The sequence below is a fragment of the Flavobacterium eburneipallidum genome, from assembly GCF_027111355.2.
In the GTDB taxonomy this organism is placed as follows: domain Bacteria; phylum Bacteroidota; class Bacteroidia; order Flavobacteriales; family Flavobacteriaceae; genus Flavobacterium; species Flavobacterium eburneipallidum.
In genome coordinates, this window is sequence record NZ_CP114291.2 from 288,358 (window position 1) to 403,700 (window position 115,343).

Sequence of the window (115,343 nt, forward strand, 5' to 3'; positions counted from 1 at the left end):
ATTATTTATGAAATACAAAAAACGGTTGTCGTGGTTTATGCTGTTTTTAATACCTATTTAGACCCAAAGAAAAAACCAATTAAATAAAAACAGAAGTAAAAAGGCAAGACCAACTACTGCTACCTTTCAACAAAAAACGCCATCCGAATCACACAGCATCTCCCAGATTTTCAGGAACTTTTTTTATGGAAGACTTCAGATAGCTGGTGTAATTGACTATATAATGTATAAATAATGTTAAGAGAGAAATTGTTAATCCTTGAAAAAGTATTAGTTGAAAAAGGAAATCCTATTGTTAATTCGATGGAAGAACCAAAAGATTATGATGAGTTATTTGAATTAATAACCAATTATAAGTTTTCATTTTCAAAAGATTTTATAGATTTTTATTTATGGAAAGGAGGTCTTAAATCGACTTTGTTATTTACAGAAGAAGCATTTGACTGCGAATTAACAGCTTTTGGGAATTTTTTTGAAATTGACGGTTTGTTAAGTTTTTTTACAATGGAAAGAATTTCAAAAACTTTGCCGTACGAAAATAAATTTTTGGCATTTTTTTTAAATTCAAGTGGTGACCGAGTAATTATTGATTTAAAAGAAAAAAGTAAAACATTTGGTAAGATTTTTATCTTTTCTCCTTCAATTACTTTGAGTTCAAAACCGATGCAAATTTTTGATTCTGTTGAAAGTATGGTTGATACAATAATTGAATGTTATCAGAAAGAAGCCTATAAAATTTCTAATGGCAAATTAGAAATTGATTACGATTTAGAATCTGAAATTGCACAAGCGATTAATCCTCATTCTGAATTTTGGGATTAAATATGATTGAATAGATATGTCAACATAATGATAATTTTAGCCATAGAACTAGTTTATCCTATTGATTACTGGTGCAGTGCTACCCAGATTACTATGTCTTTAGCAAATAATAATTCATAAAACTCGATAATTAAGTTGTAAGTATCTCAGACCTCGAAAACACAAACAGGGGAAAAAACACAAAACAAGCCAACAAAAAACCCCGCAATCAGCGAGGTTTCGTTTGTAATTATTTTTGATTTCTTACATTAATTAGACAACCAACTAGCTGGGTTTTGATAGATTGTATTTTGCTGAACAATAAACTTAAGAACTGTTTTTCCATCTCCAGTAGTTCTTACCCTACCTATAGTCTGTTTTCTACTTACTTTGTCGCCTTTGCTTACGCTTACAGAGCTTAAATTGTGATATACCGTAATGTAATCCCCATGCTGAATAAACACTCCTTTACTTCCTGATGGCGAAATCATTACTGCTGTAACTTCTCCGTCAAAAACAGCTCGTGCGCTAGCGCCTTGTTCGGTAGTAATATCTACTCCACTGTTGTGAACCGTCAATGTAGAAAAAACAGGATGCGGCTGATTACCATAACCCAACGAAATAAATCCTTTTTCGACAGGAAAAGGCAATCTTCCTCTATTGGCTTTAAAATTATCTGAAACAATTTTCAGTTCTGGTGTTAATACTATTTTTGAAGAAGACACTGCTGGCGCGGCAGCAACAATCTCTTTGGCACGGGTTTTTATTTCTTCTTTGGTGGCTACTTTAGTATTATTGGCTTTGGCTTTGGCCTCGGCTTCGGCTTCTGCTTTTTTCAAGGCAGCTTCTAAAGCTGCTTTCCTATTGGCTTCGGCAATGGCTGCTCTAATCAAACGATCGATTTGCCTGTCAATATTTTTGGCTTCTTGTTGTTTTTTCTTAACGTCAGCCGTTATTTTTCTCTTGTCTTTTTTGATGGAATTCAACAATTTTAATTGCTCATTTTTCTCTTTTAATAAAGACAAACGCTCTTTTTCATTCTCGGCAATTAGTTTTTTCTTTTCGTTTTTTTGAACATCTAATTTTCCATTAAACTCTACAAGCTCCTTCGATTTAGAACTAATTTCCTGACCTTGAGCTTTTCTATAACCGGTATATTGTTTCATATACTGGGCTCTTTTATAAGCCTGTAAGAAATTTTCGGATGATAATAAAAACATGGCTCTGCTTTGTTCCGAACGACTTTTATAGGATTTCAAAATCATTTTGGCATAATCCTCCTTGAGAACTTCTAATTCTCTTTTGAGCTTATTGATTTTCAACTGATTGATATACATGTCATTGCTCAACAATTTAGCTTGTTTTTCAGTTGTATTAATCAGTTTTTCTTTGAGTTTTATTTTGTTCCCTTGAATAACAACAACGTTTACGGCTGTTTTTTCTTTCTTCTTGACCGTTTTCAACATCTCTTCATTATCCCTAATTTCTCTTTGAATTTGGGCTTTTCTGGCTTCCAGTTTTTCTTGTTGGGAATCTTGGCTCCATGATAACGAAGTCAAGCAAATACATAATAGGCTTAGGAGAAATTTTGACATATTTGAAATAAGTTTGTGCAAATTTACTTAATTATAATTCTTTTGTAACCATTTGGAACACTATATGGGAAAGAAAGTTCCTCGTTGAAGGTTATTGTATTGTATTCAAAATTGATTTTTGACTTTCCTTTGGGTTGAATGGCGTTGATTATTACTCTCGAAGGCAAAGTACCTTCTTTGTAAACCGTATTGTTATAATACCCCACATCAATCATTCTATCTTTAGCAGTTTGAGCGATTTCTTGTTTGTTTAGCATAAAAGTATTGGCATCAAAATAAAAAGATTTTTTGAAATCCCCTGCTGATTCGTCTTCCAATTTATAGCCTTGATCCGCAATAGATTCCGTATATTTTCCTTTTTCTAAATCGTCAATAGCACGACCCAAAAGCATATTTTGAATTTTGGTATAATCCAAATCGGTGCCCAACCATTGGCTCAAAGTACTGAAATCACCTTCGAAATAATTACTTCCCATTTTCTCGTAATAGCTTACAGATGTTGGCGTAATAGATGCTTTTGCCATAGTAATTCCAAGAAAACGAACACTTACCAAAATTTGTTCGTCTTTCTTGATTTTGATTTCGGCGGTAACATTTTGGCTTTGTTTGTCGTCTGCATATTGCACATTCGATTTGATGTATAATGTTTTAAAATCGATTGTGTTGTTGTTGTAGCTGGCTATAATTTTCTTGGCACTCATGCCTGAATCAGTAGGCTTTGTAGCACTAACAACAACCGATTTGGATTTACATCCCACCAATAAAACAAGTACTACTATTGCTAAAAATCTTTTCATTCGAATTGTTATTTTATTTTTTTAATAATTGATTGGCTTTTGAAAAATACTGTTCTTTTTTCTTGAAATCGCCCAATCCATTGTAGGCTTCCGCCAATTGTAAATTGAAATTCACTTCTAATTTAACGTCATCCACTAAATAATCCAAACCTATTTCTAGCATTTCCTTGGCCTTCTTGAACTGCTGTAACTGATTATTTGCCATTCCGGAATAATAATAAAATTGCGGTTGAGACGGAAATAATTCTACCATTGCAGAAGCTTTTTTGGCAACCAAATCAAATTGTTTGGTTTCGACATAGCCTTGTAATAAAAGTAAATTAGCCTCTGCATCATCGACTTTATTTTTTAAACTTAATTCATAATAATGAATGGCTTTGTCCCATTGTTTTTTATTATGAAAATACTTTCCAATCTCTTTGGCTACATTTACATTAGGGTCATTTTCTAAATAAGCAATTGCCTTTTCCAAATCAGCTCCATATTGTGGATTTTTATTCACAAAATTTAAAAACTCATTTAGTGTTCGATGCTTTACAGCAGCATCAATATTCGGACTTGATAAAACCACATTCATCGATTGTATGGCTTTTTGGTTTTCACCATTATCCAAATAATACTTGAACATTCCCACTTTTGCCCATGCTGAATTTGGAATGGCTATATCCATTTTTTTAGTGATTTCGAAAGCTTTTTTTGCTTCGCCGTTCTCCAAATACAATCGAATTAGATTAATATAATTAGACTCTTCTTTAGGATTTTTATCAATTTGACTGATTAAATTGTCTATTTCAGTATTCTTGAATTGACCTTGAGCCAAAATCTGCTGTTTGTAATTGTCTCTTTTAGTGGTTTTTCCAATTGTTTCGTTCAACTCATTGATAAGAACGAGTGCTTTGTCAAATTGTTGCGTGTTCATATACAAAGAGGTCAAATCCTCTTTGTATATCGGGTCAAACTCAATTAATTTATTTACCGAAATCTGCGCTTGAGTATAATTTTTGGCTTCGTAACTGGCTTCATACATTCCTACCCAAAACCATTTGTTTTTAGGATCAATTTGTGTTGCCTTTTCGAACGAAGTATAACTTTGATCGTATTTCTTTGAGGCTAAATAATTCTTTCCTAGTTCGAAATAAACTGTCGCATCATTGGGTTTTAATTTCAAACAATATTCCAATTCTGTGATGGCTTTATCGTAATTCTCGATTCCTTTTTGTTTTAAAGATTCGTAGAAATGTTCCTCGAATTTATCAGGTTCTGAATTGATTTCCTCTGGTTCTGTTTGCGCCAATAGCAAAGCTGAATTGCAAAGCAAAACCAAGAATAAAAAGAAGGAAACCGTTTTTTTCATTTAAAAAAATTAAACACAAAGTTCACAAAGAAGGCACGAAGAACACCAATTGATTCTTAATTTAACCTTGTAGGCATGAATTTTATACCTATAAGGTCAAAAAAAAGACCTTGCAGGAAATTAAAAAATTATTCTAATACCGAATAATCGCCAATGCTAATGCTAGTAAAATTACCATCAAAACTAGCATGACTTCCTATCATGGCGTTGTCTAAATTGGCATTTTTTATAGTTGAATTCGTTTGAACCAAACTGTTTTTGATAGTAGCATCCAATACTTTACAACCATTTCCTAAAGACACATTTGGACCCACAGTAGCGTTAATTAAAACCACATCTTCACCAATATAACAAGGAGGAATAATCGTTGCATTTTCTAATTTTACAGTTGCAGCCACTAATTCTTCTCCGTCTTGATGTAAAAATCCTAACATTCTAGAATTGGTTTCAACCGTAACATCTTTGTTTCCGCAATCCATCCACTCGGCCACTTCTCCAGGAACAAAAACCATTCCTTTTGCCATCATTTGCTTGATTCCGTCGTTAATTTGATATTCACCTCCGTGAATAATATTGTTATCTAAAACCAATTGCAATTCATTTTTAAGAACCGCAACGTCTTTGAAATAATAAATTCCGATAACAGCAAGGTCCGAAACAAATTCTTTTGGTTTTTCGACCAATTCAATAATGTGATTTTCTTCGTTCAAATTGACTACACCAAAAGCTTCTGGCTGATCTACTTTCTTTACCCAAATCACGCTGTCGGCATTTTGATCTAAATCAAAATCGGCACGAATTAAAGTATCAGCATAAGCAATTACGGCCGGTCCGCTCAAGGAATCTTTGGCACACATAATAGCGTGACCTGTTCCCAATGCTTCATTTTGATAATAAATAGTTCCTTTTGAACCTAATTTTTCAGCAATGGCAATTAAATCCTCTTCTACATTTTTTCCAAAACTTTCGTGAATGATGAAGGCAATTTCTTCAATATCCTGATTTAAAACGCCTGCAATATCCTCAACTAATCGATGTACGATTGGTTTTCCTGCAATTGGAATTAAGGGTTTTGGAATGGTTAATGTGTGAGGTCTTAATCTGGAACCACGTCCAGCCATTGGTACTATTATTTTCATTTTATAATATTATTATTTTAATTTATTATGTTTTTAAAGTATTTATTCAGAAAGTATGGCTATCAAAGCCTTATTAATATAGTAAATCTCATTACCAATTTTTACAGATCCAAGTATTCCTTTCGATTCCAATTTTTTTAAATAATCACTCGCTGTCTGTCTTTTTGCTATATTATAATCTTCCAAAACTTTGATTTTAATGTAAGGATGGCTAAAAATTAAGTCTATTAATTCTTTCGTATAAGACGATTTCAAAACTTCCTTTGCATTGATTATTGTATCTTCTTTTAATTGAAGAATACTATGTATCTTACTTAATGTCATCGCACTAGTTTCGGAAATACCATTTACCACAAACAAAACCCACTCTTCCCAATTGCCTTCTTCGGTTATTTCTCGGAGTAATCTATAATAGTCGGACTTATTTTGAATAATATAATTACTTAAATACAAAACAGGTAATCCTAATAATTCTTGCTGAATTAGATACAATATATTCAAAATTCTTCCAGTACGACCATTGCCGTCGCTAAAAGGATGAATAGCCTCAAATTGATAATGAACTAAAGCCATTTTTATCAATGGATCTAAATCTGAAAATTCATTATTGTTGATAAAAATTTCTAATTGACTTAACTTTTCTCTGATAACATTCTCTCCTTCTGGTGGAGTATAGACCACTTGATTATTAGTAGGATTGGCTAATTTTGTTCCTGTATTTTTCCTTATATTCTCGGTCGAACCACGTAAACGTTGCATTAATCCTACCAATAAATTAGTTGTAATTAAATTGTTTTTCTGTAATTCTTCGATTCCCCAATAAATAGCTTCTCGATATTGTAATACTTCTTTAGCAGCTTGATTTTTTACCGTATCTCCCATCAAGGTAGCTTTATAAAGCTCATCTTGTGTGGTAACAATATTTTCTATAGCATTGGATTCTTTACTCTCTTGAAGTACAATCGTATTCAATAGCATTTGAGGATTAGGCAAAGTTTGGCAATATCCTTTTAATTCCGCCAATAATTTATTTGCTTTTATAATTGCTTTAAAAATTGGCGTTGTTTCCAAATCTTTATTTGGAGGCAAATTAGGCAAATCATTATAAGCAATATCTTTATTAAACGTTGTTTTCATTTTTATATTTTTTTTAATTAATATGTCGATTGAATCGACATTAAAAAAACCTATGTCGAAAATAATGTAAAAAATCGACATAGATGACAGCTGTGTCGATTCAATCGACATTCAATAAAAGTATGTCGAAAATAACAATAAAAATCGACACGTTATTATCTATGATATTTATGCTAAAAGATTTTTGAGTGATTATGATCTGCTAACTGCCACTGAACACTGCCTACTTACTTCACTCCCGTACTTCCAAAACCGCCTTCGCCTCTTGATGTTTCCGATAATTCTCGAACTTCAATCCATTCGGCTCTTTCGTGTTTGGCGATAATCAATTGGGCAATGCGTTCGCCGTTTTCGATAACGAAAACTTCATTGGATAAATTGACTAAAATCACACCAATTTCTCCACGATAATCAGCATCAACCGTTCCTGGTGAATTCAAAACTGTGATTCCTTTTTTGGCAGCCAATCCACTTCTTGGTCGAACTTGTGCTTCATAACCTATTGGTAATTCAATGAAAAGACCCGTTTTGACGATGGTTCTTTCCAATGGATTTAAGGTTACAGATTCGGTTAGATTTGCTCTTAAATCCATTCCTGCCGAAGCTATGGTTTCGTAGTTGGGTAAATCGTGTTGCGATTTGTTGATGATGTTTATTTTCATTTTTTTTAATTTGTTTAGACAGATTACAATCTGTCCGTCTTATAATATGTACTCGATTAATATTGAAAATTTAAACCACATAGAAATAAAGAAAATAGTAAAACGCTTTGCTCATCATAGATTTCATAGCTATGTGTAAATAAAATACCTATGGAAATCTTTGTAAATTATTTTTTTAAAACTCTATGTGGTTAAAAATTATTTAATCGAACTCATATTGATTATGATTTATTTTTTTCGTTTAATGATGCCTAATATCGTTTCTTTTTCGTTGTGATACACAAAATACATAAACCCTAATAACAACGGAATTCCAACGAAATAATTTTCACGGAAAACATAAAAAGAAATGATAGAAAACAAAATAGATAATCCTAAATAACCTCCAATTTTATTCAAATCATAAGGAATAGGATAGTATTTATTTCCTAGAAAATAAGATATCGACATCATGCTTCCGTAAGCTACAATCGTGGCAATTGCAGAACCATAATAACTGTATTTTGGAATCAATAAATAGTTTAAAACCAAAGTCAAAATAGCTCCAACGATAGAAATATAAGCCCCAATTTGAGTTTTATCCGTCAGTTTGTACCAAACTGAAAGGTTGTTGTAAATTCCCAAAAAGAAATTGGCCAAAATGATTAACGGTACCACTTTCATCGCTTCCCAATAGGATTTATTGTCGAGTAATAACATCTTTAAAACATCGGCAAAAACGATAACTCCCAATAAAATCAATGAACCCAAGATCACGAAATATTTAGTAATCACGGCATAGGTTTGTGGCGCATTTTCGTTATTAGAATGACTAAAGAAGAAAGGCTCAATACCCAAACGGAAAGCCGTTGCAAACAAAACCATAAACAAACCTAATTTGTAACAGGCTGAATAAGCTCCTACTTCAGATTTGGCAATATTTTCTGGAAGCAAATAACCCAGTAAAATTTTGTCGAAATGTTCATTAACAGCAAAGGCAATTCCAGCCACCAAAATTGGTAAACCGTATCGCATCATTTTTCTCCAAAGCACTTTATCGAATCTTCGATTCAGAGAAAGATAATTGGGCGAAAGCACAAGCAAAGTCAATAAACTTGCTAATAAATTGGCCACGAAAATATAACCAATTTCGAAATTTTCAATGTATAAGTTTTCTATAAAAGTACCTGGGTTTTCTTGTGCAAATGTTGGCAAATACAGTAAAAAGAAAATATTCAGAGACAAATTGACCACTACATTTCCAATCTTAATCGCAGCATAAACCATGGGACGCTGATTGGCTCGCAATTTCGAAAATGGAACAATAACCAAGGCATCCAACACTAAAATCCAAATGGAATAGGTAACATATTGCACATCGACATTGGCATAAGCCGCCAAAGAATTTCTAAAAATTAAAGCCCCAAAAAGAAAGAAAATCGATGACCAAAATATGGAAATGGTAGAAGTAGCAATCACATTTTGCTTGTCGGTTTCAGAATTATAAAAACGAAAAAAAGCAGTTTCCATTCCGTAAGACAAAATCACATTGAAGAAAACCATCCACGAAAGTACGATGGTCACTTCGCCATATTCGGCAGTTGGCAATATTCCGGTGTATAATCGAACCAAAAGGAAGCTTAACATTCGAGGTAAAACCGTTGCTAGTCCGTATATTGCCGTTTGTTTGAAAAGATTTTTATATAATCCCAAGGGTGTATCTGTTAGTTTTTATAACGCAAAAATAACCATTTCTTTGGTTTAATTCTGATTTTTTATTGGTTCAAATAAACGGGTTTCAAGAACATTCCATAAGATAGAAACCAAAACTGAATAGCATAGATTTTACACGACAAAAATTAAAAACTGGTATGTTTTGATTCGTATCCATTCTAAAATCTTTTATTTTTACTTTCCTTTGCTTGAATTAAAACATTCTATCACCCTTTTTACTTTTAAATTATAAATCAAATAATGAAGGCTAACTATATCTATAAAATTTTACTTTTTGGCTTTTGTCTGCTGAATTTATGGGCTTGTGCTACAAAGTCAAATGTAACAATTCCGGTGGGCAATGGTTGGAGCAACAACTCTATTAATACCGTTAAATTTAGAAAAAATGCGTTAACTACTTTCAAAAATTTTCAATTCATTGCTTATTATGATGGCGATGGCGCAGTGGTTTTAGGGAAAAGAAAATTAAACACAACGAATTGGGAAATCGTAAAAACACCTTATTCAGGAAATGTAAAAGATGCACACAACAGCATTAGCATTGCCGTAGATGGCGACGGTTTTTTGCACATTAGCTGGGATCATCACGACACCAAACTGCGTTATGCCAAAAGTAAATTGCCTTTGGGATTGGATTTAGGCAACGAAGAATCGATGACAGGAAGCGCCGAACAAAAAGTGACTTATCCAGAATTTCACCATTTGCCCAACGGAAATTTATTGTTTTTTTACCGTTCCGGTTCTTCCGGAAGAGGGAATATGGTTATCAATTCGTATGATGTAAAACAGAAAAAGTGGTCGCAATTGCAAACCAATTTAATCGATGGCGAAAATAAAAGAAGTGCCTATTGGCAAGCCAAAGTCGATCAACAAGGCGTAATTCATCTTTCATGGGTTTGGCGAGAAAGTTGGGATGTTTTTACCAATCATGATTTGTGTTATGCACGTTCGAAAGACGGTGGAGTGAGTTGGGAAAAATCGAATGGCGAAAAATACAGTTTGCCTATTACAATAAATTCCGCAGAAATGGCTTGGAAGATTCCGCAAAAAAGTAGTTTAATCAATCAAACTGCCATGACGACTGATGCAAAAGGAAATCCGTTTATTGCCAGTTATTGGAGCGAAAATTCGATTCCACAATTTCAGATTGTCTATTTGGAAAAGGGTGTTTGGAAAAAAACAAATACCGCTTTCAGACAAACTCCTTTTTATTTGGGAGGTGGAGGCACCAAAAAAATTCCGATTTCCAGACCTGATTTATTAGTTAAAGAAGATGCGGGAAATCGGTATTTGTACCTGTTGTTTCGAGACCAAGAAAGAGACAATAAAATAGCCGTGGCATACACCAATTTAGAAAAAGACAGTGTTTGGAAAGTGAAAGATTTGACCACAACATCCGTAGGCGAATGGGAACCCAATTATGATATTTCGCTTTGGGAGAAGGAAAAAAAACTTCATATTTTTGTTCAAAACGTCAATCAAATTGATGGCGAAGGACTAGCCAAAACACCGCCAACAATAGTTCAAGTATTAGAAGTAAATCAATTACCAAAATAATGAAAGTAAACAAAATAGTATCCGTTTCAGGACTTTTTCTAGTCTTGTTTTTAGTTTCTTCTTGTAGTTCGAATAAAACAATTGCGAAAGAAAATATTTTAGACAGCAAGCAAAATGTTTTAGAAATCGTAAATAGAGTCAATCACTATTGGCAAGAAAAAAATCCAGTTCCTGCTAATGCTTTTTGGCACCCTGCGGCTTATCATACTGGAAATATTGAAGCTTATAAACTCACCAAGAAACAAGAATATTTGGATTATTCGAAAGCTTGGGCGGAAAAAAACCAATACAAAGGCGCTCAATCCGACAATAAATCGGAATGGAAATACAATTATGGCGAAACGAACAAACACGTTTTGTTTGGTGATTGGCAAATTGCTTTTCAAACCTATATCGATATCTACACTTTAGAAGGTAAAAAAGATGTTGAAAAAATAAAGCGAGCCCGAGAAGTTATGGAATACCAAATGAGTACGCCGGCCAACGATTATTGGTGGTGGGCTGACGGACTTTATATGGTTATGCCTGTCATGACCAAATTGTATAAGGTTACTGGAAATGAACTTTACTTGAAAAAGCTAGAAGAATATTTCGCTTACGCCAACAGCATTATGTATGACGAGGAAACGCATTTGTATTTTAGAGATGCTAAATATGTGTATCCCAAACACAAGAGTTTGAATGGCAAAAAAGACTTTTGGGCCAGAGGTGACGGATGGGTTTTTGCTGGTTTGGCAAAAGTGATTCAAGATTTGCCTAAAAATTCAAGTATTCGAAAAGATTTTATTGCTCGTTATAAACTGATGGCAGCCTCTATCAAAGAAGCACAACAACCCGAAGGCTATTGGACTAGAAGTATGCTCGATCCGCAACATGCTCCAGGACCAGAAACCAGTGGAACAGCATTTTTTACCTATGGGTATTTGTGGGGAATAAATAATGGCGTTTTAGACCAAAAAACCTATTTGCCAGTAGCAATCAAAGCTTGGGATTATTTATCGAAAACAGCGCTCCAAAAAGACGGAAAAGTAGGCTATGTTCAACCCATTGGCGAAAGAGCCATTCCAGGACAAGTGGTGGATGTAAATTCTACTGCCGATTTTGGTGTGGGTGCTTTTTTATTAGCTAGCTGTGAGATGTATCGGTTTTTGGATAAATAAATAAGTCATACTGTTTTAAACAAAAAAAGTCCCGCAAATTGCGGGACTCTATTTATACTTGGAAAAAAAGTATTAGTTTTTGATCACTTTGATTGCTTTAGTAACATTAGCTTGTTTCACTACAAGGATGTAAACTCCAGCGTTAAAATCGTTACCAACTACTTGGTTGTTGATGTCTTCGAATTTCACATTACGAGATTCAACTAATTTACCAGTTAAGTCATAAGCAGCTACATTTACATCATCATTGCTAGAAGAAATATAGTTGATTTTGAAACTTTCAGCAGATGGGTTTGGATAAACTGTCAAAGAGAATTCAGCGTCAGAAACAAATGACTCATTTGAAAGTGTAGAGAAATCAGCACCAGTTAAAGCTGCAGACCCAGTTGCTGGTCTGTAATCCAATCCTGTGTAAACACTTCCGTCTGCATTGTAAGGCATAGTCAATAATCCTGCGCTTGCCGTTTGGCTAGTATTATTACCATTAGCAAACCAAGTAGCTACATCATAAGTAGTTGGAGAAGCAGCTACAACCACTTTAGCTGCTGCTGTACCAGCAATAATATTACTTCTAAATTTCAAAGTATTATTTGTTGCATTAGTTTGAGTTGTTGCTCCATCTAAAACTACACCATCTAAAAAATCCATGAAAATAGAATTCCAAATTTGAATTTGAGTGTTTCTTCTTATGTGAGCTCCTCTTCTGTGTCTATCTGCTAAAGTTCCTCCGTTTGGTAAAGTAGCTCTATATGTTGGCCCCACTAATGTAAAGTTAGAAAAAATTGCAGATGTAAATTTAGTACCAGCTGTACTTGTTGAATTGTTGTCTGATTCAAAACAGTTTGAATCTGAAATATCTGCAATCGCTGGTTCTTTAACAGCTAAACCAAATTGAACTTTTCCGCTAAATCCATTATCTGCATCAAAATCATCATCAAGACCTCTGTAGGCTACTAGGTGAGAACAATTTACTGCACCACCAAACCATTCGAAAGAGTCATCATTAGCATAAGAAACCTGAACAAAATCTATCGTTGTTCCACTACCTACTGCACCCATTGTTAAACCATTAATCTCTTGGTTTGTTCCGTAGTTGTAACCAGCAAATTCTATTCTTACATATTTTAAAGTACCTGAGCTATCCGTATCATCTGGTGCTGAACCTCCACCAAATTCTGTATCAGCAGTTGGTGTAATCCCTTCAATGTTATTAACTCCACTATTAATATTGTAAGCTCCTTTACCCATTAAAATAACACCACCCCAGTCTCCTCTACTTCTAGATCCTGCAGCAAAACCTGATGTAAACACAATTGGACTAGCAGCAGTTCCTTCGGCAATTACTTTTGCTCCTTTTGTAACAAACAATCCTGAACCTGGAGCCGTACTACGAATAATTACCCCTGGCTGAATGGTAAGTGTAGCATTATTTTTTACATAAATTTGCCCTCCTAAAGCATATACATTTCCTGTTGTCCATGTTGTATTAGTAGTAATATTAGCAGATACTGTTTGTGTTACAGCAGGATAAACTTTATTTTGAGGATCAAACTCTGTCCATGAATCAGTCCACATTGCAGCTGGAGCTGGAGCAAAAGCACCTCTGTAAGATGTGGTTGTGATTTGAGAAAACCCAGTAAATGTTGCTAATAGTAGCATCGAGAATAAGTAAATTTTTTTCATAGTTGTTGTTTTTAAATCTACAGCAATATTAGAGCCTGAGTGTAAATTGAGTGTAACCAAACCGTTATTTAAACACTAGCTTTATGTTAGCTAAATATTAAGAGCCTGTTTGTTTTCAAACAGGCTCTTAAGAATAATTAAAGTTATTTATTAAAAATTGTAAGTCGCAGTAAAAGAAAATGTAGGTCCAAATTTAGTGATCCAAGTCTGATCATCTATCTCTTTATCATATCCATTTATATTTTGAGAATCACCTGTAAATATTGAATTGGTCAAAGCTCTAAATCCTTTAACTTCTTTACCCGTTAACTCAAAATTGTTTTGGTAAAAAATCAAGTCTTGCGCTAAAACATTTTGGATATTCAATTTCAATTCAATTTTGCTTTTGAATAAGTTTTTAGCTATTTGAAAATCCAAAATTGTTCGTGCTTTTTCCCAATAAGCTGGTGTAGCATTACTAGCGGTTTGATTTCCGTGAATAGTGATTCTATCCCCAATCCTATTCATATTGGCAGATAATGACCATCCTGCATCAATGTTAGAATATTGCAATCCTGCATTAAAAACATAAGGCGATTGTCCCTGCATTGGCGAATCAACTGTTACACCTGAATTTATTAAGTTAGAAATATCTACTTTAGAACGGATTACAGCCAAATTAGAGAAAAGGGTTAAATCATCTAAAATTTTAGTTTCTTTAGTTCCAAGAACTGAACTTAACATTGTTCTAAATTCAAGTTCTACACCATAATTCTTTCCTGATTTGGCATTTTCATATCTATTTGAATTATTTGCCCTTGCTTGTAATTCGATTGGATTTTTAAAATCTTTATAAAAGGCTGATAACGAGAAAATTTGTGATTTTCCAGGAAAAAATTCATATCGTAAATCGAAATTAATAATTTCTGTGATTTTAAGATCTGGATTTCCCGAGGTATTGAATCTAGTCTCATTATCAAAGAATAAAAAAGGCGCTAGTTCTCTAAACTCTGGTCGGTTCAAAGTTTTAGAACCACTCAATCTAATATTTTGAGTTTTATTAAGCTTGTATATAAAATTGACAGATGGCAAAATGTCTAATTGTGAATCATCCACAAGAATTGGATCACCAATATCTGATTTTGAAGTCAAATGTTGTGAATAATTTTCTAAACGCGCTCCCCATACCACTCTTAATTTGTGGAAAACATTATCAATCATCAAATAACCAGCATTTAGATTGGCTTCTGCATCATAATAATCACTCCCTTTTGTGCCTTCATAAAGCGTTAAACCACTAGATCTAGGTGAAGTTGACGATAAAATACCCATATTAGCAGTATTGAATATCGTAGCGTTTGGTAATGCTGCAATAGTTGGTAAAAAAGTGTTTGTTCCGTATCTAAATCCGTCCACAGTACCACTAAAAATAACGTAACCCAATTGTCGAGCCTGAAATTCTCTCTTACGGCTTTGTGTAATTCCACCCACTTTTATATCAGCAGAAAATTCATCAGAAAAATTTACTTTTTTACTCACATCAAACTTTGCACTATAAATAGATTCATTGTTTGTAGATGTAAAAATAGAACCCGGATAATCTGTCCCTACATTATTACCAACAAACGGTGCTCTCGGTTCGGTTTGAGATCCATCTAAAAATTGTCTATACTCATAGGTATTTCTTCTTTCGCTTGGAATCTCTCTATTAACATTACTGTAAGATCCAACCCAATTGATTTTGATTTTACTTTCAGGCAAGAAATGTTCGCCTATGAATTGCCCAGTATAAATATTATTTTTAGAAAAAAATCGATTTGTAGAAGTGGTAATGGTTGGTTCAGGTTCTACTACTTTAGTTCCGCTTCTGTCGGTAAATCTAGTTTCAGTAGTGCGGCTGTATAAATTTTTAAAACTCAACTTATTGTTTGAATTGATTTTAAACGAAAAATTAAGAATCGCACCTGTCAATCGTTGTGTACTGTAACTCTCATCCGAAAAATCTTCTTGAAGCACACCAGGTACTTCATAAAATTTTCTATTGCTTTCAGCATACACATTAGATACATTATTGGTTAACGATGCTAATAAACTTAAACTTTGTTCTCCTTTGAATTTGAAATAACGCCCAAGTGAAAGCTGAAAACTAGTGTTTGGACTAAATTTATCTTCACTTACACCCCAATCGGTCTGGTAATTTTTGGCTAATTCAGCTACTTGCTGAATATTACCTGTCATTGGATTTTGCAAAGCAATCAATTCTGCCGAACTAGGAAAAGAAGAAGGTAATCCTACTTTAGCATCATTAGCAACTAGTTTAGATTTACCTGTTGTAATCGCATTATATCCTGCTCCTATCGATACGGATTGAAAATTTTTATCCGGTGCCATTTTAGTATTGATATCAATAACTCCACCTGCAAATTCTCCCGGTAAATCTGGCGAAGCGGTTTTGTATATCACTAAATTATCTAACATATTCGAAGGAAAAATATCAAACGAAAATGCTTTTCTATCTGGCTCTGTACTTGGTAACGGTGAGCCATTCAAATAAGTAGTGTTATAACGGTCATTCAAACCACGAATAATAACGAATTTATTGTTTTGAATACTCGCGCCACTAATACGTTTCAAAACGTCTGATGCAGTTCTATCTGGTGTCTTTTTGATGCTTTCGGCAGAAATACCATCTGATACCCTAACACTATTTTTTTGAACCGTTAAAAGTGATTGAACCGATTCCACTTTAGCTTTTACCGTTCTAATAACAACCTCGTTTAAAACATTGTTTTTTTCGGATAAGGAAACCGTTAAAGTAGTAGCCTCTCCTTTTACGACTTCTACTTCAGAAATAATTTTGGTTTCAAAAGAAAACATAGAAAATTCCAAGTTGTATTTTCCTGGCTCCATTTTTCTGAAGCTAAAACGCCCTTCGGCATCAGAAGTAGTTCCTAAAGGTGTTCCGACTACCATAATATTAACTCCTGGCAAAGGTTTTCCAGTAGCTTCTTCTATCACGGTTCCTTTAATAATTGATGATTCGTCGGCAACTACTGTCCCAGTAGCTGTTCCCGAGGACTTCGTAACAGTATTAGAATAAACCATTCCGTCTGCCAATTCTAACCCTGTAGTATTTTGAGCAATTGCAGCAGAAACAAAAAATAATGAGCTAATAAAGTAAGTTAATTTCATTGAAATAGTGTTGATTAAAAATCGCTTTAATATTTCGACAAAAGTACTTGGAACAGGAATTCTGAATGTTAAATAGAGATTAACAAATTTTTTTAAAAAGTAGAGTACGTTAATTTATTGTTAGGTAAACGATAATTATTATGAACTTTATACTCAACTTAAATTTTGTGTAAAATTTACAAACAAAAAAAAGTCCCGCAAATTGCGGGACTCTTAAATATATTTAAATAAAAATTATTATCCTTTCAAAGCTTCTGCTCCACCAACGATCTCCAGGATTTCGTTAGTAATGGCAAGTTGACAGACTTTGTTGTAGAAGAATTATAATTTTTAAAAGGATTGCAATTTAAATTTACTTAAACTTAACTGCAACCCCACTAATTCCTGTTGCTTGACTTACACTAGAAATTTTATCAAGATTGATTTCAATTATAGCATCTGCACCTAATTCAGCTGCTTTCTTTTTTAATGCTTTTAGTGATTGTTTTTCACTTGCGGCAAAAACCGCTACACTACCAATTACCTCATACTGCTTTTCGGGTGTTCTTGAATAAATTAATATACTATTCTCCTCTGTTTTTGGATATGTTTTACCTCCAGTTTGAACATAATGAGTTTTTATACTACAACTTGCAAAAGCAAATAAAATTGATAAATAAAGAATATTTTTCATTTTGATTTTTTAATAAAATTAGAATTAGTTGTATTTTACTGCTGTACCTGTAGCCTTTATACCATTAGACCAATACCCCATAGCAATGGAAAGTCGCATGTCAATTATTGCATCTGCACCCAAAAGCGAAGCTTGTTGTTTTAATAACTTTACTGCTACTTCTGCATTTTGACCAGCATCAGCACAAGAAACAACTTGACCAATAACTTTATAGGTCTTTACAGTTGTTTTTGTTGAATAAACTTCAACATTATCTGCGTTTGTAGGAACTAAATCAGAACCTTTATAATCATCTGTTTTAATTTTTGATACAGTCGAACAACTCGATACAATTGTAACTAGACTTATTAAAATTATTAATTTTTTCATTATTGTTTAAGAAATTAAATGTTGCTAAAAATAGATTTATATACTATCGCTATAATGCTAAAAAAGCCAACAAATCTGCTGGCTTTTTTTAATTTCCCTAATTGGGATTGTTATATTATTATCCTTTCAAAGCTTCTGCTCCACCAACAATCTCAAGAATTTCGTTAGTAATGGCGGCCTGACGGGCTTTGTTATAAGTTAATTTCAATTGATCTCTCAATTCTTTGGCGTTGTCTGTTGCTTTGTGCATAGCAGTCATACGTGCCCCGTGTTCAGAAGCATAAGAATCTCTGATTCCTTTGTATAATTGTGTTTTCAATGATTTAGGAATCAAAGTCAAGACAATTTCTTCTTTAGATGGTTCAAAAATATAATCACCACCAGAAGCTGGTGCATCTGATTGTATTGGTGCTAAAGGCAAAAATTGTTCTACTTGAACGATTTGTGTAGCAGCATTTTTAAACTGATTGTAAATCAATTCAATTCTATCATACTCTCCAGTCAAGAATTTTTCAGTTAAACTTTCAGCTATTCCAGCAACATTATCAAAAGTCAAATTGTCAAAAATTGTATTGTGATGACCGTGAACTTTGTGCGTTTTGGCTAAAACATCATGACCTTTTTTACCAATAGCAAAAATATCAACTTGTTTTCCAGCATAAAATTCTGAACGGTTTTTAGCTTCCTTGATTATATTAGAATTGAATGCACCACACAAACCTCTATTAGAAGTAATCGCTACAATCAAAACTTTCTTAACCTCACGTTGTGTTGTGAATTCTCCTCCAACATCTCCATCAAGAGTTGCGGAAAGGTTTTGCAATAATTCCGTCAATTTTTCGGCATAAGGTCGCATCGCTGTTATGGCATCTTGAGCCTTTTTTAGCTTTGCTGCAGAAACCATTTTCATCGCAGAAGTAATCTGCATCGTTGATGAAACGGAAGTAATTCTATTACGGATTTCCTTTAAATTTGCCATTGTAAATAGTTGTAAGTTTTATGTTGTAAGTTATAAGTTTTGAAACCTACAACTTACAACCTAGAACAAATATTAGTTATATTTCGCTGAAACTTCTTTAGCTGCTGCTTCCAAAACGTCTGTGATTTCGTCAGTCAGTTTACCTGCTTTCAAAGCATCAAGAGTTGGTCTGTTTTTGTTGTTCAAGTATTCCAAGAAATCTTTTTCGAATTCTTTTACTTTAGCAACTGGTACTTTTCTCAACAAGTTTTTAGAACCTGCATAGATGATAGCGGTTTGGTTTTCAACTGTATAAGGGTCATTTAAACCTTGTTTCAAGATTTCAACGTTTCTTTTTCCTTTTTCAATTACGTTCAAAGTAACTGCATCCAAATCAGAACCAAATTTAGCAAACGCTTCTAATTCACGGTATTGCGCTTGGTCTAATTTTAAAGTACCTGATACTTTTTTCATTGATTTAATTTGAGCATTACCTCCAACACGAGATACAGAAATACCTACGTTAATTGCTGGACGAACCCCTGAATTAAACAAATCTCCATCCAAGAAAATCTGACCATCAGTGATCGAAATTACGTTAGTTGGGATATAAGCAGAAACGTCACCAGCTTGAGTTTCGATAATTGGCAGCGCCGTCAAAGAACCACCACCTTTTACGATACCTTTTAATGAATCTGGCAAATCGTTCATATCTTTAGCAATACTGTCATCAGCAATTACTTTACAAGCTCTTTCTAATAAACGAGAGTGTAAGTAGAAAACGTCTCCAGGATATGCCTCACGTCCCGGTGGTCTTCTTAATAAAAGAGAAACCTCACGGTAAGCAACAGCTTGTTTAGATAAATCATCATAAACAATCAAAGCTGGACGACCAGAATCTCTGAAATATTCTCCAATTGCAGCACCTGCCATAGGAGCATATACTTGCATAGGAGCTGGATCAGAAGCATTAGCTGCAACAATAACTGTATAAGCCATTGCACCTTTTTCTTCTAACATTTTTGCGATTCCTGCTACCGTTGACGCTTTTTGTCCAATGGCAACATATATACAGAATACAGGTTTTCCTGCATCGTAAAATTCTTTTTGATTTAAGATAGTATCGATACAAACAGTTGATTTACCTGTTTGACGGTCACCAATAACTAGCTCACGTTGTCCACGACCTACCGGGATCATTGCATCAACTGCTTTGATACCTGTTTGTAATGGCTCGGTAACTGGCTGACGGAAGATAACTCCAGGAGCTTTTCTTTCTAATGGCATTTCGAATAATTCACCACCGATTGGTCCTTTACCATCAATTGGTTGACCTAAAGTGTTTACTACACGTCCTACCATTCCTTCTCCTGTTTTAAGAGAAGCAATACGTTGTGTTCTTTTTACAGTTGAACCTTCTTTGATTCCTGTTGATGGTCCTAAAAGTACCACACCAACATTGTCTTCTTCAAGGTTCAATACAATCGCCTCAAGACCATTGTCAAATTCTACAAGCTCACCGTATTGAACATTAGAAAGTCCGTAAACACGAGCAATTCCATCTCCAACTTGAAGTACAGAACCTACTTCTTCTAATGTAGCACCAGATTCAAAACCTTCTACTTGCTTTCTTAATATTGCTGAAATTTCAGCAGGGTTAATTTCCGCCATAATTATTTATAAATAACTAGTTACTTAATTCTCTCTTTAATACTTGTAATCTGTTGGCAATAGAAGCATTGTATTGCTTATCGCCTATTCTTAAAATAAATCCTCCAATGATAGCAGGATCTACTATATTTTCAATCGTAATTTTTTTGCTTGAAGAAATGCTTGCAATTTTAGCCGAAACTTTCGCTTCTAAAGCGGCATCCATTGGAACGGCTGTAGTAACTTTTGCTACCTCAACTCCATTTTGAATATCAAATAATTTGCTGTATTCTACTGCAATGCTATCCAAGATTTCAAATCTTTTGTTTTCCAATAGCAACTGAAAAATGCTTTTGGTTACCGGATTAACAGAAGCGAAAACTTCTGAAACAACATCCTTTTTAGCATCCACAGTCACAAGCGGATTGTGGATAAAAGAACTCAATTCTGAATTTGCTTTTATTGTTGATGCAATTAATGCCATATCAGCACTCACTTGTGAAGTAGCATTTTTTGAATCTGCTATTTCTAAAATGGCTTTTGCATAACGAATTGCTGCTCTTGTACTTGACATATTAGTTTAATTTAGCATCACCCAACATTTTTTCCACTAATTTTACTTGAGCTTCTTTGTTAGATAATTCGTCTTTTAATAATTTCTCCGCAATTTGAAGTGACAAAGTAGAAACTTGAAGTTTCAATTCAGCCAAAGCTCCATTTTTCTCGCTTTCGATAGCAGCTTTAGCTTGTTCGATCAATTTTTGACCTTGAGCTTCGGCTTCTGTTTTTGCATCAGCAATCATTTTCTCTTTCATTTCGCGTGCATCTTTCAACAAAGCATCACGTTCTGCTCTTGCTTCTTGCAAAATACGTTGGTTATCAGCTTGAAGATTCAACATCTCTTTTCTAGCGTTGTCAGCAGATTCTAAAGCATTTTTGATACCTTGCTCTCTGTCATTTACTGCATCAAGGATTGGTTTCCAAGCGAATTTTTTCAACAAGAATATTAATCCAACAAATATTAATACTTGCCAGAAGAACAAACCTAACTCAAACTGATTTATTAACTTTTCCATTTTTATAAATTGTATTTAAATTGTATTTTAAAAAATAAAATTTAATCTGTTTAATATCATTTTCAACATTTAATTAAAACGATAGTTACAACCAACCGTTGCAACTATCATTTTTTTTAGTTTTAATTAAGATGCGAATAACGCAGCAAAACCAATACCTTCAATAAGTGCAGCTGCAATAAGCATTGCAGTTTGGATTTTTCCAGAAGCTTCTGGTTGACGAGCGATAGCGTCCATTGCTGAACCACCGATTCTACCAATTCCTAAAGCTGCTCCAATAACGATCATTCCTGCTCCTACGATTTGTGGAATTTCCATAATATATATAAATTAAAAATTAAACATTCAATTTCAATTTTAGAGTGTAGATTTTAGAATGTAGATTTAAAAAAATCTGAAATCTGAAATCCAAAATCTAAATTTTTAGTGATGAGCTTCCTCATGGTGATGCTCTTCTACTGCCGAACCAAAGTACAACGCAGACAACATCGTGAATATATACGCTTGTAAAAACGCAACTAATATTTCAAGAATAGAAAGTGCAAATGACAAACCAAATGACAAAGTACTTCCGATCCAACTTTTGAAAATAAACATCAATCCAATGATACTCATCAATACAATATGTCCTGCGAAAATATTAGCATACAAACGAATCATTAATGAAAATGGTTTGATAATTACTCCTAATAATTCAATTGGAGCTAAAACGATTCTCATCACTTTCGGCACACCTGGCATCCAAAAAATGTGACCCCAATAATTTCTATTAGCCGTAAGATTGGTAATTAAAAAAGTAAGGATGGCTAATGAAAAAGTAATAGTAAGATTTCCTGTTACGTTAATACCAAAAGGCATTAAACCAAAAATATTCAAGAACAATACAAAGAAAAAGATAGTCAATAAATAACTCATGTATTTCTTATAATGTTTTTCGCCAATATTTGGAATGGCAATTTCGTCACGAACATACAAAACTAATGGTTCAAAAATACGGGCAGCACCAGAGGCAATTCCATTATTTTTAGCATACGATTTAGCTAAAGCTGTAAAGATTAAAAACATCAAAATAGCAGCAATGATGATAGACACAACTGATTTTGTAATCGATAAATCTAGTGGACGTTCGTTTTCTGGAAAACCAGTTGCTTCATTTTCAGTAATAGTACCAGCAGCATCTGTTTTGTAAATTTTACCGTCGTGGTGGTTTATTTTGTAGAAGTTACCGTTTGATTCGGCTACATCATGACCGTGGTTGAATTTTGAAGAAGAAAAAATTTGGAAACCATTATCCCAAATAATGATTGGCAATGGAAAACCGTAGTGTGCTCCAGTTTCGTCATCTTGGAAAAAAGAAAATTCATGAGAATCTAAAACGTGGTGATTGATGAAACCTTTAATTTTAGATTTTATATCTGTAGGTTCAGCGTGTGCTCCTTCGTGTCCAGCTGCTTCTTTGTGAGCTACTTCTGTATGGGTAGTGTGTGTTTCAGCTACAGGATTTGCTGTACTGATTAAAGGAAGGAAGGCTACTAAAATTGCTACTAAAAATCGAAGTGGTTTGTTTGAAATCACCATAACAGTTGAATATCTTAATTTTTAATTTCTGAAATTTGGTGCAAAGGTACATTTTAAATTAATAACTAAAAGCAATAAATAACTTTTTTTGGCAGAATTGTTGTTTTAAAGCCAAATCACTGCTTATTATTTAATATTCTGCCAGTTACAAATGTTTCTATTGCTAAAAATAAGGCAAAAATAATAAAAAAATTAGCCTTTTCTATTTTCATATTGATGTTTCCGGAATGTATAATGGGCGATAAAACGGCATAAGACAAAGCCATTTTTACAAAAGTTACCAACATAAATGTATAACCTACATAGTCTATATTTTTACTTTTGACCTTGATAAGAATAAGCAGAATAATTAGTGAACAAACGAAGAAAAAACCATCCACAACTTCAATTGGAAAATGAAAATTTTGGAATTTTGGATTGTTTTCATTCCAAATAAAAAACAATTTATGCCCCAAATAAACTACAATCGAAAGAAAGAAAACCTCAAGAATAGGTCGATATTTTTTTAAATTCATTTTAATTTTAGGATGATTTATTAATGTCTTTCAGTTGACGATTCAGATTGTAAAAAGCTAATGCAACGCCTACCAAAACTAGGATTTTAACATAAACATCGTGCTTATTTGGATATTTCTCATCCAACCAATCGCCCAAATACGCAAACAAAAAAATAATCACTCCCATTTGAATAGGAATATTAATAAAGGCGAGCCATTTATTATTATTTTGTTTCTTCGGGTCTTGATTCTCCGTCATTAGTTGGATTGGTTTTAGAATTGGTTTTCATTTTACAAGAAGCACTAAAATCAGCTCCAGGTTCTACCGACAATTTACCGCAAATTACTTCGCCATAAATGCTGGCTTTGCTTTTTATATTCAGTACTTCGGCTACTTTAATTTTGCCGTTAAACTTGCCTTCGATATCGGCATTTTTGCAAATAATATCGCCCGTAACGCTTCCGGCTGGACCAATAACAATTTTGCCTTTCGTTTGAAAATTTCCAGTCAATTCGCCGTCCAATCTAAAATCAGCTTGCGAAATGATATCACCATTAATGATGGTTCCTTCCACAATCCTGTTGGTTTTTCCCAGAAGATCAGTATACGATTTTGCTTTTTTATCAAACATAATTTACTGTTTTGGAGGCGAACTCGGTTTTGGAGCTGGAGGCATCATTCCTGCTGGAGCTACTGATTTTGTTGCAGGAGGAACTACTGTTGAAGGAGCCGTTGTTTGAACAGGAACTGCAACTGGTTTTGGTGAATTCAAATAAACATCTAAATTTTTCTTGATTTGAACCACTTTGTAATTTTCGCTTGAAATGACTATCAACGGATCGATGATTTTATACTTTTTATCGTTTCGCATCAGGTTGATCATGTAGGCAGCATTACTTTCGGATTTGAGTCCGTGAATGGTGATAAAACTTTCTTTTTCTGTGTAAAAATCATACGAATACGTTAGCCTTTGATAGTTTTCGTTGGCGATGAATTTCTTGATTTTTTCTTCTAATTCTTTTGTTTTTTTATCGTCAATTTTACCAACGCTAAAGAGTATTTTCCAATTTTTGCTTTCAGCAGTACTGAAATTTATTTTCTCTAATGATGGAATTTGATCGGTCAAAATTTCTACGGCTTTTTTGCCTTCGTCACTTGTTGGATAATTATCGGCTACGTATTGCATCGCATTTTTGTAGGCTTCTACCCCTTTTAATTTTCCAAGTAAATTGGCTTTTAACAATTCAAATTTTGGAACAATTTCATCTCCCGAATACTGAAGAATCAAACCATCTAATTTGGCTAACAGCCCATCAAATTGCTCGTCTTCATACACTTTATAATACTGGTCATACACATCTTCGGGAGCATCTTTCGAGGCTACAGCATTAGTATTATTGATAATTTGCGCATAGCGAGAATCAGGATATTGGCTCGAAATGCGGGCTTTCATCTCTTCTGCTTTGGCAGGATTTATAATTTGGTATATTTTATAGAGGTTGTACATCGATGGAAGCACCAATTTTTCCTCTGGTTTATTCGCTAATAATTGCTCTAGTTTTTGGCTAGCCAACTGATATTCTTTGAATTTTTCCTTATAAATAAGCCCTAACTGATAGTAAGCAAAATCACGTTTTTTTACAATTTCGTCAATCTCGGTTTGCTCTTTCGGAATTTGATCCAAGTAAAAAGCAGTAGTATATTGTTCTACTTCTTTAACCTCTCCTGGCTTGGCTGTAGCGGTAGTATCGCTTGCAATATCATTGGTGTCCGTATTTTTATTCGTACTCAATCGCCAATTGCCTCCTAGGGTTCTATTGCCCCATTTTTTCTTAAATTCTGTTTTACCAAAAGCCACAGTTGTCGGATTATAAAAATAAAACACACTCGACGTTGAACTAGCATTGCTCATGGACGGAGGAGTCATAGAAGATTTTTTGGCTGGTGTTCCAGGGGTATTAGGAATTGGATCGTCGGAACTATTGATGTTGTTTAAATCAACGTTAGCTAGTTTTTGCTGTTGTTTTTCTTCCAAAATTCGTTTAGCTTCATCCGATTTTTTTAATTTTTCGATGTGTTTTTCAAAATACAAAATTCGGTCTGTAGGCGAAAGCGCTACTAATCTCAAAATACTGTCATTTTCTTTGGCTACAGCCTCATATTCGATTACCTCATCCAAATCTTTTCGCACTTTTTTGATGTGAATGTATTCTCTGGTTTTAGGTTCCATTTTGACCAATGTGCTGTCATAATATTTGGCAGCTATAGCATAATCGGTATTTCTAAAGTGCATATCGCCTAAATTTCTATAATCAGAAGCGACTAAATAAGAGTCTTGCGATTTGGCTTTTAGGGAAGCGTTATAAAATTCCATTGCCAATTCTTGATTGTCTTGTTTGTCATAAAAAACACCCATTTCATAATAAATAACATCCAGAAAAGGACGGTTTTCTCGATCGGCAATTAGTTTGTTAAAGGTTTTTACAAAAGCTTCTTTATCATCATTTTGATAATCAAACAATTCCGATTTTTTAGCATAAGCCTGAATTACATAGCGTCTATCAGCTTTTCTATTCATATCAATTACCGACTCATAGCTGTAAATCGCACTGTCTTTTTTGCCTAACTCTTGATACAATTGCCCGAGAATAAAACGGTATCTGGCTCTTTCTGAATTGACTTTGGTTAATTTTTCGGCGATTTTTAATTTAGCAACCGCACTGTCTTTTTCTTCCATGTTCAAAAAAGATTGTGCTAACAGTGCATTGGCATCGGCAACGACTTGTTTTTTGAAATTTTTGGCTTTTTTGAATTTATCTGCTTCCTTTTTGTCTTCCAAAAGTTTGCTGATATTTTTAATCACTTGCGCATCATTTCCCAAACGCATATTGGCTTTTTCTCTCCAAATTTTGGCTTGATAAATCTTGTCGCTCGAAGGGTATTTGTATAAAATATAATTAAATGCGTCCAAAGCGGGAATAAATCTTTGGTCGTAATACCTTGCTTTTCCTAGAAGTAAGTAAGCTTCGTCTATTTGATAATTTTTTTCTTGCCCGCCAATGTTCATCGAATGTTTCTGAATGGCTTTCGTCGCTTTGGCTTCGGCTAGTTCAAAATTGGCATTTTTGGGTTTTGCTGCTCCATTATCATCCACAATTTCCATTCTTTCGACAGGCAATCGCTTCCAAAAATTTTCTTTGATGTTTGCATTTACATCTTTGATTCCTTTGTCCATCCCAATTTGACCGTTGTATAAAATATTATCTCTGGTACTTAATGCGTGGGAATTTCTAGCCAAAAAAGTATCTTTCTTGGTAGAACAGGCTATCAATAAAATTAAGAATGCTATGAAAAAGGTGAGTTTGAGTATCTTGGTTTTCAATGGGAAACGGTTTATCATTTAACTTCTAAAAGTACATTTTAGTATAATGACTGGTAAAAATACGTTTCTTTTTGAAATATGGAAATTTATACCGCAAAAAACGCTTCCAATTCCTGCAAGGTTTCGGTAGAGGTTTGAATGTCTTTCACAATTTCTCCTTTATTCAGTGCCACAATTCTATCGCAAACTTCTACTGTATGTACTAAATCATGACTGGAAACCAAAACCGTAATTTCAGGATTTTGAGCTAATTCTTTGATTATTTTTTTCAAACGGCTAACGGTTGTGGGATCCAAATTAGCAAATGGTTCATCTAAAATTACCACTTCGGGATTGCCAATTAGCGTGGCAATAATCCCGACTTTCTTCTGATTTCCTTTGGATAAATCTCGCAAGTATTTTTTGTTTTTTAGGATTTCGCCATTAAAAAATTCTTCGTGTTTGGCTAACAAAACATCAATATCGGCTTTGTTCTGACCACGCAAATCGCCAATAAAATAGAAGTATTCTTCGGGAGTGAGATAACCAATCAGGAAACTTTCATCCAGAAAAGATGCTGTAAAAGATTTCCAGTTTTCGCTGGTATTTACGGCAACACCATTGTTGATAATTTGTCCCGTTGTGGGTTGAATTAAATCCAATATCAAACTAAAAAAAGTGGTTTTTCCTGCACCGTTGTTTCCCACCAATCCAAAACTTTGTCCTTTTGGAATTTCTAAATTATCTATTTTTAAAACGGTAGTTCCGTTGTATGATTTCGAAAGGTTTTGTACGTGTATCATTTTTTACATTTTAATGCAGAGATGTTGCAATGCAACGTCTTTACGAATTACGATTTTTGTTTATATGCGGCTATGGTGGCGTATTTTTCGGTTTTATATATTTTTTCAATCATAGAAAAAGCTTTGTTTTTAAAGGCAAATCCCAATATGCCCAACGAGGCTACTAACGCCAGTCCAACATTGGCATTGGCAAAACTAGCACCAATCGAATACACTAAAACAGGCAAAGCCAATTGCGGAATGGATATCAACATGGTCTTAAAATTATAAGCTTTTTTGTCGCCAAAAGCCCCTTTTCCAGAATCTAAATCAATTGGCGTTTTAGTAAATGCGCCGCCCAATAAAACCAAATGCGAATTGACTCCAATGTTGTAAATCGCTCCCACAACAATGGTCATATAAACTTGCCAACCAAAATAAATATAGAACGAAGCAAGAATTGTCGATACAATGGTCGCAATTACCATTAACCACCATTTAGAACTCAAATAGCCTTTGTAAGGAATGTTCTGCGTCATCATTAATTGATAATAAGCACTGTCCCAACTCGGCACAAATTGCCCGAAGGTGATAAGAAATCCACCCGAAACAAAAATTCCTGCAAAAATGTGCATCGTTGGATTGTTGTACGCTTCAATTCCATTGGTAAAAAAAAGCAATCCATAAAAAAGAAACATCACACTCATACCCACCGTAGTTTTGGATCTTTTGTTTCTTTTAATCAATTTGATGTCGTTTTTTAAGAAGGTACCGATGGTTCCAAATTGATTCAGCCACACCAAATTCTCGGTTTTTGCAATATCGTGTTTGCTAGAAAGTCCTGCGTCGAGATACAAATCGTTTTTAAAATAATGAAAACTGTAGCGATACAAACCTATCAAAACCAAAACGGGTAAAATGAAAGCCCAATAGGTATTGAAAAGCGCCTCAAAAAATGGAGCCGTATAAGTGGTGATGTCAAAAAAACCATAGTATTGTAATCCGCCAAAAACAGCTGCGATTCCAAGAAAAATAGTAAAAAGATAATCCTTATTGTTCAATATAATATTCAAGAAATTATTGATGTAAATCAAAGACAACATAGCGGTATGCCAGAGAAGTACCGACAACACATCATAGCCTTCGTAAATTAAAACAATACTGAAAGGAAGAAAGAAAAACCAATGACCCAAATTGAAAAAAGAAAAAACCGTTTTACCCAGCGAAAAATGAACAATTGTATCTTTTTTTATCGGAAAAACCAATAACGGACGAATGTTCAGCACTGGTATTTTCTGGAACAACAATCGAATGATTATATCCATTAGAAAATAATAAATCATGAATTTATTGATAGTCACAATGGGATCTAACTTGAATTTTTCAAGGACGTAAAACAAGCCGATTCCCAATGCCAAAAAAACCAACGTAAAATACACCGCCAGAAAACCCATCAGTATTTTTATAGCCAAATTGGCTCCAAAAGAGGCCGATCGTAAAAAAGCTTTCCATTCAAGATAAAGGAATTTTTGAATCATAATTTTAGCATTTGATTTTTATTGGTTGCTAAATGTAAGGAAACGTTACAAAAAATTTAAACTTCTAAACGCATAACTTCTATATTTTTATTGGTTTACTATCTTTGCATAAAAAATAATACAATGCCATTATTCAAAAAACTCAATATAAAAGAAGTAAAACGCGAGACCAAAGACGCCGTTTCGATACTTTTTAATATTCCCGAAGAATTCAAATCACATTATAATTTCGTTGCGGGACAATATGTTAATTTAAGATTAACGCTAGACGGACAAGAAATTCGTCGTGCCTATTCTATTGCTTCGTCACCAGAAAGTGGTGAATTGCGTATTGCCGTAAAAGCAGTAACAAACGGAGCGTTTTCGCAATTTGCCAACACCAAACTCAAAGCAGGTGACACTCTTGAAGTAGGAAAACCAGAAGGAAAATTCACTTTTGAACCCGATAGTCACCAACAAAAAAACTACGCTGCCTTTGTAGCAGGAAGCGGAATTACACCAGCAATTTCTATTTTGAAATCGGTTTTGAAAAGCGAACCGCAAAGTTCTTTTGTGTTGGTTTACGGCAATAAATCGCCTGAAGAAACTATTTTTCATCAAGAATTACACGATTTGCACCTGCAATATACCGGACGATTGTTTGTGCATTATGCCTACAGCCGAACCCAAGCCGAAGGTGAATTGTTTGGAAGAATCGATAAGTCAGTCGTGAATTTTGTATTGAATAACAAACACAAAGAACTGGAATTCGACAAATTCTATTTGTGCGGTCCCGAAGAAATGATCAATACGGTTTCTAAAGTTTTGAAAGAACACAACATCAGCGATTCGGCTATTAAATTTGAATTGTTCTCTACTTCTACCGTAGAAAACGCCATCGAAAAATCGCTCGAAGGACACACCAAAGTGACCATGACGGTGGACGATGAGGAAGCAACTTTCGAAATGTCGCAAAAACAAACTTTGCTCGAAGCTGCTCTAAAACACGGAATCGACGCTCCCTATTCTTGCCAAGGCGGAATTTGCAGCAGCTGTCTGGCTCGAGTAAAATCAGGGACTGCCGAAATGAAGAAAAACTCCATCCTAACCGATAAAGAAATCGCCGATGGTTTGATTCTTACTTGCCAAGCGCATCCTACTTCCGCTGAAATTGTGGTGGATTTTGATGATGTATAAACTAATTTTAGATTTTAGAATGTAGATTTTAGATTCATCCTAATGATAACGAAAACTTCTCTGAAAAGGGAAGTTTTTTTGTTTTGAGAAGATTGGTTTTAATATAAAGTCTATTTGATATTTTGTAAGAAAAAATTAATATATTTGAAAACAAATAAATACTGACGTTTGTCAGACAAAGCGACCCAATTTTGGGTAGATAAGTCGGATTTTGTCAGACCTATTTACAAGTTAGCGGAAACCCTAAAAAAACGAAATGGAAAAGCAAAAAATGAAACAGTTGAAACCGAAAAAGCTTCAACAGAACAAATCTTTTTTGCTGAAAAGACTTTAGAGATTTTAAGTTCAAATATTGAGAGTTTTGGTTTTGAACGAACTAAAACTAAAATTGAAAAATACTTCACGGAAATTATTTACAAAAAAGACAAACGATATATAAAAATTAGTGGCTCAACTTATCCAACAGATTATCCATATTGTTATAACATAATTTTTGGTGAAGGCGATTCCGAAAATTTTCCTGAAACTGATTGGAACTCAATTGCGTTGTGGAAATTAAAAAAATTTATTGAGCCAAATTCTGTAGCGAAAGAATATGAATTCCCATTTAACGAAAAAGTAAAGTTCAGTCTTGAAAATGCAAATGTTGAGTTATTAAAATTTGGAATAACATTTTTAAATGGAGAAATGGAAAAGTTTTACGAGGTAAGAAAAGAACAAAATGCGAATAGAGAACCTTATAAAATTCATTCAAAAGACGAAAATGGAAATTATAAAACGGAATATGAAAAAGAAAGTATGATGTTAAAACAAAAATTTAGTTAAAAGGGCTATCCGCTAACAATCCCTTTGATGCTATTTAACTTGAAATCCCAATAATTGAAATTGATTTTTGAAATTGAAATTGCCATTGATTATGAAATCCACCCGAGAAATATTCAAAACCAACCCTTCCCTACTAGAAAAACCCGAAGTAGCCAATCTTTTGGAGTATTGCGAACAATTGCAGGACGAAATCGTAGAGTTTAAATTCCAAAAGACCAACAATGGATAATTTTGAAGAATATTTACGTCAAGGCGAACCAAACAAAGCTGAAAAAGCAAAAGTTTGGAAAACTGCTATCGGCTTGCAACAAGTTGATGGACTAAAACCGTCTAACTATCTTATAAGCATTGCTAAACAAAACATTGATGGGGATATTACCATTGAAGAAGTAAAACAACGTATTGATAGTTATTACATACAACATCCTGTAAAAAATGACTCCAATAACAATCAGGATAGAACTGAAGAAGCCGATAAAGTTTCGGCACGCATTGCAGAAATGTTGGGCGAAAAAACATTTACCTTTTCGCCTGCAGAATATCTTAGCATTCATCGCAGATTGTTTCAAGGAATTTACAGTTTCGCAGGGAAAATTCGGGATTACAATATCACAAAACAAGAATGGATTTTAAATGGAGAAACCGTTTTATATGCAAGTGCCGAGAGTTTAGAAGCTACGTTTGAATACGATATTGAACAAGAAAAAAAATTTAGTTTCAAAGGTTTAAGTCAGCAGGAAATTATAGCGCATTTAGCCCAGTTTATTTCCTACCTGTGGCAAATTCACACTTTTGGAGAAGGCAATACAAGAACAACAGCCATTTTTTTAATAAAATATCTACGCAAATTGGGTTTTAAAGAAGCAAACAACGATTTGTTTGCCGAGCATTCATGGTATTTCCGAAATGCGTTGGTGCGAGCCAATTACGAAGATGTATCAAAAGGCATTCATAAAACAGATAAATATATTATTCGCTTTCTTTCTAATTTACTTCTGAAAGAAAACCATTCGCTAAAAAACCGAGAAATGCACATTCATTACATTAAACCTGTAAATGAACCTGTAAAAATGCCAAATGACACTGTAAAATTAAAATTTGACACTGTAAGTGACACTGTATTTAACTTGATAAAGCAAAATAACCAAATAACAGCTACTGAAATCAGCGAACGTTTGAAGATGAGTTTAAGCACTGTAAAACGAAAAATAAAAGAGCTTAAAGAACAAGAAAAAATAGAACGCAGCGGAAGCGACAAAACGGGCTCTTGGAAAATTATTGAACAATAAAGCCCAAATAACTAAAAACTATTTTTATCATGAAATCCACCCGAGAAATATTCAAAACCAACCCTTCCCTACTAGAAAAACCCGAAGTAGCCAATCTTTTGGAGTATTGCGAACAATTGCAGGATGAAATCGTAGAGTTTAAATTTCAGAAAACCAACAACAAAGAATTGGCCATGCTCGATATGCTCAAAGAAGTAATCAAGGGCTGCAATGCCATCGAAAAAGAACAAATGGAACACGAACGTTTTGGTTTTGAAGCTCCCGATTATCAAGAAATCATTTCTAATATGAAACGTTATATTATAAAACGTTGCGATGATGAGAAGATCTATTTGTAAGTCGTAAATATTTTTAATTCAAACTCGCCTTGAACAATCCTGAACTTTTTTCTGTATTTCTCTTTGAAAAAGTTGTTAAAAAAACAAAGCCGACTCTGGTTAAAATTGGTTTTATTTTAAATATTTAGAATCTTTAAAATACATCGCAACTAATTACTATAAAAAAGCAATTTAAAAATCATACTTCCGCTCTACAGCAAACCGAATCAAATCGGTTTTTCCGTAAAGGTTCATTTTTTTGAGGATGTTTTTGCGATGCGTATCTACGGTGCTTTTGCTAATAAAAAGAACATCAGCAATTTCGTGGGATGTTTTTCCTTCGCCTATGAGTCGCAGAATTTCTTTCTCTCGGGTGCTTAACAGAATGATTTCTTTACTGGATTGGTCTTTAGATACAATAATGGAATCGTCAAAAAAAGTTTCGTTGTTGGCAACGGCTCTAATGGCTTGGATGACTTTCTTGAGGGGCGAATTTTTCATAATATAACCCGATGCTCCTGCTTTTTTCATTTGTTGCACGGCTTCTTGTTGGTCAAACATACTAAAGGCTATTACTTTTATCTCCGGAAATGCGTCTTTAATGGCTATTGTGGCACAAATTCCATCGCATTTTGGCATTCTTATGTCGGTGATAACGACTTGCGGACGTTTGTTTTTGACAATTTGTATGAGTTCTTCGCCATCATTGGCTTCGCCTATTACGGTAATGTCGGTTTCCATTTCTAACGAAAGTTTGATGCCGTCTATTAGGGCTTGATGATCTTCGGCGATGATTACTGTTATCATAAAGGGAGGTCTATAATGATGGAAGTTCCTTTGGTTACAATAGAATCGATGGTAAATGTTCCGCCCATTTGTTCTACTTTTTTGGCCATATTTTTGAGTCCGATTCCGGATTTAGTCTCTATCGTTTTGGGGTCGAATCCCTTGCCGTTGTCTTCGATAATAATGTTGATCTCGGTAGGTGTTCCTTGGGTCAAATAAATATTCACTTCGGTGGCTTCAGAATGTTTGATGATGTTGGTACACAATTCCTGAATCATTCGAAAGAGCATTACTTCGATGGTATTGTCTAATCGCTGGGTAAGACCAAACGGAATGACGTTTATTTTTAGTTTTTCTAAAACGCTCATTTTCTCTGCCATTTTGTTGACCGCTACTAGTAGTCCTTCGCTACCAATCACTCCAAGGTTTTTCAGATGGGCAATGTTGCGTACTTTTTGGTAAGCTTCCTCTAGCAAAGCATCTGTTTTGTCATAGAGTTTGTTTTCTTGTTGGTCTAAAGCCTCTTTTTGGCGTTTTAGGTTTTGGAAATTCAGTTTTAAGGTAGCGAGCATACTGCCCAAATTGTCGTGCAATTCGTTGGCTATGTTTTGGCGTTCTTTTTCCTGACTTTCCAGCATTAGATCTATATCGTTCAGCTCTTGGTCTTTGAGTTGTTTTTCGAGTTTTTGTATGCCAATAAGCTGATCTTGCTCGGCAATTCGTTTCTTTTTGCTAATGTTCTTGTAGCCCAAAACAGCGATCACAACAACAACAATTAACACTATGAGGATAAGATATAAGATAATTTTATTGGTTTTAATGTGTGTTTTTAATTGTAAATTTTCAAGTTCTTTTTCTTGTGTTTTGTATTTGGTGTCTAATTCATTAATCACCTTGTTTTGTTCTTCCGTATTTAAAGAATCGTGGTATTTATTAGCTATTTCTAGATGGAATAAGGCTTTGTTGGTATTTCCTGCGTCTTTGTAGTTTAGATAGATGAAGTTATTTATGTTCTCTTTAGTTTCTTTTTTATGCTCTATTAATTTTATTGTATCGGCTTGATACAATATGTCAATTGCCTTTTGATATTGTTGCAAATGACGATAATTTGAAGCTTGATTTACTAAATTATAACAGATATAGTTCGGATTAGACCTTTTTTCCTTCTGTAAATGAATATAGTCTTTTTTGAGATAAAATAAGCTAGAGTCTGGCATATCTAACACATCACCATAAAGTACCGCAAGATTATTATTTATTTTACTTTCTAATTTTTTATCCTTTACTTTTTTATTTAAGTATATGGCTTTCCTAAAATAAGACAGACTTTCTTGGGCTTCTTTTTTATTGATTTTTAAAGAGGCTATTTGAACATATCCTTTTAGAATTTTAGCTTGATTTTTTGTTGCAATAGCATAATTCATGTATTCTTTGAGATAGGATTTATGCTTTTGTTTGTTACCTTTAAAATCACGAATAATAAAAGCAATATCCAAATTAACATCCATTGCTTTTGCTAAAGCATTAGCTTTTTGGTATTGTATTTTAGCTAATAAATAATTTTTAATGGCTTTTTCGTAGTTGTTTTCTTTATAATAACTTTTTGCAATAATTGAATAATAATAGCCCTGATCTTCTAATGAAAAATTAGTAATATTCATTTTAAAAAGCTTCTTCAAAGCTTCTTTAGAATCTCCATTATCTAGAGTAGAATCTATGGATTGTAACATTTTATTTTGCCCAAAGCAAATGCTCACTATAAAAAATAAAGTGAGCAAAAAACTAAAGGTTTTGGGTGATATGTTTTGCATTAATTTAAGGACGAATAATTCCAGTTCCAGCTACATTTGGTTCAATTGATTTTACGTGAGCTTCATTAAAAATTTCTTCTGGCTTACCAGGTAAATCATCCGCATTATGATGAATCAATGCTACTCTTGTCTCTTTAGCAAAGTCAAAACTGTCAAATTCTTTTGTGTTTAATTCAATTATAAATGATTCTAAATTATTATCCGTTACCACTAATGGTGGTGTTGAAAAATCTTTAAGATGAATTACAATTTTGTTCTCTTTTGCGTCAGAAATATTGTAAATATTAAAGATGTTGTATGCGTTTTTTTTTGGTATTGGTAAGTATACAGCGATTACCGCTTTTTTTCCCTCTACTAAAACCCCTTTTAAATCGTAAACTTTCATATTTTTTGTTTTTAAAATTTATACTATTCAAATCTAGGGATTTATGAGCAAAAAAAAATCCCCATTTGTAGGGATTTTACAAAAACTTGTTATTGCAAAACGTCAAATCTCAAAAGATTAATTCAAACTCGCCTTGAACATTCTCAATTCTTCCCAAGTAAATTTATCGCCATATTTCTCTTTTAAAGGCGAAATCGATTCTTCTTTGTAGCCATAGAAAGCCTCGGTTAAATCTTTGACTTTATCTTCGGGTAAAACATCGTTGATATTTATAGTTTTGGTACTAATCAATTTGGTCAAATGGCTTAAAATAGTTTCTGGAGTAAACTTTCTAATTTGGGCAATTTCCTGAATGGTATTTTTTTCCAGCCACAATTCGTAGGTTTCCTGAACAGTAGATTTTTTAGGTTCTTTGGTTGCTTTTTCTTTTTTTGCATAACGATTTACATCCGCTTCGTCTTCAATCAAAGTGACATTAAGCTCTTTGAATTGATTGTGAATCGCTTCGGTTTTGTGAGCAATGTATTTTTTGATAACGTCAGACGTTAATTTTTCCTTCGAAATCGTTTCTCCAGCCACTACGGTTTCGATCAATAATTTGGCTTTCATCAATCGCAAAACAGCCTTGGTTTGCAGTTCTTCCAAAACCATTAACTCATCATAAAATGCTTTGGCTTTCTTCAATCGTTTGACTTCTTCAACCTTCCAAAGAATTTCAAAAACCAAATCATCCATCGGCTTGATAAAATAATTGTAAGCCGCTTGAAATCGCTCCGAAACATGATTCAAATCGACAGTTTCCGTGTTGAATATTTTATTCAATTGCAGAATGAATTTTTGGGATGGATCCAAAAGCCTGTCGATTGCTTCCAATTGTTTTGCCGCCCAGTTTGCCTGTTTGGATTTGGCCGAACTTTCGGAATTATCTGAATAACTGAACTTGTGATTGCGCCATTCTTGTGCTAATTCTGCCCAATCAAAACTGTTTATCAAATAGTTATGGATGAAATTTTTGGTTTCAAAATGCAACGAATTTTTCAGAAACTCTTCCGAAGCTTTGTTCAACGAATAATCCATCACGTCCTGATCGTTCGAAATACCATTCATTCGCAACGGAGAAAGTAAAATTAAGCCGTTTAACGAACGTAAACGCGACAAAGCCACATACGCTTGGCCGGGAAGGAAAACTTGCGAAACATCAAGCGCAGCTTTGTCAAAAGTCAATCCTTGGCTTTTGTGAACCGTAATTGCCCAAGCTAGTTTTATGGGATAATGAACAAAAGTTCCTAAAACCTCTTCCTCTATTTCCTTGGTCAATTCATCCACTTTGTAACGAATGTTTTCCCATTCGTATTTTTCGACTTCGATGGTTATGTTTTCTTCGGGAAAATGAACCAAAATCTCCTCTTTCGAAAGGGATTTTATGATTCCCATTTTGCCATTGAAATATTTTTTATCAAAAGACAAATCATTTTTCACAAACATCACTTGTGCTCCTACTTTCAACTTCAATGCTTCATCAACTGGAAATATTTTCTCTGGAAAATCACCCACAATCGACGGTTTGTAAACAACCAACTTTTCTTCCAAATCTTCCAAGGCTTGTGCATTCATCGCATCGGCTTTGGCATTATGGGTTGTTAAAGTGATGTAGCCTTTATTGGCTTTCAAATCGAAATTTGGATTTACGTATTGATTCAAGTTTTGAATGTCTTCCGAAGAAATTTGGTTGTTTCTCAAATTGTTCAAAATCGAAATAAAAACATCATCAGTTTGACGAAAAATCTTCGACAATTCGATGTACAAAGGCGGATTTTGTTGAATAACGTGCGAATGAAAAAAGAATTTCCCTTTGTAATACGTTTTCAAAGTGCGCCATTCCTCGTCTCTAATTACGGGTGGCAATTGCAGTAAATCACCAATATACAAAACTTGAACGCCACCAAAAGGAGTGTTTTTTTTGCGAACGGTTTGCATCATAAAATCCATGGCATCCAGCAAATCGGCACGAAGCATACTGACTTCATCAATAATCAACAATTCCATATTTTTGATAACAGATTTCTTTAAACCGCTCATTTTGAAATGCCTGCGCAAAGTGGCTTTGGTTTCAAACTTGGTACTTTCGGAAAAATGAGGCGATGAATTATCTGGAATAAATCCGCCGAAAGGCAACTGAAACATAGAATGAATCGTAACTCCACCCGCATTCAAAGCCGCAATTCCTGTTGGAGCAACGACCACAGTATTCTTATGTGTAGTTTGGATTATTTCACGAAGCAATGTTGTTTTACCTGTTCCTGCTTTTCCAGTAAGAAAAACAGATTTATGTGTTTGATTGATAAATTGAAGGGTATAAGCAGCGGCTTCGGAAATCGTTTGCATAAGGCGAGTAAATTTGAAAGCTAAAATATTGTTTTTGAGAATATAAAACAAAAAATGCCACGCAATTGCGTGACATTTAATACATTGTTTATGAAGAATTTATTTTTTATCAGCTGCTTTTTCAGAAGAAGTTTTATATTTTTCGTTCAATAATTTAACAATTTCTTTAGTGATGTCTAACTTTTCTTCAGCATACAAAATCGATGCTGGTTCACCTGTTCCGTAAATGTAAGTGTATCCTTTTTCTTTACCGTAATCTTTGATGAATTTTTTCACACCAGTTACCAAACTATCCATTTCGGTACCAGCTTCTTGTTGCAATTGTTGTGCTAACATTTGTTGCGCTTGAGCCAATTGTTGCTCTCTTCTTTGCAATTCAGCTCCTTTCTTTTGAGCCCATTCTTGACCATTAGCTTGCGCTTGAGATTGAAAATTACTAGCTTCTTGTTTGAAACGATTTATTTCAGCTTCCAGTTGTCTTCCTTTCTCTTCTGACTTCGCTTTGAATTTTTCCTGAATATCTTTTGCCTCGGTATATTCTTTCATTAAAACGGAAGTGTCAACATAAGCGGTTTTTGCTTCTTTAACAGTTGCAGCTGGTTTTTCGTTACAAGAAATTATTGAAATTGCTAAAGCAAGAATTAGAACTATTTTTTTACTCATCATTTTAATATTTGTTTTTTGGTATTCGTGAATCTTTGATTTCATTTTAAGATTTTTTTTGATTTTTAAGAATTGGTAACAAAAATATAAAAAAATAGATAGCATTGTCATAAAGTTCGAAAAATGCTACCTTTTTTCTGGTATAATAATTTGCTATTGTAAATATAGAATTGATAATTTGAATTGATTAAAACTGACCTTAATAGCTTTGAAATAATCGATTTTTTCAAAAAAGATAATATAGATAGTTTTTAGCGTAAAAACATCGCTTAAAAACGCTTAAAATGGTTTTTACTTATTTTTTAGGATGTAAATGTGTGAAGAATACTCAAAATCCTTTTTTGCCTTGAAATTAGACTTTAATCCCGTGAAAAAAGCGCTTATGAAATTCATTTTACCCGATTTGTATTTTTCGGAAAGTAAACTCACATAAAAAGAGTCAAATTTCATTGGAAGGATTTTTTCCAATTTCATTTCTTCTTTTTCAAAAAGCAATTGTATCGCTGTTTTAGAAAAATGCCAAAAATGAATCGGCACATCAAAAGCGGCCCAAAATTTTCCGTAGTGTTTTGCATCGAAAGATTTGAAATTAGGAACTGCAATAATTAAGGTTCCAGTTGGTTTCAACAAACGTTTCAATTCTTTTATTTGCTTATCTAAATCCGGAACGTGTTCTAAAACATGCCACATCGAAATGACGTCAAAAGAATGATTTTCTAATTCTGCTGTATTTTCTACAAATGAAATGCCTTTGCTTTTTGCAATTGTTTTGGCTCGATCACTTGGCTCCACTCCTATTGTTTCCCAACCATCATTTTTGGCTACTGACAAAAAATCTCCAGTTCCAGCTCCAATATCAAGAATCTTTCCTTTATTTGATTGAAATGAATTTATTAAATTTAATTTGTTTTTTAAAGCAATGCTTTTTATGAAATGGTATAATTTTTCAAACAAAGAACGTTTGTTGTCGGTGTGGGAAATATAATCTTCGCTTTCGTAGTATTTACCCAAATTTTCCAAACTCGGTTGCGGATGTGTAATTAGCATATCCAAAGTTTCGTCATAATACAAATCGAAAGTTTCCTGTGAAACCGAATAATCTTTTACAGTAAGAAAATGTTTTTTGTTTGAAATGTCCATTTTTAGTATTCAGTGGTCAGTTTTCAGTAATCAGTTTAGCACCGTTACTAAAAAAATTATTTATAAATTATATAGTTTCACGTGGAACAATTTTAAAAATCAGTGTTCAGTATTCAGCTGCTAACTGATTACTGAACACTGATTACTTTTTAACGTCCCATATAAATTAACAATACGGAAATATCACTAGGCGACACTCCGCTTATTCTTGAAGCTTGTGAAATAGTTACAGGACGGATTTTGCTTAATTTTTGCTTCGCTTCAATCGACATAGATTTGATTTTATCATAATCAAAATTTTCAGGAATTTTCACGTCTTCCAAACGAGTTAGTTTATTGGCGTTGTTTCGTTCTTTTTCGATATAACCGGAATATTTCACTTGGATTTCGGCTTGTTCTAAAATTTCCTGATCTAAATCATTCTCTTCAATATAAATCGCAACCTTTTCGAATTTGATAATATCTTCCAATTCAATTTGCGGACGAGAGAAAACCTTAAACATTTTATCGCCTTGCGTAATTAATGCTGTGCCTTTTGATTCCAAAATTGGATTTGTTTCAGCTACGGTAACACTGGTCTCTTTGAAGAAAGCAACCATCTTTTCGGATTCGTTCAATTTATGCTCCATTCTGCGCAAACGCTTTTCAGACGCTAAACCAATTTCATAAGACATTGGCGTTAATCTGAAATCAGCATTATCCTGACGCAACAAGGTTCTGAACTCGGCACGAGAAGTAAACATCCTGTATGGTTCTTCCGTTCCTTTCGTTATTAAGTCATCAATTAAAACACCAATATACGCTTCGTCTCTTTTTAAAGTAAACGGTTCTCTTTCTTGAGCTTTTAAGGCTGCATTAATTCCTGCCATTAATCCTTGAGAAGCGGCTTCTTCATATCCGGTTGTTCCGTTTATTTGTCCGGCAAAATACAAACCTTCAACTAATTTAGTCTCCAAAGTATGTTTCAACTGCGTTGGCGGAAAATAATCGTATTCGATAGCATAACCTGGACGGAAGAATTTCACGTTTTCAAAACCAACAACCGAACGCAGCGCTTTAAATTGAATATCCTCTGGAAGCGATGTAGAAAAACCATTTACATACACCTCGCAAGTATTCCAACCTTCTGGTTCAACAAACAATTGGTGTCTTTCTTTATCCGCAAAACGATTAATCTTATCTTCGATAGACGGACAATATCTTGGTCCAAGTGATTGGATTCTTCCGTTGAACATTGGCGATCGATCAAAACCTTCTCTCAAAATATTATGAACTTCAAGCGAAGTATAGGTCATATGACACGACCTTTGATGAATCAAAGGCGAAGTGATATCTGAATAAGAAAACTTGTCTGGCTTTGCATCTCCTTTTTCTTCGTTCATTTTAGAATAATCCAAAGAACGCCCATCGATACGCGGTGGCGTTCCAGTCTTCATTCTTCCTGATTGAAATCCTGCATTGACCAAATCTTCGGTAATTCCATAAGCCGCACTCTCGCCTGCTCTTCCTCCACCGAATTGTTTTTCTCCAATATGAATCAAACCATTCAGAAACGTTCCATTGGTCAACACCACCGATTTCGATTTGATTTCAATTCCAAGCGAAGTTCGAACACCTTTTACTTTTCCGTTTTCGATAATCAAACCTTTGACCATTTCTTGGTAAAAATCAAGATTTGGAGTTCCTTCCAGCATCAATCTCCATTCTTCCGCAAAACGCATTCGGTCACTTTGAACCCTTGGCGACCACATTGCAGGCCCTTTGGATTTGTTCAGCATCTTGAATTGAATCGCAGTCTTGTCAGACACAATTCCAGAGTATCCGCCAAGCGCATCAATCTCACGCACAATTTGTCCTTTTGCGATTCCTCCCATTGCAGGATTGCAAGACATTTGCGCAATGTTCTGCAAACTCATTGTGACCAACAAAGTTTTCGACCCCAAATTGGCTGCCGAGGCTGCGGCTTCGCAACCAGCGTGACCTGCACCAACTACAATTACATCATATTCTTCTAGAAACATTTTTTTCTTGTTTTTGATTTCAGACTTACGTCTAAAATCATTGTTTTAAACTTTGTTCCACGTGAAACAAACAATTTCAAATTACAGACAAATCATTTTTTGATTTCAAGTTTCCCCAAAATAAAAATCTTTTTCCACACTGTTCCACGTGAAACAAATTAAAATTTATTTTCATTTGCATTAAAAATTCAATTCGATTTTCACGTGTTCCACGTGAAACAATCACAAATCTTTCACGTACCAATCACTACTGTTCCACGTGAAACATAGCGATTTTTTCATCTTCTTTCTTTCTCATCAAAAGTTCATCTTCTTCAGATTTATCTTTATATCCACAGTAATGCAAAACACCGTGAACTATAACACGCTTCAATTCTTCATCGAAAGAAACATTGAAGTCTTGTGCGTTTTCTTTAACTCTATCTATAGAAATAAACATATCACCATTAATTTCGTTACCAACTGTATAATCAAAACTGATAATATCAGTATAATAATCGTGTTGCAAATGTTCTTTGTTTATCTCCAACAAATACTCATCATCGCAAAAGATATAATTAATCTCTCCTTCTTTCTTCCCTTCAGATTTTATTACATTAGAAATCCAACTGCTAATAGCTTCTTCATTCTCTAATGTGAATTCTGTTTCGTAATTAAAGTCTATCATTTTTTATTGAAATATTCTTGAACTTTTTGATTAAAAATGGAGCGCAAAGGTAAGGATTGTCTATTTAATATTTCTATACTATTTAAATAATCCAATAATGCGGATGGCAAGGGTTTAGCTTGGTTGGAAAACTCCTTTTTATTTATTTCTGCTTGGCGTTTATTTTCCTGTCCTTGCTGTTGAATTGCTGTGTTTAATTTCAGCAATTCCTGCTTCACATTTAAGATTCTTTGTAATACATCATTCTTAAAACCTTTGTTCAACAATTGCTTTTCGATCTGCTTCATTTGTTCCAAAGCATTCTGTCCGTTTCCTCCAAGTCCTTTCTTCTCTAGTTCATTTTGTAATGCTTCCCGCAATTGCTTTTGCTCTTTGTAAATTTCCATAATTACTTTTGCATCGCCTTCACCATCTTCACCATCTTCGCCATTGGATCCTCCACCTTGTTTACCACTTTTACCATCCTTTCCTTTCTCGCCTTCATTGCCCTGTTTTTGTCCGGGCTTCTGACCTTTCTTCATTCCTTCTTTCATCTTCTCTCCAAGACCTTCCTGCTTCTTGATGATATCCGGCAATTGCATTCCTTCGCCTTGTCCCTTTTTAGGTTTACCACCACCCATACTTCCTGACATTTGCATCTGCATATTATTCAGAACATCCGTTAGAAAATCAGCTAATTTATTAGCAGAAGAAACGGTGTATTGCTGATGAGAAACTCCTTTTGCAACTTGAGCATCAGCCAAAGTCTCTAAAGATTTATCCAAATTATAATGTGCATTTCCAATTTCTTTAGTGATGTTTTCACCAATTTTTGGGTTACGCAAAGACATCGCAAACAAGCTGTCGTCAATATGTTTGAACTGCAATTTTAAATCTTGTTGGTTTTTCAAAGCTTTATTAAAAGCAGGCGAACCGATTTTATATCCTTTGAATTTACCCATCAAATCTTCTTGTGAAAATGAAAAAGCCAAAAGATTATCCAGAACTTGGCGCAACATCGCAATGTCTTCTTCCAGTTGTTCCATTTCGCCACCTTCCATACTTTGTTCCATTTTCTGAGACATTTGTTTCATCTTTTTGGCAGCACTTTTTTGTCTAGGTTTGGCAGATGATTTACTTTTCTTTTGCAATTCATCCGAAGCTTTTTTCAAATCTTCGTCAATACTTTTTTCTTTTGCTGGGTCAGTTGAAATATCTAACGGTTTTTTCAATTCTTTGTTTTCCTTATCCAATTCCTTTAAATCCTCCTGAACTTTATCAAATTCCTTATTGATTTCGTCTTGGTTTTCTTTGGTGTTTTCTTTGTCTTGATTTGATAAATCTTCCTGCTTATCTGCCAATTTATCCAGTTTATCTTTTAATTGTTCTGCTTTTTTCTGAACATAATATTTCTTGGTCAGCTCAACCAATTGTTCTAAACTCTTCGATTGATTTTTGGCAGTTTGCTTGAACTTATCCATTTTCTCCATCAAATCTTCCTGTTGAATTTTTTCATTCAATTCTTTTAGTTCGTCCAATAATTTTTTATTTTTCTCTAAATCCTTATCTACATTTTCAAGTCTTTTTTGCAACACTTCTTTAAATTCATCTTTCTTTTCCGTTTTAGACTTATCTAAATTCTCTTTCATTTTCTCGGCAAACTCCTTCATCATTTTATCCTGCTGATTTTGACGCTTGATAAAATCATTAATTTTTTGTTGGTCTTTAAACTCCAAATTGTCTTTTTCTTTTCCAGATTTTTGCAACTTATCCATTTCAGAAATTTGCTTGTCCTGATTTTTTAATGATTTTTCCAAACCATTAATGCTTTCGTTTTGCTGTTGGAATTGTTGATCTTCTTTCTCATCATCTGTAGCAATACGATTCGAGAAAACGGAAGATTTTGTGCTTTTGAAATTATGAATCGCATCGTTATCAAAAACCTCAAAATAGTACTCATAAGAAACTCCCTGCTCTACCGGAAGCGAACCTGGAAATGCAAAAATGAACTGATCATACAGATTTGACTTGACAGCTATTGTTCCACGTTTAACCAATTCAGGCTTGTTTTTAGGATAATAAACCACCTGAAGCCTAGATAATCCGTAATCATCGGAAATTTGTCCTAAAACATAGTTTTTGTCGATTTTAAGGCTATCCGGAGCGTTGTTTACATTGATAGTTGGAAACTGATCTTTGATTACCGAAATTTGGTAATTCAATTTCTCGTAGTTCTTCACTTTAGCATTCGAAGTCAGGATTTGGTATTCTGTGTTTTGAGAAATTTGTTTCGATAAAGTAAAATTGTTTTCAGATTTGGCAAAAGTCAAATTAGAAGTCAAATCTTTCCACACTACATTCTGTGTTGCCAAAGTATTAATTCTCCAAGTAACGCGAGTGCCTTCGGGAAGAATCGCGTTTCCATTTCCTTTGATGATTTCCTGTTTCTTTTTCAAGTAATAAGGGAAATTTAAAATCATTTCAAAATTGGCAATCGACGGAACAGTCACCATATTCAATTCATAATCGGAAGAAGAAACTGCATTCGCCTCCACGTGGAACAAAACATTGGATAAAGGCTTTTCAATTCTGTATTGGAACTCTCCAGGTTTGGTTGTTTCCATAAAATAGCTTTCGTCACCAATAAAAATCATTGCATTTTCAGGAACTATTTTTCCTTCGGTCTTGATGCGAATGATGAAATCTTTATTTTGTTCTGTTTGCAAATTACTGTTCAGCATCACGAATTCAAATGGTGCAGGTGGCAAAAACTGATCTCTAAAATGCACTACCCTATTCAAACTTTGAGAAATTATTTTGCTGTTTCCGGAAACATAAAAGAAAACGAAAAACAAAATCGGCAGTATTGCCAAAGGCAAATATTTCCGATTGGTATTAAAATTAATGGCGTTTCCAAAAGGTATAGGCTGCAAAGAATTTGCTTTTTGTTCTATAGAAGCCAATAACAATTCGGATTGATTTTCGTCATTCGATAATTGAAGGAAATTCGTCAATTTGTCACTTACTTCCGTGAAATGATTTCCAATGATGGCAGAGGCTTCTTTGTAATCAATTCCTTTTTGAAGCTTAAATAATTTAAAGATTGGAAACAAAATAAACCGGAACAAAAGGAAAATTTCAACAAAAATAAAAGTCAAAAACAAAAGTGTTCTTCCCATTGGCTTGAGCCAAAGAAAATATTCCACAAAGAGCGTGAACAAGAAATACAACAATCCCAAGCCAACGAAGAAAATCATTCCCCGAATCAGTTCGTTGGTGTAAAACTTCTTGATGAAAAGTTCCAGCTTTTGGTATATGAATTTTGAATGTTCCAAAATCTATAAAAGTGTTTTTATAACCGATAAAAGTAACCATTTTTCAATTCTATTTGATGTTAAAAATTTAATAAAGGCTAATTCTCTAAAAACTTCTGACTTCTAATTATATTTGCATCAAAATTTATACAAATGTCACAACAAGTTCGAGTGCGTTTTGCACCAAGTCCAACGGGACCTTTACATATTGGTGGAGTGCGTACTGCCCTATTCAATTATTTGTTTGCCAAAAAAAACAACGGCGTTTTCTTTCTTCGAATAGAAGACACGGATCAAAATCGTTTTGTTACAGGTGCCGAAGAATATATTATGGAATCTTTAGAATGGTTAGGAATTGCTCCTGATGAAACTATTGGAAAGAATGAAAAATTTGGTCCTTACAAACAATCGGAAAGAAAGCATTTGTACAAGCAATATGCTGATGAATTAATCAATTCAGGTTGGGCATATTATGCTTTTGACACTGCCGAAGCTTTGGATTTGCATAGAAAACAACACGAAGAACAAGGAAAAACCTTTATCTATAATCATCATAACAGAGAAAAACTAGATACTTCTTTGGTCATTTCTGCCGAAGAAACAGCACAAAGAATTGCTGCTGGCGAAGATTATGTGATTCGTTTTAAGACTCCGGTTGACGAAACTTTGCATTTGAAAGACATCATTCGTGGAGATGTAAAATTCGAAACCAATCTTTTGGACGATAAAGTATTGTTCAAAAGTGACGGAATGCCAACCTATCATTTGGCGAATATTGTCGATGATCATTTAATGGAAACGACTCACGTGATTCGTGGTGAAGAATGGTTGCCGTCAATGCCATTACACGTTTTGTTGTACCGAGCCTTTGGTTGGGAAGCACCAGAATTTGCCCATTTACCATTGATTTTGAAACCGGTTGGAAATGGAAAATTATCCAAACGTGATGGGGATAAATTAGGATTTCCAGTTTTCCCATTAGAATGGAAAACCGAAGAAGGCGTTTCTTCCGGTTATAGAGAAGAAGGATTCTTTCCTGAAGCTGTAATCAACTTCCTGGCATTATTGGGATGGAATGACGGAACAGAGCAAGAGTTGTTTACGTTGAAAGAATTAGTTGAAAAATTTGATTTGAGCAGAGTGCATAAAGCCGGAGCTAAATTTGACCCAGAAAAAAACAAATGGTTCAATCATCAATATTTGGTGAAGCAAAATGATACTGATTTGGCAAAAACCTTTGCTCCTATTGTCGCTGAAAAAGGCATAGATTCCTACGGAATGACAAAATTGGAAAAAATAGTTTCATTAATAAAAGAACGAGCTCATTTCGTTTCAGAATTTTGGGACTTGAGTGATTTCTTTTTTGTAGCTCCAACGTCTTATGATGAAAAAGCAAGAAAAAATTGGAAAGAGGAAACACCCGCTTTGATGCAGGAATTGATTTCGGTTCTTGGAGAAATAACTGATTTTACTTCTTTAAATATCGAAACCATCGTGAAAGACTGGTTGACAAAAAACGAAATTGGAATGGGAAAAGTAATGCAACCCTTCCGTTTGAGTTTGGTTGGAGCTTTGAAAGGGCCTCACCTATTTGACATTGCGGAACTCATTGGAAAAGAAGAAACGATAAATAGAATTGAAAAAGCAATAGCTACTTTATAAAACTAAAAAAGCTCCCAAATTCGGGAGCTTTTTTTATAAATACAATATCAAATTAGCATTTGCAATTCCAGGATTTCCTTTAAAATTGACTCCTAAATTTTTGTTGTTTAAATTACCCAACATATTATTGACGCCATATTGATAGGAAACATTCAAACGAACGTGCTTTACTCCTGCTGTAATTCCAACTGTTGGATAAAAATTAAATTTAGAAATATCGACAATATCTTTAGCTAATAAAGTTGTCCCTGTTATAATATTGTTTTCTTTACCCGATTCTACCTTAAGCTTTCCGTTAATTTGAACCAAAGGACCAAACTCTATACTCAAATGATTTTCGACAATTTTATAACTCAATTGTAAAGAAACTTGAGCTGATGCCAACTTGTAATTTACATCTTCATTGAACAAAAGAAGAGAATTTGTAGCCACTGAAAAATTGTTTTCGCTAAACTGCATCGCATAGACCATATCCCAATCGTTATAGAAATTACCTCTCATAGAAAGTCCTGCATTCCACCCCATTTCTGGTTTGGTTTCAAAATTATTGGTGTTCAATGTAAATTGATTTAACCCACCAAAAATTCCTATTCTGTTAGAATCTCTGTACTTGTATTGTGCCAAACCTGCTGTTGCAATTAAGAGAAAAGCAATACTAAAAGCTATCTTTTTCATAAAGTTGAATTTATTCGTCCACAAACCTAAAGTTTTTTTGTAATTTAACAGTGATTTTTAACCTAAATTATACTTCTATGAATCCATTATTAATTTTTATTATTGTTTTTGGTCTTTTTATTTTTCTATCTTCTTTTTTTACTGTCAAACAACAAACAGCTGTTATTATCGAACGATTTGGAAAATTTTTAAGCATCCGCCAATCTGGACTACAACTCAAAATTCCGTTGATTGATAGAATTGCAGGACGTGTGAATTTAAAAATTCAACAATTAGATGTTATTATTGAAACCAAGACTAAAGACAATGTTTTTGTAAAACTTAAGGTTTCTGTACAGTTTATGGTTGTAAAAGAAACGGTTTATGACGCTTTCTACAAACTGGAATATCCTCACGATCAAATCACATCGTATGTTTTTGACGTAGTTCGTGCCGAAGTTCCAAAACTAAAATTAGACGATGTTTTTGAAAGAAAAGACGATATTGCTATTGCTGTAAAAAGAGAATTGAACGAAGCCATGACCACTTATGGTTATACGATTATCAATACATTGGTTACGGATATTGATCCAGATATTCAGGTAAAAAATGCGATGAATAGAATTAATGCTGCCGATAGAGAAAAAACCGTAGCTGAATTTGAAGCCGAAGCCTCTAGAATTAGAATTGTTGCCAAAGCACAAGCAGAAGCCGAAAGTAAAAAACTACAAGGACAAGGAATCGCCGATCAAAGACGTGAAATTGCTCGTGGATTGGTAGAAAGTGTAGATGTTTTGAACAAAGTAGGCATCAATTCGCAAGAAGCTTCGGCATTGATTGTGGTGACGCAGCATTATGATACTTTACAAGCCATTGGAGCTGATACGAATTCTAATTTGATATTATTGCCCAATTCGCCTCAAGCTGGAAGTGATATGTTGAATAATATGGTAGCTTCATTCTCTGCTTCGAACCAAGTAGGCGAAATGATGAAGAAAACCAAAAGAAGCAAACCAACAATAACTGACAATACTCCAGATTATCAAGAACTTCAAGCACCAGAAGAACCTGAAGAAGAGGTTTAAAATCAAGATTATTTCAACAAAAAAGAGGCTTAATTGCCTCTTTTTCGTTTTCTAAACCAACTGATTAAAAATGGAAGTGCTATGTTAAATATCGTTCCTGAATGATTGGATATAATGGATTTATAATCTCCTAAAATCTCTTTTATTATATTTATTGGAGATAAGCCATCTTTAACATGATGAACATTTAAAATAATTCTTTGAATATTTAACTCCTTTTCTATTTTCAGAATTTCTAATTCCTTTTCTATTTGTGCGTAGGATGAATATCTCTTCTTTTCCATAATTTAATCATTAAAAAAGATTTCTGAAAATTTTTCTAAAATTGGTCCTTCTACTATTTTGTCTTTAATTAAAAATAAAAGACCAGTGGTAACTAAATAAAATCCAGCAATGATAAGAAATCCCAAGGCATAACTACCTATTGCATTTCCAATAGCAAAAGCCGCAGCAATCGAACAAAAGAACAAAACCATGGTCAATGTAATTGCAATTAATGCAAATTTCAAAATCATGGTAGTTGATTTCATTGCTAGTTTAAAAGCTCGCAACTTATAGTATTTTGCAGTATTATCAATATAGGATTGTGCTTCCTTTTGAATTTCTTCGGTGTTTTCTTTTAGTTCTTCAAAAGCCATAAATAGTTTTTTTTAGAATTTTAGCTATGATTAGCAGTTTGTTTTTTCAAATCAGCCAATTTTTTTTCTAAAAAAGAAATAACATCTTCCGTTTTATCACTCGCACTAGAAACCATGTGTTCATACGTTTCCTCTAAACTGTGTTTTTGTGCACCTGAAAATTTATTTCTTAACTGCTGGGTTACATCTTCGTATTTGTGCTTTAAATTGTCTTTGGCTTCATCAAAACCTTCTTTAATTTTTTCTCTGGTTTTTGAACCTTTATCTGGAGCAAATAAAATCCCTACTCCTACTCCTATCGCTGCACCTACTAAAAGTGCCAATGCTGAATTTCCTGTGTTATTTGACATCGTTTCTAGAATTAAAATTAATACTTCTTTAAAGTTAATCAATTTATGAATACCTCGATGTTAATATGCCGTTAATTCGTTTAAAAATTAAAATAAAGGATTCTGTAATTAAAACTTTTTAGAAACGATTAAATACCTGTAAAACTTGAAAAAATCCCTTAAAATCGATTTATGAAGGTTATTTTTAATTACTAAAATTGATATAATTTTTAAAATTAATCGAAAAAACAAATCATAAGAAAAGTGCTTTAAAAAAAGCACTTTCCATAGTTTTTATTTATTTAAAACTTGTTCAATAAATTCCATTTCTCTATCAGTTGTATTTTTCGGAGGATTGGATTTTAGTTTCAAAATTTCTTCTCTAAAGGAATTTATTAAATATGAATCATAATCTCGTAAATTCAAAAGTGCTCTCGAACGAACAAATGATGATTCACTTCGTAATGACATTAAGTACAATTTAGTAACATCTTCTTTTTCAAAATCAGCCGATTTTAAACTGGAATATTTCAAAATCAGTTGGGCAAACAACAAAGAACTTTTGTTGTTGTTGATGTTCTTTTTGAAAGAATTTTGCAATAAACTGTAATTCACAATTCCGGCTAAAGTTTCTCCTATTGCTTTTCTGATAGCAATACGTTCTTCTCTTGTAGCAACTTTGAAATATTTATTGATTTCTTTTAAAGCATTGTTAATACTATTTTCCTCTTTTTTACCTTTTTCTTCCCAGGCATCTTTAAGTCCAACCGTTTTGTTAAATACTAATTTAGAATCAGTTGAATCCTTATCAACATTGAAATAACCCAAACGTTGGAACTGAAATTTATCTCCTGATTTTGCTGTAGCAAGACTTGGTTCTACAAATCCTTTCACGATTTGCAAGGAATTGGAATTCATAAAATCAAGGAAGTTTTTCTCCTTGTGACTGTCTGGTGCTTCGTCAATAAAAAGACGGTCATACAAACGTACTTCGGCTTCCACAGCGTGTTGGATAGAAACCCAATGCAAGGTTCCTGCCACTTTTCTTTTAGAGGCTTCACTCCCACTTCCGCTCAAAGAATCGGTATCATAAGTCACATGAATTTCAGTAATATTTCCAGCTGAATCTTTTACAACAGATTCTCCTTTAATGATATACGCATTTTTCAAACGCACTTCATTTCCAATAGACAAACGGAAAAATTTAGCCGGAGCGACTTCTAAAAAGTCTTCTCTTTCGATGTACAATTCCTTCGAAAAAGGAACTTTTCTGAAACCCGCATTCTCATCTTCCTGATTGTTTTCGGCATCCAAAAGTTCTTCATTTCCTTCTGAATAATTGGTAATAATTACTTTTACTGGATCTAAAACAGCCATAACTCTTGGAGCCGTTTTGTTCAAATCTTCACGCAAACAAAACTCCAAAAGTGAAACATCAATCACATTTTCTCTCTTGGCAACACCAATAATATCACAGAATTTACGAATAGAATTGGCGGTATAACCTCTTCTTCGTAATCCTGAAATCGTTGGCATTCTAGGATCATCCCAACCGTTAACTATATTTTCCTGAACCAATTGCAATAGTTTTCGCTTACTCATCACCGTATAATTCAGGTTCAAACGCGCAAATTCATATTGGTGTGGTTTTACCTTTTTATCATCATAAATCTGGTCTAAAAACCAATTGTATAATTCTCTGTGCATCACAAATTCCAAGGTACAAATGGAATGTGAAATTTGCTCGATATAATCACTTTCGCCGTGTGCATAATCATACATTGGATAGATTTTCCAATCGTTTCCTGTTCTATGATGGTGACGGTGCAACACTCTGTACATCAAAGGATCACGCATGAGCATATTAGTCGAAGCCATATCAATTTTAGCTCTTAAAACATGACTTCCTTCTGGGAAATCTCCATTTTTCATTCCTTCAAACAAAGTCAAATTTTCTTCAACCGAACGATTTCTGTATGGTCCATCAACGCCAGGTTGAGTCGGAGTTCCTTTTTGACTCGCCATATCTTCAGAAGATTGACTGTCAACATAAGCTTTTCCGTTTTTAATCATTAGAATTGCCCAATCGTACAACTGCTGAAAATAATCAGAAGCATAACGTTCTTCGGCCCATTTGAAGCCCAACCATTGCAAATCTTCTTTAATAGCATCAACATATTCTTGCTCTTCATTCGCCGGATTGGTATCGTCAAAACGTAAATTAACTGGCGCATTGTACTTTAAACCCAAACCAAAATTCAAACAAATGGATTTGGCGTGACCAATGTGTAAATATCCATTAGGTTCTGGCGGAAAACGGAAACGTAAATTGGCTTGAGGAAAACCACTTGTTAAACTGTCTTCTAGGATTTGTTCTATAAAATGAAGTGATTTCTCTTCGGTTGACATAATTTTCTGTATTGGATTGCAAAGGTAAAAAAATAGATGATAGATAATAGACTTGTGGATAATAGACTTTCAATTAAATTTATTGCTATTTTTGTATAAATATCGAACGTTATGAGACAAGTTACAGTTACAATTCCGGATGAATACTATGATAATTTGATAGAATTTTTAAAGCCTATTCCTGATACAGTTGTTGATAACAGAGAAGAGGAATATAATAAAAAAATTCAAGAAATGGTTTTAGAACGTGTAAAAAATTCTAAACCAGAAGATTATGTCGATGCTAGAGAATCTGTACAAAGATTAAAACTCAAATATGGCTTTTAAAGTACAGCAACAAATTCGTGCAGAATTAGAACTTGACGAAATTATTTATTATTATGAAAATATTCAAGTTGGCTTGGGAAATAGATTTTTAATCGACTATGTAAATCTAATTGATACATTAGAAACCTATCCTTTTTTTGAGCAAAAATATAATATCATAAGAAAATTACCTTTCAAAAAATTTCCATACACCATTCACTTTCAAATAGATGAATTTGAAAATATAGTTTATATTGAATCTATATCTTGTGATTATCAAAATCCTTCAAATACAAGAATAAAATTATAAAAATGGGAATTATAAAACTAAAAAATATCCGTACTTACTCGTATCACGGCTGTTTGATTGAAGAATCAAAAATTGGTTCGGATTACTTGGTAGATTTAGAAATAAAAGCTGATTTAGAGGAATCTGCAATTAGTGATGATTTAAAAGATACGGTAGATTATGTGCATTTGAACCACATTGTTGTAGAAGAAATGGCTATTCGATCCAATTTATTAGAGCATGTTGCACAACGAATCATCAAAAGAATTTTTAATGAAATTGAAACAGTTTCTAAAATCAAATTAGGAGTTTCAAAATTGAATCCGCCTATTGGTGGTGATGTTGAAGCGGTTACGATTGAAATGAAAGAAAATAGAAAATAAATTCTAAATCTTAAAAATTCCAAATTCCAACGTATGCAAATATTATTTTTTTAAATGGAATTTGAAATTTGCATTTTGGATATTTTATAGTACATTTGCAGTCCAATTAATAATTGGCGTCGTGGCCGAGCGGCTAGGCTGGGCTCTGCAAAAGCTCCTACTCCGGTTCGAATCCGGACGATGCCTCTGAATTAACCTCTCCTTTTGAGAGGTTTTTTTATTTTTAATTTTTAGGAAAAATTATGAAAAATTATGGTTATCAAAAAGTTTTAATTTAATTCAATTCTTATCTCGCTAGATATTTTCCGCAATGTTTCTTGGCTTATTCCCATTGAAAAATGTTTATGAAAATAAATATTACCTCTTTTATTTAAATCAGTTCTATTCATAGATTGCTTATCAATATTAGAAAACTTTTTAAATAATCCAGTTTTTTTATTTAAATATTTCAGATAATTTAAAATTCCCCAAAACAAAAAAATTAGCTTTTCGGGATTATTTAATAGTTTATCCAATTCTATGAGATGTTTTCTATTTTCTTGAGACAGAAGATATTCATTAAATTGTTTGTTGTTTATAGAAGACATTCCTGTTGTTGGAAATCCTACAATTTCTATAAAAGATATTTTATTAGCTAAATTACTTTCAAGATTAAGTTTTGATATTGCCGTATGGTATTTTTTTCCTTCACCATCGTATTTTGGATGTAAAAAAGGATGATGAATATTATATTTTTTCCAAAATTTAACTCCGTCAGTAAGATATTCTTTAACTAGTTCAAATATTGATAATTCCTCAATATTTATAGCCCAATTCGGATCTTTACCTACAAACAAAACTTTTGCATCAATTGGATTTGCACCTTGAAAATTTCTTAAATTATAAAGATTTATTAAAGCTTTTGATGGATGTTTCTGAAAATTACTATTCCCCATTTGAATTTGATTTAATAAAATTACTTTTAAAATATAATTAAGTTTAAAATTAATTACTTATCAATCCTTTCCAAAGCATCTTTCAACTTCTCTTTTTCTTTTGGGAACCAGCCTTGAACAATTAAAGCTACTCCAAAAACCATCAAAACAATACTGATTATTTTCTTAATTTTAAGAATATTAGTTGGAGTCAGTTTCGTTTTTAATTGTTTGGCTAATACTATTTTAATACAATCGACTAGTAAATAAGTGATAATTACAGTGATGAAAAAAGTCAACATTCGTGAGTTTTCCATTTCTAATTTTGGTCCAACCGAAATAATAACAGCTAGCCAAAATCCCAATACTCCAATGTTGATAATATTCAGAAAAAAGCCTTTTATAAATAAACCTATATAGTCTTTTTTGAGGATTTCGTTGTCTATTTTTTTGGTATTTATATTCTTTTCTTTATGCAAACTTATGTATGAAATAACACCGTAAGCCAGCATTAATATACCGCCAAACATAAACAAAGCCGAATTATCTTCCAGACTTTTTATCAATCGATAACTTCCTAAATAAGCAATGGCGATAAAAATAATATCGCCTAAAACTACGCCTAAATCAAAGACTAAAGCAGCCCTGAATCCTTTTATAATACTAGTTTCTAGTAATATAAAAAAAACAGGGCCTATCATAAAACTTAAAAAAATTCCCCACGGAATTCCTGATAAAATATCGTTTATCATTTTTTAGTTGTTGGTTGTAGGTTCTTGATTGTAGGTTGTAAGTTGCTATCCATTTCTAATAACTTACAACCAACAACTTATAACTTACAATAATTTTCTAATTTTCTTTAATTGTTCCGCCTAAAACTGTTTTTTGGTTGATTTGTTTTGGCTTACCATAAATGGTTATCGTTCCACCAGCTCTTGTTTTAGCATCTACTAAATCAGTTGCATACACATCGGCAAAACCTCCTGCATTTACAGATACTGTGGCTTGTGTAGCGTTACAATCTTTTCCTTGAAATTTTCCTCCTGCATTAGTAACTACATCTAAATTTTGAGTTGTTCCTGCTAATTCTACTTCGGATCCACTAGAACTGGTAACACTAATTTTTTTAGCATTAATAGTAGCATTAATACGAGAACCTTCTTTGGCAAGAAGCTTGAAATTTATGGCTTTTATTTCGGTTTCACAAGATATATAAGAACCTTCATTAGCTTCTATTCCTTCTAATTTTTTAAAATAAACTGTTGCTAATAAATCTTCTCCATTCAAAAATTTACCTAAAGGAAGCCTAATTTTTAACTCACCATTATTATTAATAACCTCTGCTTCTCCTTCATATTTTCCTTTTAGCTCTACTTTATTTTGACTTGCTGCTACTAATTTGACTTTAATTTTATCAAAACCAGTCACTTTATCAAAATCTCCAACGTTTTTGGTCACTTGAGCAAAGGTAAATTGCGATACTAAAACTGCTGCTATAATTAATACTTTTTTCATTGTTATTATTTTTTAAATTATTGAATCATTACGAATACAAACGATTCAAAGTTGGTATTATTTTAAAAAAATAGTTCTAGTTTAAAATCTAATTCTTTCTCAAATAATAAAAATCCAATTGTTTTTTGACTAAATCGGCGGTTTTTACTTTTACATAAATCTCGTCACCTAGTTGCAAAACACTTTTAGTGGTTTGACCCACAAGTGCATATTGTTTTTCATCGAATACAAAATAATCGTCTTTAATCTCACGTATTCTTACCATTCCTTCGCATTTATTTTCGATGATTTCTACAAAAATTCCAAATTCGGTAACACCTGAAATCACTCCCAAAAACTCTTCATCTTTGTGATCCTGCATGTATTTAATTTGCATATATTTAATTGAATCCCGTTCGGCTTTCGTAGCTAAACCTTCCATTTGAGAGCAATGAATACATTTAGTTTCAAAAATTTCTTCACTAACTGATTTACCCTGATCCAAATAAAATTGTAATAATCGATGTACCATTACGTCAGGATAACGACGAATTGGCGAAGTAAAATGACTGTAATAATCAAATGCTAAACCATAATGACCAATGTTATCTGTAGAATATTTGGCTTTACTCATGGAACGAATAGCAAGCGTATCGATCAAATTTTGTTCTTTTTTTCCGCGTACTTCTTCCATTAATTCATTCAATGCGTGTGCTACAGAACCTCCTGCAAAATCAACAGTATAACCGAATTTTTTGATTAGTTCCTGCATGGCTAAAAGCTTATCTTCATTGGGTTCGTCGTGAATTCTATAGATAAAAGTCTTCTTTTGTTTACCAATATATTCGGCTACTTTTCTGTTAGCTAAAAGCATAAATTCTTCAATCAAATGATTGGAATCTTTACTTTCTTTAAAATAAACGCCTTCTGGATTTCCGCTATCGGATAAATTGAATTTTACTTCCACTTTATCAAATGATAAAGCACCGGCATCCATACGTTTTTGACGCATAATTTTAGCTAATTCATCTAATTTTAATGTAGCATAAACAATATCATCCGAAACTTTATAGGATTCTCCAGTGATGGATGTTTCCAGTGGAATTATATTTTCTTTAGTTTCAATAATATGCTGCGCTTCTTCATAAGCAAAACGTTGATTGGAATCGATTACCGTTCTTCCAAACCATTGATTTTTAATGACAGCTTTATCATTCAATTCAAAAATAGCCGAAAAAGTATATTTTTCCTCATTTGGACGCAAAGAACAAGCAAAGTTAGACAAGACTTCTGGCAACATTGGTACTACTCTATCCACTAAATAAACAGATGTAGCACGATTATAAGCTTCGTCATCCAAGATGGTTCCTTCTTGAAGATAATGGGACACATCGGCAATATGAATCCCTATTTCGTAGTTTCCATTATCTAAAACTTTAAACGAAAGTGCATCATCAAAATCTTTGGCATCTTTTGGGTCAATAGTAAAAGTTAAGGTTTGTCGCATATCTCTACGCTTGGCAATTTCGTCTTCCTGAATAGAAGTATCAATTTGCTGGGCAAAAGTTTCTACTTCGATAGGAAATTCAGCTGGCAAACCATATTCAGCCAAAATAGCATGAATTTCGGTATCGTGTTCACCTGGTTTTCCGAGTATTTTTGTTACTGATCCAAAAGGAGAATCCGCTTTTTTAGGCCAATCTTCGATATGAACCAAAACCACATCTCCATTTTCAGCACCTCCCATTTTATCCTTTGGAATAAAAATATCGGTGTACATTTTTGGATTGGCAGTAGATACAAAAGCAAAATTAGGTTGAATGGCAATTACACCTACGAAATCAGTTTTGGCTCTTTCGACCACTTCCATCACTTCGCCTTCAGGACGTTTTCCTTTTCTTCGATTATAGATATAAACTTTTACTTTGTCTTTGTCTAAAGCACGATTCAAATTATTGGTAGGAATAAAAACATCTTCTCCAAATTCAGGACAGATGAAATAGGCAGTTTTTCTACCCGTCATATCAATTGTTCCTTCGTAATAATCTTCAGAAATGGCTTTTACCAAATATTTTCCTGGTTCAGATTCGATGATTGCTTTTTGTGCAGCAAGAAGTTTCAGATCGTGAATGATTTCATTTCTAGACTTGGTATCATCCACATCTAGAATAGCTGCTATTTGTTTGTAATTGTAGGCTCTATTGCTATTTTGGGTTAAAATTTGTACAATTTTATTCGAGAAATCTTTAGTTTTCTTTACTGGCTTTCTAGGTTTTTTACTCATAAATCTTTTCTTAAAAGTCTAAAATTACGAAATAGTTATAAGTACTAGCCTATAAGTTGTAAGTTTTAATTAAATAATAACTTTTTACAACTTGACTCAATATTAAAAAACCAAAAGATTTAAAATTCCAACCTTTGTATTAATTCTATTTTTTCAAAATTATTTTTTGTTTTCAAAATTTGAAGTTGTCAACATATATTTAAAACAACAAAAAGAAAAAGGAATTTTAATTAAATTTTTAATGGTTATTATAGTGTGTTAATAGTTGCTATAAATTTATTTTTAAAAGTTGAATTTTCTAGTTATTTTTTTTTATATTGATTTATCAACATAGTTATATCAAACTAAATCTTTCATTTTTAAGACATTTTAAAAAGCTGTTAACAGTTGTTGATAATTCAAAAAAAAGGATTTTTGTAGATAAGTTAGTTCTTGATTTTTGTTAACAAAGTTGTTTTTTCTATCGATAACTTTTCTAAAAATTAACCAAACTAAATTTGGTTTTTTCATCTTGGTTTTGGATTAGGTTTTTATTCGATATCAACAAGAAATAGTTCTAATTTTCTTTCTCAACTTATTAACATTTTATGTTAACACAACGTTAACTGAATATCAACGATTTAGGTTTTACTATTAACAATATAAAATTTTAACTTCATAATTACATTATAATCAGTGTTTTATATTGATTGTTAATTATTCTATATTCTTTAAAATACAGAAGATTAACACTATAGCTACTATTAGATTTAATGCGATATATTTAAAAATTCCATAATTCTTTCCCTAAATTTGCACTTTAAAATTTAATACAAAAGAAATGAAAATCTCCATTGGAAACGACCACGCAGGACCAGATTATAAAAAAGCTATTGTTCAATATTTAGAGTCAAAAGGACATCAAATAACTAATTATGGAACCGATTCAGAAGCTTCTGTTGATTATCCAGATTTTGGTCATCCTGTAGCAACTGATATTGAGGAAGGTAAAGCCGATTTTGGAATCGTAATCTGTGGTTCAGGAAACGGAATTGCCATGACGGTTAATAAACACGCTGGAGTTCGTGCTGGTTTGTGCTGGACAAAAGAAATTGCTTATTTAACTCGTTTGCATAACAATGCTAATATTGTGAGTATTCCTGCTCGTTACACTTCTATTCAGCAAGCGATAGAAATTGTAGATACTTTCTTGAATACTGAATTCGAAGGAGGAAGACATCAAACCAGAGTCGATAAAATAAGCTGTTAAATTTTGGAACACAATCACAATCATAACCACGGTCATCACCATCCTACAGTAGAAGGTAAAAACCTGTTGTTTTCGATTGTTTTGAATATTATTATTACGGTGGCACAAGTCATTGGCGGAATTCTTTCGGGAAGTTTGGCTTTGATATCCGATGCGCTGCATAATTTTTCGGATGTACTTTCTCTGGTTTTTAGTTATGTAGCTCATCAATTATCCAGAAAAAAAGCATCTGTAAATCAGACTTTTGGTTACAAAAGAGCCGAATTGATTGCGGCATTTGTCAATGCCATGACCTTGATTATCGTCGCCTTGTTTTTGGTTTATGGAGCTATCGAACGTTTTTTCAATCCACAACATATTGAATCGGGATTGGTAATTTGGCTTTCGATTTTAGGAATTGTTATGAATGGTTTATCGGTAGTTTTATTGAAAAATGATGCCGATAAAAACCTGAACATGAAATCGGCTTATTTGCATTTGTTTACAGATATGCTGGCTTCGGTAGCGGTTTTGGTTGGCGGTTTGCTGATGAAATATTTCCAATGGTTTTGGGTTGATAGTGTATTGACGTTGTTGATTGCGATTTATTTGATAGTGGTCGGTTTCGATTTACTCAAAAAATCGACTCAAATGTTGATGCTTTTTACGCCCGATCATCTTGACATCAACGAAATTATTAGCGAAGTGCATAAAATTTCGGGCGTAAATAAATTACACCATATTCACGTTTGGTACCTTAATGATGATGAATTGCACCTCGAAGCGCATTTAGACTGTTCAGAAGATATAAAAATATCTGAATTTAATGTACTTTTGGATAAAGTGGAGCAGGTTTTATTCGAAAAATTCGACATCAATCACATCAACATTCAACCCGAATATAAAAAGGAAGAAGATTCGAAGGACTTTATAGTTCAGGATTAGATTCCTCAAAAATAGAGTGCTTCGTACCAAATAAATTAAAGCTTGGTTGATAAAACCTAGCTTTTTTTGTTTTGCATTAACTGTATTAACGTTTTTTATTTTTTAAAGCGGTTCTACTGGAAATATTATGAACCTATTCTTTTTTCATCCATTTAGAAAATTAAGGTTCATTAAGTTGTTTTTGCTTTATTTTGGATGAAAATAGTGTTATTTATTTTCAAACCACTAATAAATGTGACCTAAAAACGATCCAAATCTTCATTTTCTTAATTACCTTAATGGTTTACTTTTTTGTCTTTCAAATTAATGTCATTAGAACTCCTAAAGCTAGTTTAATCGAGATTATCCAAGTTTTGAAAGCTTCTTTTAAAAAATAGTTCATGACACAAACAACAAAGTAAGAATAATTTTTATTTTTACCCCAAATTAAATCCGATGAAAAAATATATTGTATTGTTTTTATTTTCGTTTCAATTGTATTCACAAGAAAAATCAAAAATAGTTTACAGCAACGAAACCGTTAGTATTAATTCTGGTAAAACTTTGGAAATTGAAACTTTTGTAAATGAAAGCAGAGCAATTTCAAAAAGCAAAAATACCCAGGAATATTCTATTCGGATTCCTTTTGATAGTTTTAGCGAAATTTCAAATATTAAAGGATCGACATATATTGCCAAAACAGATAAAAAGGTAGATTTAAGTGCTTATTCTATTGGTACGTTCGATGCCGAATATGAAAATATTTATAAGAGCGACAATAAGTTCAAATATTTTGTGATGCCCAAGGTAGAAGATAATTCTTTAATTGAATTCTCTTATAAAACTAAAATTAAACAACCTCGTTTTTTATCCAGCTTTCAATTTCAGAATCTAATAAAAACAGAAACGGCAAAGCTTCAAATTAGATGTCAATCCAGTACAGAAATAGGATATAAGCTTTTTGGAAATTATCAAGACAAAATAGTCTTTACCAAAACAAAAGAAGGTAATCTAGATATTTATACTTGGGAAGCAAAAGATATTCCCGAATTTGAAGGAGAGGAGGATATGCCAAGTTCATTACATTTTATGCCACATATCATATATTACATCAAAAGTTATGAAATATCAGGCAAAAAAGAAGAATTATTAGGAACGCCAGAAAAATTATATCAATGGTATTATTCAATCACAAGAGACATTAATAAAACCGATCAAACAGTTTTAAAAAATAAAACATTAGAACTGATAAAAGACAAAAACTCCGATTTAGAAAAGGCAAAGGCAATTTACCAATGGGTGCAACAAAATGTACACTATGTGGCTTTTGAAGACGGGATGGGAGGTTTTGTTCCCAGAGAAGCCTCGGATATTTTTCAAAAATTATATGGAGATTGCAAGGATATGGCAAATCTTTTGAATGAAATGTTTCGATACGCTCAATTGAATTCCAATCTTACTTGGATAGGAACACGTAATAAGCCTTATACATACGAGGATGTTCCAACGCCACAAGTAGATAACCACATGATAACGAATCTAGTTATTGATGGTAAAAGTTATTTTATGGATGCCACTGATAAATTTTGTCCGTTTCCGTTTCCTTCTGCTTTTATTCAAGGTAAAGAAGCTTTGATAGGAAAATCAGAAAAGGAATTTAAAATAGAAAAGGTAGCAGAAGTTGTATCCAGCAGTAACAAAACTTCGGTTTCAATGAAATTAAATCTGGAGGATAATACTATTGTGGGAGATGTAACTGCAACTGTATCAGGATTAAAAAAGAGTTATTTGTTAAATAACCTTTCTGCTTACAATCAAAAAGAAAGTGAAATTTGGAAAAACATTATAACTGTAAATAATCAGAAGATATTGTTAGAAGTTCAAGAATTGCAAAAAAATGACTATCAGGAACTACCATCAAAAGCAAGTTTTAAATTGAAATTAGAAAATGGAGTCAAAGATGTTAACGGCAAATTATTATTGAAACCGCTATTGCTTTTTCCTTTAAAAGAAAGCCTGATTGATATTGAAAAAAGAAAACTTTCTATAGAAAATGATTTTGCTTATGTTTATGAAATTCAATATGAGTATCAATTGCCGGTAGGTTATAAAGTAGAATTTGTGCCTGAAAATTCAAAAACTGAAAACGATTTGGGAAGTTTTGACATTCAGTACAAGTTTTCAAACAACACCGTCACGGTAACCCAAAAAACAGAATCCAAAAAATTACTGCTGGAAAACAAAGATTTTGTCCTTTGGAATTCCTTCATAAAAACATTAAATAAACAATACAATCAATCTATAATTCTCTCCAAATGATGAAAAAAATTGCCTTAATTTTTGTCTTATTATTATCCTTTCAAGGTTCTTCACAAGAAATAAAAAGTTACACTTGGGATGAAAAACCAATCTTCAAAGAAATTCCAGATGAGTACAAAAACCAACCCGCAATTGTTTTATTCGACAAGCGTTGGGTGCATACCCGAGTAGGAGCCTATGCTTACGCCACGTTTGGAATGAATCACACGGCCATAAAAATCAATAAAGCCGAGGAAATTAACAATTACAACAAGATTAAAGCCCAAGATAACGGCTATATTCGTGATGTTCGCGATTTTCACGCCCGCGTCATCAAACCAAACGGAGAAATCAAAGTATTGCCGCAAGACAAGATCATAGAGGCAGAAATAGATAAAGTAAAATCGATAGTTTTTGAAGGTGTTGAAGCGGGCGATATTTTGGAATATTATTTCATCATAAAAGAGAATCCAATATCTTATGGTGTAGAAGTTTTCCAAAAAGAAATTCCAGTTTTGTTTGCTGAATTCACACACACTCAAGAAGGGGTAAAATTTGAAACTTTTGCGTCGCCAGAGTTTCAATCAACAGATATTAAACCAAAAAAAGTATTTACTGCATCAAATATCCCTCCTTTTAAAGAAGAATCAAGCGCTCGAAATGTTAAAAATTTAGTGAAATTAATCTATATGGTGTATGTACCACCCATGAATACTTATGGCTGGAATACTTTTTTGCCAGCCAGTTATAAAAAGCCAACTTTTCAGTATTTTAATAAAAGTCAGGCTCGGGAGTTTATCGAAAAAATGGATCTAGGCACGTTATCAACAGAGGAAAAATTAATAAAAATAGACAATTACATCAAAGACAATTTTGATTTTGTTTGGAGAGGAGAAACCGCCAAAAAAGTATCCAATCTCAACGATGGAAAATTAAAATTGACAGCTAATGATATTTTCGATTTGTATGGATTTACACTCAAAGAATTGGGAATTAACTATAAAGTAGTCGTTGGAATGTCCCGTTTTATAGGTGATGTTGATACCGAAAAATTTGTAGTACCTCTGACTCACGAGTTTATGTATTATATTCCCGAAACTCAAAAATTCCTTTCGCCTTACGAGAAACATTTGTGCTATGGCTATCCAATGTATGAAGTACAAGGTTCAACAGCAAAAACTTATGATCCTGCTAACAAAGAATTTCATAAATTGACTTTTCCCATTACTCCAGCCGAATTTTCAGTAAACGAATCGCAAAGCAACGTTTCGCTTTCAGATGATTTGCTTATGACATCCATTGAAAAATTATATTCAAACACAGGATACGACGGACAATTATTCAGAAATTGGATAACTTATTTCAAGGAAAATAAAGAAGAAAAAGACCTTTCAGAATTTATTAAAAATAAAATATTTGGCGATGATTTCGATTTAAAAATGATCAATTATAGTTTTGAACATCAAGAGTTCAAATACAATTATACGAACACGCCATTTACCATTAAAGTGAAGGCCGAAGCCAAAGAATCCTTAACTGAAAATGCCGGAAACCTGGTTTTGGTAAACCTCGGAAAAATGATTGGAAAACAAGCCAATTTATACCAAGAAACGGAAAGAAAATGGGATGTGGACATCAATTACGCTAAAACATTCAAGCACAAAATAATTTTCAACATCCCCAATGGATACGAGGTCGAAAGTTTCAAGGATTTGGTAATCGACAAGAAAATGGGAGGAGACGAAAGCAAGAACTGTTCTTTCAAATCTACCGCAAAAGTGGAAGGAAACCAATTGATTGTCGAGGTTTTCGAGATTTACAAATCCATAAATTACCCAAAGGAAACCTATCAGGAATACAGAAATGTAATCAACGCATCTTCGGATTTTACGAAAGCATCGGTGGTGTTGAGACCCAAGAAATAAAAGGGTTTAATACATTTAAAAAAGAAATTTATGAAGAAAATAATTTTAATTGCTGGAATTTTTGCATTGATGTCATTTAGCTTAATTGGTAATGACAATTATGTATTGTTATTTGAAAAATCAAATAATATTAAAGTATTTAAGTATGGTAAAAAGTATTTTTATGAATATTTCTTGGATGAGAAAAAAGAAATTAACGGAAACGATTATTATGTAGAAATCAGAAAATATTCTTGGGGAGAAATCGATACTACATATATAAGAAAAACGGAGTTTAATTATTTACAATTTAATTCAAAAACGAAAAGTGAATCCGTATTGCTACCGATTCAGCCAAAAGTTGGCGATAATTGGATTGAAAATGACGGAAGTTGGAAATATGAGGTAATAGAATCAGGCGTATCTTTTAAAACGCCTAAAAGAAATTATTACGATTGTATTTTAGTTAGTTGTAAACAAATAACAAATAGAGATTCAGATAAAAGCGAAGAATATTTATTATACTATTCTAAAGAATTTGGATTTGTTGGAAATGTTGACAATGAGAATAATGTTTTAAGCTTTTTAAACGAACTAAAATTGAATACACAAAAAGAAGATAAAATAAATGTAAAATAAAAACGATTGTATAACAGCTAAAACAAGAAATTTTGGTTTAAATTTTTTAGACCTTAATGTAGTAAAGAAACATTCATTACTTAAAAAGCCTAAATCAAAAAATGACCAACATACAATTCATTGCCAAGTCTGTTCAAACAGCTCCCATAAACATTCAAAACACCGTTCAATTATTGGAAGAAGATTGCACGATTCCGTTTATTTCCCGTTACCGAAAAGACAAAACGGGGAATTTGGATGAGGTTTTGATCGAACAAATCGCCAAACTCCAAAAAGAGTATGAAATCATTGTAAAACGAAAAGAAGCGATTTTAAAATCGATTGAAGAGCAAAACTCATTAACTCCCGAATTAGATAAAAAAATTCAGCAGAGCTACGATTTACAGGAATTAGAGGATTTTTATTTGCCATTCAAAAAGAAGAAAAAAACCAAAGCCGATGTCGCTCGCGAAAATGGATTAGAGCCTTTGGCAAAAATCATAATGGAGCAAAATAATGACGATGTCGATTTCTTGGCGACAAAATATCTGAACGACAATGTGATTAATGAAGACACCGCTTTACAAGGCGCACGTGACATTATCGCCGAATGGATTAACGAAAATATTTATGTTCGTAAACAATTGCGAAGACTTTTTCAAAGAAAAGCAACTATCACTACCAAAGTCGTAAAAACCAAAAAAGACGAACAAGAGGCTCAAAAATTTAATCAATATTTCGATTGGTCGGAACCTTTGACCAAAGCACCTTCGCATAGATTGCTTGCGATGCTTCGTGCCGAAAATGAAGGTTTTATCAAATTCAAAGTAGAAGTTGATATTGACGAAGCCTATGATATTATTGACGAATTGGTTTTAAAAGGTCAAAATCCGAGTACACCACACGTACAATTAGCTATTGAAGACAGCTATAAAAGATTATTGAATCCTGCCATTTCAAACGAAGCTTTGCAGGAAGCCAAAGCCAAGGCTGATGCCAATTCCATTCAGGTTTTTGCGAACAATTTGGGACAATTGTTGTTGGCACCTCCTTTGGGCGAAAAACGAATTCTGGCCATTGATCCAGGGTTTAGAAGTGGTTGTAAAATCGTTTGTTTGGATGAAAAAGGGGATTTGTTGTACAACGAAACCATTTATCCACACGCACCTCAAAACGAAACGGCAATGGCGATGAAAAAGATAAAATCGATGGTCAATGCCTATAACATTGATGCGATTTCCATAGGTAACGGAACGGCTTCAAGAGAAACCGAATTCTTCATCAAGAAAATCGCTTTCGACAAGCCTGTTCAGGTTTTTATCGTTTCGGAGGCTGGTGCTTCGGTTTATTCGGCTTCGAAAATTGCGAGAGAAGAATTTCCCAATTATGACGTGACGGTTCGTGGCTCGGTTTCCATCGGGCGAAGACTTTCTGATCCCTTGGCCGAATTGGTGAAAATTGACCCAAAAGCCATTGGCGTAGGCCAATATCAACACGACGTGGATCAAACCAAACTCAAAGAAGAACTAGACAATACGGTAATTCGTTGTGTGAATTCGGTCGGGATAAACATCAACACAGCAAGTAAGCATTTGTTGGGTTACGTGAGTGGAATAGGAGAGAAGTTGGCCGAAAACATCGTAAACTATCGTTCTGAAAATGGCCCTTTTGAAGACAGGAAACAATTGAAAAAAGTGCCTCGTTTGGGCGAAAAAGCCTATCAGCAAGGCGTGGCTTTTATCCGAATTTCGAATGCTAAAAATCCTTTGGATAATTCGGCTGTACATCCTGAAGCATACTCTATTGTAGAAAAAATGGCAAAGGATTTAAAACTCTCTGTAAATGATTTGATTGCCAATAAAGAGAAAACGGCTTTGATTAAAGCAGAGAATTACATCACGCCCGAAATAGGTTTATTAACCCTGAAAGACATCATCAAAGAGCTTGAAAAACCGGGATTGGACCCAAGAAAATCAGCCAAAGTTTTCGAATTTGACCCGAATGTAAAAACGATTAAAGATTTGAAAACTGGAATGATTTTACCCGGAATTGTCAACAACATTACCAATTTCGGTTGCTTTGTCGATATTGGTTTAAAAGAAAGTGGCTTGGTTCACATTTCCCAACTCAAAGCCGGTTTTGTGAGCGATGTGAATGAAGTGGTCAAACTACACCAACACGTTGAGGTAAAAGTCACAGAAGTAGATGAAGACAGAAAGAGGATTCAGTTGACTATGATTTTGTAAACTAAAAAAGACAATTTCAAAATTTTGAAATTGTCTTTTTTTAATTGATTCTATTAACTATAACTGAATTACACCACCAAGGTTGAAACTAAAACCGCCATTTGTTATATCATTTTGATTGGCTTTGTTGATATTTGTTAATCCATTAAACCATTGAGCATCAATTAAAATTCCAAATTTTTCAGTAATTCCTATCTTATATCCAATTCCGAAAGACATACCCAATTGAAAAGTCTCGATTGTATTACTTGGAATTTTACTAGAGAAACCATTTTCAACTAATGTAGCTTTTGTCAAAAAAGAAGGACTCAAACCAAAATTCAAATTCCATTTTCGGGTGCTACCAAAATGCCAATTGGCATTAACTGGAATACTAATATAATTTAATTTATCTTCGTAATGATTAGTAGTATATGGAGATGCAGGGTCATAATCTGTATTAGTTAACTTGTACTCACCTCCCATTTTATCAAAAATTAATCCAGAGCGTAAACTCCATCTATTATTGAAATAGTAATCAATTGTTGCTCCTAATTCAACTCCAGAATTAGAGTCTGTAGAACCATCATCATTGTACTCTGAAAAACTAGAAGTTCCAATTTTTGGAGTAATTTCAATAGCTCCTTTTTCTTTAATTTGTGCGTTTGCTGATCCAAAAATAACCAAGGCTACTATTGAAAATAGAATTTTTTTCATCTTTTATTTTTAGCGTTAATACTACAAATATAATTGTATATATTAGATAACAAAATTTTGTAATGTTATTTGTTTGTAATTTTAATCAAAGATTCAAAAAAATGAAAACAGTATAAAATTAAAAATTCCAAACCTCAAGGATATAAATACTTGTGATTTGGAATCTATTATTTTAAAAAGTTGAGAAATTTATTCTTTAGTTTCTTCTTCTTTTTTATCGGCTGGTTTGTCGTCTTTAGCGGCATTTTTGAATTCTTTCACTCCACTTCCTAAGCCTTTCATTAGTTCTGGAATTTTTTTACCTCCAAAAAGTAACAGAATAGCTATTCCGATAATAATCCATTCAGAACCTCCAGGCATTGACAAAAAAACAATTAGATAATTCATCTTATATATTTTTAATAATAATTCATAATTTACATCGCAAAGATAAATAGAATTCTTTAACATAAATTCAAATCCGCCTAATTATTTAATTTCAAAAGCGTTAAAAATTTCGTAAAATAGTTCATTAGGACAAAGTCAAACAAGAAAAGAAGCAGAGGATTGCATTAATTATTATATTTGTAACATAAACTCATAAGATGTCTGAAAAGAGGCTTAAAAGAAAAAAACTTCGCAAAAAATGGTTCACAAAAAACCGTTTGGTTATTTTGAATGAAGATACTTTTGAAGAAATTTTTTCTTTCAAACTAAATCTGATGAATGTTTTTGTGGTAGCCACTTCGGGTGCTATTTTATTGATTTTTTTGACCACAGTGATTATTGCTTTCACCCCTTTGCGTGAATTCATTCCAGGTTACTCTTCTTCTAAATTAAAAAAAGATGCTACAGAACTAGCCCTAAAATCCGATTCTTTAACTACAGTTTTGAAACAAAATGAAGCCTATATCAAATCCATTCAAAAAGTATTGACAGGTGAGTTAGAATATGCCAAATTCAATAAAGATTCTATATTGGAAACAGCTGAAGAATTACCGTCTAAAGAAGACTTATCTGCTTCTAAAGAAGAACTAGAATTAAGAGAACAAGTAGCTAAAGAGGAATCTCATATTAACTTTTCAAAAACTAAAAAGTCTAAATAATTGCAATTATTTAATGCTATTTTTTTATCGTAATTCGTAATTTTTAATTCGTAATTGATACCTCACAATGTCTTTAAAATCTTTTTTTGCTACCATTTTTGCCCAACATATTTACCGAAAAACCCAACTTTGGGCAACAAATCCTTTAGAAATACAGCAGCAAGTTTTCGAGGATTTAATCCGTCAGGCGAAAGAAACTCAATTTGGAATGGATCATCATTTCGACCAAATCAAAAATTTTCAAGATTTTACCAAAAATGTACCAGTTCGGGATTACGAAGGTTTGAAATCATACATAGATAAAGTGGTAAAAGGCGAAGAAAACGTCCTTTGGAAAGGCAAACCGCTTTATTTTGCCAAAACTTCAGGAACGACTTCGGGAGCTAAATACATTCCGTTAACAAAGGAATCGATGCCTTTTCATATTGAAGCGGCACGAAATGCCATTCTGCATTATATACACGAAACCGGAAATGCAAGTTTTGTCGATGGTAAAATGATTTTCCTTCAGGGAAGTCCAATTTTGGAAGAAAAATACGGAATTAAATTTGGGCGACTTTCTGGAATTGTAGCGCATTTTGTTCCGAAATATTTACAGAAAAACCGAATGCCATCATGGGAAACCAATTGTATTGAAGATTGGGAAACCAAAGTAAATGCGATTGTAGAAGAAACTTTCGATCAAAATATGACTGTGATTTCCGGGATTCCATCCTGGGTGCAAATGTATTTTGAGAAATTGCATCAGAAAGGGAATAAACCTGTGGGTGAAATTTTCAAAAACTTCAATTTGTTTATTTATGGTGGAGTCAATTATGAACCTTATCGCGCCAAATTCGAAAACTTGATTGGACGAAAAGTAGATAGTATCGAATTGTTTCCCGCTTCGGAAGGATTTTTTGCGTATCAAGATTCCCAAAAAGAGAAAGGAATGTTGCTATTGTTGAATTCTGGAATTTTCTACGAATTCATCAAAAGTGACGAATTTTATACCGAAAATCCAAAAAGGCATACCATTGGCGAAGTCGAATTGGGTGTAAATTATGTCTTGATTATTTCGACCAATGCAGGACTTTGGGGTTATAATATTGGCGATACCGTTCAGTTTACGAGCTTAAAACCTTACAGAGTTATCGTTTCGGGAAGAATCAAGCATTATATTTCTGCCTTTGGTGAACACGTTATTGGAAAAGAAGTCGAAAGTGCATTGCAAGAAGCCATTGTTGGCACAAATATTCGCATTAATGAATTTACCGTTGCACCACAAATCACGCCAAATGAAGGATTGCCCTATCACGAATGGTTTATTGAATTTGAAAACGAACCTGAAAATCTTGATGCTTTTGCGGAAGCTTTAGACGATGCGATGCGCCAACAAAATATCTATTACGATGATTTGATTGTAGGCAAGGTGTTGCGAAAAGTGGTGATTTCAAAAGTAATCAAAAACGGTTTTCAAGACTATATGAAATCCATCGGAAAATTGGGCGGACAAAACAAAATTCCGAGATTGAGCAACGATAGAAAAATTGTGGAAAAATTAGTTAAATTAATTTAAATTATAAAATTATTCATCTTTGTAAGTAACAAAGATTACTTTTATAACTTTATAAAAAGTTTCAAAAAATGAAAATCGAAAAAATAAGAATAAAAAATTTCAAAGTATACCAAGATACCGAGATAAGAGATTTACCAAATATGTGTGTCTTTCTTGGAGCAAATGGAGCAGGGAAATCTACGCTTTTCGAGGTATTCGGTTTTTTGAGTGATGCGCTTAAAAGTAATGTGAAAACAGCACTTAATAAAAGAGGTGGTTATAAAGAAGTTTATTCAAGAAACGGAGAAGGAGATATTGAAATTGAAATAAAGTTTAGAAATCCCGATATTGATGGTAAAAAGCAACCTTTGATAACATACGAATTATCGGTTTGTTTAGGCGAAAAAAATACACCCGTAGTTTCTAAAGAAGTATTAAGTTACAGAAGAGGAAACAGAGGGAGACCATATCGATTTTTAGAATTTACTTATGGAAAAGGAAATGCAATTGTAAATGAAAGTGAATTTGAAACCGCAAAACAAGAATTTAAAGAACAAAGAGAAGAACAAACTTTAGACAGTCCAGATATTTTAGCAATAAAAGGGTTAGGGCAATTTCAAAAATTTAATGCGATTAGTTCCTTTAGAAGATTGTTAGAAAATTGGTATGTTTCTAATTTTCAAATTCAAGCAGCTCAAAACATTGAAGATACTGGTTTGAGTGAACATTTATCAACTTCGGGGGATAATTTGGCTCAAGTAACCAAATATATATATGAAAACTATCCAGAAACTTTTCAAAAGATTTTGGATAAAATGAAAGAAAGAGTTCCTGGTATTGATAAAGTGGAAGCGACAGAAACTATAGATGGTCGAATTGTTTTGCAATTTAGTGACGGTAGTTTCAAAGATCCTTTTATTTCTCGATTTGTTTCTGACGGAACGATTAAAATGTTTGCTTATTTGGTTTTACTTAACGATCCAAAACCTCATCCTTTATTGTGTATAGAAGAGCCTGAAAACTATTTGCATCCCGAACTTTTGATTGAATTAGCAGAAGAATTTAGAGATTATGCTAATAGAGGTGGACAAGTTTTTATATCGTCACATTCACCAGATTTTGTAAATGCTTTAGAATTGGACGAACTTTTTTGGTTGAATAAAGATAAGGGCTTTACTAGTATTAAAAGAGCGTCAGATGATGAAGCAATATCTACTTTGTTTGACGATGGAGATAAATTAGGCTATTTATGGAAACAAGGCTATTTTATTGGTAGTGGACCTAAAAATTAATCTATGGCGAGAATAGAAATATTAGTGGAAGAACCGTCAATGAAAGAATTTTTAACAATCCTATTACCAAAGATTCTTGATCATCATTGGGGCTTGAATGAAAATTACTTTATTAGAAGTTTTGAAGGCAAAAATGATTTACAAAAAAACATACCATCAAAAGTAAAATTTTTAAGTAATTGGAATCATGAAGCGGTTGGAGTTGTTATTATGCAAGACCAAGATAGTTCAGATTGTAAAGTTCTTAAACAAAAACTCATAGCTATTTGCAATCAAAATGGTAATTGTCCTAAATTAGTTCGGATAATTTGTAGAGAACTAGAATCTTGGTATTTGGGTGATTTTGTAGCTATAAATGAAGCTTATCCAAACTTTAAACATCAAAATTATATAAACAAATCTAAATTTAGGATTCCAGATAATTGTAATGCTTTCGATGAATTAAAAAAAATACTTCCTGAATTTCAAAAAGTAGGAGGAGCAAAAAAAATTGCCTCTTTTATTAATATCAACGAAAATAAATCGGAAAGTTTTAAGCAAACAGTTACAGGTTTGATACGATTTTTTGAAAGTGTAAAGGATTAAAAAATTAGTTGATTTTAATCTAAAATATTGCAGATTTATTAAAAAGAAATAAATCAAAGATGATAGAAAAAAGATTTTTATTGGCATTAATATTATTTACTTGCTCCGTTTCGGCACAAATAAAAGGAGTTATCAAAGACAGTCTTACAGGAAATGCAATTCCGTATGTAAATATTGCGGTAGAAGGCGAAAATATCGGTTCAACTTCTGAAGAAGATGGGACTTTTTTTATCAATATACCTTCAAAAGAGCAATATCTTATTTTTTCGACTTTAGGATTCGAAAAGAAAAAAGTCAAGGTTTACAAGGCTTCAGAAGTGTATTTAAAACCCGAAGCTTATGCATTGAATGAGGTAGTGATTTCAAAAAGTATTGGAACTAAAAAAATAGAAATTGGTAAAGCCAAAAACGAAATCTACCAAGCTTTTGATAACGGACCGAAGATTGACACTAAATTTTTCGCCTATCTTCCGTCATACAAAAAGACAAAATACTTAAAGCAAGTGAGTATTTACACCGATAGCAAAATTGAAGAAGCGATTATTAAAATTCATTTTTATGGAATAGATTCCAATGGTTTTCCTGGTGAAGAATTGCTAGACAAAGATTTTGTGGTTACGGTCAAAAAAGGAACCAGAATTCACCGATTTGATTTGTCTAAATTCAATTTGAAATTTCCAAAAAACGGACTTTTCGTTGGATTTGAAAAACTATTAATCGAAAAAAACAAAGTCGAAAAAACCTTTACCGATTCCAACACTAAACTGACTCAAATCCAAAAAACATATTATCCTTTTGTATTGTACAATTATGTAGAAAGGGATTTTTTATACACTTTTTCAGGAGGAAAATGGCATAAACAAGCCAATGAAGTTTCAAATAGTTCCACAAAAAAAATCATGATAAATGAACCAGTGATAACACTAATTTTATCTAACTAATATATTAAAACTCTATATTTGTAAGGATACAAATTAAGAATTAAATGAAAGAGTTTAAAAATATATCAAGAACTAGAGCACAAGAATCCTCGGCAGCCATCGAAAAAATGTACATTACGATGCGTCATTTATTCAACCGTGGATTTTATAAGCCAATGGGAGTTTCGGGCGAAACATTGCGAGAAGCTTTATTGTCTTTGCGACCAGAAATTTATGGAAATATCGCCGAAGAAAAAGTAGAACTCAACGGACTTTTATACGTAATTGAAAGACTTCCAACCGGAATTGAAGAATGCAGGTTCATCAATTTAACTTCTGACGAAGGCTATTCGAAATCCCATTTTAAGGCGATTGTTCCACCCAAAAGAAAACGCAATTGTTATCGCATTGACGAAGAACAAATGAATGTTGAAATCACTCGTGGACGTTCGGATATTTACGATATTCTAACGCATTTGACCTTCATTTTTATCGAATCACATAAGATAAAGGATCGAATTTTACTGGATGATGGCGGGGAAGTTTCTCGTGATTGGCAAAAATTAGAACAAGCTGTTTTACAAAAGAAAAAGCTTTCGCAAATCGAAAAAGAGAAAGCCGTTTCGCACGCATCCAATATTTTAGGGAGAACATTTATAGAAGTTTTGAATATTTATGATTCTTTTGGATCGGAATTATCGCCAGATCGTTTTCTGCACGTTATTTATTGGTTAGGAAAATTAGCTATCGAAGAAATGGTGGAAGACACCAAAAGAATCATAACCTTTAGCCCGATTTTGAGAGAACGATTGGGACATCACATTCACGGTGAAATTTGGGCAAACAACATCAAGCAAACCTTAAAAACGAACAACCTTTTAGATCGACCAATCCACGTTATCAGTGCCAATATGCACAGCGTGATGAATTCCATTTTCGCCACGACGGTATTAAAAACCAAGTTCAAAGACCAATCGGATTTCTTTATCTATGAAGAATTGAGCAAATCTGGAGCCAATGAGTTGAGAAATAAAGTCGAAGAATTTGCCAAAACGCAAGGAATGATTTCGCTTCCAGATGCCGCTTCAGGAACTAATATTGACGTTCAAATTTTTGACACCGCCAAAATAGATTGGAAAAAAACAGCCTTTCCAACAGCTAATACTGGAGATAAAAAACCAGTAATAATTGTGATGGATTATGCCTTTGGCGAGCAAGCTTATGAAACCATTGACGAATTATTGAAACCATTCAAAGAAAACAAAAGTTTGCTTAATGTAGAATCGGTTTCCATAATGGGAAAAGCAGGAATTCTGGAGGGTGGCAAAGGCGATATTATGATTCCATCGGCTCACATCAACGAAGGAACGGCGGACAATTATTTCTTCGAAAATGAACTATCGGCAGCAATGTTCGAAAATGATGGTATTCCCGTTTTCGAAGGACCAATGGTTACGGTTTTGGGAACTTCTTTGCAAAATAAAGATTTATTGAAGTTCTTTCACGAATCGACTTGGGGCGTAATCGGACTAGAAATGGAAGGTTCTTATTATCAAAAAGCCATTCAATCGGCATCCAAAATCAGAAAAAGTATTCCTAATGATGTGAAAGTAAGATACGCATATTACGCATCGGACAATCCTCTGGAAACAGGAAGTACATTGGCTTCGGGCGGTTTGGGAACAACAGGAGTAAAACCCACTTATTTGATTACCATCAAGATATTGGAACAAATTTTTAACGTCAAATAAAAGGCAATTTCATTCAAAAAAAGTATAATACCAAGCATTAAAAGAAAATACATAGATTTTTCTAACTCTATTAATTAGTGAAAACAAAAACCGGAAGATATTCAGGCTACATTCGTCCATTCTCTTACTTGATCGATTTAATTATCATCAATGTGTTGGCGTATTATGTTTTTTTCTTTCATGACAACCAAGTGTTTTATTCTTTTTGTATCAGTATTGCGTGGTTTGCAATTGCTATTTATTTGGGTTTTTATGAGGTATATCGTTATACCAAAGTAATCGCAATATTAAATTGTGCCTTAAAACAAGGCATATTATTTAGTTTGTTTTGCTTGGGATTAGAGCTGTTTTATTCAGATTTTTTCTTCCAAAAGAGAGTTGTGTTTTTTGTTTTTCTCGCCCTGTTTTTTGTTCTCTTATTCAAACTTTCCATTTATTATTTCTTGAGGAAATTCAGGGTTTTGTATGGAGGAAATTCCCGAAGCGTAGTTTTATTAGGCAATCATAAAAACATTAATCCACTAAAAAACTTTTTTACCGAAAATCCAGATTATGGATACAATTTGGTAAAAATATTCACTTTAGAAAGTCAAAAAAAAGAAAAAATAGACAACTGTCTTTCTTTTGTTTATGATTCTGATATTGATGAAATATATTGTGCGATGGCCGATTTGTCAGACAGTCAAATCAACGATATTGTTGACTTTGCGGATAATAATCTTAAGACATTAAAGTTTATTCCAGATCAAAAACAAATTCTTTCCTTAAATGCGAAATATGAATATTACGATTATATTCCTGTAATTTCATTAAGAAATATTTTGCTAGATGAAACGATTAATAAAGTGATTAAGCGGATTTTTGATCTCGTTTTTTCTACGGTAATCATTCTAGGTTTATTGTCTTGGTTGGTTCCTATTATGGCAATAATCATAAAATTAGACTCTAGAGGTCCAGTGTTTTTTATTCAAAAAAGAAATGGATTAAATTATAAAGAATTCAATTGTTTTAAATTTCGATCAATGAAATTAAACGACAAAGCTGATATTGATTTAGCTTCCAAAAATGATGTTCGAATTACCAAAGTAGGCAAGTTTATCCGCAAAACCAGTATTGATGAACTGCCGCAATTTTTTAATGTTTTCATGGGCACGATGTCGGTAGTTGGTCCAAGACCGCACATGGTGAGCGTTACCAATTTATATGCGATGCAAGTCGATAAATTTATGGTACGTCATTTTATAAAACCAGGCATTACTGGACTGGCTCAAACCAAAGGATTTCGAGGCGAAGTAGAAACCGATGAAGATATTATCAATAGAGTAAAGTACGATATTTTTTATATAGAAAATTGGTCCATTTTATTAGATATTGAAATCATTTTCAAAACCATTATCAACATTATGAAAGGGGATGAGAAAGCCTATTAAAACACTTCTTTTTGAATCAAATTTTTAATTTGAAAATCCAGATTGAAATTCTTTTTAGCACTCTCAAAAATGGCTGGTTTCATGGTTTGAATTTCACTTTTTCCTGTTTTTGAGATTGTTATTAAAGCTGAATTCAGGCTTTCAAAATTCCCAACAGAAGCAATCCAACCCAAATTATTTTTCTGAACAATCGTTTCGCCTTCGCCACCGCCAAAATAAAGCACAGGAAAACCTAAAGCTCCATATTCGAATATTTTGGAAGGAACGGATCCATAAATTCTTGTTTTTAATGGAATAAGAGCTATATCAAAAGTTTTGAGTTTTTCGTGTAGAATATGACGTTCTAGCATTCCGTGGAAATAGATTTTTTTCTGCGGATTTTGCTGGATTAATTCTTCAATTTGCGATTTCTCGGCTCCATCGCCAAAAATGTGTAACTCGATATTTAAATTCTCTAATTCAATGTTTTGACACAATTCAAAAACGCCTTGAGCAACACCCAATAATCCTGCGTAAAAAAGTTTGATGGGTTCGTTTGTATTAGCAACCAAATCCATTTTTGCCACTTGATGATCGGGGAAATTGCGGTACAAATGACATTCTTTTTCTGGAAAAATCGAATGAATGTGGGTAATAATTTCGTCAGACTGACCGAAGATTAAAGTCGCTTTCGAATAAATGAATCGTTCCAAAAACAAAGAAACGCGATGCGAAAAACTGTCTTTTTTCAAAGCGTTCAATTCAATTGCTGCCAATGGCCACAAATCGGAAACATTCAAAATTATTTTTTTTCGCAGTAGCGAAAGAACCAAAACCGAAACAAATGACAACAACAAAGGTGGCGATTGAACGACTATTTTGTGAGGCGTTTTTTTGAATAATAAATAAAAAAACAAAACCGAAGCAAAAGACAAAACCGAAAGCGTTCTTTTGAAGATATTTTTGCTCACGCTGGGATAAATCCAAAGTCGTTTTACCGTAATATTTTGGAGCTTTTCTGTTACTGAAAACTTGCCTTTATACTCTGAAAACAATTCGCCTTTAGGGTAATTTCCCAGCGGACAAAGAACGGAAACCTTGTAATTATTTTGATATAATTTCAATGCCAATTGTTCAATTCTATTGGCAGCAGCTCCTTTTTCTGGCGGATAATAATTCGATATGATGAGGATTTCTTCCATTTTTTTTACTCTTTTTGTCATTCCGTAGGAATCTAATATTCCTGATTTAGTGTGTGTTGAGATTCCTACGGAATGACAAAATTGCGGTTTTATTTTTGAAGTAGAATTTCAATAATTCGTTCCGAAGCTTTTCCGTCCCAAAGTTCTGGAATTCCTGCTTTTCGTTTTCCGTTTTTAAGAAATTCTCCAAATAGTTGTTCCAAATTTTCTATCGAAGTTCCTACCAAAGTATTGGTGCCAATGCTTTGTGTTTCGGGTCTTTCAGTATTATTTCGCATCGTAAAACAAGGAATGCCCATAACGGTAGTTTCTTCCGATATTCCGCCTGAATCCGTAATAACTGCAAAACTATTTTTGATGAGGTACATAAAATTCAAATACCCTTGTGGCTCTACAAAAAGAATGTTTTTCAAGTCTAAATTCGTTTCCCCTAAAATTGCTTTCGTTCTGGGATGAATCGGAAAAATTACTTTTTTGTCGCCAGCCAGTTTGTCAATTCCCTGTAATAATTGAATTAAAGATTGTTCTTCATCTACATTTGACGGACGATGTAGTGTTAGAACAATATAATTCCCAGTTTTTAATTGAAATTCTGTCCAGAAAACAGGCTCAAAAATCCGGTTCAAATTTTGGTATAAAGTATCAATCATTACGTTACCCACAAAATGAATATTATTTTCATCAACTCCATATTTCAACAAATTCTCTGATGCCAATGTTGAGGTTGTAAAGAAATAATCAGTAATGCTGTCGGTAACGATTCGGTTGATTTCTTCGGGCATTGTCATATCGCCAGAACGAATTCCAGCTTCGACGTGAGCTACTTTTAGGTTCTGTTTTTTGGCCACAATCGCACAAGCCATCGTCGAATTGACATCGCCAACGACCAAAACCAAATCACAAGGATTTTGTTGTAATTCTTTTTCAAAAGCCACCATAATACCTCCTGTTTGTTCTGCTTGCGAACCACTTTTTACTTCCAGATTGCTGTTGGGTTTCGGAATATTCAATTCCTCGAAAAAAGTATCGCTCAAGTTCTTGTCATAATGCTGACCTGTATGCACCAAACGATAGGAAATAGTGGCTCCTTCGTTTTGTTTTTTTTCAATCGCTTTGATGATGGGTGCGATTTTGATGAAATTAGGTCTTGCGCCTGCGACTATGGTTATTTTCATTTTAAATTATCTTTTAATTTCTTTAAGGTCACAAATTGTGACCTTAAACGTTTTGATGTCATAATTTGTGACTTCAAGATTCAATTTGGAGGTCACAATTTGCGACCTCCAATTATTTCAATAACGAAACAAACTGTTTCAATTTGCCACTTTTACTTCGCTCCAATTTTTCTTTTCTGATGAATGTAAAAATCAATCCTTTTTCCAAATATAAAGCAATTGCGGCTTCAATTTTCTGGATTTGTTCCTGATTTAATTCGGTTTTGCTTACATATTCAATTTCAAAAGTATCGATTTTTGTTTGTTTTATGACAAATTCTTTTACGTTGCCATCGTCTTCGATGATGCTTTTGGTTACGTAATAAAAAGTCAATCCAGGCGATTTTTTCCCGCTTGGTAAAATAGCAATATCATTGGTTCGACCAATTAATTTTTTAAGAATTGGTTTTTTGGTTGTGCTTTTTTCGTCCAAAATTCCAATGTCACCGATGTCATATCGAATAAAGGGATGCGCTTTGTTGAACAAGGAAGTGATTACAATTCGACCTTCCTTTCCATTCGGTAAAACATTATTTTCATCATCTAAAATTTCCACAAATAGCGTTTCGGAATTTACTTGCCATTCTCCATCCCGATTTTGAAAAGCAATCAAATCCAGTTCCGAAGCACCGTATTCATTCACAACAGCAACTCCAAATTGTTTTTCTAACAGAATTTTATCTTCATCAAAAAGCATTTCAGAAGTAACAACGCAGACTTTTAGAGTTGGACAAATGGTTTTTAAAACAATATTTTTCTGCTGTAGAAATTTAGCAAACAAAACAATGGAACTCGAATATCCGTTGATGTAATCGAATTTTTTAGTTTCAAATTGTTGCAAAAAGCTTTCTAAAACAATATCCGACAAATCGAAAATCGAAAACCGAAAACGTTTGGTCAAAAAATCCTTGAAACGTTCTTTTCGATTACCGATGAAATCCAATGGAATTCCATAAAATCGAGCCTGATAGGAGGAATTAAAATCAATTCCGTGCCAGCCAAAACGATTGATGATATTCGCCCAAGTCAAGGCGTGAGAAAATTTGTCTTTGGCAAAAATAAACGGATCACCACTGGAACCAGACGTTTTGTTGACGTACACATTTTTAATTGAAAACCCAGTTGAAAGTCTTTCCATCAAAGGTTTCTGAAAGGCTGCCTTGGTCATTATCGGCAAATCGTTCCAAGTATTGAAACTGGTTTTGCCAACGAGATTTTGATAGGATGAATTGTTTTTTAAATGATATTCAACAATTTCTTGTTTTTTGTTTTCGATAAAAGCTTCAAATTCCTGCTCGGGAATAGCTTGGATTTTTTGCAATTCGGCTTTGGCTTCCTTCATTGGAAAACCATTTATTAGTAGCGAAAAATCGAAAAGTGGAAACATTAATTACAAATATATTTTACCAAAAATAATATTTACCAACAACTAATGACCACCAACCAACAACTTTTTGAAAATTAATTATTTTTTAAGTCTAAAAGCAATTATTTTTGCCAAACTTAAAAACTACATCATGAATATTTTACTTTTAGGTTCTGGAGGAAGAGAACACGCTTTTGCTTGGAAAATGGTTCAAAGTCCGCTTTGCGACACCCTTTTTGTAGCACCAGGAAATGCAGGAACGGCAGCTATTGCAAAGAATTTAGATTTTAGCGCTACTGATTTTGATGCTATCAAAGCATTAGTGATTAAAGAAAATATAGAATTGGTGGTTGTTGGCCCAGAAGATCCATTAGTAAAAGGGATTTTCGATTTTTTCAAAAATGATGCTGATTTAAAAGATATTCCAGTTATTGGACCATCAAAATTAGGTGCAACTTTGGAAGGAAGTAAAGAGTTTGCCAAGGAATTTTTGATGAAACACAAGATTCCAACTGCAGCTTACGATAGTTTTACGGCTGAAACAGTGGAAAAAGGATGCGAATTCCTTGCTACTTTGCAACCGCCTTATGTTTTGAAAGCAGATGGATTGGCAGCAGGGAAAGGGGTTTTGATTATTCAAGATTTGGCAGAAGCCCAAGAAGAATTGAGAAATATGTTGGTGGGTCAAAAATTTGGTGCCGCCAGTTCCAAAGTGGTAATCGAAGAATTCCTGGATGGAATTGAATTGAGTTGTTTCGTATTGACTGACGGAAAAAGTTATAAAATATTGCCAACTGCTAAAGATTACAAACGCATTGGCGAGGGCGACACTGGTTTGAATACAGGCGGAATGGGCGCGGTTTCTCCAGTTCCGTATGTTGATGCTGTTTTGATGGAAAAAATAGAAACACGTATCGTAAAACCAACAATCGAAGGTTTTCAAAAAGACGGAATTGAATACAAAGGATTTGTATTTATTGGATTGATCAATGTGAAAAACGAACCAATCGTAATTGAATACAATGTGAGAATGGGTGATCCCGAAACGGAAGTGGTTGTTCCAAGGATGAAATCGGATTTGGTGGAATTGTTTTTGGCTGTAGCCAACGAAAAACTGGACGAATTCGAATTAGAAATTGACGAAAGAAGTGCTACGACAATTGTTGTTGTTTCTGGCGGTTATCCTGAAGATTTCGAGAAAGGAAAAGTAATTTCGGGCTTGGAAACCATAGAAGATTCGATAGTTTTTCATGCCGGAACAAAACTTGATAACGGAAACGTAGTATCTAATGGAGGAAGAGTTTTAACAGTGACTTCTTATGGAGACAACTTCGAAGAGGCCATAAAAAAATCTTACCAAAACATAGACAAGCTACATTTTGATAAGATGTATTTTAGAAAAGATATTGGGAACGACTTAAAATAGTTCCTAATATTTTATTCAGTTTTCTTAAAGTATTATTTTAAGAAAGAGTGAGCGGTAGTATCTTGGTTTTCTTCTCCTTTTTCGTCAAAGATCACTAATTGCTTGCACCAATATACGATGGCAACTGCACAGATAATCATAAAAATCCAATTGATAGTATTAGCAGCAAACCAATGAGTAAGCTCTAATTCTCTCAAAAAATTTTGTGGAGCGAAAAAAATTGTTTCAAATAACCATTGAATTCCTTCAAAAAATGCTTTCATCTTTGTACAAGTATTATATTTACAATCACAAAAGTATAAAATATCCTTATGATAACAAGTGTTTTTAGAAAATCTACACCATTAAATTTACTTTTGGTTGTAATTTTAATGCTAGTTTTCTTTTTAGTGTACCAATTTCAAGATTTTTCTTGGCTGAATTCCCTTGTTTCAATTCTAAAAACATTCGGATTATTACTGCTTTTATTAGGTTCTATTTTCATTACGAATTTTGTTGCGAAGAAAAATGGATTGAGCAAAGACAGCTGTTACACGATTTTTTTCTACTTTTTGTTTCTGCTTTTTTTTCCTTCGGTATTGAATAATACTAATTTGATTGTATCCAATTTTTTCATTCTTTTAGCACTTCGCCGATTAATTTCATTACAATCCTTAAAAGCTTCTAAAGAAAAGATTTTTGATGCTTCTTTATGGATTTTTATGGCTTCACTATTCCATTTTTGGAGTATTCTTTATATTGTTTTGGTATTTATTTCTATAATTTTTCATGTTGCCAAAGATTATAGAAATTGGGTTTTACCTTTTATAGCGCTTCTTTCGGTGGGGATTATTGCTATGGTTTTTTCTATAATTTTGGACACAAGTATTATTCAATTTGTTAAAACCCATGCAACGATTAATTTCAAATTGGATTATTTTACTAATAATTATCAAAATGGAGCATTTTCTATCTATATAACAGTAGCATTGTTTTTTGTAATTTCAATGTTTGCTTCACTTTCTAATAAGCCATTATTACTGCATTCTTCTTATAAAAAAATTGTTGCATCCTTCTTTATTGGAATCTTAATTTTTATTATTTCGGCCAATAAAAGCAATGATTTGCTGATGTTTACCTTTGCACCTTTGGCCATTATGGCAACCAGTCATATCGAAACTAAACAAATACAATTGAAGCAAGAAATGGTTTTAGGAGTGTTGATTCTTTGTTGTTTATTTACTTTTTTTTCTCAATTATAATTTAGTCCCGTAAGCCAAGTCTCCTGCGTCGCCTAATCCAGGAACGATGTATTTCTTATCATTCAATTTTTCATCTAAAGAAGCTATCCAAAGATGGCAAGAATTGGGTAAATGTTCTTCAAGATAAGCCACACCTTCGGGAGCGGCAATAATTACGGCAATATGAATTTCTTTTGGTGTTCCTTTTTCTATTAATTTATTGAAGACAGCAACGACTGATTGTCCTGTAGCCAGCATGGGATCAACTAATAGTAAATTTTTGTTTTCGATATCGGCAACAGCCTGATATTCAACTAAAATATCAAAAGAATCATCATCGTTAGGATGGTGTCTGTAAGCCGAAATGAAACCGTTTTCGGAATCGTCAAAATAATTTAAAAATCCTTGATGCAGTGCTAGTCCAGCTCTCAAAATGGAACAAATAACCAATTGGTTTTTGATTTCGGACGTTTTCTTAATCCCAAGCGGTGTTTGAATCTCAATATTTTTATAATCTAAAATTTTACTCAATTCATAGCTCATTATTTCGCCAATACGTTCTATATTTCTTCGAAAACGCAGACTGTCTTTCTGAACGTTTACATCTCTAATTTGAGCCAAAAAATGATTCAGAACACTGTTTTTTTTAGATAAATTATGAATTTGCATAAATTGAGGTTTAAAGTTTAAAGTTTAAAGTTTCATTGTAAATGTATAAAAAGTATCTTTGCCTTTTAAAATAAGTAAGATATGTTTTCAAAATTAGCGTATTCGGTTTTCGAACAAAGTATTCAAGATTATCACAAATTTGATAATGTAGATCAGCCCATAGATAATCCTTTTCCGAAGGAAAAAATTGAACATTTATTATATCTAAAAAATTGGATTGACACAGTGCAATGGCATTATGAAGATATTATTCGTGATCCGAATATTGACCCAGTTGCGGCATTGACATTGAAAAGAAGAATTGATGCTTCGAATCAAGAACGTACTGATATGGTAGAATACATTGACGGATATTTTCTTCAAAAATACAGTCATGTTGCCGTAAAAGATAATGCTAAAATCAATTCCGAAAGTCCAGCTTGGGCATTCGATAGATTGTCTATTTTAGCTCTGAAAATTTATCACATGAACGAAGAAGCTATTCGTGCTGAAGCTTCGCAAGAGCATAGAGACAAATGTCAAGCAAAATTGAACGTCTTATTAGAGCAAAGAACAGATTTGTCCACTGCCATTGAAGAGTTGCTAACTGATATTGAAAATGGTGATAAATTCATGAAAGTGTACAAACAAATGAAAATGTACAATGATGATGATTTGAATCCTGTTTTGTATCAGAATAAAAAATAATTATAAATTAGTATCTTATCTATGATAACTATAGATAAACTTAAAAAACTCAAGGAGTCAGAAGACAAGGTTGAATTTAAAAAAGGTGAAGGAGGTAATATATCTTATGATGGTGGATCTAAACCAAAACCAAGTGATAGACGAAGATGTATTTTAGGATATGTTACCGCCTTATGTAATGAAGGAGGAGGATATTTAGTCATTGGAATGAGTGATAATTATCCTCATGAGGTCATTGGTACAAAACAAAATCTAGGTTCGATAGGAGAATTAGAATCTAAAATATATACAGATACTGGAATTCGTCCAGTTTTATATGAACTTTATGAAAATTTAAAAAGAGTTTTAGTAATAGAAGTTCCTTGTCGTCCAGCAGGAAAAGTTTTTAAATTTGAAGACGTTGCTTTAATGAGAGTTGGTGAAGAATTGAAACCAATGTCAGATGAAGTTTATTTAAAAATAATTAATGAACAAGAACCTGACTTTTCTCAACAATTTTGTGAGGGTTTAATGGTTTCTGATTTAGATGAAAAAGCAATTTCCGTCTTAAAAGAAAAATATGCCTTAAAACAAAACAATCCTATTTTTAAGACACTTTCTCATGAACAATTGTTATCTGATTTAGAACTTTTGAAAAATGAAAAACTCACTAATGCTGCGTTAATTCTTCTTGCTAAAAAAGAAGTTCTAAACGAAAAACTTCCTCAAGCGGCTGTGATGTTGGAATATCGTAATGCTGAAAATCAAATCCCTTTTGATAATAGAATTGTTTTTTCAGAACCTTTTTTTATACTAATTGATGAACTTTGGAGTACTATTAATTTAAGAAATGGTAGTTTTCCAATTCAAGACGGGGCATATATTTTTACAATTCCTTTTTTTAATGAAGAAGTGATTCGGGAGTCTATTAATAACGCCATTACGCACAGAGATTATAGGAAAACGTCTGAAATAGTTGTGAAACAATTTCCTCAAAGATTAGACATAATTAACGCAGGAGGATTTCCAATAGGTGTTAATTTGGAAAATCTATTAAAAACACCAAGTACTCCTAGAAACAGACTTTTGGCAGATGTTTTGCAAAAAACAGGAATTGTAGAACGCTCTGGACAAGGAGTTGACAAGATATTTTACAATACACTTATAGAAGGAAAAGCAGAACCAGATTATTCAAAATCCGATTATTTTCAAGTAAATTTAAAATTATCAGCCGTAATAGAAGATAGAGCTTTTGCATTATTTATTGTTGCAGTGCAAGAAGAATTACCAGAAACAGAAAAACTATCTGTTTTAGAAGTAATTGCTTTAAATATGATAAAAAAGAATGCAGCTAAAAAAGATTTGGATGCTGAAATAGTTTCTAAACTTTTAGAAAAAAAGTTAATAGAAAAAAGAGGTAAGACGAATGCTGTTTATTATATTCTTTCAAAAGATTATTACGAGTTTACAGATGAAAAAGCAAAATATTACAATCTTCAAGAATTAGATGATAATCAGGTTTTAAATACCATTTTGCAATTTTTATCTAAAGAGAGTAAAGCAAAGATGAAAGATTTTGTTGGACTTTTTGAAGATAAATTATCAAGAAAACAAGTAAGATTGAGAATTGATAAATTTGTTATGAATAGAATATTAGAGCAAAAAGGTGAAGGCTCTGCTTCGATCTATAAGTTAAGTGATGATTATATTAAAAGAATTGAAGTTATATCTGAAGCAATAAATATTGGGATGAAAGAGATGGAAAGGAAACAAAGTCAAAAGATTGAAAGGGCCAAAAAAAGACCAAAAAAAGACTAGTAATTGTTAAAAACCAACAGTTTTTGTTAATAAGTCTGTCGTTAGGGCTTGATTTTCAAGAGATTTATATAAAATGAAATGGCCAAAGAATGGCCAAAAAATCACCACATTTTGCCACATTCCGCAACATTTTTAAATAATATACAAATCAAAGTATTCTAACATTGTCAGAAAAAATTAAACATATAGCCGTCATGAGACTTTCCGCAATGGGAGATGTCGCCATGACGGTTCCTGTTTTGAGGGCTTTTGTCCAGCAAAATCCCGAAATAAAAATTACGGTGGTTTCCCGCCCGTTTTTCAAACCTTTTTTTGAAGGAATTCCTAATCTTTCTTTCTTTGCTTTCGATGATAAACAACGTCACAAAGGATTTCTTGGATTATTGCGATTGTTTCAGGACTTAAAAGCTTTGGAGATTGATGATTTTGCTGATTTGCACAACGTTTTACGTTCCAAAGTAGTTCGATCGTTATTTGCTTTAAGCGGTAAAAAAACAGCTTCTGTTGATAAAGGAAGAGAAGAAAAAACAGCTTTAACTAGATCCGAAAACAAAATCTTCAAACCCTTAACAACCATGTTCGAAAGACACGTAAAAGTGTTCAGTGAACTAGGTTTCGCAGTAGATTTATCCAATCCAATATTTCCTGAAAAGGCAATTTTAGACCCTGAAATTTTAAAATTAATTGGAGAAAACAATCAAAAACTAATTGGAATTGCTCCTTTTGCGCAATATGATTCCAAGGTGTATCCTTTGGATTTGATGCAGGAAGTTATTAATCAATTGGCTTCCACTAAAACGAATAAAATATTGCTTTTTGGCGGTGGAAATAAAGAAATAGAATTGTTGAATTCGTTCTCAAAAGGGAAAGACAATGTAATTGTTGTTGCGGGAAAAATTAAGTTTCAACAGGAATTGCATCTTATTTCTAATCTCGATGTGATGCTTTCTATGGATTCTGGAAATGCACATATCGCAGCCATGTTGGGTATAAAAGTCATTACGCTTTGGGGAGCCACGCATCCTTTTGCGGGTTTTTCGCCTTTCAATCAACCCTTGGAAAATGCTTTGGTTTCCGATCGGAATTTGTTTCCAAAGTTACCTACTTCGGTGTATGGAAATAAGATTATAGAAGGATATGAAGATGCAATGCGAACTATTCCAGTTGATAAGGTAGTTTCGACTGTATTATCATAGATTTTCTATTAACGAATAAAAAAGCCTATTCATTTTTGAATAGGCTTTACTTTTTATAGTGACTCTATGAGTACCCAAGCGTCAGGGTTTTCATTTTTAAGTATTTCTTGTCTAACTTTTTCGGCTTCGGCAAAAGTAGCATAACTTCCATAAAGTACAGGGAATAAACCATGTTTGTTTTGTGGAATTCTACGTGCTTTATATCCTTGAATGGTTAATTTTTTGAATATTTTTTCGGCATTTTTCTCATCTCTAAATGCTCCTGCCATAATGTGATAGGACATTTTTTCCTCTTTCATTTTTACCGTAAGAGTTACCGCTGGAATGGGATTTTCGATAAAAAAAGTCGCTTCTTGAATTTTGTTTTGTACTTGTTTTTGAACTGATTTCTCCACAAGAATGGTTTCGGAAGCAATTTTTTGTTGGTAAAGCGGATAGCCAATAGAGCCTGCAACCCCCAATCCTAGAACAAAAACGGCAGCGTATTTTAAATAATTACTCGTTCTTCTTCTTTCAGGGATAAATTCAATTACTGCTTCTTGATCAATATTTTCTTCAAGAGCTTCTATTTTTTGTTCGAAAATTTCTCTTTTTATAACAGGAGAAACAAAAGCACTTAACCCAAAAGAATTAGTTAAATAATTGGTTTGGTCAAAAGGTGTGAAAATCAAATTTTTGTCAGCATTCAACTCAAAATTCCCAACGTTTTTTATACTTAAAATTCCGTCTAATTGAATGTTTTTTTTCCAGTTTAAAACCTGATATTGAATCGCACTTACTACATATTCGTAAGATGTTTTTTCCGCTTGTGCAATGTGATTTGCCAATAACCCATCATTGTTTTTGATATGAGCATTAAAAGAAATGATTTTCTTTGGTGGAAAAAACGAATGCGAACTTTCAACTAGTTGAGCCGATTGGATTTCAGTCAAAAATGCTCCAAAACCAGGAACGGTTACACATTGGTAACGGTATAAAAGCTGTGCAATGTAAGGTTCGATATTCATAGTTACAAAGTTATACATTGAAAATAGTTATCAAAATTTTATTCACAATTTTTATTAACAATTCACATAAAATTTTATACTTTTCAGCCTCAAAGAATTAGTATGACAGATCAGGATTTATTTCATTTATTGGCATTGCAACAAGTAGAAGGAGTGGGCGATATTGTTGCCAAAAAACTAATAACCCATTGCGGAAATGCTACCGAAGTTTTCAAAACTAAGTCTTCTCAATTGGGTACTATTGATGGAATTGGTTCTGTTTTACTTCAAAAATTAAAAGACAAAACCGTTTTTGAAAGAGCAGAAAAAGAGCTTCAGTTTATTCAGTCCAACGAAATTAATACTGCTTATTTTCAGGATGAAAATTATCCGGAACGATTGAAACATTGTATCGACGGACCAGTTTTATTGTTTACGTCGGGAAATATTGATTTAAAAAACAGAAAAACCATTAGCATTGTAGGAACTCGAAAAATCACTTCTTATGGAATGGAATTCTGCCGAAAACTGATTGAAGATTTAGCACCGCTGGATCCTGTAATTGTAAGTGGTTTTGCTTATGGCGTTGATATTTTTGCCCATCAATTGGCAATAGATCACAATCTGCAAACGATTGGTGTTGTAGCACACGGTTTGAACCAAATTTACCCAAAAGACCATAAAAAATATGTGTCAAAAGTAGAGCAAAACGGAGGTTTTATGACTGAATTTTGGAGTTCGTCCAATCCTGAAAAAGAAAATTTTGTTCGTAGAAATCGTATTGTCGCAGGAATGTCTGAAGCTACCATCGTTATCGAATCGGCTGATAGAGGTGGCTCGTTGATTACCGCCAATATTGCTAATGATTACAATCGTGATGTTTTTGCCGTTCCGGGTCGAACCACGGATAAATACAGTCAAGGCTGCAATAATTTGATAAAAACCCAAAAGGCAAATGTATTAACCAGTGCAGCCGATTTGATTTATATCTTGAATTGGGATATCGAAAGCAAAGCCAAACCCGTTCAAAAACAACTTTTTGTCACGCTCGAAAATGACGAACAAAAGATATACGATTATCTCCTAAAAAACGGGAAAGAATTAATGGATATTATTGCTTTGCGTTGTGATTTCCCTATTTATAAAATCTCTGGAATGTTGCTGAACATGGAACTTAAAGGTGTAATTCGACCTTTGCCTGGGAAATTATTTGAGGCGATATAAAAAAACACCGCAGATTCGCAGATTTTAAAAATATTAATTATTTAAAAATCTGCGAATCTGCGGTCATTTTATTTTTATTCAAACCCCAATTTTTCTCTAACTCTTGCCAAAACGCCACTGGCTACAACTCCAGCTTTTTCGGCACCTATTTTCAATAAAGCATCTACTTCTTCGAGGTTGTTGATGTAATAATTGTATTTTTCTCTTTCGGTTTTGAATTTTTCTACAATCAATTCAAATAAAGCTTGTTTAGCATGACCGTAACCGTAATTTCCACCTAAATAATTTTCTCTCATTTCCGCAAGTTGTTCTTCATTGGCTAACAAAGAATAAATAGCAAAAGCGTTGCAAGTATCAGGATTTTTCGGATCTTCCAATGGTGTGCTATCGGTTTCGATGCTCATTACTTGTTTGCGCAAGGCTTTGTCATCCAAGAAAATATTGATAATATTATTGGCCGATTTACTCATTTTTCCACCATTGGTACCAGGAATTAGCATACTGTTTTCCTGAATTTTAGCTTCTGGAAGTACAAAAGTTTCGCCCATCTGATGATTGAAACGAGAAGCCACATCACGTGTGATTTCCAAATGTTGCAATTGGTCTTTTCCAACGGGAACAAACTGCGCATCATACAACAAAATATCAGCAGCCATAAGCATTGGATAGGAAAATAATCCTGCGTTAACGTCTTCCAATCTATCGGATTTGTCTTTGAAAGAATGCGCTAATGTCAATCTTTGAAAAGGAAAAAAACAACTCAAATACCAAGACAATTCCGCAGTTTGTGCCACATCCGATTGACGGTAAAAAACTACTTTGTTTACATTCAAACCACAAGCCAACCAGGCTGCTGCTGTGCTGTAGGTATTGGCTCTTAATGTTTTTCCGTCTTTTATTTGGGTGATCGAATGCAAATCGGCAATGAAAAGAAAGGATTCATTTGCTGGATTATTCGATAATTCGATTGCTGGAATGATTGCGCCAAGTAAGTTTCCTAAATGTGGTGTTCCTGTACTTTGAACGCCTGTGAGTATTTTTGCCATTGTTATTTTTCTTAACCGTGAAGTTTGTTTTTGTTTTTGAGTTTCCAAATTTACTGCTTTTATAAATAATAGCATAGTTTTCCTTACTTTTGACCTTATGAGAGTAATAAAAATTATTTTTTGGGTATTCTACCGCATCTGGTTTTATATTTTATTAGGGGCGCCAATTTTGGTTATGTTCCCGTTTTTGGTAATTTCTATTCTGAAAGAAAGTTATTATCCTTATTTCTTTAAAATGGCCAGAATTTGGGCAAAAACCATTCTTTTTGGAATGGGATTTTATTATAAAATTGAAAGACAACAAAAACTTGAATCAGGAAAAAGTTATATGCTGGTTTCCAATCATACTTCTATGGTGGACATTATGTTGATGTTGGCAACGATAAAACAACCCTTTGTATTTGTGGGAAAACAAGAGTTGGTAAAAATCCCTTTGTTTGGCTTTTTCTACAAGCGCACTTGTATTTTGGTTGATAGAAAAAGTTCCAAAAGTAAGCATGGCGTTTTTGAACGTGCTCAAAAAAGAATCAAACAAGGCAATAGTATTTGTATTTTTCCCGAAGGAGGAGTTCCTGCTGACGAATCCATACGATTAGATTCTTTTAAAGATGGTGCTTTTCGATTAGCGATTGATCATCAATTGCCCATTGTTCCTATTACTTTTGGCGATAATAAGGCACATTTTTCTTATACTTTTTTGAGTGGAGGTCCAGGTCTTTTGCGAGTAAAAGTACTTCCTTTTATTGAAACTGAAGGTAAAACAATGGCGGATAAGAACAATCTTAAAGACCAAACTTGGAATGTAATTAACGAGCAATTATTGGTGTTTGAAAAGAAAAAATAGCCAATTAAAACCCATAACTTATACCAGAATACAATCCGATGAATAAAGGTTGAAAGTTGCCCGAATTATTTGAAAAGGTGTTCAATTGGTATTTAAGCATTGGTTCGAGATTAATTTGAAAATCTTTTATAATCTGGTATTTGAATCCTAGACCAATATTTGTACTAAAATGGACTTGATTCAAGTTTTTTGCTTCGCCAAGTTGAATACTCGATTGAGGTGATAGTAACGAAATCCTATTCTCATTCAAGAACAAAGTACTGAATCCTCCAATTAGATTTATTCCAAATTTTTTGTCAAAAACGGCATAAGAAACTTCCATTGGCAGTTCATAATAACCCATTTTTTGATTTAAAGTACCCTTATTGGTGTTTTGTATTGCTTTTTCAAAAGTTGGCGTTGCGCTATAGTTGTCTTGATTTACAAACTTAACTACATTGTCTGATAGATAGTTAATGTTTTGTAAATTGTTGGCGGTTAATCCTGTTGAATACAATACATTACTCGTATTGTAACCTAAAACTACTTTATTGACACCAGTTCTAATGACTATTTTATTGCTCACTGCATAGCGAACACCTAGACCAAAGCTAACTGTATTCTCTGAATTTTTTTTATAATTTGACAGTTGGTTATCAATGGGAGAACCGCCAGAGTTTGCATTCAGATACACTGGAGCAACGTTGGGAGTGATTTGCCATTTGTTTTTAGCACTAGATGTTAATGCTTTTTTTGGATCGGATTTGGCTTTAAGAATTTCTTCTAACTCGTTTGGCTGTTCTAGATTTGTTGATAATTCTTTTTTAGTATCTTCACTCTTTTTGTCTAGAGTTTGATTTGTTGCGTTTGCTAAAGAATTTGAATTGGCAATACTTTTTTTCTCGGCATTTAATGTGCTGTAATCAGAATTGCTTTTATTTGTTGCGGGTTGTTTTATCGGCAAATCACTTTTTGGTAGAAAAACGTAAGCATTATTTTGATTCTTTTTATGGACACCAAGTGCATTTGAGGAGCGATAAGGTTTAGTTTCTTTTTCATCTTTTACAACTGATTTTGAAAATTTAGTAATACTTATTTCTTTTTTATATTTGATGTTTTCTTTAGAATGGTTGACAAGTTGGGTCTCTTTTTCGGCTTTTTCAGAATTATTTTGAGGATTATTTTGGTTTTTACTAGACCAATTTTTCGAGTTTTTAGAATCCAAAACAAGAGGATTTTCTTTTTTAGAATTAAAAATGGAATTGGTATTCAAAACAAATAAACCCAGAAAAAACACGGCAGCTATTCCTGCATATCTAAACCATATCGGAATAACTCTTCGTTTTTTATCTTTTTTTAATTCGGCTTCGATATTGAGCCAAACCTGATTGTCTGGAGTCGCCTCAAAGTCTCTTAATTGTTCTTGAAATAATCGGTCTATATTTTTTTTCTCTTTCATTTTGCCGATATTTTTAAATTAGACACGGTTTTTTTTTCAATTTTTTCTTTCAAGATAAGCCTTGCTCTGTGCAAATTCGATTTAGTTGTACCAGTCGAAATGTTGAGCATTTCGCTAATTTCTTGATGAGAATAGCCATCCAATACATATAAACTAAAAACAATTCGGTATTGATCGGGTAGTTCCTGAATAATTTGCATTAAATAATCTAGTGGTATTTCTTCTTCATCAATGGCTACATCAACATCTGGAATATTATCGTTGATTATTTCCATAAAACGCACTCCTTTGAATTTTTGGAGTGCGTTATTAATGAGTATTCTTTTGGCCCAGCCTTCAAAAGAGCCTTTTCCGTTGTATTGATTTATTTTCCGAAATATAATTAAGAAGCCTTCTTGAAAATTATCTTGTGCATCAGCATAGCTAGACGAATATTTCAAACACAACCCAAAAAACTTTTTCTCGAACAATCGGTACAATTGTTCTTGAGCTTTGGGTTGGTTTTTTTGACATTCGCTAATTAGCTTTTCTAACACCACTGATTTTTTATTTATTGAACTACCGGAATTTCTACATCTTCAAAAATATCTTTACCATCAGCATCTTTGCCTTTATAAAATTTAAACATATAGGATCCAGTATTGGTAACGATAAAGTTAAATGAAACTTCTGAAATAGGAGGAACTTCTGTTGTACAAGCTTGATTGTTTTGCACCGCAGTTTGAATAGCAATCGTTCTAGTGTTTAAGTTTTTGTCATAATAAATTCCTTGATAAATATGACAAGAACTAGGTTTTTGGTACTTTAATTTAATCTCATAGGTTTGTCCTAAAGTAAAACTGGCTGGCACAACATAGCTATCAATAGGAAGTACATGATAGGTATAACTTGGATTATCATTGTCAATACTACAACTCACCAAAGAGATAATTAGCACTAGGAATAATACAATTTTTTTCATTTTAAAAGATTTTAAGGATTTAACTTTTTTCATTTTATATAAGATTAGAGCCAATGAAAAAGGTTGCGTTGGTCCTCAAAAAAAAATTATCATTATTTAAAAGTTGATTTCAAAGAGCTTATATCGATTAGAATTAGACCAAAAAAAATGCCCGAATAAAAATATCCGAGCATTTGATTTTTTTATTAAAAAAATATTTTAAGCTTCTGCTAATTCTTTGATTCTAGCTTTGATTTTTACTTCTAATTCCTCGGCTAGTTCTGGGTTGTCTTTGATTAAAGATTTAACCGCATCACGACCTTGACCTAATTTGGTTTCGCCATAACTGAACCAAGAACCTGATTTTTTTACAATTTCAAATTCTACAGCCAAATCCAAGATTTCACCCGTTTTTGAAACACCTTCGCCATACATAATATCAAATTCAGCTACTTTAAATGGTGGAGCGACTTTGTTTTTTACGATCTTCACTTTGGTTCTGTTTCCAATTACATTCTCACCGTCTTTGATTTGAGTAGAACGACGAATATCCAAACGAACGGAAGCATAAAACTTCAAGGCATTACCACCCGTAGTGGTTTCTGGATTTCCAAACATAACTCCAATTTTCTCTCTCAACTGATTGATGAAGAAAACGGTACAATTGGTTTTACTAATCGTTCCTGTCAATTTTCTCAAGGCCTGTGACATCAAACGAGCGTGTAATCCCATTTTAGAATCTCCCATTTCGCCTTCAATCTCACTTTTTGGAGTCAAAGCAGCAACGGAGTCAATCACGACAATATCAATAGCTCCGGAACGAATTAAGTTCTCGGCAATTTCCAAAGCTTGTTCCCCATTATCTGGTTGCGATATGATTAAGTTTTCGATATCAACGCCCAATTTTTCGGCATAATTTCTATCAAAAGCGTGTTCAGCATCAATAAAAGCAGCTATTCCACCCGCTTTTTGTGCTTCGGCAATAGCGTGCAATGTTAAGGTTGTTTTTCCTGAAGATTCTGGACCAAAAATTTCGATAACCCTTCCTTTTGGATAACCGCCAACTCCCAAGGCTAAATCGATTCCTAATGAGCCAGAAGAAATGGTTTCTACTTCTTCAACGGCTTTGTCGCCCATTTTCATTACGGTGCCTTTTCCGTAGGTTTTATCTAGTTTGTCAAGCGTAAGTTGTAGTGCTTTTAATTTGGCTTCTTTGTCTGAACTCATCTCTTTTACCTTTTCTTTCATTTATATTTTGTACTTATCTTTTTGTAAAAATACTTCTTTTTTTGGAAGAAGCAAGGGGAATGTTTTGGGATATTTATTTTGTTTTTATCTCATCCAACCTTCAATAATGAAATTTCTTTCGGCAATTTTATAATCCTTATTTTTATTTGAAGGCTCAAACCATAATTCAATTCTAGCGGCATATTTATCGCCCCAAGAACCTTCATAAATTGTGAATTCTCCTGAATAAATTTTAGATTCAATATTTTCTACTTTTATTTTTGAACTTATTTTTATTCTTTCTTCGGATAATTTATCATTCGAATTTATTTCAAACGCTTTGATGTAGAAATTGCCTAATTCTTTAGGTTTTTTAGCCGTATAATAGTTATAAATTCCAGGTTGAAAAGATGAAGATAAAATAAAATCATACTTATCTAATTCCTTTTTAGTTGGTTTATTATTAATAGGTACTGCTATTTCTATATTTTCAGGTATTATTTTATTGGCTCCATAATAATCGGGTGGTGAAAAAGTAAAATAAATTGAAACACAATAAAAGAGAAATATAGAAATTCCAATTTGAGGAATTGAGAAATACCATTTTCTTATTACTATCTGAATAATTGATGAAATTATATTTCCTAGAATGTTGAGAAAAAACATCAACAAAGAAAAGTCTATTATATCATCACTTTTAAAAGCATTGCCAATTAAAAATATTCCAAAAGGTATTAAATAAGAGAGAATTGGAATCCACCAAATTCTAAAATATTGACTAATTATATTTTTTAGCTTTTGTAAAGTCATCAATTTTTTTGATTTATAGATATTTAAAAAAATTAAACAAACAACGCCTTCAACTCCGAAGCATCATGAGGATTCATTTTTCCTGCCAAAACCAAACTCAATTGTTTTCTTCTCAAAGCCGCTATATAACGTTCTTTTTCCAATTCAGTTTCGGGAATTAATTCGGGAACTTCAACAGGTTTTCCGGTTACATCAACAGCTACGAAAGTATAAATGGCTTCGTTGGCTTTGGTTCTTTTTCTAGACTCTAAATCTTCGACCCAAACGTCAAGGAAAATTTCCATCGAGGTTTTGAAGGCTCGGGATACTTTAGCTTCGATGATAACAACACTTCCCAATGCAATCGATTTGTTAAAAGCGACATGATTGACCGATGCCGTTACACAAATTTGATGCGAATGTCTGCCTGCAGCAATGCAAGCCGCACGATCCATTCGAGCCAGTAATTCGCCACCAAAAAGGCTGTGCAAAGCATTGGTTTCGCTAGGTAAAACTAAATCAGTCAATATGGTCAAAGATTCGGAAGGGTGTTTTGGAGTCATAATTTATCGTTTTTTAAACATATAAGTCATATAAGTTTGTTAATGCGAAAGCTGTTTTTTATAGTAAAGCAAAAAGTTCATTAAGTTTTTTAAAAACTTATATGACTTATATGGTAAAGTCTAATTCAGCCAATATACTGCCATCACAGCTGGAATAAAGTAAATAACAATGGTTCTGGCGCCGTCATAATCCTTGGCTAATCGTTGTCCGAAAAGCATCATTAGTAAAGTAATACTCGAAAAAATAGCACCATAAAAACCAAAAGTTCTACCATTGCTTACCAAAAGTTCGATAACACCTACTACAGATAAAATCCCCGAAATTAATTCTAAAATAACAAGATGAACTAATGCTAAAGGAACCAAATTTTTGAGTCGGGTTTTGGCAAAATGTTCTTTCAGCCAATCGACATTTTCTTGCCAATAAAATAATTTTTCGTAAGCCGATTGTATAAAGGTAAGAGCCAAGAAAATCAAAAGCAAAATGGAAGCAGCGTTATTCATAAACTTATTTTTTGTGTATTAAACGAGTGAGTTTGATGGACAAATCGGTCAGGATTATTTTGGCGTTTCCGTTGCGTTCAATGTGGTAAATGGCATCGGACAATTCTTGAAATATTTCGTGAATGTTATTACCGTTTACGAAAGGCGCAAATTTGGCAATAGTGAAATTCTCGACAGTAGGTTCCATATAAACCAAACTCGGAGTTTCATAATTGTGTAACAAAGCTTGACGGAAAATATCAATGCAAAACTGCAGGAATTTCTTTTGTGTTTCTCTTCCCAAAGCAGCAATTTGTTCGCTCCATTGAATCAAATCGGCAATTACGGCAGCATTTCCTTTGGCTTTGAAAGCGGCTCGAACCCAAACCACAAACCATTGTTCGAACGGAAATTCCTCGCTATCGTCTTTGAGCAGATGCAAGGCTTTGTTGTAATTTCCTTGTGCTTGATGGGCAATTTTCGTGGCGATTTTAGGTTCAATATTTTCACGAGAAACCAAGGCTTCAGTAATCGTATTTTCACTCAATCCAATGAAATGCAAAACTTGACAACGCGAACGAATGGTTTGAATTATATCTTCTTCGTTTTCGGAAATGAGTAGAAAAATGGTTTTCTCTGGGGGTTCTTCGAGTAATTTCAACAATTTGTTCGAAGCGGCCGTGTTCATTTTGTCGGCCATCCAAATAATCATAATTTTATAACCACCTTCATACGATTTTAACGAAAGCGATTTTAAAATTTCCTGCGCATCATCTACCCGAATTTCGCCTTGCTTGTTTTGAACGCCTAAATTGGAATACCAATCAAACAAACCACCGTAAGGATTTTTTTCGATAAATGTTCTCCAATCGGCAATGAAATCAATGCTTTTGGGTTTTGTTTTTACATCTTCGGTACTTACTGTTGGATAGACGAAATGCAAATCGGGATGCGAAATTTTTTGGAATTTAAGATTGCAACTTTCATTGGCTCCTGAATTTTCGCCCTTTTGATTGTTGCACAAAATGTATTGCGCGTAGGCAATCGCCATTGGTAAAGTGCCACATCCTTCGGGGCCTACAAACAATTGAGCGTGTGGAATTCGACCTAAATCGGCACTTCGGGTCAAATGATTTTTGATGTGTTCCTGTCCTAAAATTTCTGAAAACTGCATATAGCAAAGATAACAGAAAATGGATAAGTCTAAAATTTTAGATTACAAAGTTTCGGGTCTAAAAACAGACTTTTTTATCAATAATCAAAATTTAAAACTGCAATTGAAATACTTGTCCCGCTTTACTATTTGGAAGTTTGAATTGACCATTAGTAGCTTTCAAAATAGTTGACTTACCATCAATAATACATTCTATTTTTTTGACTTTATCATAATGAATAGTCGTTTGTTTTCCTGTAACATTCAAAATTTTGGCATTTTCTAATTTTCCATTCTTCCATGTCATTTCGATTTGAGCTCCGTTTTTAGTAATAATTCCTTTGATTACTCCTTCTTTCCAAGCGGATGGCAAAGCAGGCAAAAGATAAATATTCGAATTATTACTCTGTAAAAGCAATTCTTGAATACCCGCTGCTGCTCCAAAATTCCCGTCAATTTGAAATGGCGCATGGAAATCGAACAAATTCGAATAAGTGCGTTGTGCTAATTGGTATCGTAATAGTTCCAAAGCTTTATCTCCTTCCTGCACTTGTGTCCAGAGTAAAAACTTATTAGCAATTGACCAACCTGTAGCATCATCGCCTCTTTTTTGCAACACAATTTTAGCTCCTTTTTGAAATTCGGGAGTTTGCGGATTAATTAAATTTCCGGGATACAATCCCACTAAATGGGAAATGTGTCGGTGGTACGGATCGCCTAAATCTTTGCCATTATTATCTTTGTTATAATTCGTTTCTTGAATCCATTCTTTTACTTGTCCGTCTGTTCCAAGTTCAACTGGTTTTTCGATATTGGTTCTTAATTCGTTCCAAACTTGTTGTTTTTCAATATCAATGTTCAAGATTTTTGCTGCTTCTAAAGTATAATCCAGAAGTCCTGCAATTAATTGTAAATCGTATTTCACACCTGTTTGATAAGGTCCGTGTTCGGGTGATCTTCCTTTGCCTGTGGTATAAAAATAACCGTTTGGATACTGTTTCAAATCTTCTGTTTTCACCTTATTGTTATTAAGATAAGCAGCATAAAAATTAGCTGATTTTCTTAAAATAGGATACAATTGATTGGCCAACCATTTTTTATCCTGACTGCGCTGAAAAAGATCCCAAACATTATACATTAAAAAAGCCGTATTCCCAGGAGATTGTATGTTTGTAGAACCTGTTAAATCAGTTTGACCATTGATGGATTGTTTGGTGTGCATTACAAAAACACCGTCAACCCCTTCATTTTTAGAAGGCGTAATAACAATGTTGTTTTGTTTATCCAAATGATAAGACGAAGCATTTACATTATACATATTGCGAGCCGTTAACGAGCCAGCAGGAATTTGTGTTTCAATCCAGTTTACCAACGCTTTTCCACTATCAATAAGATTGGCTCCGCCTGCAAACCAATAATTCATTTCTAAATTGATGTTGATGCAATAAGTAGATCCCCAAATCTCGGCTACGGATTGATTCCATTTTCCTTGCAAAGTCGATGGCAAAGTTTTTTCACGCGAGGAAGCAATCATCAGATAACGACCATATTGATAAAATAATTCTTCCAAATGAGTATCGAGATTATCATATTCGGCTTTTGGATAGGAAATACTTTCTCCTGCTTTTATGCCTTTAATCACTTTGGCATAAGCTGCTACACGTTCATTTGTAGGGATTGGTTTTGATGCTTCTTTTTCGCCTAAATTAAAACTCACACGATTAAATACAGGTTGATAATCGGCAATGTGTTCTTTTTTAAGAACTTCATAGGTTTTTCCATCAGTGTTCGAAAGTCGGTTTTCTGCTTTTTGAATTGCGAATTGTACACCATCTTTGTGCTTGAATTGAGGAATGTCCAAGTTTACTTTTCCATCAGCATTGATACTAAAAGCATTCGGATCATAATCGGTTGCCGAAGTAATAATTATGGTTACTCCGCTAGCATTTTTGACTTCGATATTGCCGTAATGGTTTATAAGTTCGCCATCATCAGCAATGACTTTTATTTTAGTACAATACTCTAAATCAGAAGCTTGATTATAAGTTGCTTTTCCGCCACCGGTATAAGGTTCAGAATCTTTTAATTTGCCTGTTATAGTAATAACACCATTGTTAACAAAAATATTTCCGGGATGTGCCGATACTGATTTTACACTAAAGTTTAATGCTTTTGCTTCATCGGCGGTGTATCGTAAAACTATAACTTCAGCAGGATAACTGGCAAAATATTCTCTTTTATAATTTACTTTTTTGTACTGATAACGCACGGATGAAATGGCGGTATTCAAATCCAAATCGCGATAATAATTTAGAATTTCAGGGTTTTGAGGCAAATTAAAATCAACAAAAACATTCCCGCTGTTCATAAAACCGTTTATGCCTTCGCCCATTTTTTTGTTCACATTGTCTGACGGAACTTTTTCCTGAACGCCCCGATAACCTGCTGCCCAAAAAGTTTCTTCATTAAACTGAATGTGATCTTTTCCAGGCATTCCAAAAAGCATCGCACCTAAATAACCGTTACCGATAGGCAAGGCTTGTTCTTCCCAATCTTTTCCATCACGGTCATAAATAGTGGAAGTTGGGTCATAAGCTCCAGTTTTATACCATAACAGATTATCTTGTTTGCCAATTGGATAAGCATCATCATAAAGATAATTGACATTAAGGTTTTTTGTGTTCACAACCGCAGGGTCAACGCCGGCGGGAACTTTTTCTGGGTTCATTACACTGGGGCCATTTCCATATTTTGGATGTGTAATCCAGTTGGAATAGACGGGGATCCCTTTATAACTTCCGTTTTTGAAATTAGCTGAAAAAAGATTTTTTCCTGCTTTTGAAACTATTGTGATGCGTAAATAATCAGCTTGGGATAAATCTATTTGTTTTTCCAAAGGAATAAATTGATAGCCTTCTGGAAGTTTGTTGAAATCTAGTTCGGTTTTAAACTGATTAATCTGTTTTCCTTTGGTGTCAAAAGCTTCGAAAATGATTGTAGTTTCTGACCAATTTTCAGCTTTTACATTTTTAAATTGTAGTCCCAGAATTTCACTAGCTTCTTTCAAATTGGTAAAACCGCCTTCTAAAACTAGACCGAGAACAGCACTTTTATAGTCTTTTGTTGGTTGAGCGAAAGTGGTAGAAATTACTAAAAGGATAAAAGTTAAATTTAGAAAACGATTTAGAATAGACTTCATTTGAAATGATGTTGATTAATTTACAAACAATGCTATCAAGAATTATGCTGCTTTTTTAATTTACTTAAAAAGCGTAAAAAAATCATTCTAATTTAAATTTTCTTATCTAGGCAAGCTTTATCATCAGCATTTATATTCTAATTTTTTAAAATTGATTTTACTCAATTTTAAAAGTTACAGCGGTAGCAAATGGCATATTTTTAGGACAAGTTATTACTAATCCATCAGTTACTTCTTTCCACTTTAGTTTTCCTTTGTAACCCAACAACTTAACTGTTTTAATTTTTTTACCATAATGTTTTGCATCTGTAGCTAGAGACTTAATTTTTATTTGAGTATTTGGAGCTGGTACGTTCATACAAAAAGCGTATAGTTTGTTGTTTTTCCCAATTGTAAATCGAATATCTTGAGCGTCAAACTTAAATTCGGCATGTTTGTTTCTCAATGCACCTCCTGGGAGCATTTTTAATTTTCCATTAATCATTTCACCTTCGGCAGGAATTACCCAAGCTTTACTTCCATACACTCCTTCGCCATTAATTCGCATCCAATTTCCAACTTCTTTCAACATTTTTTGGCTCTCTTCATTCATGGATCCATCAGGTAATAGAGAAATACATAATGCTGCGTTTCCATCTCGCGCTATTGCTTCAATTACGTAACGAATCATCATACCTGAATCATAGGTAAAATCTGGAGCATAAAACCAATCTCCTACTGGAGCTTCGGCAATCCAAGGCTGGTCTTTTTTAATGTCTGCTGGAATTCCGTGTTCTTCGGTATTTACTGTCCCATTTGTTTTCTTTCTAAACTTAACAATACTGAACGTATTTACCTCACCTCGACGTTGCAAACTAGTGTTGTAAAAGTCGGCCATTACCGTTTGCATGGCATTCGCTTTTAAACCCGTTCCGGTTCCATTTCCTGTAAAAGGACCTTGAACAGTTCCGTCTGTATATATAAAATCTGGATCATAATTTTTTACAACATCCATCATTCGTAAAGCCCAATTGGTAGCATACCATTTGGCGTAGCCTAAATGATTACTAAAAATTCCTGCGGGTGCAGGTGACCAATCATTATGCGCTTTCTCGTCAACTCCTTTATATTCTCTTAAGTCAATTCCATAAAGCATTTTAGGATCATAGCCTTCCCACCATTTTCCTTTACCATCAGCAAGTGTTAGATTACCATCATAGGGAATTCCTTTTTTTTGGACTTCTTTATCACTACCAAATGCTGTTTGCCACCACCACCAAGTGTATTCATGATGAAAAGTCACGCCATAACGCATTCCGTTTGCTCTACAGGCTTTTGCCCATTCGCCAATTAAATCTCTTTTGGGGCCAATATTTACGGAATTCCATGGTTGGTATTTTGAATTCCACAAATCGTAATTATCATGATGCACTCCTTGAATCATTAAAAAACGAGCTCCTGCATCTTGATAAATTTTTGTGAGTTTCTCTGGGTCTAGTTTGGTAGGATTCCAGTCGCGTAATACTTCTTTATAACCTACTTCAGATGGATGTCCATAACTTTTAACATGATTTTGATACGCTCTTTTATCTGATTTGTAAAGATTTCTGGCATACCAATCCCCACTTTCTCCAGCTGATTGTGGCCCAAAATGAACCCATATACCAAACTTTGCTTCACGCAACCATGCTGGTTCCCCTGGATAATTTTTCTCGATTGATTCCCATGTAGGTTCAAAAGGACCTTTAGCAATTGGAATTTCTAATTTTACCTCTGGAAATGTTCTTGAATCTCCCATTGGCAAGCTATTCAAAGCTAATGGAGCTGGTATAGCAGATATAGGATTTTTTTCTTGGGCATAAACACTAAACTGAAGTAGAGATAATAGCGTGAATAAAATTTTCGTTCTCATTTTTTTTTTATTTATTATTTGAATCATTTTGTAACTAAACGTTCCAAACTGACAACCTGAATTATTAAATTAATTATTCCAATTTATATATCTGTTCCATCTGCAACCATTTTTCGCCCTCTTTTGCTCCTGGAGGAGCTTGTTGAAATTTCCACATCAACTCTTCCCATTCCTGAACTTTTGGGTTAGCGGCATCCATTTTTTGTTTGTGTTCGGGAGTATAACTTTCATTCACTTCCATAATCATAAACAATCTGTTGGCTAAAAGGTAAATTTCCATATCTATAATACCTGAATCTTTGATACTTTTAGTGATTTCAGGCCAAGCACTATCTTTAGAATGATAACGTTTGTATAATTCTATTAATTCTGGATTATCAACCAAATCGCAAGCGTAACATATTTTTTTTGAGTTCATAAACTAAATTTATATAAAGATAAATAGGGCTTTTCTATCTGGAATTTATTTTTCTACAATAGCTACAAATCCTCCTCTTGGCAAACATTCCACATTCAAAACATCTCCTTTTTTTACTTTTATAACTTCAACAGCAAATGACTTATCATTTTCTCCATCCTTAATAAGTTTTAATTTAAAATCTCCAGTGTCAAGAAAATCAAAATTTATTTTTAATGTTTGCTTTTCTTCCTTACCATTAAGCCCGCCTAAATACCATTGATTCCCTTTTTTACGAGCGACAATAACTTTCTCTCCTGGATATCCGTCCAAAAGTTTGGTATTATCCCAACTTACAGGAACATTTTTTAGAAATTCTTTAGGTTCTGGAGGTAAGTTTTTATACCCTTCTGGTCTATCGGCAAAATGCTGAAAACTAGATTCAAAAACTACAGACAATGCCAATTCATGAGCATAAGAAGTAATATGGGGATGTTGCGAATTTGTAAAAGTTACCGGAGTATAATCCATTGAACCAATTACATTTCTAGTAAAAGGAAGTGTTGTATTGTGTGCCGCAGCTTTAGAAGTAAGAACAGGTTTATTGTTATACCATTCGGCTCCATAGACAGCCTCGGTAGTCATCAAATTCGGATACGTACGCGCCCAACCACGCGGTACTGTTGCGCCATGAAAATTTACCATTATCTTATATTTTGCTGCATCTTTCAAAATAGCAATACAGTATTTCATCATATCCTGTTGGTCTCCAGCAAAAAAATCAACTTTAATTCCATAGATTCCCATTTTATTAAGCCATTCAAATTCTTCAGCTCTTTTTTCAGGAGTTAACAAACGATCGTTAGGCGTTGGCTCAAGCCAGGATGTGCCCGAATTATACCAAATCATAGGTTTAATCCCTTTACTTTTAGCATAATTTACCGCATCAGTTATATTTCCACCATTGCCCATAACATCCCATTCCCAGTCAATGAGAACATAAGGCCATTTCATTTCTACTGCCAAATCGGTATATTCCAAAGCTTTTTGATAATCTTTAGACCCACGATTATTTGCCCAATAAATCCAAGCAACCGCACCGGGTTTTATCCAACTCGTTTCTTCTAATCTATTAGGTTCGCTAATGTCGGTGATTAAAGTCGATTCAACTACATCAGACAATTCACCAATGATTAACGTATGCCATTGCGAATTCCATGGCAAAGTGGTTTTGACTCCTGTTTGCTTAAAACTATCTCTTGGTGAAGCATAACTTACTTTGTATTCGTTTGGGTTTTTAGCATTATTCAATTTTGCAGCACAATTATTTTCAGAAATATTTGCTTCAGAAATTAATACCCAAATAGGATTATTATTCACTTTGAATAAGGCTGGAAATCCCCATTCTTGTTTATTATTATTGGCCTTTCCTGTTTCTGAAAAAGGAAAAAAATCTTCATAAGAGTCCGTATATGCCTGCACCCAACGATTTGTAGCCGATGGGAAAACATAAGTGGTGCTTTCGTCAATAATATTAACTAATGAATTGCTTTTATTGGTGAATTCATAACGAAATGCTACTCCATCATTATAAACTCTAAAAACAATATTCAAGGGTTCATTATTTGAATTTACATATTTGAAAACTTTTTCAGTTCCTAAATTATCACACCATTTTTGTTTACCGGAAATCATTTCATATTGCTGATTTACATCTTTTGCTTTAGATTCGCTTACCAATTTTAAATTATCCGTAAATTTTTGGTCGTCTCTTGAAATACCCAAAGGCGAACTTGGCATTATTTCAATATATTCCGATTTGTTTTTATACAAAACCTTGAAATATACCTGACCAAAAGACTTTTCATCTGATCCTTTTTTCGAAACAATTACCTTAATATTCTTATTTGGTGATACAATTTCCTGAGCATTTATTGTAAACGCAGTTGAAATAAAGAGAGATAATAGCAGATAAATGTATTTCATTGATATTTGTTTTTATATAAAATTCCAAGTACAATTAGCTTAAAATTCAGATGATTTCCAAAGCATTAGCATAAGAAGCTTCAGGTTTTTGACTAGGAAAATACACTTCAAGCGAATCTGAATTTTGTTTGAATTTCAGTTTTTCACCAGTACTTACTAGTTTTATTTGTTTTATTTTTTCTGTGTGATGTGGATTCGATTTTCCTAAACTTTTAATAATGGCAATACCATTTTCTGGCCACCCCATAACCGTTGCATAAAGTTTGTTGTCTTTTTGTGCAAAACGAAAATCTTCGGATGTAAACGGTTTTCCTTTTCCTTCGTTAAAACCTTGAGCTGTTAAAGCTCCTGCACTTCCTAATTGTGGACCTTCACCAAATAGTTTCCAAGGGCGTGTACCATAAATACTTTTGCTGTTTAGTTTCATCCAAATTCCTATTTCTATAACAATTTGACGTTCCAATTCGTCGATGCTTCCGTCTCCTCGCACTGGAATATTGAGCATCAAATTTCCATTTTTACTGACCACATCTATCAGCGTATGAATCACTGTTTTGGCTGATTTGTATCTTTTTTTATCGTAAACTCCACGATCATAATGCCAGTTACCAAGACAAGTATCGGTTTGCCAAGGCAAAGGCTCGATTTCGTTACTTTGTCCTTTTTCGATGTCCCAAACGATAGCTTTTTTTTGCTGTTCATTTAAAATTTTACCTGTAATTACAGCCTGAACGGTTTTGTTTTTTTGAAGACTTTTATTATACATGTGCGCCGCAATACGCAAACCTGCATCACTAACAGGCCACAATGGTAAAGCTGTATCGTCAAAATAAATCATATCGGGATTGTATTTATCAATCAGATCAATTGTTCTGTCATGAAATTTTTCACAATAAGATGAAGTTGGTATTGAAGCTCCATCTGCCCAATCCCATTGGCTGTGTACAGATGACTTGTCCGAAGGTTTTGCACTTAACGGATGGTTTTGTGCATACAATTCTTGAGGGTCTAAACCTTCCCACCAAGTTCCTTTTCCATCCGCTTTAGTCAGTTTTCCGTCATAAGGAACTCCTGCCAATGCACCGTTTTTATCGGCACCTTGAGAAGTATCAAACCAATTCCAAGCGTGTGCAGCGTGAACACTTACTGCAAAAGGCAAACCTGCTTTGCGGGCTGCTTTTTCCCAACCCGCAATAATGTCTTTTTTGGGACCCATTTTGGTCGAGTTCCAATTGGGCTGGTATTTGCTATCATACAAATCCAAATTATCGTGATGGTTTGCCATTGCCATAAAATATTTGGCTCCAGAATCTTTGTATAAATTGACTAACTCTTCGGGATTCCAATTGTTGGCTTTCCAAACATTGATTACATCTTTAAAGCCAAATTTAGAAGGATGACCGTATTTTTCGATATGGTATTTGTATTGGCGAGAACCTTCCTCATACATTCCACGTCCATACCAATCGCCAGCTTCTGGTTCGCATTGTGGTCCCCAATGTGCCCACATTCCAAATTTAGCATCCCGAAACCAATCTGGTATTTGGTATTTTGCCAACGAATCCCAAGTGGGTTCAAAAGTTCCTTTGAAAGCAGGTGTATTAAGAATTTTGGATTGTCCTAATAATGGTGACAAATAAAGTCCAGCTAATGCTGATATGCCTAGTTTTAAAGCTTTTCTTCTTTCCATAATTTTTTATGATTTGGATAATTTATACATTTCCGTTTTTATCTTTATTTTTCACCATTCAATTCTTATATTGAAACAAGAGTCAAATTGTTTTTATGTTGTGTTTTTTGCTTATAAATAGGATTATTGTTTTTTTAATACCATAATTTTGAATAAATAAAAACAAATGTAACTTTGTTATAGTTTATGTGTTTTATTCAAAACCGATTTTTTATTACTCAAAACCGATTTTTTATTTTTTTAATCCCATTATGTCCAAAAGTACTTTCAAACATTCATTCTCTTTATTGCATATAGATTATGCGAAACTGAATCACAATTGGAATTTCGACAATGTGATTAGTCCATATTATCGACTGTATTATATTGATGAGGGAATGGGAACTATATCGAGCGGTTCGGATAAATTGATTTTAGAAGCTGGTTATTTATACTTAATTCCGAGTTTTACCATTTGTAATTTGAATTGCGAGACCTATTTGAGTCAATATTTCATTCAGTTTTTTGAGGAATCTCCCGATGGCATTTCGTTGTTTAATCAAAATAGAAATCCAATAAAATTAGCTGCAACCGAAACGGATATTGTTCTTATCAAACAAATGCTTCAGAACAATCCTGGAAGAGGAATTAATCGATCGGACAATCCGAAAGAGTACGAAAAAGAAGCCTATTACAAGGAATATCAATCCTTGAATAACGAACTCAAACCGCATCTGAAATTTGAAAATCAAGGTGTTCTATTGTTGCTGATTTCTAGATTTTTGAATGCTAAAAATTTCAAACAAAATACGCCTCAAAGTACGCCTTCAAAAATTTTGGACACGATGAGTTATGTGCAATTGCATTTGGACAAAAATTTAACTGTAGCGGAATTAGCTCAAAGGGTGAACCAAAATCAGGATTATTTTTCGAAACAATTTCTACTTCATACAGGGCAAAGACCTTTGAATTACATTCACGAAAAAAAGATAGAAAGAGCGCAATATCTTATTGCCACCACCAATAAGAGTTTTTTAGAAATTGCGTTGGATACCGGATTTTCAAATTTACCTCATTTTTCAAAAACATTCAAGCAAATAGTAAGTCTCACTCCAGGCGAATACCGCAATAAAAATGATTTCTACCTCAATAATTAGTCCTTTTGTAGCGAGAGTTTTAAATTTGATGAATTAAGTCAATCTTATGAAAAAAACAGTTTCTTTTTACGCCTTGCATTTGTCTATTGGTTTGGCTTTTATGCTATTGCCTTATTTGCTTACTAGTTCGGGAAGTGTTTTTAATTTGCCGGATCTATCCAATAATGGTCACGATAGGATTTACTTTTTTACGTATTTAATGTTGTTGATTTTCTTCTATTTCAACTATTATTATTTAATTCCTAAAATCTATTTTTCTAAAAAACGGGTTTTATACTTTTCGTTAATTTTCTTGTTTTTCTTGTTCTTTCTGTGGATTTCGGTCTATTTTGATAATCCCGAACGCAATTTTCTCGATTTTGGTCACGGAGCCCCTTTTAAAGATAATTTTCCGCCACCAAAAGGGAGATTTCCACCGCCCAATCATTCTAATTTTGAACCAATGAATGGTCCTCAAACGCAATACGGACATTCTTTATTGGTTTATTTGATAGGGGTTGTTACCAGTTTGTTGTTTGCGATTAACATTCGTTTGCAAAAAGTAGAAAAAGACAAAATGAAATCGGAATTGTCTTTTTTGAAAGCCCAAATCAATCCTCATTTTTTGTTCAATACCCTCAATAGTATTTATGCTTTGGCGATAAAAAAAGACGATAAAACCGCCGATGCCGTGGTGCAATTATCCGAATTGATGCGGTATATCATCACGAATGCCAATGATGACGTGATTGGATTAGAAAAAGAAATCAATTACATCAACAATTTTGTCGAACTTCAAAAAACCCGTTTGGGCAACACCGTTCAAATTGAATATACTGTAGAAGGAAATGCTCACGGCAAATGTATCACACCATTGATTTTGATTTCATTTATAGAAAATGCCTTCAAACACGGCGTCAATCCCAATCAGAATTCCGAAATAGTAATCAAAATCATAATTGTTAATGACTATTTGACTTTATTTGTTTCTAATTATAAAGTAGAAAATCTGCAATCAGACAGCGGCATCGGATTGCAAAATACCATTGAAAGATTATCACTTTTGTATCCAAATAATCACGTATTGACCATTGACGATAATCCGGAAAATTATATTGTAAACTTAACCATCAAAGTAGGATGATAAAAGCAATTGCACTTGACGATGAACCGCCAGCATTGGATGTTTTGCAAAGTTTTTGTGATAAAATTGACTATGTTGACCTGCAAAAAACATTCACAAAATCAGATGATGCTTTCAAGTATTTGAAAAAATATCCTGTAGATTTATTGTTTTTGGATATCAATATGCCGTCTATTTCTGGAATTGATTTTTATAAAAAATTGCCACATAAGACAATGGTTATTTTCACCACAGCTTATTCTGAATACGCTGTCGAAGGCTTTACTTTGAGTGCTACGGATTATTTATTGAAACCCTTTTCGTTTTCTCGTTTCGAACAAGCTGTCGAAAAAGCCTATTCGCATTGGAAAATTCAAAATCAAAATCCCGAACAACAATACCTTTTTATTCGTGCCGATTATAGTTTGATTAAAATCCCAATTGCCGATATTTTATTCATTGAAGGACTGGATGATTACTTGAAAATTCACATTCAAAATCAAAAAACCATTGTCGCCAGAATGACTTTAAAAGCCATTTTAGAAAAACTTCCTGCTTCTGAATTTGTTCGTGTGCATCGATCTTTTATTGTTCCAATTTCTAAAATAGAAAAAGTCCGAAACAAAATTATTTACATCAACGAAGAAGAAATTCCGGTTAGTGCGAGTTATGAAACTGCTTTTTTTGCGTTGTTGAATAAGGAGTAATTCTGGTTTTAAGCATCATTACTATATAGATTATTAAAACAGGTCGCTCCTACGGAGCTTGTCTTGTTTGTTTAATTATTGCTACAAACAGCAAGTCCCGATGGGACTTTAAATAACTCCGCTAGGAGTTGGCTGTTTGTAGTTGTTTATAAAAATATTTTTTTTAGCTCCATAGGAGCGACCTGTTTTATGATCGAAAACATTGTTAAAAAACTACAAATACAATCTATTTTTTATCATTTTACCGCACAAAAACATTCCATTACCTCATAAATTTTATTCTTTTTAAGGGTTTGAATACTTTTATCACTGTAACCTTAAAATAGACCATTATGGAAAGAAAAGAGTTTTTAAGAGGATTGGGTTTAGCAGGATTAGGCGCTTTGACTATTCCTGTAATCAAAGCCTGTAGCAGCGATGACAATAGTTCTTCATCTGCAGCAACAGATACTACTCCAGCCACCAATACAGGCGGTTCGACTTCTACGACTTGTACCGTTACTTCAACTGAAACCGCTGGTCCGTTTCCTACCAAATCGCCTTCGTCATTAGTGACAGCTAATATTGTTAGTGACAGGACAGGAGTGGCATTTACAATCAATATTACCATCAAAAACACCAATGCAAGTTGCGCTGTTTTGGCTGGAGCCATTGTCGATATTTGGCATTGCGACAAAGACGGTTATTATTCTGAATATGGAGGAACTGGAATGCAATCTGTCGATTTTACCACGGTTCATTTCTTGAGAGGAAGACAGACTACGAATGCTAACGGTAAAGTAAGTTTTACGTCTATTTTTCCAGGTTGGTACAGCGGAAGAGCCACACACATTCACGTGCATATTTATAACGCTTCGGGAAAATCTTTATTGGTCACTCAAATTGCTTTTCCAGAAGGTTCCGGAAGTGCTGTGGCATTGGTTAACGCATCAACAGCCAATGGCTATACCAAAGGATTGTCGGGTTACACTTATAACGCTTCTGACAATGTGTTTTCAGATGGAGTTTCGAATGAAATGTCCACCGTAACCGGAAGTGTTGCTACCGGTTTTGTGTTGGAACATACCATAAATGTTGCGGGATAATTTTTTGAATTAGTAAAAAAAATAATTCCAAAACCTGTAAGATCGTCCAGTTTTGCATGTTTGTTTTTTAATTTCAAAAGCCATTTTTTATGATACAACAACATCTTGTTCAAATATATAAAGCTGATTTTAGAGGAGAAAATAGTTCTAAAAATTCCCAATGTTTATCGACATTTAATTTTCAAAATTATCAGGACGATTCCAGAAAACCGTATGGTTCTTTGCAGTTTTTGAATGAAGAAATATTGGCACCAAAACAAAAGCGAACCAATATTATCGCATCGGATAAAGATATTTTTATTTTGCCAATTTTTGGCGGAATAGAATACAAGGATAATTTAGGAAATCAGGAATTTATTCGAGTAGAACAAATTCAGCATATTATTGCTCAAAAAGGAATGTCGTTTGAACTTTCGAATCCTTTTGAAGAAGATAATGTAAGTTATCTGCAAATGGGTTTTGACTTCAAAAATCGAGGTTTTCAAAGTAATTTCAAACCATTTGATTTTGGTTTAAATCAAAAAAATGAATTGATTCCGCTATTCGAAGTCGAAAAAACTTTGGGTTTTATCGGAATTTACGAAGGCAGAAAAGAAGGTTTTTACAAACTGAAAGAGGCTTCAAACGGAATTTTTGTTTTTGTAATCAACGGTGCTTTTGAAGTCGAAAACCGATTGTTAGAATCCAAAGACGGATTGAGTTTGCAACAAATTGAGGCAATCGAATGGGAAGCATTATCCGAAAATGCCATTCTTTTAGTTTTGGAAATTCCGTTGTAATCCGTCACTTCGAGTGATTTAGAATAGTAAAGCTATCGCATTACTATTCTAAATTGTATCGAGAAGTTTTTGATTTGGATGGTTCTCGATACAATTTTTAAAGCAGGACGTTATTTCTATTTCAGTATCATTTTTCAAGCTTTAAAAATCACTCGAACTGACGGTAAAATAAAAATTAAAAAGGTAAAAATAAAGCTTATGAACAAACCAAAAATCAGATTAGCCTACCGATTAGTGATTGATAGCAAGTCAACATTCACTTGGGATAAATATGTTTTTGAAGATACCTTTCAAGAATATTTGATGCAAAGCCAGCAATTCAATACCAAAGAAAATCCGAAAAACACTTTTAGAGAATTATTGTCCGAGAACGAAAAAGCAGCTCAATTGCATTATTTGGTTGGCATTGCTGCTAATAGTTATGTAGAACAGCTCAAAGGGCATTTTCACCGTGTTGCGGATGTTTTAGGGAATCAGTATTTTCCGTTTGTCAATTATCAATTGGATATTATCAATACTGACGTTACCTATATTTCAAAACACAAAATCGGAATTACTTTTTATTCTCCCTTGCTGACTTATTTTGGAATTATTGAAAATCATTATTTAGTCTCAAAAACCACCGATGAGGTCAATGGTTTTGAAACGATTATGTTTCCTGTTCAGCGGAATTTGGGAATTTGTTATTATGAGGGGTGATATGGTTTGCGTTAAGCAGATGCTAATTCAAATATCTAAATTTTGTCTTCGATAAATTAATATTCTATTTTATGAAATTTAATAATCTATTGAACAGTCTGTTGGTTAAAATTAATTTTTATGATTTACTTTGTTTTATACTGTGAGCAATTCCAGAAATATAATAAAAAACAATCATTATACTCAACCACGTTGATAACCAAAAACACAATTTTCCAGTTAAATTATTATAATAATTATTATGCAACTCAATCAACATTTGGATTAATATGTAATAAGGCGAAAGACCAATTAAAATTAATGGAATAAATAACAGAAAATTAAATATTACTTCAATTAAATTAGTATTCTCGTTCATCGTTATCAAGTTTGCTAAAGAATTTGATAGATTAAAAGGATTAATCATTTTTATAATAAAAATTTTTGTGTCTTCACTTTGTGTTTTTTTTGCGAATCTTTCTTTTGATATTAAATCTATTATTTTTGTCGTCTCTAATTTTTGTAATGTGATAGATGTCAGAAAATAAATAATTGTAGCAAATATTACTGGTAAAATTTTTAGTAGCTCGGTGTTTTCCGAAATTGAGATTACGCCGAAATTGATTTCATAAGATTTTAAATTGTTAGAAAAGTAATAAATGAATATAATTATAACTTCCCATAATAGTAATTTTTCTTCTTTAGAACTCAAACTTATTAGTTTTTCATAAAGTTTATCGTAAAACTCTTTTATAGAATTTTCATCATTACTATTGATGAAATCTTGAATTTTGTTATCATAACTCATCTTTTAATTTGGTTTATTTTTAAGTGTTTATAAGATCCCCAATGTTGTCCAAATTGCTTCATTGAGCTATTATTTTATTTGATTAGCTATTTAATCATTATTTCTAGATACCATAAACTAACCAATGATGAATTTATCCTGATTCAATTAGTACATCCATTTTAATCAATCCAAATCCATAATTATAGATAAATTTTCTTTAATTTTTTCTATGAAATCTATTGGTAATATTCCCACTTTTTTAATTAATCTTTTGTTGTCAATGGCTCTAATTTGATCCATCATAATATCACAATTCTCGTGTAGATTTGCCATTCCTTTTTTCAAATGAACTCGTAAAATATCCGAATCATTTTGAACATTGGTAGTTATCGGGCAAACAATCGTTGATGGATGTGGAATTTTATTCAATAAATTAGTTTGAACAACTAAAACTGGTCTGGTTTTCCCCGCTTCGGTTCCTATTTGTGGATTCAAGTCAGCTATCCAAATTTCATATTGATTAATCTGCATAGTCTATTTTTTCAAAATCCTTTAAAATATTCATAGACTCTTTTTGAACTAATTCAGATTCTGCTTTAAGCCTTTTCTCCAAAATTTGTCTTTTTTGGACCTTGTTGTAATATTCAATTGCTTCATTAATATATCTATTTCTAGGAATACTTATTCTCGAAAGGATTTTTTCAGTTTCTCCAAATATGGAATCATCTATTTTTAACGATACTGTTTTCATGTATTTTTATTTAATATCACAAAGGTATGTCTTTTTTGTATATCAAAAGTAGTTTTTAATTTAATTTAATTTTGATTCAATATCTGTACAATTTTAATTTTACCATCCTGTTTAATTAAAAATACAAATACATTTTTTTTGAAGTAAGTTTATGAAAATTGATATTTGATCAAATTACAACGTTTTCGCCAGCGAATTGTCTTAATTTTAGAACTATTCTTATTTTTTAGTTCCTGAAAAGTTCTATATTTGTTTTTCTTTCAAAAAAACTAAAAAAAACTTCAATGAAAACTATAAACGATTTCGATTTCAAAAACAAAAGAGCCATAATCCGTGTTGATTTTAATGTACCTTTAGATGAAAATTTTAATGTAACAGATACGACACGTATTGATGCTGCTAAACCTACAATAGATAAAATCCTTGCCGATGGGGGAAGTGTAATTTTGATGTCACATTTAGGACGTCCAAAAGGATCTGAAGAAAAGTATTCATTGAAACACATCTTGAAAACGGCTTCAGAAATTCTTGGCGTTTCGGTAAAATTTGCTACAAACTGTGTTGGCGAAGAAGCAAAAATAGCTTCGAACGATTTAAAACCTGGCGAAGTTTTGTTATTAGAAAATTTACGTTTTCATGCAGAAGAAGAAAAAGGAGATGTCGCATTTGCCAAAGAATTAGCTTCTCTTGGAGATATTTATGTAAACGATGCTTTTGGAACGGCTCACAGAG

Annotated in this window: 106 protein-coding genes, 1 tRNA gene and 1 pseudogene (2 of these 108 only partly in view); 42 read left to right on the plus strand and 66 right to left on the minus strand. The window is 33.3% G+C overall.

Going from position 1 to position 115,343, the window contains the following annotated elements; all coding sequences use genetic code 11:
* Together OZP15_RS01070 and OZP15_RS01075 are read left to right on the plus strand one after the other, a co-directional pair.
* Positions 1 to 87: pseudogene (locus OZP15_RS01070) on the plus strand (type II toxin-antitoxin system RelE/ParE family toxin) (its annotated part extends 102 nt beyond the left edge of the window); the annotation flags it as partial.
* Between the two features lie 147 nt (positions 88 to 234).
* Positions 235 to 822 (plus strand): SMI1/KNR4 family protein, encoded by a 588-nt coding sequence (locus OZP15_RS01075; RefSeq protein WP_269226671.1) that lies wholly within the window; start codon positions 235 to 237, stop codon positions 820 to 822.
* 248 nt (positions 823 to 1,070) lie between these two features.
* Here the strand turns inward: OZP15_RS01075 and OZP15_RS01080 are convergent, their stop codons facing one another.
* From OZP15_RS01080 to OZP15_RS01110, 7 genes are all read right to left on the minus strand, one after another.
* On the minus strand, positions 1,071 to 2,396 hold the full coding sequence (locus OZP15_RS01080; RefSeq protein WP_281336772.1) for a murein hydrolase activator EnvC family protein: 1,326 nt from the start codon (positions 2,394 to 2,396) through the stop codon (positions 1,071 to 1,073).
* A 23-nt stretch (positions 2,397 to 2,419) separates the two neighbouring features.
* A complete protein-coding gene (gene lolB1 / locus OZP15_RS01085) occupies positions 2,420 to 3,193 on the minus strand; it encodes a lipoprotein insertase outer membrane protein LolB1 (RefSeq protein WP_269226673.1) in 774 nt (257 codons plus the stop codon).
* A gap of 13 nt (positions 3,194 to 3,206) precedes the next feature.
* Positions 3,207 to 4,547 (minus strand): tetratricopeptide repeat protein, encoded by a 1,341-nt coding sequence (locus OZP15_RS01090; protein WP_281336773.1) that lies wholly within the window; start codon positions 4,545 to 4,547, stop codon positions 3,207 to 3,209.
* 128 nt (positions 4,548 to 4,675) lie between these two features.
* The gene (locus OZP15_RS01095; protein ID WP_281336774.1) at positions 4,676 to 5,686 is read right to left on the minus strand and encodes a sugar phosphate nucleotidyltransferase; all 1,011 of its coding nucleotides are present in this window, start codon (positions 5,684 to 5,686) and stop codon (positions 4,676 to 4,678) included.
* 42 nt (positions 5,687 to 5,728) lie between these two features.
* Positions 5,729 to 6,823, minus strand: a complete 1,095-nt coding sequence (locus OZP15_RS01100) for a Fic family protein (protein ID WP_269226674.1) — start codon at positions 6,821 to 6,823, stop codon at positions 5,729 to 5,731.
* Between the two features lie 227 nt (positions 6,824 to 7,050).
* Positions 7,051 to 7,485, minus strand: coding sequence for a dUTP diphosphatase (gene dut, locus OZP15_RS01105; RefSeq protein ID WP_269226675.1), 435 nt, complete (start codon positions 7,483 to 7,485; stop codon positions 7,051 to 7,053).
* A 228-nt stretch (positions 7,486 to 7,713) separates the two neighbouring features.
* A complete protein-coding gene (locus tag OZP15_RS01110) occupies positions 7,714 to 9,177 on the minus strand; it encodes a lipopolysaccharide biosynthesis protein (protein ID WP_269226676.1) in 1,464 nt (487 codons plus the stop codon).
* Between the two features lie 261 nt (positions 9,178 to 9,438).
* On the opposite strand from OZP15_RS01110, the gene OZP15_RS01115 reads away from it, so the two are divergent.
* A complete protein-coding gene (locus tag OZP15_RS01115) occupies positions 9,439 to 10,755 on the plus strand; it encodes a BNR repeat-containing protein (protein ID WP_269226677.1) in 1,317 nt (438 codons plus the stop codon).
* Positions 10,755 to 11,915, plus strand: coding sequence for a glycoside hydrolase family 88/105 protein (locus tag OZP15_RS01120; RefSeq protein ID WP_281336775.1), 1,161 nt, complete (start codon positions 10,755 to 10,757; stop codon positions 11,913 to 11,915). The genes OZP15_RS01115 and OZP15_RS01120 overlap by 1 nt, the downstream gene beginning before the upstream one ends.
* A 72-nt stretch (positions 11,916 to 11,987) precedes the next feature.
* Here the strand turns inward: OZP15_RS01120 and OZP15_RS01125 are convergent, their stop codons facing one another.
* The 16 genes from OZP15_RS01125 to OZP15_RS01200 form a co-directional block, all read right to left on the minus strand.
* Entirely contained in the window at positions 11,988 to 13,598 is a 1,611-nt protein-coding gene (locus tag OZP15_RS01125) for a T9SS type A sorting domain-containing protein (RefSeq protein ID WP_281336776.1), read from the minus strand.
* 150 nt (positions 13,599 to 13,748) lie between these two features.
* The gene (locus OZP15_RS01130) at positions 13,749 to 16,769 is read right to left on the minus strand and encodes a TonB-dependent receptor (RefSeq protein ID WP_281336777.1); all 3,021 of its coding nucleotides are present in this window, start codon (positions 16,767 to 16,769) and stop codon (positions 13,749 to 13,751) included.
* 352 nt (positions 16,770 to 17,121) lie between these two features.
* Positions 17,122 to 17,442, minus strand: a complete 321-nt coding sequence (locus OZP15_RS01135; protein WP_269226682.1) for a heavy metal-binding domain-containing protein — start codon at positions 17,440 to 17,442, stop codon at positions 17,122 to 17,124.
* 24 nt (positions 17,443 to 17,466) lie between these two features.
* Positions 17,467 to 17,811 (minus strand): heavy metal-binding domain-containing protein, encoded by a 345-nt coding sequence (locus OZP15_RS01140; protein ID WP_269226683.1) that lies wholly within the window; start codon positions 17,809 to 17,811, stop codon positions 17,467 to 17,469.
* A gap of 118 nt (positions 17,812 to 17,929) precedes the next feature.
* Positions 17,930 to 18,790, minus strand: a complete 861-nt coding sequence (gene atpG, locus OZP15_RS01145) for an ATP synthase F1 subunit gamma (protein ID WP_269226684.1) — start codon at positions 18,788 to 18,790, stop codon at positions 17,930 to 17,932.
* Between the two features lie 72 nt (positions 18,791 to 18,862).
* A complete protein-coding gene (gene atpA / locus OZP15_RS01150; RefSeq protein WP_269226685.1) occupies positions 18,863 to 20,440 on the minus strand; it encodes a F0F1 ATP synthase subunit alpha in 1,578 nt (525 codons plus the stop codon).
* A 16-nt stretch (positions 20,441 to 20,456) separates the two neighbouring features.
* Entirely contained in the window at positions 20,457 to 20,993 is a 537-nt protein-coding gene (gene atpH / locus OZP15_RS01155; protein WP_269226686.1) for an ATP synthase F1 subunit delta, read from the minus strand.
* 1 nt (position 20,994) lies between these two features.
* Positions 20,995 to 21,495, minus strand: coding sequence for a F0F1 ATP synthase subunit B (locus OZP15_RS01160; RefSeq protein ID WP_269226687.1), 501 nt, complete (start codon positions 21,493 to 21,495; stop codon positions 20,995 to 20,997).
* Positions 21,496 to 21,621: 126 nt separating this feature from the next.
* A complete protein-coding gene (atpE, locus tag OZP15_RS01165; protein WP_269226688.1) occupies positions 21,622 to 21,813 on the minus strand; it encodes an ATP synthase F0 subunit C in 192 nt (63 codons plus the stop codon).
* 105 nt (positions 21,814 to 21,918) lie between these two features.
* Positions 21,919 to 23,073 carry a F0F1 ATP synthase subunit A gene (atpB, locus tag OZP15_RS01170; RefSeq protein WP_281336778.1) on the minus strand — a complete coding sequence of 385 codons (1,155 nt, stop codon included), beginning with the start codon at positions 23,071 to 23,073 and terminating at the stop codon, positions 21,919 to 21,921.
* Between the two features lie 116 nt (positions 23,074 to 23,189).
* A complete protein-coding gene (locus OZP15_RS01175; RefSeq protein ID WP_269226690.1) occupies positions 23,190 to 23,588 on the minus strand; it encodes a hypothetical protein in 399 nt (132 codons plus the stop codon).
* Between the two features lie 7 nt (positions 23,589 to 23,595).
* Positions 23,596 to 23,829 (minus strand): AtpZ/AtpI family protein, encoded by a 234-nt coding sequence (locus OZP15_RS01180; protein ID WP_269226691.1) that lies wholly within the window; start codon positions 23,827 to 23,829, stop codon positions 23,596 to 23,598.
* Positions 23,795 to 24,202: a bactofilin family protein gene (locus tag OZP15_RS01185; protein ID WP_269226692.1), complete on the minus strand. Its 408-nt coding sequence runs from the start codon at positions 24,200 to 24,202 to the stop codon at positions 23,795 to 23,797. Before OZP15_RS01185 ends, OZP15_RS01180 begins: the two co-directional genes overlap by 35 nt.
* 3 nt (positions 24,203 to 24,205) lie before the next feature.
* Positions 24,206 to 26,953 carry a type IX secretion system periplasmic lipoprotein PorW/SprE gene (gene porW / locus OZP15_RS01190; RefSeq protein ID WP_281336779.1) on the minus strand — a complete coding sequence of 916 codons (2,748 nt, stop codon included), beginning with the start codon at positions 26,951 to 26,953 and terminating at the stop codon, positions 24,206 to 24,208.
* Positions 26,954 to 27,039: 86 nt separating this feature from the next.
* On the minus strand, positions 27,040 to 27,735 hold the full coding sequence (locus tag OZP15_RS01195; protein ID WP_269226693.1) for an ABC transporter ATP-binding protein: 696 nt from the start codon (positions 27,733 to 27,735) through the stop codon (positions 27,040 to 27,042).
* A 47-nt stretch (positions 27,736 to 27,782) separates the two neighbouring features.
* A complete protein-coding gene (locus OZP15_RS01200) occupies positions 27,783 to 29,252 on the minus strand; it encodes a DUF5687 family protein (protein ID WP_281336780.1) in 1,470 nt (489 codons plus the stop codon).
* A gap of 123 nt (positions 29,253 to 29,375) precedes the next feature.
* Here OZP15_RS01200 and OZP15_RS01205 point away from each other — a divergent pair, with 123 nt between their 5' ends.
* From OZP15_RS01205 to OZP15_RS01225, 5 genes are all read left to right on the plus strand, one after another.
* Positions 29,376 to 30,428 carry a ferredoxin--NADP reductase gene (locus tag OZP15_RS01205; RefSeq protein ID WP_269226694.1) on the plus strand — a complete coding sequence of 351 codons (1,053 nt, stop codon included), beginning with the start codon at positions 29,376 to 29,378 and terminating at the stop codon, positions 30,426 to 30,428.
* Positions 30,429 to 30,596: 168 nt separating this feature from the next.
* A complete protein-coding gene (locus OZP15_RS01210; protein ID WP_281336781.1) occupies positions 30,597 to 31,253 on the plus strand; it encodes a hypothetical protein in 657 nt (218 codons plus the stop codon).
* Positions 31,254 to 31,344: 91 nt separating this feature from the next.
* Positions 31,345 to 31,482 carry a hypothetical protein gene (locus OZP15_RS01215; protein WP_269226696.1) on the plus strand — a complete coding sequence of 46 codons (138 nt, stop codon included), beginning with the start codon at positions 31,345 to 31,347 and terminating at the stop codon, positions 31,480 to 31,482.
* On the plus strand, positions 31,475 to 32,542 hold the full coding sequence (locus OZP15_RS01220; protein ID WP_281336782.1) for a Fic family protein: 1,068 nt from the start codon (positions 31,475 to 31,477) through the stop codon (positions 32,540 to 32,542). The genes OZP15_RS01215 and OZP15_RS01220 overlap by 8 nt, the downstream gene beginning before the upstream one ends.
* Before the next feature lie 29 nt (positions 32,543 to 32,571).
* On the plus strand, positions 32,572 to 32,880 hold the full coding sequence (locus tag OZP15_RS01225) for a hypothetical protein (protein ID WP_269226699.1): 309 nt from the start codon (positions 32,572 to 32,574) through the stop codon (positions 32,878 to 32,880).
* 171 nt (positions 32,881 to 33,051) lie between these two features.
* Here the strand turns inward: OZP15_RS01225 and OZP15_RS01230 are convergent, their stop codons facing one another.
* The 9 genes from OZP15_RS01230 to OZP15_RS01270 form a co-directional block, all read right to left on the minus strand.
* Positions 33,052 to 33,666, minus strand: a complete 615-nt coding sequence (locus tag OZP15_RS01230; RefSeq protein WP_281336783.1) for a response regulator transcription factor — start codon at positions 33,664 to 33,666, stop codon at positions 33,052 to 33,054.
* Positions 33,663 to 35,375: a sensor histidine kinase gene (locus tag OZP15_RS01235; protein WP_281336784.1), complete on the minus strand. Its 1,713-nt coding sequence runs from the start codon at positions 35,373 to 35,375 to the stop codon at positions 33,663 to 33,665. The genes OZP15_RS01230 and OZP15_RS01235 overlap by 4 nt, the downstream gene beginning before the upstream one ends.
* 85 nt (positions 35,376 to 35,460) lie before the next feature.
* Positions 35,461 to 35,841: a hypothetical protein gene (locus OZP15_RS01240; protein ID WP_281336785.1), complete on the minus strand. Its 381-nt coding sequence runs from the start codon at positions 35,839 to 35,841 to the stop codon at positions 35,461 to 35,463.
* A 117-nt stretch (positions 35,842 to 35,958) separates the two neighbouring features.
* Entirely contained in the window at positions 35,959 to 38,226 is a 2,268-nt protein-coding gene (locus OZP15_RS01245) for a helix-turn-helix domain-containing protein (RefSeq protein WP_281336786.1), read from the minus strand.
* A gap of 99 nt (positions 38,227 to 38,325) precedes the next feature.
* Positions 38,326 to 38,934, minus strand: coding sequence for an OmpH/Skp family outer membrane protein (locus OZP15_RS01250; RefSeq protein WP_281336787.1), 609 nt, complete (start codon positions 38,932 to 38,934; stop codon positions 38,326 to 38,328).
* Positions 38,935 to 39,180: 246 nt separating this feature from the next.
* Positions 39,181 to 40,029, minus strand: a complete 849-nt coding sequence (locus tag OZP15_RS01255) for a class I SAM-dependent methyltransferase (RefSeq protein ID WP_281336788.1) — start codon at positions 40,027 to 40,029, stop codon at positions 39,181 to 39,183.
* 149 nt (positions 40,030 to 40,178) lie between these two features.
* Positions 40,179 to 42,050, minus strand: a complete 1,872-nt coding sequence (mnmG, locus tag OZP15_RS01260) for a tRNA uridine-5-carboxymethylaminomethyl(34) synthesis enzyme MnmG (protein WP_281336789.1) — start codon at positions 42,048 to 42,050, stop codon at positions 40,179 to 40,181.
* 247 nt (positions 42,051 to 42,297) lie between these two features.
* On the minus strand, positions 42,298 to 42,717 hold the full coding sequence (gene ybeY, locus OZP15_RS01265) for an rRNA maturation RNase YbeY (protein ID WP_269226706.1): 420 nt from the start codon (positions 42,715 to 42,717) through the stop codon (positions 42,298 to 42,300).
* Positions 42,714 to 46,031, minus strand: a complete 3,318-nt coding sequence (locus OZP15_RS01270; protein ID WP_281336790.1) for a DUF4175 family protein — start codon at positions 46,029 to 46,031, stop codon at positions 42,714 to 42,716. Before OZP15_RS01270 ends, ybeY begins: the two co-directional genes overlap by 4 nt.
* A gap of 132 nt (positions 46,032 to 46,163) precedes the next feature.
* On the opposite strand from OZP15_RS01270, the gene gltX reads away from it, so the two are divergent.
* Positions 46,164 to 47,672: a glutamate--tRNA ligase gene (gltX, locus tag OZP15_RS01275; RefSeq protein ID WP_281336791.1), complete on the plus strand. Its 1,509-nt coding sequence runs from the start codon at positions 46,164 to 46,166 to the stop codon at positions 47,670 to 47,672.
* Positions 47,673 to 47,705: 33 nt separating this feature from the next.
* Here the strand turns inward: gltX and OZP15_RS01280 are convergent, their stop codons facing one another.
* Positions 47,706 to 48,347 carry a PorT family protein gene (locus OZP15_RS01280; RefSeq protein ID WP_269226707.1) on the minus strand — a complete coding sequence of 214 codons (642 nt, stop codon included), beginning with the start codon at positions 48,345 to 48,347 and terminating at the stop codon, positions 47,706 to 47,708.
* 77 nt (positions 48,348 to 48,424) lie between these two features.
* Between OZP15_RS01280 and OZP15_RS01285 the strand changes: the two genes are divergently transcribed.
* Positions 48,425 to 49,411, plus strand: coding sequence for an SPFH domain-containing protein (locus OZP15_RS01285; protein WP_269226708.1), 987 nt, complete (start codon positions 48,425 to 48,427; stop codon positions 49,409 to 49,411).
* 29 nt (positions 49,412 to 49,440) lie between these two features.
* On the opposite strand, the gene OZP15_RS01290 is transcribed toward OZP15_RS01285, so the two are convergent.
* The 4 genes from OZP15_RS01290 to OZP15_RS01305 all read right to left on the minus strand — a co-directional run bounded on the left by OZP15_RS01290 (position 49,441) and on the right by OZP15_RS01305 (position 52,787).
* On the minus strand, positions 49,441 to 49,695 hold the full coding sequence (locus OZP15_RS01290; RefSeq protein ID WP_269226709.1) for a DUF6327 family protein: 255 nt from the start codon (positions 49,693 to 49,695) through the stop codon (positions 49,441 to 49,443).
* 3 nt (positions 49,696 to 49,698) lie between these two features.
* Positions 49,699 to 50,049 carry a competence protein gene (locus OZP15_RS01295; protein ID WP_269226710.1) on the minus strand — a complete coding sequence of 117 codons (351 nt, stop codon included), beginning with the start codon at positions 50,047 to 50,049 and terminating at the stop codon, positions 49,699 to 49,701.
* 20 nt (positions 50,050 to 50,069) lie between these two features.
* On the minus strand, positions 50,070 to 50,399 hold the full coding sequence (locus OZP15_RS01300) for a YtxH domain-containing protein (protein WP_281336792.1): 330 nt from the start codon (positions 50,397 to 50,399) through the stop codon (positions 50,070 to 50,072).
* Positions 50,400 to 50,672: 273 nt separating this feature from the next.
* Complete coding sequence (locus tag OZP15_RS01305) at positions 50,673 to 52,787, minus strand: glutamine--tRNA ligase/YqeY domain fusion protein (protein ID WP_281336793.1); 2,115 nt, start codon at positions 52,785 to 52,787, stop codon at positions 50,673 to 50,675.
* A 111-nt stretch (positions 52,788 to 52,898) separates the two neighbouring features.
* Here OZP15_RS01305 and OZP15_RS01310 point away from each other — a divergent pair, with 111 nt between their 5' ends.
* The 4 genes from OZP15_RS01310 (at position 52,899) to OZP15_RS01325 (ending at position 53,951) form a co-directional block, all read left to right on the plus strand.
* On the plus strand, positions 52,899 to 53,114 hold the full coding sequence (locus OZP15_RS01310) for a hypothetical protein (RefSeq protein WP_144255932.1): 216 nt from the start codon (positions 52,899 to 52,901) through the stop codon (positions 53,112 to 53,114).
* On the plus strand, positions 53,104 to 53,403 hold the full coding sequence (locus tag OZP15_RS01315; RefSeq protein WP_269226713.1) for a hypothetical protein: 300 nt from the start codon (positions 53,104 to 53,106) through the stop codon (positions 53,401 to 53,403). The genes OZP15_RS01310 and OZP15_RS01315 overlap by 11 nt, the downstream gene beginning before the upstream one ends.
* Before the next feature lie 2 nt (positions 53,404 to 53,405).
* Positions 53,406 to 53,765 (plus strand): dihydroneopterin aldolase, encoded by a 360-nt coding sequence (folB, locus tag OZP15_RS01320; protein ID WP_269226714.1) that lies wholly within the window; start codon positions 53,406 to 53,408, stop codon positions 53,763 to 53,765.
* A gap of 115 nt (positions 53,766 to 53,880) precedes the next feature.
* Positions 53,881 to 53,951, plus strand: a tRNA-Cys gene (locus OZP15_RS01325).
* 83 nt (positions 53,952 to 54,034) lie between these two features.
* Here OZP15_RS01325 and OZP15_RS01330 read toward each other — a convergent pair.
* From OZP15_RS01330 to rnr, 4 genes are all read right to left on the minus strand, one after another.
* Positions 54,035 to 54,700 carry a hypothetical protein gene (locus tag OZP15_RS01330; protein ID WP_269226715.1) on the minus strand — a complete coding sequence of 222 codons (666 nt, stop codon included), beginning with the start codon at positions 54,698 to 54,700 and terminating at the stop codon, positions 54,035 to 54,037.
* A 53-nt stretch (positions 54,701 to 54,753) separates the two neighbouring features.
* Positions 54,754 to 55,431: a LysE family translocator gene (locus tag OZP15_RS01335; protein WP_281336794.1), complete on the minus strand. Its 678-nt coding sequence runs from the start codon at positions 55,429 to 55,431 to the stop codon at positions 54,754 to 54,756.
* Between the two features lie 97 nt (positions 55,432 to 55,528).
* Complete coding sequence (locus OZP15_RS01340; protein WP_281336795.1) at positions 55,529 to 56,194, minus strand: head GIN domain-containing protein; 666 nt, start codon at positions 56,192 to 56,194, stop codon at positions 55,529 to 55,531.
* Positions 56,195 to 56,282: 88 nt separating this feature from the next.
* Positions 56,283 to 58,457 carry a ribonuclease R gene (gene rnr / locus OZP15_RS01345; protein WP_281336796.1) on the minus strand — a complete coding sequence of 725 codons (2,175 nt, stop codon included), beginning with the start codon at positions 58,455 to 58,457 and terminating at the stop codon, positions 56,283 to 56,285.
* Positions 58,458 to 59,277: 820 nt separating this feature from the next.
* On the opposite strand from rnr, the gene rpiB reads away from it, so the two are divergent.
* The 6 genes from rpiB (at position 59,278) to OZP15_RS01375 (ending at position 67,675) form a co-directional block, all read left to right on the plus strand.
* Complete coding sequence (gene rpiB, locus OZP15_RS01350) at positions 59,278 to 59,706, plus strand: ribose 5-phosphate isomerase B (protein ID WP_269226717.1); 429 nt, start codon at positions 59,278 to 59,280, stop codon at positions 59,704 to 59,706.
* Between the two features lie 3 nt (positions 59,707 to 59,709).
* Positions 59,710 to 60,630, plus strand: a complete 921-nt coding sequence (locus OZP15_RS01355) for a cation diffusion facilitator family transporter (protein WP_281336797.1) — start codon at positions 59,710 to 59,712, stop codon at positions 60,628 to 60,630.
* 435 nt (positions 60,631 to 61,065) lie between these two features.
* A complete protein-coding gene (locus OZP15_RS01360) occupies positions 61,066 to 62,928 on the plus strand; it encodes a DUF3858 domain-containing protein (RefSeq protein WP_281336798.1) in 1,863 nt (620 codons plus the stop codon).
* Positions 62,925 to 64,832 carry a DUF3858 domain-containing protein gene (locus tag OZP15_RS01365; RefSeq protein ID WP_269226720.1) on the plus strand — a complete coding sequence of 636 codons (1,908 nt, stop codon included), beginning with the start codon at positions 62,925 to 62,927 and terminating at the stop codon, positions 64,830 to 64,832. The genes OZP15_RS01360 and OZP15_RS01365 overlap by 4 nt, the downstream gene beginning before the upstream one ends.
* A 30-nt stretch (positions 64,833 to 64,862) precedes the next feature.
* Entirely contained in the window at positions 64,863 to 65,450 is a 588-nt protein-coding gene (locus OZP15_RS01370) for a hypothetical protein (RefSeq protein WP_269226721.1), read from the plus strand.
* A 101-nt stretch (positions 65,451 to 65,551) separates the two neighbouring features.
* Positions 65,552 to 67,675, plus strand: coding sequence for a Tex family protein (locus tag OZP15_RS01375; protein WP_281336799.1), 2,124 nt, complete (start codon positions 65,552 to 65,554; stop codon positions 67,673 to 67,675).
* 57 nt (positions 67,676 to 67,732) lie between these two features.
* On the opposite strand, the gene OZP15_RS01380 is transcribed toward OZP15_RS01375, so the two are convergent.
* On the minus strand, positions 67,733 to 68,371 hold the full coding sequence (locus tag OZP15_RS01380; RefSeq protein ID WP_269226722.1) for a porin family protein: 639 nt from the start codon (positions 68,369 to 68,371) through the stop codon (positions 67,733 to 67,735).
* A 189-nt stretch (positions 68,372 to 68,560) separates the two neighbouring features.
* Positions 68,561 to 68,758 (minus strand): Sec-independent protein translocase subunit TatA/TatB, encoded by a 198-nt coding sequence (locus tag OZP15_RS01385; protein WP_269226723.1) that lies wholly within the window; start codon positions 68,756 to 68,758, stop codon positions 68,561 to 68,563.
* Positions 68,759 to 68,955: 197 nt separating this feature from the next.
* Between OZP15_RS01385 and OZP15_RS01390 the strand changes: the two genes are divergently transcribed.
* From OZP15_RS01390 to OZP15_RS01420, 7 genes are all read left to right on the plus strand, one after another.
* On the plus strand, positions 68,956 to 69,456 hold the full coding sequence (locus OZP15_RS01390; RefSeq protein WP_269226724.1) for a peptidase: 501 nt from the start codon (positions 68,956 to 68,958) through the stop codon (positions 69,454 to 69,456).
* A 67-nt stretch (positions 69,457 to 69,523) separates the two neighbouring features.
* Positions 69,524 to 71,014 (plus strand): GH3 auxin-responsive promoter family protein, encoded by a 1,491-nt coding sequence (locus OZP15_RS01395; RefSeq protein ID WP_269226725.1) that lies wholly within the window; start codon positions 69,524 to 69,526, stop codon positions 71,012 to 71,014.
* A gap of 68 nt (positions 71,015 to 71,082) precedes the next feature.
* The gene (locus OZP15_RS01400) at positions 71,083 to 72,285 is read left to right on the plus strand and encodes an AAA family ATPase (RefSeq protein WP_281336800.1); all 1,203 of its coding nucleotides are present in this window, start codon (positions 71,083 to 71,085) and stop codon (positions 72,283 to 72,285) included.
* A 3-nt stretch (positions 72,286 to 72,288) separates the two neighbouring features.
* On the plus strand, positions 72,289 to 72,870 hold the full coding sequence (locus OZP15_RS01405; protein WP_281336801.1) for a DUF4276 family protein: 582 nt from the start codon (positions 72,289 to 72,291) through the stop codon (positions 72,868 to 72,870).
* A 59-nt stretch (positions 72,871 to 72,929) separates the two neighbouring features.
* Complete coding sequence (locus OZP15_RS01410) at positions 72,930 to 73,811, plus strand: carboxypeptidase-like regulatory domain-containing protein (protein WP_281336802.1); 882 nt, start codon at positions 72,930 to 72,932, stop codon at positions 73,809 to 73,811.
* A 44-nt stretch (positions 73,812 to 73,855) separates the two neighbouring features.
* Positions 73,856 to 75,541, plus strand: coding sequence for a DUF6909 family protein (locus OZP15_RS01415; protein WP_281336803.1), 1,686 nt, complete (start codon positions 73,856 to 73,858; stop codon positions 75,539 to 75,541).
* A gap of 77 nt (positions 75,542 to 75,618) precedes the next feature.
* The gene (locus tag OZP15_RS01420) at positions 75,619 to 76,971 is read left to right on the plus strand and encodes an undecaprenyl-phosphate glucose phosphotransferase (protein ID WP_281336804.1); all 1,353 of its coding nucleotides are present in this window, start codon (positions 75,619 to 75,621) and stop codon (positions 76,969 to 76,971) included.
* Here OZP15_RS01420 and OZP15_RS01425 read toward each other — a convergent pair.
* The 3 genes from OZP15_RS01425 to OZP15_RS01435 form a co-directional block, all read right to left on the minus strand.
* Complete coding sequence (locus tag OZP15_RS01425; RefSeq protein ID WP_281336805.1) at positions 76,968 to 78,152, minus strand: glycosyltransferase family 4 protein; 1,185 nt, start codon at positions 78,150 to 78,152, stop codon at positions 76,968 to 76,970. The genes OZP15_RS01420 and OZP15_RS01425 overlap by 4 nt on opposite strands.
* An 89-nt stretch (positions 78,153 to 78,241) precedes the next feature.
* A complete protein-coding gene (wecB, locus tag OZP15_RS01430; RefSeq protein ID WP_281336806.1) occupies positions 78,242 to 79,327 on the minus strand; it encodes a non-hydrolyzing UDP-N-acetylglucosamine 2-epimerase in 1,086 nt (361 codons plus the stop codon).
* 112 nt (positions 79,328 to 79,439) lie between these two features.
* Entirely contained in the window at positions 79,440 to 80,753 is a 1,314-nt protein-coding gene (locus OZP15_RS01435; RefSeq protein ID WP_269226734.1) for a phenylacetate--CoA ligase family protein, read from the minus strand.
* A gap of 130 nt (positions 80,754 to 80,883) precedes the next feature.
* On the opposite strand from OZP15_RS01435, the gene purD reads away from it, so the two are divergent.
* Entirely contained in the window at positions 80,884 to 82,158 is a 1,275-nt protein-coding gene (gene purD / locus OZP15_RS01440; RefSeq protein ID WP_281336807.1) for a phosphoribosylamine--glycine ligase, read from the plus strand.
* Between the two features lie 32 nt (positions 82,159 to 82,190).
* Here the strand turns inward: purD and OZP15_RS01445 are convergent, their stop codons facing one another.
* Positions 82,191 to 82,421 (minus strand): DUF6341 family protein, encoded by a 231-nt coding sequence (locus tag OZP15_RS01445; RefSeq protein WP_269226735.1) that lies wholly within the window; start codon positions 82,419 to 82,421, stop codon positions 82,191 to 82,193.
* Positions 82,422 to 82,469: 48 nt separating this feature from the next.
* Here OZP15_RS01445 and OZP15_RS01450 point away from each other — a divergent pair, with 48 nt between their 5' ends.
* Positions 82,470 to 83,399: a DUF6427 family protein gene (locus tag OZP15_RS01450; protein ID WP_281336808.1), complete on the plus strand. Its 930-nt coding sequence runs from the start codon at positions 82,470 to 82,472 to the stop codon at positions 83,397 to 83,399.
* On the opposite strand, the gene upp is transcribed toward OZP15_RS01450, so the two are convergent.
* Positions 83,394 to 84,047, minus strand: coding sequence for a uracil phosphoribosyltransferase (gene upp / locus OZP15_RS01455; protein ID WP_269226737.1), 654 nt, complete (start codon positions 84,045 to 84,047; stop codon positions 83,394 to 83,396). The two genes, OZP15_RS01450 and upp, sit on opposite strands and share 6 nt — an antisense overlap.
* Positions 84,048 to 84,128: 81 nt before the next feature.
* Between upp and OZP15_RS01460 the strand changes: the two genes are divergently transcribed.
* The 3 genes from OZP15_RS01460 to OZP15_RS01470 all read left to right on the plus strand — a co-directional run bounded on the left by OZP15_RS01460 (position 84,129) and on the right by OZP15_RS01470 (position 87,727).
* A complete protein-coding gene (locus tag OZP15_RS01460) occupies positions 84,129 to 84,734 on the plus strand; it encodes a DUF4254 domain-containing protein (protein ID WP_269226738.1) in 606 nt (201 codons plus the stop codon).
* 21 nt (positions 84,735 to 84,755) lie between these two features.
* Positions 84,756 to 86,531, plus strand: a complete 1,776-nt coding sequence (locus OZP15_RS01465; RefSeq protein WP_281336809.1) for an RNA/DNA-binding domain-containing protein — start codon at positions 84,756 to 84,758, stop codon at positions 86,529 to 86,531.
* Positions 86,532 to 86,725: 194 nt separating this feature from the next.
* Positions 86,726 to 87,727, plus strand: a complete 1,002-nt coding sequence (locus OZP15_RS01470; protein WP_281336810.1) for a glycosyltransferase family 9 protein — start codon at positions 86,726 to 86,728, stop codon at positions 87,725 to 87,727.
* Positions 87,728 to 87,780: 53 nt separating this feature from the next.
* Here the strand turns inward: OZP15_RS01470 and OZP15_RS01475 are convergent, their stop codons facing one another.
* Entirely contained in the window at positions 87,781 to 88,734 is a 954-nt protein-coding gene (locus tag OZP15_RS01475) for an HU domain-containing protein (RefSeq protein WP_281336811.1), read from the minus strand.
* Positions 88,735 to 88,836: 102 nt separating this feature from the next.
* On the opposite strand from OZP15_RS01475, the gene dprA reads away from it, so the two are divergent.
* Complete coding sequence (dprA, locus tag OZP15_RS01480; RefSeq protein WP_269226741.1) at positions 88,837 to 89,937, plus strand: DNA-processing protein DprA; 1,101 nt, start codon at positions 88,837 to 88,839, stop codon at positions 89,935 to 89,937.
* Positions 89,938 to 90,011: 74 nt separating this feature from the next.
* Here dprA and trpS read toward each other — a convergent pair whose 3' ends face one another.
* Positions 90,012 to 90,983, minus strand: coding sequence for a tryptophan--tRNA ligase (trpS, locus tag OZP15_RS01485; RefSeq protein ID WP_269226742.1), 972 nt, complete (start codon positions 90,981 to 90,983; stop codon positions 90,012 to 90,014).
* Positions 90,984 to 91,080: 97 nt separating this feature from the next.
* Here trpS and OZP15_RS01490 point away from each other — a divergent pair, with 97 nt between their 5' ends.
* Complete coding sequence (locus OZP15_RS01490) at positions 91,081 to 91,827, plus strand: lysophospholipid acyltransferase family protein (RefSeq protein WP_281336812.1); 747 nt, start codon at positions 91,081 to 91,083, stop codon at positions 91,825 to 91,827.
* A 4-nt stretch (positions 91,828 to 91,831) separates the two neighbouring features.
* Here OZP15_RS01490 and OZP15_RS01495 read toward each other — a convergent pair whose 3' ends face one another.
* The 13 genes from OZP15_RS01495 to OZP15_RS01555 form a co-directional block, all read right to left on the minus strand.
* Entirely contained in the window at positions 91,832 to 93,265 is a 1,434-nt protein-coding gene (locus OZP15_RS01495) for a hypothetical protein (RefSeq protein ID WP_281336813.1), read from the minus strand.
* Positions 93,262 to 93,804 (minus strand): RNA polymerase sigma factor, encoded by a 543-nt coding sequence (locus tag OZP15_RS01500; protein WP_281336814.1) that lies wholly within the window; start codon positions 93,802 to 93,804, stop codon positions 93,262 to 93,264. Before OZP15_RS01500 ends, OZP15_RS01495 begins: the two co-directional genes overlap by 4 nt.
* An 11-nt stretch (positions 93,805 to 93,815) precedes the next feature.
* Complete coding sequence (locus OZP15_RS01505) at positions 93,816 to 94,226, minus strand: hypothetical protein (RefSeq protein WP_269226746.1); 411 nt, start codon at positions 94,224 to 94,226, stop codon at positions 93,816 to 93,818.
* A gap of 198 nt (positions 94,227 to 94,424) precedes the next feature.
* A complete protein-coding gene (recA, locus tag OZP15_RS01510; RefSeq protein ID WP_269227848.1) occupies positions 94,425 to 95,432 on the minus strand; it encodes a recombinase RecA in 1,008 nt (335 codons plus the stop codon).
* 105 nt (positions 95,433 to 95,537) lie between these two features.
* Positions 95,538 to 96,242, minus strand: coding sequence for a hypothetical protein (locus OZP15_RS01515; RefSeq protein ID WP_281336815.1), 705 nt, complete (start codon positions 96,240 to 96,242; stop codon positions 95,538 to 95,540).
* 32 nt (positions 96,243 to 96,274) lie between these two features.
* The gene (locus tag OZP15_RS01520) at positions 96,275 to 96,784 is read right to left on the minus strand and encodes an acyl-CoA thioesterase (protein WP_269226748.1); all 510 of its coding nucleotides are present in this window, start codon (positions 96,782 to 96,784) and stop codon (positions 96,275 to 96,277) included.
* Positions 96,785 to 96,904: 120 nt separating this feature from the next.
* The gene (locus OZP15_RS01525; RefSeq protein WP_269226749.1) at positions 96,905 to 97,288 is read right to left on the minus strand and encodes a DoxX family protein; all 384 of its coding nucleotides are present in this window, start codon (positions 97,286 to 97,288) and stop codon (positions 96,905 to 96,907) included.
* Between the two features lie 4 nt (positions 97,289 to 97,292).
* Positions 97,293 to 98,441, minus strand: coding sequence for a DNA polymerase III subunit (locus OZP15_RS01530; RefSeq protein WP_281336816.1), 1,149 nt, complete (start codon positions 98,439 to 98,441; stop codon positions 97,293 to 97,295).
* Between the two features lie 91 nt (positions 98,442 to 98,532).
* Positions 98,533 to 101,619 (minus strand): glycoside hydrolase family 95 protein, encoded by a 3,087-nt coding sequence (locus OZP15_RS01535; RefSeq protein ID WP_281336817.1) that lies wholly within the window; start codon positions 101,617 to 101,619, stop codon positions 98,533 to 98,535.
* A gap of 157 nt (positions 101,620 to 101,776) precedes the next feature.
* Complete coding sequence (locus OZP15_RS01540; protein ID WP_281336818.1) at positions 101,777 to 103,510, minus strand: alpha-L-fucosidase; 1,734 nt, start codon at positions 103,508 to 103,510, stop codon at positions 101,777 to 101,779.
* Positions 103,511 to 103,583: 73 nt separating this feature from the next.
* Positions 103,584 to 103,928, minus strand: a complete 345-nt coding sequence (locus OZP15_RS01545; protein ID WP_269226759.1) for an L-rhamnose mutarotase — start codon at positions 103,926 to 103,928, stop codon at positions 103,584 to 103,586.
* 45 nt (positions 103,929 to 103,973) lie between these two features.
* Complete coding sequence (locus OZP15_RS01550) at positions 103,974 to 105,893, minus strand: glycoside hydrolase family 97 protein (protein ID WP_281336819.1); 1,920 nt, start codon at positions 105,891 to 105,893, stop codon at positions 103,974 to 103,976.
* 46 nt (positions 105,894 to 105,939) lie between these two features.
* Complete coding sequence (locus OZP15_RS01555; RefSeq protein ID WP_281336820.1) at positions 105,940 to 107,583, minus strand: alpha-L-fucosidase; 1,644 nt, start codon at positions 107,581 to 107,583, stop codon at positions 105,940 to 105,942.
* Positions 107,584 to 107,834: 251 nt separating this feature from the next.
* Here OZP15_RS01555 and OZP15_RS01560 point away from each other — a divergent pair, with 251 nt between their 5' ends.
* The 6 genes from OZP15_RS01560 to OZP15_RS01585 all read left to right on the plus strand — a co-directional run bounded on the left by OZP15_RS01560 (position 107,835) and on the right by OZP15_RS01585 (position 113,091).
* Positions 107,835 to 108,719, plus strand: a complete 885-nt coding sequence (locus OZP15_RS01560) for a helix-turn-helix domain-containing protein (RefSeq protein WP_269226764.1) — start codon at positions 107,835 to 107,837, stop codon at positions 108,717 to 108,719.
* A gap of 46 nt (positions 108,720 to 108,765) precedes the next feature.
* Positions 108,766 to 109,842 carry a sensor histidine kinase gene (locus tag OZP15_RS01565; RefSeq protein WP_281336821.1) on the plus strand — a complete coding sequence of 359 codons (1,077 nt, stop codon included), beginning with the start codon at positions 108,766 to 108,768 and terminating at the stop codon, positions 109,840 to 109,842.
* The gene (locus tag OZP15_RS01570; RefSeq protein ID WP_269226768.1) at positions 109,839 to 110,528 is read left to right on the plus strand and encodes a LytR/AlgR family response regulator transcription factor; all 690 of its coding nucleotides are present in this window, start codon (positions 109,839 to 109,841) and stop codon (positions 110,526 to 110,528) included. Before OZP15_RS01565 ends, OZP15_RS01570 begins: the two co-directional genes overlap by 4 nt.
* Positions 110,529 to 110,860: 332 nt before the next feature.
* A complete protein-coding gene (locus OZP15_RS01575) occupies positions 110,861 to 111,613 on the plus strand; it encodes a dioxygenase family protein (protein WP_269226769.1) in 753 nt (250 codons plus the stop codon).
* Between the two features lie 89 nt (positions 111,614 to 111,702).
* The gene (locus OZP15_RS01580; protein WP_269226770.1) at positions 111,703 to 112,392 is read left to right on the plus strand and encodes a pirin family protein; all 690 of its coding nucleotides are present in this window, start codon (positions 111,703 to 111,705) and stop codon (positions 112,390 to 112,392) included.
* 198 nt (positions 112,393 to 112,590) lie between these two features.
* Complete coding sequence (locus tag OZP15_RS01585; protein WP_281336822.1) at positions 112,591 to 113,091, plus strand: hypothetical protein; 501 nt, start codon at positions 112,591 to 112,593, stop codon at positions 113,089 to 113,091.
* Positions 113,092 to 113,209: 118 nt separating this feature from the next.
* Here OZP15_RS01585 and OZP15_RS01590 read toward each other — a convergent pair whose 3' ends face one another.
* From OZP15_RS01590 to OZP15_RS01600, 3 genes are all read right to left on the minus strand, one after another.
* A complete protein-coding gene (locus OZP15_RS01590; protein ID WP_269226772.1) occupies positions 113,210 to 113,878 on the minus strand; it encodes a hypothetical protein in 669 nt (222 codons plus the stop codon).
* A 165-nt stretch (positions 113,879 to 114,043) separates the two neighbouring features.
* Positions 114,044 to 114,391 (minus strand): type II toxin-antitoxin system PemK/MazF family toxin, encoded by a 348-nt coding sequence (locus tag OZP15_RS01595; RefSeq protein ID WP_269226773.1) that lies wholly within the window; start codon positions 114,389 to 114,391, stop codon positions 114,044 to 114,046.
* Positions 114,381 to 114,611 (minus strand): hypothetical protein, encoded by a 231-nt coding sequence (locus OZP15_RS01600; RefSeq protein WP_281336823.1) that lies wholly within the window; start codon positions 114,609 to 114,611, stop codon positions 114,381 to 114,383. Before OZP15_RS01600 ends, OZP15_RS01595 begins: the two co-directional genes overlap by 11 nt.
* Positions 114,612 to 114,895: 284 nt before the next feature.
* Between OZP15_RS01600 and OZP15_RS01605 the strand changes: the two genes are divergently transcribed.
* Positions 114,896 to 115,343 carry the 5' end (the start) of a phosphoglycerate kinase gene (locus tag OZP15_RS01605; protein ID WP_281336824.1) on the plus strand. It continues 740 nt past the right edge of the window, so the window shows 448 of its 1,188 coding nt (coding positions 1-448); the start codon lies at positions 114,896 to 114,898; its stop codon lies beyond the right edge, outside the window.

Coding starts and splice junctions, on each gene's coding strand:
- OZP15_RS01115 (WP_269226677.1), top strand. CDS start 9,439: ATGAAGGCTAACTATATCTATAAAATTTTACTTTTTGGCTTTTGTCTG.
- ybeY (WP_269226706.1), bottom strand. CDS start 42,717: ATGATAGACTTTAATTACGAAACAGAATTCACATTAGAGAATGAAGAA.
- OZP15_RS01520 (WP_269226748.1), bottom strand. CDS start 96,784: ATGACTCCAAAACACCCTTCCGAATCTTTGACCATATTGACTGATTTA.
- OZP15_RS01130 (WP_281336777.1), bottom strand. CDS start 16,769: ATGAAATTAACTTACTTTATTAGCTCATTATTTTTTGTTTCTGCTGCA.
- OZP15_RS01490 (WP_281336812.1), top strand. CDS start 91,081: ATGAGAGTAATAAAAATTATTTTTTGGGTATTCTACCGCATCTGGTTT.
- OZP15_RS01160 (WP_269226687.1), bottom strand. CDS start 21,495: ATGGAAAAGTTAATAAATCAGTTTGAGTTAGGTTTGTTCTTCTGGCAA.
- OZP15_RS01590 (WP_269226772.1), bottom strand. CDS start 113,878: ATGAGTTATGATAACAAAATTCAAGATTTCATCAATAGTAATGATGAA.
- OZP15_RS01300 (WP_281336792.1), bottom strand. CDS start 50,399: ATGTCAAATAACACAGGAAATTCAGCATTGGCACTTTTAGTAGGTGCA.
- OZP15_RS01475 (WP_281336811.1), bottom strand. CDS start 88,734: ATGAATATCGAACCTTACATTGCACAGCTTTTATACCGTTACCAATGT.
- OZP15_RS01080 (WP_281336772.1), bottom strand. CDS start 2,396: ATGTCAAAATTTCTCCTAAGCCTATTATGTATTTGCTTGACTTCGTTA.
- OZP15_RS01465 (WP_281336809.1), top strand. CDS start 84,756: ATGATAACTATAGATAAACTTAAAAAACTCAAGGAGTCAGAAGACAAG.
- rpiB (WP_269226717.1), top strand. CDS start 59,278: ATGAAAATCTCCATTGGAAACGACCACGCAGGACCAGATTATAAAAAA.
- dut (WP_269226675.1), bottom strand. CDS start 7,485: ATGAAAATAAACATCATCAACAAATCGCAACACGATTTACCCAACTAC.
- OZP15_RS01580 (WP_269226770.1), top strand. CDS start 111,703: ATGATACAACAACATCTTGTTCAAATATATAAAGCTGATTTTAGAGGA.
- folB (WP_269226714.1), top strand. CDS start 53,406: ATGGGAATTATAAAACTAAAAAATATCCGTACTTACTCGTATCACGGC.
- OZP15_RS01230 (WP_281336783.1), bottom strand. CDS start 33,666: ATGATAACAGTAATCATCGCCGAAGATCATCAAGCCCTAATAGACGGC.
- dprA (WP_269226741.1), top strand. CDS start 88,837: ATGACAGATCAGGATTTATTTCATTTATTGGCATTGCAACAAGTAGAA.
- trpS (WP_269226742.1), bottom strand. CDS start 90,983: ATGGCAAAAATACTCACAGGCGTTCAAAGTACAGGAACACCACATTTA.
- OZP15_RS01235 (WP_281336784.1), bottom strand. CDS start 35,375: ATGTTACAATCCATAGATTCTACTCTAGATAATGGAGATTCTAAAGAA.
- OZP15_RS01290 (WP_269226709.1), bottom strand. CDS start 49,695: ATGGAAAAGAAGAGATATTCATCCTACGCACAAATAGAAAAGGAATTA.
- OZP15_RS01315 (WP_269226713.1), top strand. CDS start 53,104: ATGGCTTTTAAAGTACAGCAACAAATTCGTGCAGAATTAGAACTTGAC.
- upp (WP_269226737.1), bottom strand. CDS start 84,047: ATGCAAATTCATAATTTATCTAAAAAAAACAGTGTTCTGAATCATTTT.
- OZP15_RS01435 (WP_269226734.1), bottom strand. CDS start 80,753: ATGTTTCCACTTTTCGATTTTTCGCTACTAATAAATGGTTTTCCAATG.
- OZP15_RS01530 (WP_281336816.1), bottom strand. CDS start 98,441: ATGCAGTTTTCAGAAATTTTAGGACAGGAACACATCAAAAATCATTTG.
- OZP15_RS01095 (WP_281336774.1), bottom strand. CDS start 5,686: ATGAAAATAATAGTACCAATGGCTGGACGTGGTTCCAGATTAAGACCT.
- OZP15_RS01525 (WP_269226749.1), bottom strand. CDS start 97,288: ATGAATAACGCTGCTTCCATTTTGCTTTTGATTTTCTTGGCTCTTACC.
- OZP15_RS01090 (WP_281336773.1), bottom strand. CDS start 4,547: ATGAAAAAAACGGTTTCCTTCTTTTTATTCTTGGTTTTGCTTTGCAAT.
- OZP15_RS01100 (WP_269226674.1), bottom strand. CDS start 6,823: ATGAAAACAACGTTTAATAAAGATATTGCTTATAATGATTTGCCTAAT.
- wecB (WP_281336806.1), bottom strand. CDS start 79,327: ATGAAAATAACCATAGTCGCAGGCGCAAGACCTAATTTCATCAAAATC.
- OZP15_RS01545 (WP_269226759.1), bottom strand. CDS start 103,928: ATGAACTCAAAAAAAATATGTTACGCTTGCGATTTGGTTGATAATCCA.
- atpH (WP_269226686.1), bottom strand. CDS start 20,993: ATGTCAAGTACAAGAGCAGCAATTCGTTATGCAAAAGCCATTTTAGAA.
- purD (WP_281336807.1), top strand. CDS start 80,884: ATGAATATTTTACTTTTAGGTTCTGGAGGAAGAGAACACGCTTTTGCT.
- OZP15_RS01285 (WP_269226708.1), top strand. CDS start 48,425: ATGAATCCATTATTAATTTTTATTATTGTTTTTGGTCTTTTTATTTTT.
- atpB (WP_281336778.1), bottom strand. CDS start 23,073: ATGGTGATTTCAAACAAACCACTTCGATTTTTAGTAGCAATTTTAGTA.
- OZP15_RS01390 (WP_269226724.1), top strand. CDS start 68,956: ATGTCTGAAAAGAGGCTTAAAAGAAAAAAACTTCGCAAAAAATGGTTC.
- OZP15_RS01370 (WP_269226721.1), top strand. CDS start 64,863: ATGAAGAAAATAATTTTAATTGCTGGAATTTTTGCATTGATGTCATTT.
- OZP15_RS01445 (WP_269226735.1), bottom strand. CDS start 82,421: ATGAAAGCATTTTTTGAAGGAATTCAATGGTTATTTGAAACAATTTTT.
- atpG (WP_269226684.1), bottom strand. CDS start 18,790: ATGGCAAATTTAAAGGAAATCCGTAATAGAATTACTTCCGTTTCATCA.
- OZP15_RS01140 (WP_269226683.1), bottom strand. CDS start 17,811: ATGAAAAAATTAATAATTTTAATAAGTCTAGTTACAATTGTATCGAGT.
- OZP15_RS01205 (WP_269226694.1), top strand. CDS start 29,376: ATGCCATTATTCAAAAAACTCAATATAAAAGAAGTAAAACGCGAGACC.
- OZP15_RS01330 (WP_269226715.1), bottom strand. CDS start 54,700: ATGGGGAATAGTAATTTTCAGAAACATCCATCAAAAGCTTTAATAAAT.
- OZP15_RS01555 (WP_281336820.1), bottom strand. CDS start 107,583: ATGGAAAGAAGAAAAGCTTTAAAACTAGGCATATCAGCATTAGCTGGA.
- OZP15_RS01120 (WP_281336775.1), top strand. CDS start 10,755: ATGAAAGTAAACAAAATAGTATCCGTTTCAGGACTTTTTCTAGTCTTG.
- OZP15_RS01595 (WP_269226773.1), bottom strand. CDS start 114,391: ATGCAGATTAATCAATATGAAATTTGGATAGCTGACTTGAATCCACAA.
- OZP15_RS01310 (WP_144255932.1), top strand. CDS start 52,899: ATGAGACAAGTTACAGTTACAATTCCGGATGAATACTATGATAATTTG.
- OZP15_RS01215 (WP_269226696.1), top strand. CDS start 31,345: ATGAAATCCACCCGAGAAATATTCAAAACCAACCCTTCCCTACTAGAA.
- OZP15_RS01470 (WP_281336810.1), top strand. CDS start 86,726: ATGAGACTTTCCGCAATGGGAGATGTCGCCATGACGGTTCCTGTTTTG.
- OZP15_RS01225 (WP_269226699.1), top strand. CDS start 32,572: ATGAAATCCACCCGAGAAATATTCAAAACCAACCCTTCCCTACTAGAA.
- OZP15_RS01585 (WP_281336822.1), top strand. CDS start 112,591: ATGAACAAACCAAAAATCAGATTAGCCTACCGATTAGTGATTGATAGC.
- OZP15_RS01380 (WP_269226722.1), bottom strand. CDS start 68,371: ATGAAAAAAATTCTATTTTCAATAGTAGCCTTGGTTATTTTTGGATCA.
- OZP15_RS01200 (WP_281336780.1), bottom strand. CDS start 29,252: ATGATTCAAAAATTCCTTTATCTTGAATGGAAAGCTTTTTTACGATCG.
- OZP15_RS01570 (WP_269226768.1), top strand. CDS start 109,839: ATGATAAAAGCAATTGCACTTGACGATGAACCGCCAGCATTGGATGTT.
- OZP15_RS01075 (WP_269226671.1), top strand. CDS start 235: ATGTTAAGAGAGAAATTGTTAATCCTTGAAAAAGTATTAGTTGAAAAA.
- OZP15_RS01575 (WP_269226769.1), top strand. CDS start 110,861: ATGGAAAGAAAAGAGTTTTTAAGAGGATTGGGTTTAGCAGGATTAGGC.
- OZP15_RS01560 (WP_269226764.1), top strand. CDS start 107,835: ATGTCCAAAAGTACTTTCAAACATTCATTCTCTTTATTGCATATAGAT.
- OZP15_RS01360 (WP_281336798.1), top strand. CDS start 61,066: ATGAAAAAATATATTGTATTGTTTTTATTTTCGTTTCAATTGTATTCA.
- OZP15_RS01535 (WP_281336817.1), bottom strand. CDS start 101,619: ATGAAGTCTATTCTAAATCGTTTTCTAAATTTAACTTTTATCCTTTTA.
- OZP15_RS01245 (WP_281336786.1), bottom strand. CDS start 38,226: ATGCAAACGATTTCCGAAGCCGCTGCTTATACCCTTCAATTTATCAAT.
- OZP15_RS01385 (WP_269226723.1), bottom strand. CDS start 68,758: ATGAATTATCTAATTGTTTTTTTGTCAATGCCTGGAGGTTCTGAATGG.
- OZP15_RS01280 (WP_269226707.1), bottom strand. CDS start 48,347: ATGAAAAAGATAGCTTTTAGTATTGCTTTTCTCTTAATTGCAACAGCA.
- OZP15_RS01415 (WP_281336803.1), top strand. CDS start 73,856: ATGAAAGAGTTTAAAAATATATCAAGAACTAGAGCACAAGAATCCTCG.
- OZP15_RS01460 (WP_269226738.1), top strand. CDS start 84,129: ATGTTTTCAAAATTAGCGTATTCGGTTTTCGAACAAAGTATTCAAGAT.
- lolB1 (WP_269226673.1), bottom strand. CDS start 3,193: ATGAAAAGATTTTTAGCAATAGTAGTACTTGTTTTATTGGTGGGATGT.
- OZP15_RS01335 (WP_281336794.1), bottom strand. CDS start 55,431: ATGATAAACGATATTTTATCAGGAATTCCGTGGGGAATTTTTTTAAGT.
- OZP15_RS01410 (WP_281336802.1), top strand. CDS start 72,930: ATGATAGAAAAAAGATTTTTATTGGCATTAATATTATTTACTTGCTCC.
- OZP15_RS01425 (WP_281336805.1), bottom strand. CDS start 78,152: ATGGAAGAAATCCTCATCATATCGAATTATTATCCGCCAGAAAAAGGA.
- OZP15_RS01450 (WP_281336808.1), top strand. CDS start 82,470: ATGATAACAAGTGTTTTTAGAAAATCTACACCATTAAATTTACTTTTG.
- OZP15_RS01515 (WP_281336815.1), bottom strand. CDS start 96,242: ATGACTTTACAAAAGCTAAAAAATATAATTAGTCAATATTTTAGAATT.
- OZP15_RS01185 (WP_269226692.1), bottom strand. CDS start 24,202: ATGTTTGATAAAAAAGCAAAATCGTATACTGATCTTCTGGGAAAAACC.
- OZP15_RS01550 (WP_281336819.1), bottom strand. CDS start 105,893: ATGAAATACATTTATCTGCTATTATCTCTCTTTATTTCAACTGCGTTT.
- OZP15_RS01405 (WP_281336801.1), top strand. CDS start 72,289: ATGGCGAGAATAGAAATATTAGTGGAAGAACCGTCAATGAAAGAATTT.
- OZP15_RS01395 (WP_269226725.1), top strand. CDS start 69,524: ATGTCTTTAAAATCTTTTTTTGCTACCATTTTTGCCCAACATATTTAC.
- recA (WP_269227848.1), bottom strand. CDS start 95,432: ATGAGTTCAGACAAAGAAGCCAAATTAAAAGCACTACAACTTACGCTT.
- OZP15_RS01175 (WP_269226690.1), bottom strand. CDS start 23,588: ATGAATTTAAAAAAATATCGACCTATTCTTGAGGTTTTCTTTCTTTCG.
- OZP15_RS01375 (WP_281336799.1), top strand. CDS start 65,552: ATGACCAACATACAATTCATTGCCAAGTCTGTTCAAACAGCTCCCATA.
- OZP15_RS01180 (WP_269226691.1), bottom strand. CDS start 23,829: ATGACGGAGAATCAAGACCCGAAGAAACAAAATAATAATAAATGGCTC.
- OZP15_RS01305 (WP_281336793.1), bottom strand. CDS start 52,787: ATGTCAACCGAAGAGAAATCACTTCATTTTATAGAACAAATCCTAGAA.
- mnmG (WP_281336789.1), bottom strand. CDS start 42,050: ATGTTTCTAGAAGAATATGATGTAATTGTAGTTGGTGCAGGTCACGCT.
- OZP15_RS01255 (WP_281336788.1), bottom strand. CDS start 40,029: ATGGACATTTCAAACAAAAAACATTTTCTTACTGTAAAAGATTATTCG.
- OZP15_RS01250 (WP_281336787.1), bottom strand. CDS start 38,934: ATGAAATCAAAGATTCACGAATACCAAAAAACAAATATTAAAATGATG.
- OZP15_RS01340 (WP_281336795.1), bottom strand. CDS start 56,194: ATGAAAAAAGTATTAATTATAGCAGCAGTTTTAGTATCGCAATTTACC.
- OZP15_RS01125 (WP_281336776.1), bottom strand. CDS start 13,598: ATGAAAAAAATTTACTTATTCTCGATGCTACTATTAGCAACATTTACT.
- OZP15_RS01220 (WP_281336782.1), top strand. CDS start 31,475: ATGGATAATTTTGAAGAATATTTACGTCAAGGCGAACCAAACAAAGCT.
- OZP15_RS01600 (WP_281336823.1), bottom strand. CDS start 114,611: ATGAAAACAGTATCGTTAAAAATAGATGATTCCATATTTGGAGAAACT.
- gltX (WP_281336791.1), top strand. CDS start 46,164: ATGTCACAACAAGTTCGAGTGCGTTTTGCACCAAGTCCAACGGGACCT.
- OZP15_RS01135 (WP_269226682.1), bottom strand. CDS start 17,442: ATGAAAAATATTCTTTATTTATCAATTTTATTTGCTTTTGCAAGTTGT.
- OZP15_RS01540 (WP_281336818.1), bottom strand. CDS start 103,510: ATGAGAACGAAAATTTTATTCACGCTATTATCTCTACTTCAGTTTAGT.
- OZP15_RS01400 (WP_281336800.1), top strand. CDS start 71,083: ATGAAAATCGAAAAAATAAGAATAAAAAATTTCAAAGTATACCAAGAT.
- OZP15_RS01295 (WP_269226710.1), bottom strand. CDS start 50,049: ATGGCTTTTGAAGAACTAAAAGAAAACACCGAAGAAATTCAAAAGGAA.
- OZP15_RS01495 (WP_281336813.1), bottom strand. CDS start 93,265: ATGAAAGAGAAAAAAAATATAGACCGATTATTTCAAGAACAATTAAGA.
- OZP15_RS01240 (WP_281336785.1), bottom strand. CDS start 35,841: ATGAAAGTTTACGATTTAAAAGGGGTTTTAGTAGAGGGAAAAAAAGCG.
- rnr (WP_281336796.1), bottom strand. CDS start 58,457: ATGAGTAAAAAACCTAGAAAGCCAGTAAAGAAAACTAAAGATTTCTCG.
- OZP15_RS01565 (WP_281336821.1), top strand. CDS start 108,766: ATGAAAAAAACAGTTTCTTTTTACGCCTTGCATTTGTCTATTGGTTTG.
- OZP15_RS01365 (WP_269226720.1), top strand. CDS start 62,925: ATGATGAAAAAAATTGCCTTAATTTTTGTCTTATTATTATCCTTTCAA.
- OZP15_RS01195 (WP_269226693.1), bottom strand. CDS start 27,735: ATGATACACGTACAAAACCTTTCGAAATCATACAACGGAACTACCGTT.
- atpA (WP_269226685.1), bottom strand. CDS start 20,440: ATGGCGGAAATTAACCCTGCTGAAATTTCAGCAATATTAAGAAAGCAA.
- atpE (WP_269226688.1), bottom strand. CDS start 21,813: ATGGAAATTCCACAAATCGTAGGAGCAGGAATGATCGTTATTGGAGCA.
- OZP15_RS01505 (WP_269226746.1), bottom strand. CDS start 94,226: ATGAAAAAAATTGTATTATTCCTAGTGCTAATTATCTCTTTGGTGAGT.